Below are 113,514 nucleotides of genomic sequence, written 5' to 3'. Positions count from 1 at the left end.
CGACGACTTCGCCACGGTCCTTTCCATGGTCGCCGTCGGGCAGGGCGTGGCGCTCGTGCCGGAGCTGGGAGCCGCCGACCCGCCCGAAGGCGTCGCGCTGACCGGGCTGTCCATGCGGCGCCGCACCCTCGTCGCCTTCCGCCGCGGCGCCGGTGGTCACCCCGCCGTCGTCGCCCTGATCTCGGCCCTGCGTTCCGCCGTCCAATAGAGCGTTCGACAGGGATCAGAACACCGGGATGATGTCCTCCGGGTCGATGACGTCGACATCCACGCCGTCGATGTCGAGTTCGGGGATCGCGGGGAACTCGATGCCCCACCGCTCGACGATCGCGCGGACGCGGGCCATCGCCAGCCGCCAGTTGTCGGCCTGCTCCTCGTACGACAGCACGCCGAGGCCGGCCTCCCGCGCGTGGTCCATCAGCACCCGGTGGTTGTGCAGGAAGTATGGCGGGAGCTCCCAGAATCCCTCGGGCGGCTCCCACAGGATCATCGACAGGAACACGAACCCGGCGCGCAGTTGCCGCGTGATCAAACCGCGTACGTCGTCGGTGAGCCCGGGCCACTCGTTCTCCAGGATCGTCATGCAGATCTGGAGGTGCCGCGACTCGTCCCGGCCGATCTTGTGGAACATGTCCGAGAACAGTGGGTGCTCGGTGCCGGAGGCCATCCCGCGAAACAGCGTCGAGGCCGCCATCTCCCCCATCATGAAGCTCGTGAACAGCACGGCGAGGGAGTACTTGCCCACGGCCGCGTTGTAGCCGTTCCAGTAGCGGCCGCCGTTGTGGTAGAGCCAGCCGATGTTGTTGTGCGCCGCCCGTTCCAGGTCGGTGGAGGGCTGCCAGTCGAGCGGGCCGCCGGGCCACAACCGGGCGATGGCGCGCTGGCAGCACTCCTCGTGGTTCATCTCGTCCCGGGTGATCGAGAAGAAGCACTTGCGTACGGGATCCTCCTCGTGCTTCTCGAACGCCTGGATCGTGGCGCGGGCGAAGACGGCGGGGCCCGAGGCGTCGAAGTTGGCCAGCACGGAGAACCAGTACATGATCCCCAGCCGCTGCTCGGCCGTGAACTCCCCGGGGTCGAGCAGGTCCCACGGCAGGTCGGCGGGGTTCCAGACCACGCGCTTGGACTTCTCGTAGATCGCCGCGAGCTTCGCGGTCTCCACCCGCCACTCCATCGGGTAGATGTTGGGCTGCGGGATCTCGGGCGCCGGCCAGAAGCCGCCCTCGGGAACCACGACGTCCGACATCGCCTCACCATCCCCGCAGTGTGTGATCCACATCACCTTGTAACAGCATCAGCCCCATCCTGCGCTCTACCGTTACACCAATCAAGTGCCCACACCGGGCCGCCTCCGGCTGGCCTGCGTGACGGCGACACACGCGAGCACGGCCAGGGCCGCCGCGATCGTCGCGGCGCCGATCTCCTCATGCAGCAGCAGCCACGCCCACACCAGGTTGAGCAGCGGCTGCGCGAGCTGGATCTGCCCGGCGCGCGCGATCCCGCCCATCGCGAGCCCGGCGTACCAGGGGATGAACCCGAGGAACATCGACACCAGCCCGACGTACGCGAATCCGGCCAGCGACTCGGCCGAGGGCTCCTGGGGGGTGACGACCGCCAGCACGGCCGTCACCGGCACGGTGATCGGGGCCGCCAGCACCAGGGCGTACGAGATGACACGCCAGCCGGGCGTCTCGCGGGCCAGGCGCCCGCCCTCGGTGTAGCCGACCGCGGCCGACAGCAGGGCGAGAACGAGCAGCACGTCCGCCCCGGCGAAGCGGCCGGTCCCCCGGGTCAGGGTGAAGACGGTTATCGACAACGCCCCGGCCGCGCAGGCGGTCCAGAACAGGGGCCGCGGCCGCTCCCCCGCCCGCAGCACCGCGAACACGGCCGTGGCGGCCGGGAGCAGGCCGACGACCACGGCCGAGTGGGCCGTGGTGGCACCGGCGGCCAGGGCCAGGCCGCTGAACAGCGGGAAACCGATGACCACACTCAGCACGATCAACGCGTACGCCCGCAGGTGCGCGCGGGGCGGCAGGAGCGGCGCCCCGGCGGCCCTGAGGCAGATCACCGCGACGAGCGCGGCGAGCACCGCGCGCCCGATCGCGACGAGGTACGGATCAAACCCCCGCATCGCGAGCGCGGTCGCGGGAAGCGACCCCGAGAACGACAGGACGCCCACGCCGGCCAGGAGGCTGCCCCTCGATGCTCGGCGGTGAGAGTCGTCCGCTATCGAAAGGACGGCGATAGCGCTATTGTCGGCTTTCATGCAAGACGATAGCAGTATCGCCCGTCTCGCCGCGATCCTGCGGGAGGAGACGGAACGGTCGCGGCCCGGCGACCGGCTGCCGTCCAGCAGGGAGATCATGCGCCGCCACGGCGTCGGCCCGGTGACGGTCTCCCGGGCCATCGCGCAGCTTGCGGCCGAGGGACGAGTCGTCACCCGCCCCGGCGCGGGCGTGTTCGTGGCGCCGGCCCGGCGGCCGGTCGCCGAGGCGCCCGACCTGTCGTGGCAAACCGTGGCCCTGGGCGATCGGATGGTGGACGACTCGGCGGTGACCGGCCTGCTGGCCCAGCCCGCCGACGGCGTCGTGCCGCTCACCGGCGGTTACCTCAATCCCGAGCTGCGTCCGGTCGCGGCGCTGGCCGCGGCGGCCGCGCGAGCCGTACGCCGGGCGGAGGCGTGGAGCGTGCCCCCGCTCAACGGCCTGCCGGAGCTGCGCCGATGGTTCGCCACGGAGGTCGGCGGCGCGGTGACGCAGAACGACGTGCTCGTCGTGAGCGGCGGCCAGACGGCGCTCACCCTCGCGTTCCGCGCGCTGGCGGCCCCCGGCGCGCCGATCCTCGTCGAGACCCCCACCTACCCGGGAGCGCTCGCGGCGGCCACGGCGGCCGGACTACGGCCGGCCGCCGTGCCGGTCGACCACGACGGGGTACGGCCCGACCTGCTCGCTGAGGCGTTCGCGATGACGGGGGCGCGGGTGTTCTACTGCCAGCCGACGCTGCACAATCCCACCGGGGCGACGCTGACCCGCGAGCGCAGGCAGCAGGTGCTGGCCGTGGCCCGGGCGGCGGGAGCGTTCGTGATCGAGGATGACTACGCGCGATACCTCGCCACCGGCCCGGTGCCGCCGCCGATGGTGACCATGGACGCCCATGGCACGGCGGTCCACGTCCTGTCACTGAGCAAGATCACCTCACCCAGCCTGCGGGTGGCGGGCCTGATCGCGCGGGGCCCGGCCGCGCACCGGCTGCGGGCCTGCCAAGTGGTGGAGTCGTTCTTCGTCGCCCGGCCCCTGCAGGAGACGGCGGCCGAGTTCGCCGGCTCTCCCGCCTGGCGGCGCCACCTCGGCACCGTCCGCCAGGAGATCGGCGTACGGCAGGCGGCGCTGCTGGCGGGGCTCGCCCGGCACGCGCCCGCCGCCGAGGTGCACCTGGTGCCTTCCGGCGGCCTGCACGTCTGGGTACGGCTGCCGCCCGGCGCCGACGAAACGGAGGTGGCCGAGGCGGCGCAGGCACAGGGGGTGCTGGTGAGCCCGGGGCGCATCTACCACCCCTCCGAGCCTCCGGGCCCGCATCTGCGGCTGACTCACACCGCCGCGGCCGGCCTGTCCGAGCTCGAAGAGGGCGTGCGCCGCCTCGGCCCGGTCCTCGCCGCGTCGCGAGCAGGGCGCGACTAGTCACAGCAGTCACATCAGCCCCACAGGTCAACCTGCGACCCGCCAGAACCGTCTCTCTTCTGTAAAAACCCCCTTCACAGAGGAGACATCGTGCGCGTCCGCTCTCTGTTGATCGCGTTATACGCCGTGCTCACGACGGCCGGCCTGCTCGTCGCCCCGTCCGCCGCGACGGCGGCCCCGGCCTCGGCTTCCTCGGGCTGCTACCGCCAGGCCGGGGACCACTGGGAGTGCGTCACGCCCGGCGCGTTCTGCCCTGCGGCGGCCCACGGCAAGAACGGGTACGCGGAAGACGGGGACTCCTACCGATGCGTGCAGGACGGTTCCTACTGGCGGTGGAAGCCGGCCGGTTCCTCCACCGGCCAGGCCCCGAAACCGACCCCGAAGCCGACGCTCAAGCCGACCCCGAAACCGACGGCCAAGCCGACGGGGTCGAAGTGCTCGCGGAAGTATCTGCCTCTCCCGGACCCGAAGTGCCAGCCCGGAGCGCGTGACCCGAAGGTCACCCAGGCGACGATCACGTCGACGATCTGCACGGCCGGATACAGCAGGAAGGCCGCGCCCCCGGCGAGCTACACCAACGCCCTGCGTCTCACGCAGATCGCCCAGTACGGCCACACGGACAGGAAGCCGTCGCACTACAAGGAGGACCACCTCATCCCGCTGTCCCTCGGCGGGGCGCCGAAGAGCGTGAAGAACCTCTGGCCGCAGCCGGTGCTGGCGGGCAAGGGGAAGACCCCGGCCGACAAGGACAAGGTCGAGCTCACCCTGTGGAGGGCCGTCTGCCACGGCGAGGTGCCGCTCGCCAAGGCGCAGCAGGCGATCGCCAAGGACTGGCGGACCGCCGTGCGGCGGCTCGGACTCTAGGTCCCCGGGTCAGCGACGCTCGCGGCCGGAGCGGCGCTCTTCCCAGCGCTCCTCCCGGAGCTCTTCCCGCCGGCCGTCCCGTGACAGACGCTCGCGGCGCTCGCTGTTCCGCAGCGCCAGATTAGGCCAGGTAACCGAAACGCATGAGATCCCCCTCGGGAATGGCGAACACCAGTGAAACGTTTACGGCGGTGTTGTTATTCCGCGACCTCCGACTGTCGTACAGTGGTCACGAGGGGTGATCGATCATGACGGGCCCGGCGGAGCTGCTCCGCGACTTCGTGAACACCTACGACGTCGAGGGAGACGCCGACGAACTGGCCTCGCCGGCCGACCTGTCCGTCTGGCTGCGCGAACGGGGGCTGATCGGCGACGACGACCGCGCCGCCGACGAGGACCTCGCCGTGGCCGCCCAGCTGCGCGAGGGGCTGCGGGCCGCACTGCGCGGCAACCACGACGGGGGTCCGTACGAGGTTCCGGAGGGGCTGGACGCGGCGCTGGCGGGACTGCCGATACGTGTGACGCTCTCGGCCGGTACGCCGGCGCTGGAGCCGACGGCGTCCGGAGTGGCGGGCGGGCTGGCGCGGCTCGCGGCGCTGATCCCGGCCGCCCACGCCGACGGCACCTGGCCGCGACTGAAGGTCTGTGCCGAGAGCACCTGTCAATGGGCGTTCATTGACTCCTCAAAAAACCGGTCTCGCTCCTGGTGCTCCATGCGCGTCTGCGGAAACCGCACAAAAACCCGGGCATATCGGGCACGACGCCACGCGGAAGGTACGCCGAGGCCCTCCTGACCAGTACGGTGTTACAGGCTAAGAAAGGAGCCCGCCGAATGGGTGTTAGAGCTGCCCGCCTCGAGGACGTCGACGCGGTGACCAGCACCCAGATCCGGGCGTGGAAGGCGGTCTATCGCGACTTCCTGCCACCGATCCCGCTGGAGCAGATGACCGGGCCGGCAGCGGAGAAGATGTGGCGCCGCCAGTGGGAGGAGGCGATCCTCTCGCCGCCCACGCCGCGTCACCGCCTGCTCGTCGCCGTCGAGCGGGTGGTGCCCGACACCGACGCGTTCACCGCGCTCGGGCCCGGCGGCATCCTGGCGACGGCGGCGCAGCGCGCCTCCGACCGGGTCGTGGGACTGGCGTCGCACGGACCCGCCGAGGATCCCGACCTTCACCCGGCCACGACGGCCGAGCTGATGACGCTGCTCGTCGATCCCAACCACATCAGGCGCGGGCACGGCAGCAGGCTGCTCAACGCCACGGTCGACCACCTGCGCGAGGACGGCTACAGCACGGTGGTCACCTGGGTGTTCGCCGACAACCATCCGATGCTCGGCTTCCTGGAGTCGACCGGCTGGGGCGAGGACGAGGCCGAGCGTGTCCTCGACATGGGCCGCCCGATCAGGATGATCCGCCTCACCACCGACATCAGCTGAGAACCCGCCGCGGAGAGGGCCGTCCTGACCACGGCCATCCGCTCACCGAGCCCGCGCCGGACCATGGTCACACCTCCCCCGCTGCCCGTCCGCATGGCGTTCAGCCCCCGGTGGCGTCGCGTCCGCCAACCCCGCCGTCACGAGGTGACGGGGGATTGGCCAGACTAGGTACGCCCTCACCGGCTACGCACAGGTAGGAAAAGGGAGTCACGTGGCCACCCCAGCTCAATGGTTAGCGGGCGCACGCCCCCGTACGCTGCCCGCCGCCGTCGTCCCGGTCGCCGTCGGCACCGGAGTCGCCGTCGCGGAGGACGGCGCGGTCTGGTGGCGAGCCCTGCTCGCGCTGTTCGTCGCACTGGCGCTGCAGGTCGGCGTCAACTACGCCAACGACTACAGCGACGGCGTGAAGGGCACCGACAAGGACCGCGTGGGGCCCCTGCGGCTGGTCGGCTCGGGCGTCGCGGCCCCCAAGCAGGTGCTCGCCGCCGCTCTCGGCTGCTTCCTCGCCGCCGCGGTCGCCGGTCTCGTCCTGGTCGTGGCCACCCGGGCCTGGTGGCTGCTGCTCGTCGGCCTCGCCTCCATCCTGGCCGCCTGGTTCTACACGGGAGGCTCCCGTCCGTACGGCTACCGCGCGCTCGGGGAGATCTCGGTCTTCGTGTTCTTCGGCCTCGTCGCCGTCGCCGGGACGACGTACGTCCAGGTGGAGCGGCTGACCTGGCTCTCGCTGGCCGCGGCCGTGCCCGTGGGGCTGCTCGCCTGCGCGCTCCTCGTGGTCAACAACCTGCGCGACATCGTGACCGACGGTCCCTCCGGCAAGCGCACGCTGGCCGTGGTGCTGGGCGACGCCCGTACGCGCCTGGCCTACTCGGCGACCCTGGTGCTGCCCTTCGTGTTCGCGCTCGCCCTGGTGCCGGCCCGGCCCTTCGCCGCGCTGACCGTGCTGGCGCTCCCCCTCGTGGTGACGCCGATCAAGACGGTCCGCTCGGGGGCGACCGGTCCCGCGCTCATCGCGACCCTCCAGCAGACCGGCCGCCTGCAACTCGTCTTCGGCGCCCTGTTCACCCTCGGCCTGGCCCTGTTCTGACAGTGCGGCCGTAAACGCCCGTTCGACGGGGGCGCCTGTGGCGTCCGGCGCTTTTCCTCCGGGTCGAGAACCCTACCGCGGGGTGCGGGAGACAGCAGGGTGACCGACCGACCCTAAGGAGGGCCGTTGACCGTTGAGACGGCCGAGATCGACGACGCCGAGTTGATCAGGCGATCCGTCGGCGACCCGGAGCAGTTCGCGACGTTGTTCGACCGGTACGCACGGCAGATCCACCTGTACGCCGCCCGGCGCATCGGCACGCAGGCCGCCGACGACATCGTGGCCGAGACGTTCCTGGCCGCGTTCCGTCGGCGCGGCTCGTACGACATGTCGTTTCCGCTGGCACGCCCCTGGCTGTACGGCATCGCCACGACGCTCGTCGCCAGACACAGGCGACAGGAGGAGCGGATGCTGCGCGCGCTGGCGCGTACCGGTGTCGATCCCCTGCCGGAACCGCTCGCCGACACCGTGGTGCGGCGGGTCGCCGCGCGGGACAAGGAGCGCGAGTTGGCGCAGGCTCTGGCGTCGCTGTCGCGCGGCGACCGCGACGTGCTGCTGCTGGTGGCGTGGGAGGGCCTCAGCTACGAGGAGGTGGCCCAGGCGCTCGGCATCCCGCCGGGGACGGTGCGGTCGCGACTGCACCGGGCCAGGCGGAAGACGCGGGCCGTACTGGGAGACGAGGAGCTGTGATGAGCACGATCAAGGACTTCCGGCGGGACACCCCGCCGATGACGGCACAGGCGGAAAGCGCCGCCCGGGGCCGGCTCCTCGCGGCGGCACGCGAGCCCGGACCGCACCGTCACCCCCGGCTCGACCCCCGGCGCGGACCTCGGCTCGGCCGTCGGCTGGTGCTCGCGGGTGCGCTGGCCGTGGCCGTCGGCGTCGCCGTGGTGGTGCCGAAGGACCATCCGCGCGCGGTCCCGATGGCGAGTGTGCGGGACCTCGGCGAGCGGGCCGCGCAGGCCGCCTACGACCACCGCGGACAGGTGCCGGGCCCCGGCCAGTGGCTCTACATCAAGGAGCTCCAGGCCCCGCGGTCCGCGGACGGCGGCTACGGCGTCGACCTGTCCAGACGCGAGGTACGCGAACAGTGGAACAGCGTGGACGGCCTGCAGTCGGCGGCCCTGTTCCCCAACGGCAAGCTCCTGGTGCAGGGCAACCATCCCGGACTGGGCGCGGACGAGCTGGCCCGCCGGCCGGTCACTCCCGAGGCGGTGCTCGCGAAGATCCGTCAGAAGCTGACGGATCTGCACATGGTGTGGGGGGGAACCGATGCGCCGCCCTCGATGGATGAGCAGCTGTTCCAGGCCGTTTACCAGATCATGGCCACCCAGGCGCTGCCCCCGGAGGTGCGGGCCGCCTTGTTCCGCGGCCTCGCCACCATCCCCGGGGTGACCGTCAACCAGAACGCCGTGGACGCCGACGGCCGGCGGGGCGTCGCGTTCAGCTACACCGGCGCATGGACCCGCTACGACCTCATCCTGGATCCCGTCGATTTCCACTTTCTCGGGACGTACGGGGTGACCGTGCGGGACCGGATGACGGACTACACCGACGACCCCAACCACCTCGTCAAGGCCGGCACGCCACTCACCCTGACGGCCCTGCTGGAGGCCAAGGTGGTGGACGGCCCCGGGCAGAGGTGATTTTCCGATCAGCGTGAGCGGGCGTCGTTCACCGTGTAGTCGCGGAGGGTGATGTTCTCGGCCGTCTTCCTGGCCATCTTGGCGGCCATGTTCTTCCCCGGCAGGTAGGGCATGATCTTGTAGTAGCGGTTGAGGACCGAGGCCAGAAAACGGCTGCCGGGGACCATGAGCTTGGCCACGCCGTCGCCCATCTTCTGGCAGCCCTCCGCGTACTCGCGCATCTCCCGCTCGTAGCGGGCGAACGCCACACGGTGGTCGCCACGCGCGGCCGCCAGTTCGCCCGCCAGGACGTACGCGCCGACCAGGGCGAGGCCGGACCCCATACCGGACAGGGAGGACGGGCAGTAGGCGGCGTCCCCGACGAGGGCCACCCGGCCCCGGGTCCAGGAGTCCATGTGGACCTGACCGACCGAGTCGAAGTAGAAGTCCGGCGCGACACGCATGTCGCGCAGCAGCCGGTCACTCTGCCAGCCGTTGCCGGTGAACCGCTCGGCGAGGACGGCCTGCTGCCTGGCCACGTCGCGGCGGTCCAGGTCGAGCAGCGGCGAGCCGAAGTAGAAAACCGCCTTCGCCTCGGCGTTGCGGCGGGCGCTGTACATCGCCACCAGCTTGTTCGCCGTGCGGTAGGCATGGCCGGTGTGGTCGAGGCCGAGATGGTTGCCGGTGGTGAAGATCGCGCAGTAGAGGCCCAGATGCCGGACGTAGTCCTCCTCGGGACCGAAGGCCAGGCGCCGGGTGGTGGAATGCAGGCCGTCCGCGCCGATCACGAGGTCGAACCGGCGGGGCTCGCCGCGTTCGAAGGTGACGGTCACCCCGTCGGCGTCCTCGGTGAGCGAGGTGACGGAGTCGCCGAAGACATACTCGGTGTGCTCCTTGGTCGCGTCGTAGAGGATGCGGGCCAGGTCGCCGCGGAGGATCTCGACGTCTCCGCTGAACAGGTCGGCGGGCAGCTCGGCCACCGGCCTGCCCGTGCTGTTGACGTACGACATGGAGCCCATGCCGGTGCGTGCCCGTTCGACGGCGTCCAGGACGCCCATCCGGCGCAGGATCGACAGGTGCGCCTCGCCCCGGAAGTCGACGGCGTAGCCGCCGTCGCGCAGCGCCGGGGCGCGTTCCACGACGGTGGGGGTGAAGCCGTGGCGGTGGAGCCAGTAGGCGAGGGCGGGGCCGGCGACGGAGGCGCCGGAGATCAGCACGCTGCGGTTGGTCATGGCGTCGTTCATGGTGGTGAGCCTGCCGGTGGGGGCTCACCGGAGGCTCACCGCCGGCTCACCGCCTCCGTGAGGGCAACGGAAAGGGCACCGGAAAGTCCCAGCAGGCGCAGCGTGTCCGGGACCGGGATTCCGCCCACCGCCGCGGCCTCGGCGGCCTCCCGGTAACGTGCCCGGGCCGTGGCGTGATCGCCGCGCGCTTCCGCGACGCGGCCCAGCCCGGCGAGCGTACGCACCCGGTGGCCGAGGCTTCTGATCCAGTGGGGGGCGATTCGTTCCACGGCCTCGGCGTACAACCGTTCCGCCTCGTCCAGGTCGCCCTCCCCCAGGGCGATGTCGCCGAGCCCGCGCAGGGCGGCCCCCAGGCAGGTGGTGCTGCCGGCGCGGCGGGCAAGATCGGCGGCTTTCGCGTAGTCGGCGCGGGCCGCCTCCACGTCGTCGGCGGCGACAAGGTAGTCGCCCCGGTTGATCAGCAGATCGGCGGCGTCCTCCCGGGCGCCGAGCAGGCCGGTCAGGGTGAGGGCCTCGTCGGTCAGCGCGATCGCCCGCGCGTGGTCGCCGCGCCCGCCCGCCAGCCCGGCGAGCATGTCGAGAGCCAGCGCGGTGCCCCATCGGTCGCCGAGGACGCGGAACTCTTCGGCGGCCGCGCCGAAGTCCCGCTCCGCCTGTGCGACGTCCCTGTCCCCCAGGGCGCCGAAGCCCGACACGTATCGGGCGACGGCTCGCGCCCACGGCTCGGGGCAGTCGTGCTGAGCCGACAGGAAGGTGAACGCGGCCCGCGCGGCGTTGCCGCCGCCGGCGTTGCGCATCATCCACAGCAACAGAACCGCCGGACAGCGTCCCGCCCGATCGCCGGGCCAGGCGGCGGCCAGCGCCTTCTCCGCCGCCGGCCGGTGGCGTCGCCAGGTCTCGCGGTCGGACGCGGCGAGCAGCACGCACGTCGCGTACTCCTCTCCGAGGCCGTCCGGAGGCGTGTCACCGAGCGCGCCGAGCAGCCTGATCGCGTACGGCGCGGCCGCGGCGGACACGCCGCGGATCCACAGGTACGCCGCGGCCGAGGCGAGCAGTTCCAGGGCCGTCGCGACGTCCGGAGCGTCGACCGCCCAGCGCACCGCCGAGAGCAGGTTCTCGTGCTCGGCCGCGACGATCGGCAGCCATTCCAGTTGCCCGGATCGCCGCAGATGCGGATCGGCCGTGCGCACCAGCTCCAGGACGTGCCGGGCGTGGGCGTGCCGCGCCGAGTCGCTTTCGCCCGCTTCGTCGAGCCGCTCCGCGCCGTAGGCGCGGATCGTCTCCAGCATCCGGTAACGGCCCCGGGAGACCTCCAGGAGCGACTTGTCGACGAGCGAATCCAACGTCTCGGCGTCCGTGCCGCACACCCGCCGTGCCGACTCCGCCGTCGCACTCGCGGCGAAGACGGTGAACCGCCGTGCGGCTCGCTGCTCGGGTTCGGAGAGCAGGTCCCAGCTCCACGCGACCACCGAGCGCAGCGTGCGGTGCCGGCTGTCGGCCGGGCGGCTGCCGCGGGCCGCGACCCCGAGCCGGTCGTTGAGCCGTCCCTCGAGCTCGCCGAGGTCCAGCGTGCGCAGCCGCGCCGCGGCGAGTTCGATGGCCAGCGGCAGGTCGTCCAGGGCCGCGCAGATCCGCCGTACGCGCCGGGGATCCGCGGCGAAACCGCGCCGCACGGCGCGGGCCCGGTCGGTGAACAGCCGCACCGCCGCGTCCCCGCCGAGTGGACGCACCTGGTGCAGGTGTTCGCCGATGACGCCCAGCGGTTCACGGCTCGTGGTCAGCACCCGCAGCCGCGGACAGGTCGCCAGCAGCCGCGCCGCCAGCGCGGCCGCGTCCTCGACCACGTGCTCGCAGTTGTCCAGCACGAGCAGGAGCACCCGGTCCGACAACGCCGCGATCAGGCGGTCGACCGGCGTCCGCGGGCCGTCCCCCACCTGCAGTCCGCGCTCGCGCAGGCCGAGCGCGCCGAGCACCGCCCGTGGCAGCCCGGCGCCGTCGCCCAGCGCCGCCAGCTCCACGAAGCACACCTCGCCGGCCTCCGCTGCGGCGACCTCGGCCGACAACCGCGTCTTGCCGACGCCGCCAGGGCCCAGCAGCGTGACCAGCCGGGCCACCCGCAGCAGGCCGACGACCTCATCCACCTCCTCGTCGCGGCCGACGAAAGAGGTCAGCGGGGCGGGCGGCGCGGCCGGCGACGGCGAGGGATCGGCGCTCAGCAACTCGTGGTGCAGCGCGACCAGCTCGGCCGAAGGATCGGCGCCCAGCTCCTCCGCCAGGCGCCGCCTGGTCTCCTCGAACACGACCAGCGCCTCGGCCTGCCCGCCCTCGGCGGACAACGCGCGCATCAGCAACCCGGCCGGCCGTTCCCTGAGCGGGTGACAGCCCACGAGCTCACGCAACTCCGCGACGGCGGCGCGATGCCCACCGAGCCGCAGCTCGCCCTCGATCCGGTCTTCCAACGCCGCCAGCCGCAGCTCCTCCAGCCGCATCGCGGCGGCCCGGGCCGTCCCGCTCTCGGTGAGCTCGGCCAGCGCGGGTCCTCGCCACAGGTCCAGCGCCTCGCGCAGCAGCGCCACGGCCCGTTCCGCCTCGCCGTCGCGCAGCGCCTCCCGGCCCTGCCCGGCCAGCCGCTCGAACCGGCGGGCGTCGACGTCGTCGTCCGCGGCCACGATCCGGTATCCGGCGCCGGTCCGTTCGATCGCGGCCGCCGCCCCCAGCGCGGCGCGCAGCCGGGACACCTGGGATTGCAGCGCGTGGGCCGACAGCAGGCCGTCCGGATCGATGTCCCCGGCCAGCCGGTCGGACGGCACGACCTGACCGGGGCGGATCAGCAACAGCGCCAGCAGCGCGCGCCGCGCCGGTCCGCCCAGCGGGACCTCGGTCCCGTCGTCGCGCCACGCCCGGGTCTCACCGAGGATTCCGAACCGCATGCCCGCGATTATCCACCGCGGGCCCGATCACGGAGATCATCGCAGGGACGTACCGCTACAGGTCGAGAAGGCGCTCCAGGCCCACGGTGAGGCCGTCGAGCCCCTGCACCCGGCGTACGCCCAGCAGGACGCCCGGCGTGAACGACGCCCGGCTCATCGTGTCGTGCCGGATCGTGAGGGTCTCCCCCTCGCCGCCGAGGATGACCTCCTGGTGGGCGATCAGCCCGGCCAGCCGTACGGCGTGCACGTGGACGTCGCCGACCGTCGCGCCCCTGGCGCCGTCGAGCGCGGTGGTGGTCGCGTCGGGCGACGGGCCGAGCCCGGCCTCGTGCCGCGCCTGCGCCACCAGTTCCGCCGTACGGCGGGCGGTGCCCGAGGGAGCGTCGGCCTTGTGCGGGTGGTGCAGCTCGACGATCTCGACCGACTCGAAGTGCTTGGCCGCCTGCGCGGCGAAGTGCATCATCAGCACGGCCGCGATGCCGAAGTTGGGGGCGATGAGCGCGTTGGTTCCGGGGTTGGCGGCCAGCCAGCCCCGCACGGTCTCCAGCCGCTCGGCGTCGAAGCCGGTCGTGCCCACGACCGTGTGGATGCCGCGGGAGATGCACCACTCGAGGTTGCCCATGACGACGCCGGGGTGGGTGAAATCCACCACCACTTCGGCAGCGGTCAGCGCGTCGAGCGGGTCGTCCTTGTCGACCTCCGCCACGAGCTCCAGGTCATCGGCCGCCGCGACGGCCTTGCACACTTCCACACCCACGCGCCCTCTGGCGCCGAGAACACCGACCTTAATCACGGGCCAAGGCTATACGTGACGGAGGGAGGCGGGACGGCGAGGAGCGGTCCGACGCGGCCGAGTCCCCGTACGGCGGGAGGCCCCGCCCCGGCGACAGCCGTTGATAAATTGTCCTCCCATGTCCCCCCTGCGGATCGAGCCGGTGACCGACGCCACTCTCCAGGACTGGCGGCACGCCCACAACGTGATCATCCCCGACGACCCGCTGACCCTCGACGAGGTACGTGAGCGCGCCGGGCGCAACCATCTCGAGGTGGCCTACGCCGACGGCGAGCTGATCGGATGCTCGACCGTACGCCCGCCCAGGGACGGCTCGCCCGTCGCGACCGTGATCGTGCGCGTGCTCCCCGCCCATCGGCGGCGGGGCTACGGCGAGGAGATGTACGCGCGGTCGGCGGCTCACGCCCGCGCACTGGGCGCGAGCGTGGTCGAGACCGTGGTGCTGGCGTCCAACACCGACGGGCTGCGCTTCGCCGAGTCCCACGGCTTCACCGAGGTGGACCGCTACCACCCGCCCGAGGGCGGCGGCCCGTTCATCACCCTGAGCAAGTCTTGAGCCGGGCGACGTCGGAGGCCGCGCCGGTGCGGAAAGGCACCGGCGCGGCCTCCGACGGCACGCTCAGGCGATGGCGAAGCCGAAGTCCTTGTCGGAATAGGGCCCGATCACGGCGAGCGTCAGCGGCCGGTTGAGGATGTCCCCGGCGACCGCCGCGATCTCCTCGGGGGTGACCGCCTCGATCCGCCCGAGCACCTCGTCGACCGTCATGAGCCGTTCGTACACGAGCTCGCTCTTGCCGATCCTCGACATGCGCGAGCCGGTGTCCTCCAGGCCGAGCACGAGCCCGCCCCGCATCTGGCCCTTGCCGCGGGCGATCTCCTCGTCGGTGATGCCCTCCGCCAGGACCCTGGCCACCTCGTCACGGCAGATCTTCAGCACGTCGTCCACCTTCGAGGGCAGGCAGCCCACGTAGATGCCGAACTGCCCGGTGTCGGCGTACTGCGAGGTGTAGCTGTAGGCGCTGTAGGCCAGACCGCGTTTCTCCCTGATCTCCTGGAACAGGCGCGACGACATGCCGCCGCCGAGCGCCGCGTTCAGGACGCCGAGGGCGAAGCGCCGGTCGTCGTTGCGGTGGACGGCGGTCATGCCGAGCACCAGGTTGGCCTGCTCGGTGGGCCGGTCGAGCACCCGGACACCCGTCCGCACGTCCACACCGGGGCCGCCGATGCGCGGGGACGCCGGCGCGGCGGAGCCGCCCAGCGCACCCGCCCGTTCGTAGGCCGCCGCGACCAGCGCGACCACCCGCTCGTGGTCGACGTTGCCCGCCACCGACACGACCGTGCGGGGCGGGACGTAGAACCGCTGGTAGTACTCGTGGATGCGGTCACGGGTGAGCGCGTTGATCGACTCCTCGTTGCCGAGGATCGGGCGGCCGATGGGCGTGTCGCCGTACAGCTCGGCGGAGAACTGCTCGTGCACCACGTCGGAGGGATCGTCGTCGTGCATGGCGATCTCCTCCAGGATCACGCCGCGCTCCGACTCCACGTCCTCCTCGGTGATCAGCGAGGAGGTCACCACGTCGGCGAGCACGTCGATCGCCACAGGCAGGTCCTCGTCGAGCACCCGGGCGTAGTAGCAGGTGTACTCCTTGGCGGTGAACGCGTTGATCTCCCCGCCGATGCCCTCGATGGACGCCGAGATCTCCATGGCGTCACGCGTGGGCGTGCCCTTGAAGAGCAGGTGCTCGAGGAAGTGGGTGGCCCCCATGTGCTCGGGGGCCTCGTCACGCGACCCGATGCCCACCCACAGGCCGACCGCCACGCTGCGCACGGTCGGCATCGTCTCGGTCACGACCCGAAGGCCGCCGGGAAGGACGGTGCGGCGGATGACCCCCGCGCCGTCCTTGCCCGGAAACAGTGTCTCGGTCGTCACGAGTTGCGCTCGTCCCGGCCGCCACGGGTGCGGCTGCGGCTGCGGCGCGGAGCTCGCGGCTGCTCCTCCTCGGCCGGCGCGGCGGCGGCCTCGGGGGCCTCGGCGGCCGGGGCGCCGTCGTCCGCGGCGCCGTTCTCACCGGCCTTCTCGGCGGCCTCCTTCTCGACCACCTCGACCGGGACCAGCGAGAGCTTGCCGCGCGAGTCGATCTCCGCGATCTCCACCTGGATCTTCTCGCCGACGTTCATGACGTCCTCGACGTTCTCGATCCTGCGGCCGCCGTGCAGCTTGCGGATCTGCGAGACGTGCAGCAGACCGTCCTTGCCCGGCAGCAGCGAGACGAACGCGCCGAAGGCGGCGATCTTGACGACCGTGCCCAGGTAACGCTCGCCGACCTCCGGCATGTGCGGGTTCGCGATGCCGTTGATCAGCGTGCGGGCGGCCTCGGCGGACGGGCCGTCGGTGGCGCCGATGTAGATCGTGCCGTCGTCCTCGATGGTGATCTCGGCGCCCGTGTCGTCCTGGATCTGGTTGATCATCTTGCCCTTGGGGCCGATGACCTCGCCGATCTTGTCGACCGGGACCTTGATCGTGATGATGCGCGGCGCGGTCGGGTTCATCTCCGCCGGGGCGTCGATGGCCTCCTGCATCACGTCGAGGATCGCCAGCCGGGCGCCCCTCGCCTGCTTCAGCGCGGCGGCGAGCACGTGGGCCGGGATGCCGTCCAGCTTGGTGTCGAGCTGGAGGGCGGTGATCAGGTCCTTGGTGCCGGCGACCTTGAAGTCCATGTCGCCCATGGCGTCCTCGGCGCCGAGGATGTCGGTCAGCGTGACGTAGGTCTCACCCTCGCCGATGAGGCCCATCGCGATGCCGGCGACCATCTCCTTCAGCGGCACACCCGCGTCGAGCAGCGCCATCGTGGAGGCGCAGACCGACCCCATGGAGGTCGAACCGTTCGACCCGAGCGCCTCCGACACCTGCCGGATGGCGTACGGGAACTCCTCGCGCGTCGGCAGCACGGGGATCAGCGCCCGCTCGGCCAGCGCGCCGTGGCCGATCTCGCGGCGCTTCGGCGAGCCGACGCGGCCCGTCTCACCCGTGGAGTACGGCGGGAAGTTGTAGTTGTGCATGTAGCGCTTGGTCCGCTCGGGATTGAGCGTGTCGATCATCTGCTCCATGCGCAGCATGTTCAGCGTCGTGACGCCGAGGATCTGGGTCTCGCCCCGCTCGAACAGGGCCGAGCCGTGCACCCGCGGCACGACGTGGACCTCGGCGTTGAGCTGCCGGATGTCCTTGGGCCCGCGGCCGTCGATGCGGACGCCCTCGCTGATGACGCGCTCACGCATCAGCTTCTTGGTCAGCGACCGGAACGCGGCGCCGATCTCCTTCTCGCGGCCCTCGAAGTCGGGCAGCAGCTTCTCCGCCGCCAGCAGCTTGACGCGCTCGATCTCCAGCTCGCGCTCCTGCTTGCCGGCGATCGTCAGCGCCGAGGCGAGCTCGCTCTTGACGGCGGCGGTCACGGCCTCCAGGGCGTCGTCCTGGTAGTCGAGGAAGATCGGATACTCGGCCGTCGGCTTGGCGGCGACCTGGGCCAGCTTCGACTGCGCCTCGCAGAGCACCTTGATGAACGGCTTGGCGGCCTCCAGGCCCTGGGCCACGACCTCCTCGGTCGGGGCGACCGCGCCCTCGGCGACCAGCTTCAGCGTGTCGCGGGTCGACTCGGCCTCCACCATCATGATCGCGACGTCGCCGTCGGCCAGGACGCGCCCGGCGACGACCATGTCGAAGGTGGCGCGCTCCAGCTCGGTGTGGGCCGGGAACGCCACCCACTGGCCGTCGATCAGCGCGACGCGCACGCCGCCGATCGGGCCCGAGAACGGCAGCCCGGCGAGCTGCGTGGACATGCTCGCGGCGTTGATCGCGATCACGTCGTACAGGTGCTCGGGGTGCAGGGCCATGACCGTCGCGACGATCTGGATCTCGTTGCGCAGGCCCTTCACGAACGACGGGCGCAGCGGCCTGTCGATGAGGCGGCAGGTGAGGATCGCGTCCTCGGACGGCCTGCCCTCCCGGCGGAAGAACGAGCCGGGGATGCGGCCGGCCGCGTACATCCGCTCCTCGACGTCGACCGTGAGCGGGAAGAAGTCCAGGTTCTCCTTGGGATGCTTGGACGCGGTGGTCGCGGACAGGATCATCGTCTCGTCGTCCAGGTACGCGACGGCGCTACCCGCCGCCTGCCGGGCGAGCCGCCCGGTCTCGAACCTGATCGTGCGCGTGCCGAATGGACCGTTGTCGATAACGGCCTCTGTGCTGTGGACACCCTCCACGGGGGACCTCCTCTTCGGATCGGTCTCCCACGTCCTGGGTTGCCGGGCTCCCCGTTCAGGTGCAGTGCCGGTCTTCGATCGAAGCGCCCGGTCCGTCCGTACGGCTGTCGCCGTGGCGACCGGGGGCCACTACCGAGGACCGGCCCTCTCACGCCGCGGGATCGCGCTGCGGCTTGCTTGCGGACGCGGGGCAGTTGGTCTCGGCTGTTCAGTTGTCGTGCTCGGGCCGATTGCGGCCCGGTTCTCATTGTGGCCGGTTATGGAAAAGGAGCGGCGAAGAATCGCCGCTCCTTTCTCACCTTATCGGCGAAGGCCAAGCCGCTCAATGAGGGAGCGGTAGCGGGTGATGTCCTTGGCCTGCAGGTACTTCAGCAGCCGGCGGCGGCGGCCCACCAGAAGGAGCAGACCACGACGGCTGTGGTGGTCGTGCTTGTGCGTCTTCAGGTGCTCGGTGAGGTCGCTGATCCGCTTGCTCAGAAGCGCGATCTGGACCTCCGGCGACCCGGTGTCCCCCTCGGTGGTGCCGTACTCGCCGATGATGGCCTTGGTGGTAGCGGCGTCAAGCGACACTGCTTCTCCGTTCTGATGAAGTGGCACGCGCAACGATTCCAAGCCCGCGAACGACCGTGCGTGCCTACAGTCGCCGTGACAGGACAGCCGGGTGGCTCGCGCCACCTGAACATGGCTGACATACAACCCTACCAGCTCGGCGGACACACCCTGTCACGACGCGCCACACAGAAGATTCAGGAAGTGAGCTCGCGGGCCCGGGCCACGTCGTCGTGCATCTGCTCGATCAGCGCCTCGATCGAGTCGAACCTGAGCGTGTCGCGCAGCCGCTCGCCGAAGTCCACGGCCACGTGCGCGCCGTACAGGTCCAGATCGTCGCGGTCCAGCGCGTACGCCTCGACCGTGCGCTCCACCCCGTCGAACGTGGGGTTGGTCCCGATCGAGATCGCGGCCGGCCAGCGCTCCCCCTCGTACGGCGAGGGGCTCTGGGTGCACTGCAGCCAACCCGCGTAGACGCCCTCGGCGGGAATCGCGGTGTGCTGCGGCGACTCCACGTTGGCGGTGGGGAAGCCGAGCGCCCGGCCGCGCTGGTGGCCGCGGACCACCACGCCCTCCACCCGGTGGGGGCGGCCCAGCAGGGCTGCGGCGCCCGCGACGTCGCCCACGGCCAGCCGCTCCCGGATCAGCGTGGAGGAGATGGCGTCGCCGTCGCTGACCAGGGGAACGGCCTCGGCCGTGTAGTCGTACTTCTCCCCCAGCGTCCGCAGCGTCTCCACGTCGCCCGACGCCTTGTGGCCGAAGCGGAAGTTCTCCCCCACCACGACCCCCGCGGCGTGCAGCCGGTCGACCAGAGCCGTCTGGACGAACTCGTCCGGCGACATCCGGGAGAACTCCAGCGTGAACGGCAGCACGCACACCGCGTCCACGCCCAGCGCGAAGAGCAACTCGGCCCGGCGGTCGGTGGTGGTCAGCCGCGGCGGGTGGCTGCCGGGCCGTACGACCTCGTCGGGGTGCGGGTCGAAGGTGACCGCCACGGCGGGCAGCCTTAGATCGCGGGCCATGTCCACCGCGCGGGCCACCATGCGCTGGTGACCGAGATGCACCCCGTCGAACACGCCGATCGTGACGACGGACCTGCCCCAGTCCTGCGGGACCTCGTCCAGCCCGTGCCAGCTCTGCACCTCGACCTCGCTTCTGTGTCCAATTGCCACGCCTTGCCTCAGCGGCTCGGGCGCCTGCGGTCCGTCGGCGCGCAGTAGACAAGACTGCCATGCCCCAGGGGGTGCCGGGGAACCAGGGTGCCGGGGAACCAGCCCCGGCGTCAGGAGACGAAGACCACCAGAGGCCGGGCGGTCCCGCCGCGCTCCTCGGCGAGCGCGAGCAGCGCGCCGTCCGGCCCGAAGACGCCGATCGGACCGGGCCCGAGGCCCGCCCCACGCAGCCTGCCGCCGTGCGCGACCAGCCGCGCCTCGTCCTCGCCCACGTCCCTGCGGGGGAAGGCCGCCGCCACCGCGTCGGCCATCGGCATGATCACACACTCCCGCGCGAGGTCCTCGATCGTACGGGCGGCCTCGATGCCGTACGGCCCGACCCGGGTGCGCCGCAGCCGGGTGAGGTGGCCGCCGACGCCGAGCGAGGCGCCGAGGTCGCGGGCGAGGGCCCGGATGTAGGTGCCGCTCGAGCACGTGATCACGGCGTCCAGGTCCACCGTGTCCGGGGTTCGCCTGATCTCCCCGATCACGAAGGCGTGGATCGTGACCGGCCGGGCGGCCAGTGCGACCTCCTCGCCGGCACGGGCCCGTTTGTAGGCCCGCTGCCCGTCGACCTTGATGGCGCTCACCTGCGGCGGCACCTGCATGATCTCGCCGGTCAGCGCCGCGACGCCCTCGCGCACCTGCTCGTCGGTCACGTGCCCGGCGGGCGTGGTGGCGACCGTCTCGCCCTCGGCGTCGTCGGTGTTCGTCGTCATGCCGAGGCGGATCGTCGCCTCGTAGACCTTCTCGGTCAGCGCGAGGTGCCCGAGGAGGCGGGTCGCCTTCTCCACCCCTATAACCAGCACACCGGTCGCCATCGGATCGAGTGTGCCGGCGTGGCCGACCTTGCGGGTGCCCGCGATGCCGCGCATCTTGCCGACGACGTCGTGCGACGTCCAGTCGGCCGGCTTGTCCACGATGATCAGACCGCTCGGCGGCGGCGTCCTTCTGGCCTGCGTTCTTCTCGGCTGAGCCGTGCTCATGACGAATTCCAATGCGGGATCACGGGGGCGGGGTCGGGGTGAGGAGAGGGCGCAGGGCGGCCATGGTGTCCGTCACGGACAGCGCCGAGGAGAACCCGCCGGCGCGCGTGTGGCCGCCACCCCCGAGCGCGGCGCAGGCACGTGCCACGTCCACCGCGCCCTTCGACCGGGTCGAGACGTTCCAGCCGCCCTCGTCGTCCTCTTTGAGCACGACCGCGATCTCCGCCTCGTCGACCCGGCGCACCACGTCGATCATGCCTTCCACCTCGTCGTACGGCAGGCCCTCCGCGGCGCGGTCGGCGCGGCTCACGTAGGTCCACACCAGGCCCAGCCCGCCCGCGGCGTCCGGCTCCAGAGTGGCCCGGCCGAGCGCCGTGCCGAGCACCCGCAGGTACGCGAAGGGCGAGCGGTCCCACAGCTCCCTGGCGATCTCCTCGGGGCGCAGTCCCGTGGCCAGCAACCGACCGGCCATGGCGTGGGCGGCCGGAGTGGTGATGGAGTGCCTGAAGGAGCCGGTGTCGGTCACCAGCCCCGCGTACAGGCAGGTGGCGACATCCCGGTCGATCGGGAGGCCGAGCCCGCGGATGAGCTCTTCGACGACCATCGTGGTCGAGGCGGCCGAGGGGTCCACCAGGTGGACCGTCCCGAAGCGGGTGTTCGACACGTGGTGGTCGATCACGACGAGTTCGCCGGCCTTGCCCGCGTGCGGCGCGAGCAGGCCCAGCCGTTCCATCGTGGACGCGTCGAAGCTGATCATCAGGTCGGGCTCGGCGGGGTAGGCCGACGGCTCGACCAGCAGGTGCTGCCCCGGCAGGAACCGCAGCAGCCGCGGCACGGCGAAGACACGGTCGCCGAAGGACGCGACGACCTTCCTCCCGGTGCGCGCCAGCGCCAGCCCGAGGCCCAGCATCGAGCCGAGGGCGTCCCCGTCGGGGGACACGTGACAGGCGAGCGCGAGCGTGCCGGCGGCGCGGATCAAATCGATCGCGCGCCGCCAGTCCGCCTCGCCGACGGCGCTTTCGTTCGCGGTCACCGGGTGGGGCGTCCCGCCCGGCCGGTGGGCTCGTCCTCGCCCTCCTCCTCGGCCGCCTCGGCGTCGAGGTCCTCGGGCAAGCGGTAGGGGTCGGCGTCCCCGGCGAACTGCGCGCCCTCCGCCTGCCGGGCGATCTCCGCGTCCTTCGCCCTGGCCAGTGCGAGCAGGTCGTTCATGTGACGGGCGCTGTCCGGGAGCGGGTCGTGCACGAACGTGAGGCCGGGGGTGTGCCGCAGGCCGGTCTGCCGGCCGACCTCGGACCGGATGATGCCCTTCGCGCTCTCCAGCGCGGCGGCCGTGTCGGCGCGCTCCGCCTCGGAGCCGAAAACCGTGTAGTAGACGGTCGCGTCGCTGAGGTCCGCGGTGACCCTGGCGTCGGTCACCGTCACGAACCCCAGCCGCGGATCCTTGATCCGCCGCTCCAGCATCTCCGCGACCACCTGCTGGATGCGATCGGCCAGCTTTCTGGCACGCGCTGCGTCCATGCTCACGCTCCCTCGTATCTGTACGGCTGACGCGCGGGCCCCCGGCGTCTATTCCTCGTGGTCGTTGAAGAGCCGCCGCCGCGCGGACAGCAGCTCGATCTCGGGGTGGTAGGCGACGAGGCGTTCGCAGGCGTCCAGCACCTCGTCGCAGTTGGCCGCGGACGCCGACACGACGGCGATGCCGATCTCGGCGCGCCGGTGCAGGTCGAGGTGGCCCGCCTCGGCGACGGCGACGGCGGGATACTTACGCTGGATCTCGGCGACGAGCGGCCGGACCACCGAGCGCTTCTGCTTCAGCGAACGGACGTCGCCGAGCAGGATGTCAAGAGTAAGAGCACCGATGAACATGGGGTTGTCACCACGTCACGGACGACCGCCGCCGCCCCCGCGTGTGGCGGGGGCGGCGGTCCGGTGCGTCAGACGCGCGGCTTCTCCTGCATCTCGAACGTCTCGATGACGTCCTCGATCTTGATGTCGCTGTAGCCGACACCGATACCGCACTCGAAGCCCTCGCGGACCTCGGTCGCGTCGTCCTTGAAGCGGCGCAGCGACGAGACGGTGAGGTTGTCGGCCACCACGACGCCGTCGCGGATGAGCCGGGCCTTGCTGTTGCGGGTGATCACGCCCGAGCGGACGATCGAGCCGGCGACGTTGCCGATCTTCGGGACCTTGAAGACCTCGCGGATCTCGGCGGTGCCGGTCCTGACCTCCTCGAACTCCGGCTTGAGCATGCCCTTGAGGGCCGCCTCGATCTCCTCGATCGCCTGGTAGATGACCGAGTAGTACCGGATGTCCACGCCTTCGCGCTCGGCCAAGTCGCGCGCCCGCACCTCGGGACGCACGTTGAAGCCGATGATGACGGCGTTGTCGTCGCCCATCGCCAGGTTGACGTCGTGCTCGGTGATGGCGCCGACCGCGCGGTGGAGCACCCGCAGGCGCACCTCCTCGCCGACGTCGATCTTGAGCAGCGCGTCCTCCAGGGCCTCGACGGAACCGGAGACGTCACCCTTGATGATGAGCTTGAGCTCGTCGACCTGGCCCTTCTCGAGGTCCTTGAACAGCTCCTCGAGGGTGCGGCGGCGGCCGGACTTGGCCATGTCGGCGATCCGCTGCCTGGCCGCCCGCTGCTGGGCGATCTGGCGGGCCATACGGTCGTCGGTGACGACGATGAAGTTGTCACCGGCGCGCGGGACGGCCGTCAGACCGAGGACCAGGACCGGACGCGACGGGTCGGCCTCGTCGACCGTCTCGCCGTTGTCGTCCAGCATGGCGCGGACGCGGCCGAACGCCTCACCACAGACGATCGAGTCGCCCACCCGCAGCGTGCCGCGCTGCACGAGCACGGTCGCCACCGGGCCGCGGCCCTTGTCGAGGTGCGCCTCGATCGCGAGGCCCTGGGCGTCCATCTCCGGGTTGGCCCGCAGATCGAGCTCGGCGTCCGCGGTCAGCAGGATGGCCTCGAGCAGGTTGTCGATGCCGACGCCCTGCTTGGCGGAGATGTCCACGAACAGGGTGGAGCCGCCGAACTCCTCGGCCACCAGGCCGTACTCGGTGAGCTGGGCCCGCACCTTGGTGGGGTCCGCGCCCTCCTTGTCGATCTTGTTGACGGCCACCACGACCGGGACGTTCGCCGCCTGGGCGTGGTTCAGCGCCTCGATGGTCTGCGGCTTCACACCGTCGTCGGCCGCGACCACCAGCACCGCGATGTCGGTGGCCTGCGCACCACGGGCACGCATGGCGGTGAACGCCTCGTGACCGGGGGTGTCGATAAAGGTGATCTTCCGGTGCTCGCCCTCGTGCGTCGTCGCCACCTGGTAGGCGCCGATGTGCTGGGTGATGCCGCCGGCCTCGCGGGCCACCACGTTGGTGTGGCGGATCGCGTCGAGCAGCTTCGTCTTACCGTGGTCGACGTGACCCATGACGGTCACCACCGGCGGACGCGGCGCGAGGTCGCCCTCGTCGCCCTCGTCCTCGCCGAACTCGATCTTGAAGGACTCGAGAAGCTCGCGGTCCTCCTCCTCCGGGCTGACGACCTGGACGTTGTAGTCCAGCTCGGCGCCGAGAAGCTGCAGCGTCTCCTCGTTGACCGACTGGGTCGCCGTCACCATCTCGCCGAGGTGCAGCATGATCTGCACGAGCGAGGCGGGGTTGGCGCCGATCCGGTCGGCGAAGTCCGACAGGGACGCGCCCCGCGGGAGGCGGATGCTCTGACCGCCGCCACGCGGAACCTGCACGCCGCCGATCGCCGGGGCCTGCATGTTGTCGAACTCCTGGCGCCTCTGGCGCTTGGACTTGCGGCCACGGGTCGGACGGCCACCCGGACGCCCGAACGCGCCCGCCGTGCCGCCACCGCGGCCACGGCCACCGCCGCCACCCGGACGGCCGGCGAAACCGCCGCCGCCACCGCCAGGACCGCCACCGGGACCACCGGGGCGACCGGCACCCGTGGCGCCGGGACGCGGACCGCCGAAGCCCCCACCGGGACGACCGCCGCCGCCACCCGGACGGCCACCGCCGCCGGGACCACCGGGACGACCGCCGCCGCCACCGGGACGGCCACCGCCGCCGGGACCTCCGCCCGGCGCGGCCGGACGGCCCTGCGGCATCATCATCGGGTTCGGACGCGGACCACCGGGACGCGGACCACCCGCGCCGGGACCCGGACGCGGACCGCCCATGCCCGGCCCGGGACGCGGACCCGCGGGTCCGGGACGCGGGCCACCGGCGCCCGGAGCGCCGGAACGCGCACCCGGCGGACGCGGCATGCCCCCGTCGCGTGCGCCGTCACGACGCGGCTCGCGAGGGGCGCCGTCGCCACGCTCGGGACGATCCCCGCGGTCGGGACGACCGCCGTCGCGGCCGCCGGGCCGCGCGGGGCGCTGGCCCATGCCGCTGGCGTTCGAGGAGAACGGGTTGTTGCCCGGACGCGGGCCGCGCGGGCCCGGCTTGGGCCCGCCGGGGCGCGGAGCGCCGCCGGTGGGTGCACCGGGACCTGCGGGTGCGCCACCAGGGCGCGGGGCCGGAGCCGGCCTGGGGCCGGGCTTCGGCGCACCGGCGCCGGGGACACTCGGCCTCGGACCGGCGGCCGCGGGACGCGAGGTCTCCGGACGCGGGGTCTCCGGACGAGGCGTCTGCGGACGGGCGGCCTCGGGGCGCGCCGCGTCCGGCTGGGACACCGGCGGGTGAGGCATCGGAACCGGACGCGGAGCGGGCCGCGGACCGGGCTTCGGGCCCGGCTTGGCCACCGCGCCGGTGGACTGGGAAACGGGCGCCTGCGGGGCGCCCCCGTTGGCCTGGCTCTCTGCCGGCCTCGGCGCAGGCTTCGGCTGCGCCGGACGGGCGGGCTTGCCCCCGCCCTTGGAGGCGTCACCCTTGAACGCCTCGGTCAGTTTGCGGACGACCGGCGCCTCTATCGTCGAGGACGCCGACCTCACGAACTCGCCCATTTCGGTGAGCTTGGCCATGACGACCTTGCTCTCAACCCCGAACTCCTTGGCGAGCTCGTATACGCGGACCTTCGCCACTGCACTCCCTAACTCGGCCCGGGAGGCTTGCAGTGCCGCCGGACCGTCGCTACCTGAACGTACTCATCGCCGCGTGCTCATCAGGCGCTCATAGCAATCTGACTCCGCCCATCAACTCGGCGTCCTACATGACAATTTCGTCGTGCCCTGGCTCCCGGAGCCGATACCGGGGGCCAGCGGTAACCATTCACCCGGACCGCTCCGGAGTCAACCCCTCCAAGTGAGCTTGCAAGAGCGACGTGTCAAGCGGTCCCTCCGCGCGGAACGCGCGTGGGAACGCCCGGCGACGCTCGGCGAGCTCCAGACAGCGCGGGGACGGATGCAGTGAGGCACCGCGTCCCGGGAGCCGTCCTCGCATGTCGGGGACGATTACTCCCTCGACCACGACCAGGCGGAGCAACTCGGACTTTACCGTGCGAACCCGGCAGCCCACGCACGTTCTCAGCGGGGCTGCCTGGTAACCATATTCCAGCTTACCTCGCCGACGCATCAGCGGGATCAGCAGGTGCCTGCTCAGTGTCCGGACGGATGTCGATCCGCCAGCCCGTCAGACGGTTGGCGAGGCGGGCGTTCTGCCCCTCCTTGCCGATCGCCAGGGACAACTGGTAGTCGGGCACGATCACCCGCGCGGTGCGGTTGTCGGCGTCGACCACCTCGACACGGGAAACGCGCGCGGGCGACAGGGCATTCCCGACGAACTCCGCCGGGTCCTCCGACCAGTCGATGATGTCGATCTTCTCGCCGTGCAGCTCCGTCATGACGTTTCGCACGCGCGAGCCCATCGGGCCGATGCAGGCGCCCTTGGCATTGACCCCGGGCTTGCGCGACCTCACCGCGATCTTGGTGCGGTGGCCGGCCTCGCGGGCGATGGCCGCGATCTCCACCGTGCCGTCGGCGATCTCCGGCACCTCCAGCGCGAAGAGCTTCTTCACGAGGTTGGGGTGCGTGCGCGAGAGGGTCACCGACGGCCCCTTCGGGCCCTTCTTCACCTGCACGACGTAGCAGCGGATGCGCTCGCCGTGCGCGTACTCCTCACCCGGGACCTGCTCGTTGTGCGGCAGGATCGCCTCGATCTTGCCGAGGTCGACCAGCACCACCCGCGGGTCCTTGCCCTGCTGGATGACGCCCGCGACCAGCTCGCCCTCGCGGCTCGCGAACTCGCCGAAGTTGATCTCGTCCTCGGCGTCGCGAAGCTGCTGGAGGATCACCTGCTTGGCCGTGGTGGCGGCGATCCGGCTGAAGTTGGACGGGGTGTCGTCGTACTCACGCACGACGTCGCCGTTCTCGTCCAGCTCGGCGGCCCAGATGATCACGTGGCCCGTGTCGCGGTCCAGCTCGGCACGCGCCTTCTGCGCCGCGCCCTCCGTGCGGAAGTACGCGATCAGCAACGCGTCCTCGATCGCCTTGACGACCAGGTCGAAGGAGATGTCCTTCTCCCGCTCCAGGCTGCGCAGGACGCTCATGTCAATGTCCACAAGGCTCCCCCTAGCCCTCGTCGTCGGCGTCGTCGATGTCTTCGTCGACATCGAGGTCCTCATCAAGTTCGTCGTCGAGCCCGGCGTCGCGCCGGTTGAACTCGACCTGCACCCGGCCGCGCACCAGCTCGCCGTAGGCGATGCGGCGCGCGCCGTCCAGCTCCACGCCGGTCTCGTCGGCCTCGGTCACCCGGCCCTCCACGGAGGTGCCGTCGCCCAGCTCCGCCTTCACCAGCCGGCCACGCGCCCGGCGCCAGTGGCGCGGCTCCGTGAGCGGCCTGTCGACTCCGGGAGAGGTGACCTCGAGGACGTACGGGCTGCCGCCGAGGACGTCAGCCTCGTCCAGCCGCTTGGAGACGGACTGGCTCACGTCGGCCACGTCGTCCAGGCTCACGCCGCCGTCCCGATCCACCACGACGCGCACCAGCCGCCGGCGGCCCGCCGGCGTGACCGTCACGTCCTCCAGGTCGAAGCCCTCGGCGGCGACCACCGGGCCGAGCAGCTCAACCAGGCGGCCGCGTCGAGCGTCGCTGCCCATGCAGACCTCCCAATGACCGTGTAACTAGCCCGATGTGCCAACAGCCTATCGACACCGGGAGGTGGAAACAGCGCCACACCCGAGCGGCGATCCGACACGTACACGATCATCATGGTCACGGGCGATGACCAGTGGGCGCCGCGCCGTACGATGCTGTGTCGTGAGACACAGCGGCGGGGCACGAGTGACGAGACGTGCGTTGCTGGGCTCCGCCGCCGCGGCCGGTCTGGCGGCGGGCTGTTCCTCGAGCCCGCGGAAACCGGCCGCACCGGCCGCGCCGGATCCCCAGACCGTGCTGCTCACCTCGCTGATCGCGAACAAGGAGCAGCTGGTGTCGCTGTACGGGCGGGCCGTAGCCGCCCTGCCGGACCGGGCCGCCGACCTGGAGCCGTTCCGGCAGCGCCACACGGCCCATCTCCAGGCTCTGCGCGCGCTCCTGCCTGGAAGCGGCCAGGGGCCGGCCTCCTCCAGCCCCGCGCCTCCGGTCTCGCCGTCGGCGCCGGCGTCCGGCGCGTCACCGTCGGAAGGGCCGGCCGCGGTCTCGGTCGGGGCGCTCAGGGACGCCGAGCGGCGCGCGGCGTCGGCGCGACCGGGGCAGATGGCGGCCGCCTCCCCCGCGCTCTCCCAGCTTCTGGCGAGCATCGGCGCCTGCGAGGCCGTTCACGTCGTCGCCCTGGGGAGGGTGCGTGGCTGAAAGCGCGACCGAGAACGCGACCGAGCCCGCCCGCGCTCCGGTCGTCGACGCGCTCGGCCGGGCCCTGTCCGCCGAGCACGCCGCCGTGTACGCGTACGGAGTGATCGGCGGGAGGACGAGCGGCGCGCTGCTGAGGCGCGCCACGGCGGGGTTCGACGCGCACCGCGCACGGCGCGACCAGCTTCGCGCGCTCATCGCCGAGCGGGGCGGCAGGCCCGCCGAGCCCGGCCCCACCTATCGCCTGCCCTTCGAGGTGCGCGAAACCGCCGACGCGGTGCGCCTGGCCGTGCTCGTGGAGCAGCGGGTCACCACCGCCTACCTGGAGCTCGCGGCCGACCGTGACCCGGCGCTGCGGCGGATCGCCGCGCTGGCCGCGCAGGAGTGCGCGACCCGGGCGTACGGCTGGCAGCCGCGGATCGCGGCGTTCCCCGGCATGGACGCGAGCGGTGCCGACTTCGACGTCGCCGTCCCCGATCCGGGGGCCGGGTCCCCGTCGGCGGCCTCCTCAGGACCTGCGGGGTCCGCAGAGGCGCCCGGGCAGGAGGCCCAGCCGGAGCCGTCCGCGCCGGACGGCCAGTAGGCGGCGCGGGCCACGCCCCACGGCCATGAGCGGCTCCCGCGAAAGGCGGCGCCGCCGCCCCCCTTGGGGACGGCGGCGCAGGGTGTCCGGTGATCAGGCGCGGCAGGCGGCGAGGACGCGCTCGACGGCCTCGTCCAGCGGGATCTCCTCCTTGGTCCCGGCGACCCGGTCGCGCAGCTCGACCACGCCGTTGGCCAGGCCCCGGCCGACGATCAGGACGGTGGGCATGCCCAGCAGCTCGGAGTCCTTGAACTTGACGCCGGGCGACACCCCCGGACGGTCGTCCACGAGAACCCGAAGCCCTCGCCCCTCCAGGGCCTCGGCGAGCGTGCCGGCGACCTCGATCTGGTTCTCCTTGCCGGTGCCGACGACGTGCACGTCGGCCGGCGCCACCTCCCTGGGCCACACCAGGCCCAGCTCGTCGTGGCGCTGCTCGGCGAGCACGGCCACCGCCCGGGACACGCCGACGCCGTACGAGCCCATGGTGATGCGGATGGGCTTGCCGTCGGGCCCGAGCGCGTCGAGCTGGGCGGCGTCGGCGTACTTGCGGCCGAGCTGGAAGATGTGGCCGATCTCGATGCCCCGGTCGATGGACAGCGGGTGCGCGCAGCGGGGGCAGGAGTCGCCCGCCCGCACCTCGGCGGCCTCGATCGTGCCGTCGGGCTGGAAGTCGCGGCCCGCGACCACGTACGCGGCGTGCTTGCCCGGCTCATTGGCGCCCGTCACCCAGGCCGAGCCGTCCACCACACGCGGGTCGACCAGGTAGGTGATGCCCAGGTCCCTGAGCACCTGCGGGCCGATGTAGCCGCGCACCAGGCCGGGGTGGCGGGCGAAGTCCTCGGCCTCGAAGATCTCCGGCACGCCGGGCGCGAGCGCCGCCTCCAGCCGCTTGAAGTCGACCTCGCGGTCGCCGGGCACGCCGACGATCACGGTCTTGACCTCGTCGGACCCGGGCGTGCGCACCTTGACGACGAGGTTCTTCAGCGTGTCGGCGGCGGTGATGCCGAGGCCGTGGTGCTCGTTGACGTACGTCACCAGCGACTCGATCGTCGGGGTGTCGGGCGTGTCGAGCACCCTCATGGGCGGCTGCTCGGCGGTGACGGCGGGCGGCGCGGGCGTGACGACGGCCTCGGCGTTCGCCGCGTAGCCGCAGTTGTGGCAGGCCACGAACGTGTCCTCACCGGTCGGGCAGGGGGCGAGGAACTCCTCGGAGGCCGACCCGCCCATCGCACCCGACATCGCGAAGCAGATCTTGTAGTCGATGCCGAGACGATCGAAGATCCGGATGTACGCCTCGCGGTGCATCTCGTAGGACCGCTTCAGGCCGTCGTCGTCGAGGTCGAAGGAGTAGGAGTCCTTCATGACGAACTCGCGGCCCCGCAGGATGCCGGCCCGGGGCCGGGCCTCGTCGCGGTACTTCGTCTGGATCTGGTACAGCGTGACGGGATAGTCCTTGTAGGAGGAGTACTCCCCCTTCACCATGTCGGTGAACATCTCCTCGTGGGTCGGCCCGAGGAGGTAGTCGGCGCCCTTGCGGTCCTTCAGCCGGAACAGCGTGTCGCCGTACTCGGTCCAGCGGCCGGTGGGCTCGTAGAAGTCCCGGGGCAGCAGCGCGGGGAACAGCACCTCCTGCGCCCCCATCCGGTTCATCTCCTCGCGCACGACCCGCGCGACGTTCTCCAGCACGATCTTGCCGAGCGGCAGCCAGGAGTAGATGCCGGGCGCGACCCGGCGGATGTAGCCGGCGCGGACGAGCAGCTTGTGGCTCGGCACTTCCGCGTCCGCCGGATCCTCACGCAGGGTGCGCAGGAACAGGGTCGACATACGCAGCAGCACGGCTACTCCTTGCTCGTGAGAGGCCTCGTCCGCAGTGTCTCCCCGAAGTCCCGCGATGAGGATCTCCTCGCGGACTCTGGGAGACGATCTGAGAGACGAGACGAAGACGATGTGCTTCCAAGGCTATCGACTCGGGACACCCGTCGCCTCCCCGCAAGCGACGCCGTCACGTACGCGCCGCGCGGGACGGCCGGAGGTCAGCCGCCGAGCAGTTCCTCCCAGTGCCGGCGGGACCGCCCGCCCGTGCCGACGGGGCCGGCCGGGCCGTCGAGCGCCGCGGCCATCCGCCACAGGCCGGCCCTCGTCCGCAGCCGGTCCATGCCGACCGGGTCGATGGCCCGCAGCACGAAGGTGACGCCCATCACGTTCAGCATCGCCGTCGACGCGGTCGCCGGGCCCGCGGGCGCCGCCGGCGCGGCGTCCGGCCCCGGCTCGCCGATCCGCTCCAGGAGCAGCGCCGCCACCTCGGCGGCGTACGGGCCGTCGCGCCACTCGATGTGCCAGGAGCGGTCGGTGCCCCGCCACCACGTGAGGTCGCGGCACGCCTCCAGCGTCTCGGCCTCGCCCGACAGGGCGGCCATGACCCGCCCCAGCGCCTCGTACCTGAGCCCGTCCGGCCCGGAGCCGTGCGGCGGCGGCGCGCCGCCGCCGTCTTGACCGTTCTGCGGGCCGTACGCCGTGGCCGGTGAGGCCCCGGACTCGTCCCGCCCCCCGCGGAGTCCCCTCATGTCAGGGAGGGTGCCACCGCCCGGCCTTCTCGTCCGCGGGTTTCCCCGTCTTTTAGCCCCAGAGCCCACGGGCATCACTCTGATCGTGGCCGCCGGGTCGCCGCAACCCCGCGAAACATCACAACCCGGATGACAATCCGGTCCACGGCACGGCGTTCCCCTGGCAGGGCCACCGGCGGTGATAAAGAATCACTGGTAGGGAGTGTCCGCGGACACGATGCGGACGCTCCGCTGCCTGGAGGCCATGGTGACACTGCGCGTCGCGATCGTCGGTTCGGGCCCGGCCGGTATCTACACGGCCGAGGCGCTGGTCAAGCAGTCGCACGACCCCGTCGAGGTGGACGTCCTCGAACGCCTGCCGACGCCGTACGGGCTCGTCCGGTACGGCGTGGCGCCCGACCACACATCGATCAAGTCGATCGCCGGTTACCTGCGACGGGTGCTGGAGACCCCCGGAGTCCGCTTCCTGGGCGGCGTCGAGCTGGGCGCGGACCTCTCTGTGGACGATCTGCTGTCGTGTTACGACGCCGTCGTCTACTGCACCGGCGCGATGGTCGACAGGCATCTCGGCGTCCCGGGCGAGGACCTGCCGGGCAGCGTGGCGGCGACCGACTTCGTCAACTGGTACTGCGGCCATCCCGACGTCCCGCCGGACGCCTTCTCCCTCGACGCCGAGGAGGTCGTCGTCATCGGCGTCGGCAACGTCGCCGTGGACGTGGTCCGGATCATGTCCAAGACGGCCGACGAACTGCGCGGCACCGATGTGCCCGAGGAGGTGCTCGACCGGCTCGCCGCCTCCAAGGTGAAGCGGATCCACATGGTCGGCCGGCGCGGCCCCGAGCACGCGAAGTTCACCCTGAAGGAGCTGCGCGAGCTCGGCGAGCTGCTGAACGCCGACGTCCTCACCTTCCCCGACGAGGTCGCGGTCTCCGATCTGACCACCCTGTCGCGGCAGGTGCGGGGCAACGTGGACGTGCTGCGCTCGTGGTCGGAGCGCAAGCCGGCCGACCGGCCCCGCCGCCTGGAGGTGCGCTTCTGGCTGCGCCCGGCGGAGATCCTCGGCGTGTCCCGGGTGGAGGGCGTACGCCTTGAGCGGACCCGGCTGGAGGACGGGCGGGTCGTCGGGACGGGCGATTTCGAGACGATCCCGGCGGACATGGTGATGCGCTCGGTGGGCTACCAGAGCGTGGCGCTGCCCGGGGTGCCGTTCGATCCGAGGTCGATGACGGTGCCGAACGTCGCCGGCAGGGCGGCGGACCGGCAGTACGTCGCGGGCTGGCTCAAGCGGGGGCCGACGGGCGTGATCGGGACCAACAAGTCCGACGCCGCGGAGACCGCGCGCACGCTGCTCGCCGAGGCGGTGCCGGGGACGGCGACCGCCCGGCTGGACGATCTGCTCGCCGCGCGCGGGCTGAGCCCGGTGACGTACGAGGACTGGCTCGCGATCGAGGCCGCGGAGACCGCGCTGGCGGGCAGCCTCAGCAGAGGCGAGCGGGTGAAGCTGGTGGGCAGGGACGCGATGCTGGGCGCGTGCGGCCGTGTCGCCCGGCCGGGGGGCGCTTCCTGACGGGCGTCCCGGTCAGGACCAGTGCGCCGGCCGATGGTAGCGCGCGCCGTCGCGGCCGGGCACGAGCTCGGGAAGCTGCGACTGCCGGATGAGCGCCTCGCCGACGGGGTTGTCGCGCACCGCCATCATCTCCTGACATGGAGTCACCGCGCCCGCGGCTACGTCCCCGGGCTCTACGGCCCCCGACAGGGGGCCGTTTCTTTTTCGCTCACTTGTTCGATCGCTGTTCGGGGAAAAGAATAGCCAACCGAACGTGGTCGTGCTGCGACGTTTAGTGATGACGTGTTCGTGGCGGGGCGTCTGCGAGGATCACCCCATGGAGACGACGCTGGCCGGCCCGGACGGGCTGCTCGACGGCTTCGCCGGCACCCATCGCGAGCAGCTCGCCCGGTTCCCCGTACGGGAACCCGCGTGGCAGCCGGTGCACACGGTGTACGTGCCCGCGGACCGGGTGACGGCGGAGATCGTCCAGTGGTGGCGGCACGCCGCCACCGATCTCCTCCACCGGCTCCTGTTCACCCCCGCCGAACTGGCCGCGCTGTTCGGGCTCGAGCCCGACCTGGCCTCGCCCGTGCACGACCGCGTACGCAGGAAGCTGCACGCCGAGCCCATCGAGGATCTGCGGATCGACTTCGAGGACGGGTACGGCGTGCGCTCCTGGGAGGAGGAGGACCGGCACGCCGAGGCCGCGGCGGCGGCCGTGGCCGCGATGCACGAGGCGGGCACGCTGCCCCGAAGGTGGGGGCTGCGGGTGAAGTCCTTCGCCGACGGCGACCCGCACCGTTCGGTGCGCACGCTCGACGGGTTCCTCACCGAGGTCGTACGGCGGGCCGGCGGGCTTCCCGACGGGTTCACGGTGACGTTCCCCAAGGTCCTGATGGAGGACTACCTGCGCCAGTTCGCCGGTTGCCTGGAGGCGCTGGAGCGGGCGCTGCGGCTGCCCACGGGAACGCTGCGCTTCGAGATGCAGGTGGAGGCTCCGCAGACCGTGCTCATGCTCCAGCGCTCGGCCGGCCTGGTGCCCTCGCTGGGCGGGCGGCTTTCCGCCGCCCACTTCGGGGTGTTCGACTACACGGCCGCGCTCGGGCTGCCGCCGGACGAGCAGCGGCTCGACCATCCGGCCTGCGACCACGCGCGGCACGTCATGCAGACGGCACTGTCGGGGACGGGGGTGGAGCTGTCGGACGGCTCCCTGGCCGCGGCCCCGGCCTCGGACTCGGCGGCCGACGTGCACGCCCTGCTGCGCAGGCACTCGGCGCTGGTGTCGCACTCGCTGGCGCACGGCTTCTACCAGGGCTGGGACATGCACCCCTCGCATCTCGTCAGCCGCTTCACGACGGTATACGCGTTCCATCTCGCCTGCTACGAGAAGTACGCCGACCGGGTGCGTGCCTGGCAGGAACGGCGCGCGGCCTCGGGGGGCGAGCTGGACGAGCCCGCGACGATCAGGACGCTGGTCGCCGCGCTGGCCAGGGCCGACCGGGCTCTCTGCTGAGATTTGCCATATCCGCAACATTCCTTGCCACGTTCGCGGGACGTGCCGCACTGTTACGCACAAGTCGACACAGGAGGCACAGGTGAACGACAAGTACGACGTGGTCGTCGTGGGCGGCGGCGCCGCCGGGCTCAGCGGCGCGCTGGCACTGGCGCGGGCCCGGCGGTCGGTGCTGGTGGTGGACGCGGGAGAGCCGCGCAACGCGCGGGCGGGGCACGTGCACAACTACCTCGCCCGGGAGGGCACGCCGCCCGCCGAACTGCTGGCGGCCGGGCGCGAGGAGCTCGCCCGGTACGGCGGCGAGGTCGTCAGCGGACGGGCCGAGGCCGCCGCGCGGGAGGACGACGGCTTCCTCGTGACGCTGGACGACGGGCGCGCCGTCCGGGCCCGCCGGCTGCTGGTGGCCACCGGCACCGCGGACGAGAAGCCGGATGTGCCGGGACTGGCCGAGCGGTGGGGCCGCGACGTGCTGCACTGCCCGTACTGCCACGGCTGGGAGGTCCGCGACCGGCGGATCGGCGTGCTGGCCACCGAGCCGCTCGCCGTCGAACACGCCCTCCTGTGGCGGCAGTGGAGCGAGAACGTGGTGCTCCTGACCCACCACCGCCCCGCGCCGTCGGAGGAGGAGGCCGAGCGGCTCGCCGCGCGCCGGATCGCCGTCGCCCACGGCCCGGTCACGGGGATCGAGGTGACGGGCGACGCGCTCACCGGGGTGCGGCTGGCCTCGGGCGATGTCGTCGCGCTCGACGCGGTCGTCGTCGCGCCGCGGCTCGCCGCCCGGGCCGGCGTGCTGGAACCGCTCGGGCTCAAGCCGGTCGAGGCGGAGGCCCGCGGCCAGGTGGTGGGCACCCGGATCGCCGCGGAACCCACCGGAGCGACGGCCGTGCCCGGCGTGTGGGTGGCGGGTAACGTGACGGACGTGTTCGCCCAGCTGATCACGGCCGCGGCGGCCGGTCTCGCCGCGGGTGCGGCGATCAACAGGGATCTCGTCGCCGAGGACACCGAACAGGCCGTCGACGCCTACCGCCACCAGGTGCGCACGATGTTCGAGGAGGCCGCCTGGGAGGAGCGCTACCGCTCCCGGCCGGCGATCTGGAGCGGCAGGCCCAACCCGCAGCTCGTCGCCGAGGCCGCGGAGCTGCCCCCGGGCCGGGCACTCGACGTCGGCAGCGGCGAGGGGGCCGACGCCGTCTGGCTCGCGGCGCGGGGCTGGCGGGTGACCGCGACGGACATCTCCGCCACGGCGCTGGAGCGGGCCGCCGCGCACGCCGCCGACGCCGGCGCGGACGTCGCGGACCGCATCGAGTGGCTCAAGGCCGACCTGCGCGATCACGCTCTTCCCGAGGGCGCCTACGACCTGGTCTCGGCGCAGTACATGCACCTGCCGGCCGAGGCCAGGCGGGCGCTGTCCGCCCGGCTGGCCGCCGCGGTGGCCCCGGGCGGGACCCTGCTGATCGTCGGGCACCACCCGTCCGACCTGCTGACCACGGCTCGCCGGGCGCACTTCCCGCAGATGATGTTCACCGCCGAGGAGATCGCGGCCTCGCTGGATCCTGTCGAGTGGGAGGTCGTGACCGCCGAGACCCGGTCGCGCACCGGGGTGGACCCGGAAGGGCACGACGTCACGATCCGCGACGCCGTCCTCGTCGCCCGCCGCCGCGGGTGAAGAGCGTCAGAACCGGTCCACGGTGCGGCGCCAGCGCCTGACCCGGTCCGGGTCGATTGGCTCCCGCCACGAGCCCCGCACGGCGCTGCCGACGTGGAAGGCGCGGATGCCGTAGTCGAGCAGCACCGGGACGTGCTCCTCGCGCAGGCCGCCGCCGGCGAGCACGAGCGAGGCGTCCCCCGCCTCCGCCCGTGCGCGTAACACGCCGAGGCCGCTGCCGACGCCCTCGGGCACGCCGGACGTGAGGACGGTCGCCAGGTTCGGCAGCAGCCGTACGGCACGCCAGGCGGCCCGTACGTCGGCGGCGTGATCCACGGCACGGTGGAAGGTCCAGGGCAGCGGCGAGACGGCGTGGATCAGCGCGTCCGTCGACTCCCTGTCGACCGACCCGTCCCCGGTCAGGAAGCCGAAGACGAAGCCCGCCGCGCCGGCCTCGGCGAGCTCCTTGACGTGAGCGCGCAGCCGATCGAGCTCCTCCGGCGTCACCGTGAACCCGGAGTTGCAGCGGAGCATGACCATCTGGGGCAGCCCGCACTCACGCGCGATCGCCGCGACGAGGTCCGCCGAGGGGGTGAGCCCGCCCGAGTCCATGTCGGACACGATCTCCAGGCGGTCGGCCCCGCCCTCCTCGGCGGCAACGGCGTCACGCAGGTCGAGCGCGATCACTTCAAGGAGGGATCCCGTCATGATGTGAACAGTATCCGGTCCCTTTGCGGCACCTGACGGCATCCGCCCTGTTCAGCCCTCGTTCAACTAGTTGTGCGCGGTGTTGTCAAGAACCCTCCACGCGTGGGCGGCGTGTTCCGAGCGTGGGGCCGGCACCGCCGGCATGCGGGGTCCGGCCGCCGCGGCCGGGATCGCGGCACTGGCGTCCCGCTCGAACAACGCGCCGGAGGCGCGGTGCGGCAGGTCGACGGTGCGCACGTGCCGGAAGCCCGCCTTCCGGTAGTACGACTGCAGCCGGGCGTTGTCCTTGGCGCAGTCCAGCCGCAGGTACGGCCGGCCGTGGACGGCGGCCCGCAGCGCGGCCCAGTCGAGCAGCGTCTCCCCCAGGCCCTGCCCGGAGTAGGTTCTGCTCACGGCGAGCTTGTGGACGTAGAGCGCGTCGCCGGGCCGGTCGGCGGGGGTCCAGAACTCCGGGTCGGCCTGGCCGTCGACGGCGATCGTGGCGGCCGGCACCTGGTCGCCGGCATCCAGGACGTACATGACCCCCTCGCCGATGAGCGGTTCGATGCGCTCGGCCGGGAAACCCCCGGCAGGCCACTGCCGTACGCCGAGGCCGTTCAGCCACCCGGCGGTACGCGCCAGGAGGGTGAGGACGCCCCGCAGGTCGGCCGGGGTCGCGCGACGCAGCGTGAGTTCCGTAACAAGATCCAGGGTGTTCGCGGGCATGCCTGATTCCTTTCGTGCCGACGGCGGCGATTCGATTACTGTGAGTGACGGCGCGATGCCGTACAGCGCCCGTCCGGAGACGGCGGGCCCCACTAGGGCGCGCGGGTCCGGCGGGGCCCTCTGCCGGGGCCGGAATGGGAATCGCGGAAACGGCCCTCCGGAGGAGGGCCCGGCGGCCGGGGACGCCCGCTCAGGCCAGGGGGCGTCCTGGCCTCGTCAATGGCGTTCCAGCTCGTATCGGATCAGATGCTTGTCCGCGGGCAGCACGGAGACGGCGACGCGGACGGGCGTGTCGTCGGCGTCGTAACCGACCCGGGTGTGGACGACAACGGGAGTGCCGGGCTCCAGCTGGAGCCGTGACGACTCGTCGGAGGTCGGCATGCGGGCCGAGAGGTCGTCGATCACGCGGACCTGGAGATGCCCCAGCTCCTCCAGCACCCGGTTGGCCCCGCGGATGATGTCGCCGGGCCGGGCGATCTCGGAGTCCCCCACGATCTCCAGGGGGAAGTACGAGTCCAGCGTGTTGTACGGCTGGCCGTCCACGAAGCGCAGGCGGCGGCGCACGACGGCCAGGGCGCCGTCGGACAGGGCGAGGCGGGTGGTCACGTCCTCGGGCGGCTCGACGATCGAGACCTCGATCCGCTGGTCCGCCGTACGGCCCTCGGAGCGGACCGCGTGGACGAACGTGTCGAACCGCGGCTCCTCCTGGTCGTACGGGAGGAACTCGTCCTGAGGGCGCATGAGGAGGGGGCGGCGCTCGCGTACGAACGTTCCACGCCGGCGCATCCGCAGGATGAGGCCCTCGTTCTCCAGCTCGCCCAGCGCCAGCCGTACGGTGTTGCGGCTGACGCCGTGCGCCTCCATGAGGTCGGCCTCGGTCGGAATCTGGTCGCCCGGCGCGAGTTCGCCCGCATAGATGGCCCTGCGTACCTCTGCGGCCACCTGCTGGTAGAGCGACGATCGTGCCATCTTTCCTCAATCCACCCTTTTGTTCCAACAAATCTAGAGGATCTCGGTCTAGCGGGAAACAACCCCTTGACCTGAGCCCACCCAGCCGCGCATTATCCAAACGTTGGTACAAATCCATCCAATGGAGGTGGGCCTGAGGCCCCATCTCCCAGCCAGACCTATCAGAGCGACGGGAACGACATGTCAGAGCTGTCGGTATCCACCGAGATGACCGCCTTGCGCGGGAACGGCGTGACATGCCCGAGCACGCGGTACCACCGCACGCCGGAGCGGCCGGTCGAGAACGGCCGCTCCCCATGGACTCCGTGCGAATAAACGAGGTCTCGACCCCAACCCTCGCCGGGGTCGAGGTCTCGCGCCGGGGCGGAGCGCGTCCTGGCGGGTCCCCCACGCCCGCCAGGACGCGCCACCGTTAGGCCTGACGCGGAACCGACCGGTCGGTATGCTGCCCGCATGACTCTGTTCTCGGTGGAAGGCAAGACGGTCGTGGTCACGGGCGGATCCCGGGGCATCGGGAAGATGATCGCGCGGGGATTCCTCGACGCGGGCGCCGTCGTCTACATCTCCTCGCGGAAGAAGGACGAGCTGCAGGCCACCGCCGCCGAGCTGGGCTGCCACGCCGTACAGGCGGACCTGTCCACCCCCGACGGCGTCGAGGCGCTTGCGCGGGCGGTGTCGGAGCGGGAGAGCCGGCTCGACGTGCTCGTCAACAACGCGGGGGCGAGCTGGGGGGCGCCGCTGGCGGAGTATCCGGAGCACGCCTTCGACAAGCTCTGGGACATCAACGTCAAGGGCGTCTTCTTCCTCACCCGCCGCCTCCTGCCGCTGCTGCGCGCCGCGGCGTCGCCCGACGATCCGGCACGAGTGATCAACATCGGCTCGATCGACGGGCTCCGGGTGCCGTTCATGGAGAACTACGCCTACTCCGCGGCCAAGGCGGGCGTCCACATGCTGACCCGGCACCTGGCCCACCAGCTCGCCCGGGAATCGATCACGGTCAACGCGATCGCGCCCGGGCCGTTCGAGTCGAAGATGATGGCCTTCGCGCTCGACGACCCCCAGATGCGCGGCGCGATCGAGAGCAACGTCCCGCTGGGCCGGATCGGCAGGCCCGACGACATGGCGGGCGCGGCCATCTTCCTCGCCTCACGCGCCGGGTCGTACCTGACCGGCGCGGTCATCCCCGTCGACGGCGGGATCTCCACCCACGGATAGGTGCTCAGCCCTTGAGCATCTCGGCGAGGGTCTCGGCGAACAGGTCCGGCGCGGCCAGCTCGTCCCGCAGGAACAGGTAGGGCTCGGTGAGCTCCAGCTCGATCAGGACCGGCTCGCCGTCCGGCATCCGCACCAGGTCCACCCGGGCGTACAGGAGGTCCGGCGGCGCGGCGGCCAGGATCCGCTCGGCGAGGGCGAACTGGTCGTCGTCCGGGTCGCGCAGCGTGGCGCGGTTCTCCCGGGTCTCCGCCACGCCGCTGAGCATCGGGTGCCGCCGTACGGCGTGGCTGAACCGCCCGCCGAAGTACAGCAGCGACAGCTCCCCCTCCTGCTCCACGGAGGGGATGTACGGCTGGACCATGACCGTGCGGCCCTCGGCGAGCAGCGCCGCCGCGTGGGCCGCGGCGGCGTCCCGGTCCGCGGTGCGGATGGTGTCGCGGGCCCCCGCGGAGACGGCGGGCTTGACCACGTACTCGTCCCATTCGGGCAGGTCCCTGCCGGGTTCGGCGCCCTGGACGAGCCAGTGCGTCGGGACGGTGGGCACGCCGAGCGTGCGCAGATAGGTCTTGTCGGTGTTCCACTCGATCACCGACGCCGGGTTGAACAGCCGCGTCGCCGACTCCACCCGGTGGGCCCACGCGACGAACTCGTCACGGCGGTCGATGTAGTCCCAGGCGGAGCGGACTACCGCCGCGTCGAAGTCCGACCAGTCGACGCGGGGGTCGTGCCAGCTCACCGGCGAGCCCTCGATCCCGGCCCCGAGCCAGGCGGCGAGGGCGATCTCCCGCTCGTCGTCCTGCTCGGCCGCCGGGTGGTCCGTGGTGACGTACGCGACCTTCATGACGCTCCCATCCGCATGTCGTCGGTGACCAATGCTATGGGCAGCGTCAGGCGAGACCGGCCAGCACCTCGGCCGCCGCCTGTCCGCAGACCCGGGCGGCGCCGTGCGTGGCGATGTGGACCGCCCCCAGGTCCGTACGGCCCGGCAGTCCCATCTCGACCACCACGCCGTCCGGCCGGGCGGCCAGCAGGCGCTCCAGCAGGTCCGTCTGCCAGGGGTGGCGGTGAGCGTCCCGCACCACGACGACGAGGGGCCGGTCGGCGGCCTGGCTCAGCATCGCGCCGGCGACGCCGTTGTGGACGTCGCCCTGCCGCAACCGGGCGACGGTGGTGCCCGGCAGCAGCTTGCTCAGCGGCTCGCCCGCGCCCCACGGCATGCCCTTGTCGATCGCGAGGTTGGTCTCCGGCGCCAGCTCCACCACGTGCGGGGCGGCGATCAGCGGCAGCACGTCACGCGCCCCGCGCCGGGTCACCCGTACGGCCCGGCGGGCGGCGACGAGCCCGATCTCGTCCCGGCGGTCGTCGGGGGGCGGGACCCGCGCCTGCCAGGCGGCCAGGGCGCGCACCCGCGACGCGGCGTCGGCGAGCCGCTCCTCCGACAGCCTGCCCTCGGTCACCGCGTCCGCGACGGCGTCGCGGATGTGCTCGTGGGTCGCCTCGTCGGCGTTCTCCCCGCCCACGCAGACCGCGTCGGCCCCCGCCGCCACGGCCATCGCGCTCGCGCCGCCCAGGCCGTACCGGCCGGAGACGGCGGCCATCTCGATGCCGTCGGTCACGATCAGGCCCTCGAAGCCCAGCTCCTCCCGCAGCAGGCCGGTGAGGATGCGCGGGCTGAGCGTCGCCGGCAGCTCCTCGTCGTACGCCGTGACCAGCAGGTGGCCGGTCATGATCGAGCGCACGCCCTCGTCGATCGCGACCCGGAACGGCCACAGCTCGATCTCGGCCAGCTCCTCGCGGGAGGCCGTGACGCGCGGGACGCCGTGGTGGGAGTCGACCGACGTGTCGCCGTGCCCGGGGAAGTGCTTGGCACAGGCCGCCACGCCGGCGGACTGCAGCCCGCGGATCCAGGCGGCCGTGTGCCGCGCGACGAGCAGCGGGTCGGCCCCGAACGACCGCAGACCGATGACCGGGTTGTCCGGGTTGGAGTTGACGTCGGCGGCCGGGGCGAAGTCGATGTTCACCCCGGCCGCCCGCAGGTCCCGCCCGATGTCGCCGGCCACCCGCTCGGTCAGCTCCACGTCGTCCACGACGCCCAGGGCGTAGTTGCCCGGCCGGGAGCTGCCGGTGCGGGCCTCGAGCCTCGTCACCTCCCCCGCCTCCTCGTCGACGCCGATCAGGATCTCGGGATTCTCCGCGCGCAGGGCCGAGGTGAGCGCGGCGAGCTGGGCCGGGGTGTCGACGTTCCGGGAGAACAGCACCACACCGGCGAGCCCGCCGGCGAGCCGCCGCCGCACCCAGTCGGGGGCGGCGGTCCCGGTGAAGCCGGGCAGCAGGACCGTGTCGGCCAGACGGAGCAGGTCAGGGCTTCGCTTCATGCTGCGCCCGCAAGGCATCGCTCAGGCATGCCCCGCAATTTAATAGGAAAGTTTCCTATTTGCTAGAGGGCAGGCCTGGGATGTCGGGCGCGTCTGATCACAGATCGACGGGGCGCAGCCGGTTCTCCTTCACCTCGAAGCCGGCGATCGTGGTGATCGGCGCGCCGGGACGGTCCACGAAGGCGACGGCGCGATACTCCGCGCGGAAGTTCTCCATGTCGGCCACGCAGGACACGTAGCCGTGGCGGCTGTCGAAGAACGCGATGTGCGGGTTCAGCTCCAGGATCGCGCTCGCGTCGGTGATGCCCGGCATGCTCGTCACCGACGGCCCGACGAACTCGACCCCGAGGGCGCGGGAGGCCGGATCCGCCCAGTCGGCGCGCACGTCGCTCGCGTACGCGCTGTGCACGTCACCGCTCAGCACGACCAGCCCGTCGGGGGCGGCGGCGAGGACCCGGGAGCGCGAGGCGGGATAGCCGTCCCAGGCATCGGCGCTGACGGGTTCGAGCGGGAACTTCCGCTGGGAGAAGAACACCGCCTGCGCGAGCACCTTCCACCGGGCGGTCGATCCGCGCAGCCGGTCCGTCAGCCACTTCTCCTGCTCGGCGCCGAGCATGTCGCGCCCCTCGCGGTACTGCCGCGTGTCGGCGAGCAGGAAGTCGGCCACCCGGCCGTACGGCCGCCGGCGGTAGTTCTGCAGGACCGCCCCGGACGGGTGCACGCGCAGCGGCTGGTGCTCGTAGTAGGCCTTGAACGCGGCGGCCCTGCGCTTGAGGAAGGTGGCGGGGCTGCCGCCGTCACCGGGCAGCGCGCCCGCCCAGTTGTCGCGGACCTCGTGGTCGTCGGGGATCGCGACCCACGGCGCGGCAGCGTGTGCGGCCTGCAGGTCGGGGTCCATCTTGTAGCGGGCGTATCGGTCGCGGTAGGCGCCGAGCGTGGTGCACTCGGCCGTCGACTCGAGCGGGCGCACCCAGCGGCCCGGCTTGGGGTTCTTCGGCTTGCCGTACTCGTAGATGTAGTCGCCGAGGTGGAGGACGAGGTCGGGCCGCTCTCCCGCGAGGTGGCGCAGCGCGGTGAAGTAGCCGTGCTCGTAGCGCTGGCAGGAGACGAAGCAGAACCGCACGGGGGCGGTCGAATCCGGGCCGGGCGCCGTCCTGGTGCGGCCCACCGGGCTGACGTGACCCTCGACGGAGAAGCGGTAGAAATAGTCGGCCGCGGGCCGCAGCCCGGTCACCCGTACGTGCACGCTGTGCGCCCAGTCCGGCTGCGCGGGCGCGGTGCCCGACTGGACGACCTTTTTGAACGCCTCGTCCTCGGCGAGCTCCCACCGCACGGTCATCGCCCGGTTGGGCATGCCGCCCGGCTGTGTCGGATGCAGCGGCTCGGGGGCCAGACGGGTCCACAGGATCACGCCGTCGGATAACGGCTCTCCTGACGCCACCCCCAAGGTGAACGGATACCCCATTTTCGCCATGGGTTCGATCCTGCCCTACAGATCCCTCCCATGCGGGGAGGTCGGGCGAGGCGAGAATGTGAACAAGCTCTTGCTTGACCGCCATAATGGGAGCCGTGAACCAGCGTAAGGACTCCGGCGGCACGGCCGCGCCGGTCAAGGCGAAGCGGGGGGCGGCCGGCTCGGCGTCCGAACGGCGCGACCACCTCGTCAAACTCGCCGCCGAGTTGTTCGCGCGCAAGGGCTTCCAGGCCACCACGGTGCGGGAGATCGCGCTGGAGGCCGGCATCCTGTCCGGCAGCCTCTACCACCACTTCGACTCCAAGGAGACGATCGTCGACGAGGTGCTGCGCACCTTCCTCGAGGATCTGATCACCCGCTACCGCGCGGCCCTCGGCACGCACGCCGACCCGCGCTCGGTCCTGGCGGAGATGGTCCGCATCGGCTTCGGCACGCTGGAGGACCACCGCGCCGCCATCACGGTCATGCAGAACGACTGGAACTACCTGCGCTCGCTGCCCGGCGACCGTTTCGACTACCTGGTGCGGGCCGAGGACGAGGTCGAGCGCATGTGGGTGGAGCAGATCAGAAGCGGCCAGGCCGCCGGGCAGTTCCGTCCCGACGTCGATCCCAAGCTGACCTACCGGATGATCCGCGACACGATCTGGGTGACCGTGCGCTGGTTCCGGCCCGACGGCAGGCTCGACACGGACGCGCTCGCGGACCACTTCGTCAAGCTGCTCTTCGACGGCCTGGCGACCGGCGAACGGACGAGTCAGCCGTCATGACGCTACTCAAGGCCGTACGACTCGCACTGACCGAGGCCGCCGACCCGGCCCGCGCCGCCTCCATGCGGTCGTACATGAAGTCGGAGATGCCGTTCCTGGGAGTGACGGCCGTGCCCCGGCGGGCCGCGCTACGCAAGGTCTTCGCCGAGCACCGGCTGGACAGCGCCCCCGAGTGGCGCAGGGCGGTGCTCGCGCTGTGGCGCGAGGCGGAGTACCGCGAGGAGCGCTACGCCGCCATCGAGCTGTCCGCCCACCGCTTCTACCGGTCCTGGCAGACGCTCTACACCATCCCCATGTACGAGGAGATGGTCGTGACCGGCGCCTGGTGGGACCTGGTGGACGACATCGCCGTGCACCGGATCGGCACGCTGCTGCGGCTGTACCCCGAGAGCATGCGCCGTCTGGTGCTGGAATGGGCGCACGACACCGACCTGTGGAAGCGGCGCACCGCCATCCTGTGCCAGAACTCCTTCAAGGAGCGGACCGACGCCCACCTGCTCTACGCCTGCATCGAGCCGAGCCTGTCGGACACCGACTTCTTCGCCCGCAAGGCGATCGGCTGGGCGCTGCGGGAGTACGCCAAGACCAACCCGCAGGAGGTGCTCCGCTACGTGAAGCACCAGGGCATCAGCGGGCTGAGCCGCCGCGAGGCGCTGCGCAACGTCCCTGACGCCTGAGTCAGGCGGGGCGGAACGAGTCGCGCGACTGCGGGGCCGCGTGCTTGATCATGAGGTGCCGGGTGACCGAATACTCCTGCACGGCCTCCTGGCTCATGTCCTTGCCGAACCCGCTGCCCTTCACGCCTCCGTGCGGCGCCTCCGAGGCGATCGGCAGGTGGTCGTTCACCCACGTCACGCCCACGTCCAGCCGGTGGGAGACGCGCAGGGCCCGGGCCACGTCCGTGGACCACACCGACGAGGCCAGCCCGTACGGCGTGGCGTTGGCGAGCCGCACCGCCTCGTCCTCGCCGTCGAACGGCATCGCCACCAGCACCGGGCCGAAGACCTCGCTCCGCACGATCTCGCTCGCCGGGTCGGCGTCGGCGATCAGCGTCGGCGCGTAGTGGAAGCCGGGGCCGTCGATCGGCGCGCCCCCGTGGACGACGCGGCCGGACGCCCTGGTCACGAAGCCGTGGACCCGCTCACGGTGCTCGGTGCTGATCAGCGGGCCGATGTCGGCGTCCGGCGCCCAGGGGTCGCCGGGCCGGACGCGGGCGACGGCCTCCCGCAGCGCCTCGACCGCCTCGGCGTACCGCGACCTTTCGACGTACACCCTGGTCGCGGCCGTGCAGTCCTGACCGGTGTTGTAGGTGGCGCCCATGACCACCCCGGCCGCCATGTCCTCCAGCGAGGCGTCGGCGAACACGAGCGCGGGGGCCTTGCCGCCCAGCTCCAGATGGACCCGCTTGAGGCCGTCCACCGCACCGCGCATGACCTCGCGGCCGGTGGCGGTGGACCCGGTGACGCTGACCATGTCCACGCCGGGGTCGGTCACCAGGGCCCGCCCCACGTCCGCGCCGCCGGTCACCACTCGCACGAGGCCCTCCGGTGCCCCGGCCTCGGCGAACAGCTCGGCGAGCCGCAGCGTGGTGCGGGGCGTCCGGGGAGCCGGCTTGATCACGACGGCGTTCCCCGCGGCGACGGCCGGGCCGATCTTCCACACCGCCATGATGAGGGGGAAGTTCCAGGGCGCGATCGCCCCCACGACCCCGATCGGCCGCCTGATCAGCACGGACGTGTATCCGGCGCTGAACACGCCGGCGCCCGTGCCGTCCAGGGACCTGGCCGCGCCGGCGAAGAACCGGAGGTTGTCGGCGGCGAACGGCAGCTCGCCGTCCCGGAACACGGCGGCGGGCTTGCCGGTCTCCTCGACCTCCAGCCGGGTCAGCTCCGCGGCGTCCCGCTCGACGAGGTCCGCCAGGCGCAGCAGCACCCGCGCCCGCTCACCCGGCGTCGTCTCGCGCCACTGCTCGAAGGCCTCCCGGGCCAGGTGTACGGCCCGCGCCACCCCGTCGAGCGGGGTGTCGGGCACGTCCTCGATGACCCGGCCGTCGGCGGGATTGATCAATGTCGTCATGAGGTCGTCCTCAACTTTCGAAGCCGATGCCGAAACGGTCGAGTGACCGCAGCCAGGGCCCTCTGCGGCCCTCGTTCTCGTCGGCGCGAGCGAGTTCGCGGCGGGTGAGCTGCACCACCGGCCAGCGCAGCGGCTCGGGCGGGAACGGCACCGGGTGGCGGCGGACCATCCGCAGCCGTGTCCGTTCGGTGGACCGCCGGGCCAGCAGGTCGAGACCGGTCAGCGCGCCGAACCTGGACGCGCCGACGCCGAGGCCGGTGTATCCGAGGGCGTAGGCCAGCCGCCCGCCCATCGCCGTGCCGAAGAACGGGGTGAACCGGCTGGTCGAGTCGATCATCCCGCCCCACTTGTGCGTGAAGCGCAGGCCACGCAGCTGCGGGAACGTCGTGAAGAAGTGCCGCGCGAGCCGCTCGTGCGTGGCGTCGCGCTGCTGCGAGCCGCCGCCGCCGAAGTTGTAGATCGCGTCGTACCCGCCCCAGAGGATGCGATCGTCGCGGGTGAGCCGGTAGTAGTGGAACCGGTTGCCCGCGTCGGTCAGGCCCTGGCCCTCCGGCCACCGGAGCGACGCCCGCTGCTCGGGAGACAGCGGCTCGGTGACGAGCACGTAGTCCCAGACCGGCAGCACGAACAGGCCCAGCCTGCGCAGGGGCGAGGGGAAGGCGTTGGTGGCCAGCAGCACCTGCCCTGCGTTCACCACACCGCTCACCCCGCCGTTCGCCACGCCGTTCACCACGCCGCGGCCTCTCGTCCCGGCCTCCACGCCGGTCCGCGTCCGGGTCAGCGCGGTGACCTCGGTGCCCTCGTGGATGCGCACCCCGAGCCGCGCCGCGACGCGGGCCAGGCCCCACGCGAGCGCGGCGGGGTCGAGGACGCCGCCGGTGCCGCGCAGGCGCAGCCCCGCGAGATAGGTGGGCGATTCGACGTCCGCGCGCATCTCGTCGCGGCCGAGGAACACCGCGTCCTCGCCGTGCTCGCGGTGCAGCTTCTCGGCCCGCTTCAGCTCCTCCACCTGGTGGGGCGCCACCGCGACGGTGGTCTTGCCGACCAGGCGGAGGTCGGCGTCGATGCCGTGCTCGTCGACGAAGCGGGCGATGGCCGCGAGGTTCGCCCGCCCGAGCGCGAGCAGGGCCGCGTTGTCCGACGGCCACAGCCTCGCTCCCTGGCCCAGCCCGTGGGTCAGGGAGTCGGAGACGAACCCGCCGTTGCGGCCGCTCGCGCCGTACGCGATCGAGTGCGCCTCCAGGAGGACGACGTCGCAGGCGGGGTTCTCCTGCTTGGCCAGCACGGCGGCCCACAGGCCGGTGAAGCCGCCGCCGACCACCAGCAGGTCCGCCGTGGTGCGGCCATGCAGGGGCTCGTACGGGCCGGGCGCCCCGGGCCGGTCGGTCCAGAAGACCCGCGGAGCGGCGTCCCCGATCAGACGGCTTCCCTTGGTCATTTGGTCGCGATGTTCTCGATGACGTCCGCGGCCACGCGCAGGCCGTCGCGGCGGCGGATCTCCTCGCCGGCCGCCGCGAGCCGGTCGCGCAGTCCCTGGTCGCCGAGCAGTCTCTCGATGGCCCCGGTGAGCTCCTCGTCGGCGAATCCGTAGGTGTCCAGGCGGACGCCGTACCCGGTCTCGTACACGCGCTGGGCGTTGTCGTACTGGTCCCAGAACAGCGGCATGACGATCATCGGCTTGCCGAAGTGGAACGCCTCGGTCGTCGTGTTGTTGCCGCCGTGCGTGATCACCAGGTCGACCAGCGGGATGATCTTCGTCTGCGGGACGAACTCCGCGCCCCACATGTTGGGGGCCAGCTCGATCTCCTCGTGCAGCGGGCCCTTGGAGACGATGTAGCGGTGCGGCGTACGGGCCAGCACGGAGATCACGCGGCGCATCAGCTCGACGTCCGCAGAACCGAGCGAGCCCAGCGAGAAGTAGATCAGCGCGCCCTCGCCGGGGATGTCCGGCAGCGTGAACTCCTCGTCGGTCTCCCGTACGGACGAGTCGACGCGGGTCCAGGAGTCCCCCAGGGGCCGCTCCGCCGTGTAGTCGGCGATCTCGGGATACACGTACAGGTTCGCGTCACCCTCGTGGATGAACTCCAACTCCGGCAACGCCGGGGCGCCCTGCTCGACCACCCAGGCGTTGAACGCCTCCCACATCTCACGATGGGTCCGGTCGTACTCCGCCCGGAACTCCGCCCAGCCGGTGCCGTCGGCCGGCAGTCCGGAGAACGGCGGGGCCACGCCCGGGCCCTGCACCTCCAGCGGGTTGCACGAGACGATCCGTACGAACGGGACGCCCGCCGTCACCAGGGCGGGGAAGGCCAGCACGTTGTCCTCCACGATCACGTCCGGCCGCACCCGCTCGATGATGGCCTTGAGCTGCGGCTCGCAGTACTTGGCCCCGTCGATCAACGCCTCCCAGATCGGCTTGATGACCGTGTCCAGCTGCTCGGCCGTGCTCTTGCGATACTCCGGCGCCGTGTCGCGGATGAAGTCCTTCCAGAACTGCCCCGCGTCCTGCTCCTCCTCTGCCGGCGGAGCCAGGTCGACCAGGTCCTCCTCGAAGCCCAGTGCCGAAAGCTTGCCCTTCCACGACGCCTCGGCGGCGAACACCACGCGGTGACCGCGGCGGCGCAGAACGTCGCCGATGCCGACGCAGTTGTTCGTCGGCCCGTAGGCGCTCTCCGGCATGAACAGGATCGTCAAGGGCGTGGCCGTCATTCGGGGCTCCTCTTATTCTAGTTGAAGCGTGATTCAAATACCTACCTGATACACCCGTCAAGACCTGGAGGGGTATCGTGTCGGGCGATATGAAGCGAGGTGCAATGACAGGGGTGGGATGACTCAGCGCAAGAGCAAGGCGGACCGGCGGCTCGACCTCATCGAGGCGGCCCACAGGGCGATGCTCCTGCACGGCGCCGAAGGGGTACACCTCAACCAGATCGCCGAGGAGGCGGGTCTTACCTCCGGCGCGGTGCTCTACCACTACCCCGACCTGCGCGACCTGCTGATCGAGGCTCAGCACGCCGGCATGGAGCGCTTCTACGAGCGGCGCATGAAGAAGATAAGCGGCATCTCCGACCCGGCGGACAAGCTCATCGTCACGATCCGCTCGGGCCTGCCCGACGGCCCGGACGACGCGGGGGTGCGACTGCTGTGCGAGCTCGGCGGCGCGGCCGGCCGCAACCGCGTCTACGCGGCGCTGCTGACCACGCTGTTCGACCGGCAGGTGTCGATGTACCAGACGATCCTGGAGACGGGCGCCGCCCACGGTGTCTTCACGCTGGCGCAGGACTCCGAGACCATCGCCCGCAACCTCGTCGCCCTCGAGGACGCGTACGGCTACCGCATCGTCGCCCGGCACCACTCCATCGACTCCGACAGGGCCGTCGAGCTGATCCTCGACTACGCCCGCCTGGCCACGGGCAACCCACTCAGGACGGCTGACCGCCGCTGACCTCCGTCGGGACGAGGGCGGCGTCGTCGGCGTCCCAGGTGACGACGACCTCGGCGCCGGTCTCGACCCTGGCCCGCCCCTGCGTGGCCGCGAGCAGGTTGCGGTCGTGGCCCGCCAGGCTCAGCGCCACGTGGGAGACGCCACCGTAGAAGCTGACGTCGACGACCCGGCCGCGCAGCATCCCCTGATCCTCCGTGACAGGGTCGAGGCGGATCCGTTCCGGCCGTACCGCGAGCATCGCCGTCTCGCCCTCCACGGGCCCCGCGGGCGCGGGGAGCACGCCCAGCCCGTCCACCTCCAGCCCCTTTTCCGTCACCTTGCCGGTGAAGAGGTTGTTGGCCCCGATGAAACCGGCCACGAACGGCGTACGCGGCCGTTCGTAGAGGTCCGCGGGAGCGTCCACCTGCTCGACCCTGCCGCCGTTCATGACCGCGATCCGGTCGGCGAGCGACATGGCCTCCTCCTGGTCGTGGGTGACCACGACGAAAGTGATGCCGACCTCGTGCTGCAGCCGCTTGAGTTCGAGCTGCATCTCCGAGCGGACCTTCTTGTCCAGGGCGCTCAGCGGCTCGTCGAGCAGCAGCAGCCGGGGGCGCTTGACGACGGCCCTGGCCAGGGCGACCCGCTGGCGCTGCCCGCCGGACAGCTCGTGCGGCCTGCGGCGGGCCTGTGCGGTCAGGCCGACGGTCTCCAGCACCGCGGCGACCCGCTCCCGGATCTCCGCGCGGGGCAGCCGCTCCCGCTCCAGGCCGTACGCCACGTTCTTCTCCACGCTCATGTGCGGAAACAGGGCGTACGACTGGAACATGAGGTTGACCGGGCGGCGGTGCGCGGGGATCGCGAGCAGGTCGGACTCGTCGAGCCGCACCGAGCCGGTGTCCGGCTGCTCGAACCCGGCGAGGATCCGCAGCAGGGTGGTCTTGCCACAGCCGGACGGCCCCAGCAGGGCGAAGAACTCGCCCTGCCGGATGTCGAGGCTGACCGAATCGAGGGCGGTCACCTCGCCGAACCGGCGGCTCACGCCGTCGATGGATATGAGAGTCATCGCAGTGCCTCGGTCAGTCTGGTCAGGCGCTGCGCGACGATCACGACGGTGAAGCTCACCGCGAGCAGAAGCGTCGCCAGCGCGTTGATCTCTGGGGTCACGCCGAACCGCACCATGGAGTAGATGACGATCGGCAGCGTCGGCTCGGACGGAGCCGCGGTGAAGAACGCGATCACGAACTCGTCCAGCGAGAGCGTGAAGGCGAGCAGCGCCCCCGCGACGATGCCCGGGGCGAGCGTGGGCAGCGTGATCTTCACGAACGTCGTCAGCGGGGCCGCGCCGAGGTCCCGGGACGCCTCCTCCAGGGACGTGTCCATCCCGCCGAGCCTGGCCCGTACGACGGCCGTGACGAAGGCCATGCCGAAGACGGTGTGCGCGATCAGCACGGAGTGCAGCCCGAGCGTCAGCTTGATCGCGGTGTAGAACACCAGGAGTCCGATCGCGATGACGAGATCGGGCAGGATCGCGGGAAGGGTCGAGAGGGCGTCGAGCAGCCGGGAGCGGGTGTGGCGCGCCAGGCCGACCGCGAGCAGCGTGCCGAGCACCGTGGACAGCACCGTCGAACCGAAGGCGACGATCAGCGTGTTCACCAGCCCGGTGCGGATCGAGTCGTTCTCCGCCAGCCTGCCGTACCAGTCCAGGGAGAAGCCGCCCCACGTGTAGGGCGACTTGTTCCGGTTGAACGACATCACGACGAGCACGACGATCGGCGCGTACAGGAACAGGTAGGTCAGCCAGAAGGGCAGCCGGAGCCAGCCGTGTCTACGCACCGCGTCCCGCCCTCCGCGAGGCCCACGCCTGGGCGAACAGCAGCAACACGAGCACGGCGATCACGGCCAGCGCCAGCACCGAACCGAACGGCCAGTCGCGCGCCTTGAGGAACTGGTCGCGGATGAGGTTGCCGACCATGATCCGGCGCCCGCCGCCGAGAAGCTCCGGGATCACGAAGTTGCCCAGGCTCGGCACGAACACGAACACGCAGCCGGTCAGCACGCCGGGCAGCGACAGCGGAAGCGTGACCGACCAGAACGTCCTGGCCGGCCGCGCGCCCAGGTTCGCCGAGGCCTCCCGCAGTTCCGGGTCCAGCTTCTCCACGGCCGAGTACAGCGGGAGGATCATCAGCGGGAGGTAGGCGTAGAGCAGCCCGGCGACGATGGCGCCGTCCGTGTAGAGCAGTTTCACCGGCTCCAGCCCGAGTGCCTTCAGCCCGGAGTTCACCGGCCCCTCGGAGTTGAGCAGCACGATCCAGGCGTAGGTGCGGATGAGGAAGTTCGTCCAGAACGGCAGCACGACCGCCACCAGGGCGATCACCTTCCACCGGGCGGGCAGCTTCGCGATCAGGTACGCCGTGGGATAGCCGAGCAGCAGGGCGAGCAGCGTCGTGATCGCCGCGAGCTTCACCGACCCGATCACCACGTCGAGGTAGAGCGGGTCGGCGAGACGGGTGAAGTTCTCCCCCGTCGGCTCGTAGACCACTCCCCCGAACCGGCCCCGCCGGAACACGGTGTAGCTCAGCACCAGCGCCAGCGGGACCAGCATGAAGACGGTCAGGAAGCCGAACCCGGGCCCCATCGTCGCGAGACGGCCGGCCGCCTTCCCGAGAAAGCGGGCGGGCTGTCGGGCCGTCATTGCGCTGCCGAAACCTCGGTGGACAGTCGCGTGTAGGCGGTGGAAGCCTCGCCCAGGTCGACCAGGCTCTCACCCTTGAGCAGCTCGGACGGCGCCTCCGCCAGCGTCGGGTAGCTCTCGAGCAGCTTCGGGTCGACCTTTTCCATGGCCGCCTTGTTGGGGATCCTGTAGAGGATGTTCGCGGGCACCCAGCCGTGCACCTCGGGGTCGAGGATGTAGTTGATGAAGGCGTGCGCCGCCTCCTTGTTCTTGGAGCTCTTGAGGATCACCATCGTGTCCGCCCAGAGGTCGCTGCCCTCCTTAGGCACCACGAACTTGATGTTCTTCTCCGACGTCGGGCACCAGCCGTCCCAGGCCTCGACCATCACGGCCTCGCCGGACTTCAGCCGGTCGCCGAACGTGGTGTCGTCGTAGGCGAGCAGGTCGGGCTTGACCTTCAGCAGCAGTTCCTTGGCCTTGTCGATCGTGGCCTGGTCCGTGGTGTTGACCGAGGCTCCGAGCAGCTTGAGCGCCGGAAGCGCCAGCCACCGCTCGGTGGTCATCATCGTGATCTTCTTCTTCACGTCCTTGGCCGGTTCGAGCAGGTCCTTCCAGCTCGTCGGCGGCGTCTTCACCAGGTCGCTGCGGTAGCACAGCCCGGTGGTCCCCCAGGTGTACGGGACGGAGAAGACGTTCCCCTTGTCGTAGGCGAGCTGGGAGGCCTCGGGGTAGAGGTTGCTCAGGTTCGGGATCAGATCGCGGTGGAGAGGCTCGAGCAGACCCTGCGCGTTGAGCGCCTGCGCGTACTGACCGGACACGAACGCCACGTCGATGCCGCTGTCGCCGCCGGCGGTCAGCTTGGCCATGATCGTCTCGTTCGTGTCGTGGATGGCGACCTTGGTGTCGAAACCGAGCTTGGCCTTCACTCGCTCCGGCAGATCCTTGGGGCTGTACCCGTCCCAGATGGAGATCGTCAGGCTCTGCTTGGATAGGTCCGCGCTGGCGCTGAGCTTTGTGGGCGCGGAGTCGGTGGCCGCGCCGCCGCCACCACAGGCGGTCAACGCGGAGGCCAGACAAACAGAGGCCACGACGACGGGCACGCGACGTGTCATGGGGGGCTCCCTTGCGTGAGGAATGGCGGCCAGTGTTGCACGATAGCTCAACATGGACAAAACTTCGGATGCCACGTTAAACCTGTAATTTGCTTGTGTTGTTGAATTTACGTTCAGGAGATTGAGTGGACGGCTCCCGTTGGCCGCGGGTGACCGAGGAGCCGGACGGCCTCCTCCTGCTGGAGATCGGCGACGGAGTCACCGGGTGCGTCCTGCGCGATCTGGCGCGCGGGTTCGCTCCGCCGCCCTTCTCGGTGCGGGCGCTGCGGCCGCTGCCGCCGGTGCCTCCGGGAGAGCGGCCGATCACCGTGGACCAGACCAACCAGTCGGTGATCGCGGGTGACACCGTAGTGGTCAAGTGGTTCCCCCGGCCGTCGAGGGCCCCCCATCCTGCGCCCCGCCTGCTCGCGCACCTGGCGGGCTTCGCCCGTACGGCCACGCCGTACGCGGCGGTCTACTGGGAGGACGCGCTGGTCGCCCTGGTGACGGCCTACCTGCCCGAGGCGCGGGACGGCTGGGAGTGGTGCGTCGACGAGGCGGAGGCCGGCCGCACCGGCTTCGCCGCCGAGGTCGGCGCCCTCGCCGCAGAACTGCACCTCGCGATGGCCACCCCGTCCGCGGTCATCCCCGACCCCGTACGGCTGTCGCCGCCCGGCGAGGGCGCGTGGCGGGGCCGCGCCGAGGATGCGCTGCGTGAGGCCCTGGCGCTGACGGACGGCGCGGACGGCGCATGGCTGGCGGGACGGGCCGAGGCCCTGCGCCGCGAGCTGGAGCCCCTCGCCCGCACCCCCGCCACACCGCTGATCCGCGTCCACGGCGACCTGCACGTCGGACAGATCCTGCGCTGGCGGGACGGCTACGCGGTGGTCGACTTCGACGGCAACCCGACCGTGGCGGACGCCGACCCCTACCAGCCCGCGGCCCGCGACCTCGCGCAGCTCACGACGAGCGTGGACCACGCGGGGCAGGTGGCGGTCGGACGCAGGTCCGCCGACCCGGACGCGACGGCCGCCTGGGCCGCCGCGTCGCGCCGTGACCTGACGGCGGCCTACGCCCGGACGCTCGCGCGGGCCGGCCGCGCCGACCTGCTCGACCGGTCGCTGCTGCGGCCGTTCGAGGTCGAGCAGGAGTGCCGCGAACTGATCTACGCCGCCCGCCACCTGCCGCGCTGGCGGTACGCGCCGATGGGCGTGCTGCGGGCCTGGTACGCCTGACCACGAAACGCCCGACTACGAAACGCCTTACGAACGAGGGGATGGACGCGTGGACGCGGGGCTTTTTCTCGCCGACCTGGAGGCGAAGCCGGAGGCACTGGAGGCGCTGGCCGGCCTCCTGGACGGCGGCGATCCGTTCGAGGGGCTGACGCGGCGGTTCGACCGCGTCGTGTTCCTCGGCATGGGCAGTTCGCGCTACGCCGCGGGGGTGGCGGCGCAACGACTGCGGGCGGCCGGGGTGGACGCCGTCGCGGAGTACGCCTCCGCCGCGCTCGGCACCCCGCCCGGCCCGCGCACCGCCGCCGTCGTCGTGTCGGCGACGGGCGGCAGCCGGGAGACGCTCGACGCCCTGGCCCTCCACCGGGGCAGGTCGTTCGTCGTGGCGCTGACCAACCGGCCCGGCTCGCCCGTGACCGAGGGCGCCGACCTGGTCGTGCCGATGCTCGCGGGCGAGGAGCGGGGCGGCGTCGCCTGCCGGACCTTCCAGCACACGCTCGCCCTGCTGCTCACGCTCGCCGAGGGCCCCGACGCCGTGGCGGGCCTCGTACGGCGGGCCGCGGCGGCCACCGCCGACCTGCTGGAGCACCGGCGTGAGTGGCTGGCGGACGCCGTGAGGCTGCTCGACGGGCCGCACGGCGTCTACACGATCGCGCCGGCCGAGCGGTTGTCGTCGGCGGAGCAGTCGGCGCTGATGTTCCGCGAGGGACCGCGCATCCAGGCGGACGCGTGCGAGACGGGCGACTGGGCGCACGTGGACGTCTATCTCACCAAGACCCGCGACTACCGGGCCGTGCTGTTCCCCGGGTCGCGCTACGACGAGCAGGCGATGGAGTGGATCCGCATGCGCGGGTCGCGCGTGCTGGCGGTCGGCGGGGAGGTCGAGGGGCAGGCGGCGGCGGTGCGCTTTCTCCACGACGACGACCCGGACGTCGCCCTGCTCACCGAGACGCTGGTGCCCGAACTCGTCGCCGCGACGCTGTGGGGGCGGTAGGTCCCGGAGGTCAGCTCCCGATGAGCCACCGCGCCGCCCGGCGCAGCAGGGTGCGGCGCACGGGGTTCTCGTACGACCGGGTGTCGTGGCCGAGCGCGTCGTACACGACCCTGCCGCCCGCCACGGTCCTCGCCCACAGCAGGGGCTGGTCCCCCGAGTAGGCCAGCGGCTCCACGTCCGGGAGGACGTCGAGGTCGGTGTAGACCTCGTCGATCACCTCGAAGCCGGTCAGGCCGTCGACGATCGGATGACCGCCGCCGAGCCGGACCCGGGCCGGCCCGATCGGCGGGTGGTACGACTTGCCCCATCTCCAGGCGCCGCCCAGGATCTCGGCCCACTCCGGCCAGTCGTCGAAGCACAGCGAGGCGGTGTGCACGGCGAGCAGCCCGCCGCCCCTCGCGAGGTGATCGAGCAGCGTCCGCCTGACGGAGTCGGGCGTCTCGAAACGCCAGCGGTCCCGCTCCTCCGCGAAGTCGTCGCCGTCGATCCTCCAGCGGAACGCGTTGACCGCGATCAGGCCGGTCGGCGGAGGCCCGGCCAGGGCTCCGGCGATGTCCTCGGTGATCTCCGAGTCGATGCCGATTTCGGCGAGCACGCCCGCGAGGGCGGCCGAAGTGGCCGGAAAGTCGTGGGCCACTCCCCCGGACAGGATGAGGTTGCGCGGCATGCAAGCACGATAGGCCCTGCCCGCGAGCGCCCGGGTCCGTACGCGTGCCGGGACCGTACGCGTGCCGGGCGCGGCGGTTCAGGGCCCGCTGCGGTCGCCCAGCGCGAGCAGGACGTCCCTGAGCAGGTCGGCCAGGGCGCGCGCGGCGTGTTCCGGCACGTTCGCCAGCAGTTCCCGGTGCGCCTCCGTGGTCGCCAGTGACAGTTCCTCGGCTCTTTCGACGCCGAGCGGGGTGAGCCTGACCCACGAGCTGCGCCCGTCCGCCGGATCCGGCTCCCGCTCCACCAGCCCGGCGCCGGCCAGCCGCTGCAGGATGTTGCTCGTCCCCCCGGTGGTGAGCATCAGGTGGGAGGCGAGCCTGCTCGGCTTGAGCCGGTACGGCCGACCGGCCCGGCGGAGGGTGGCGAGCACGTCGAACTCGGCGTAGGTCAGGCCGTGGCGGCCGAGCACCGCCTGCGTGACCTCCTCGATGCGGGCCTTGAGCCGGCTGACGCGCTTGACGATCTCCAGCTGGACGGTCGCCGCCTCCGGCAGCTCGGCCCGCCATCCCTCGATCATCTCGTCGACCCGGTCCCGCTGTCGCATGGGTTGAGCCTAGTCCCTCATGCTGATAGCTTTCTCAAAAGCTTTAGTGAAAGCATTAGGAAAAGAGGCCTGCCATGAGAACGGTCATCGTCAACGGCACCGTCGTCGACACCGAGCCGTACCCGCACGTCGTACCGGACGCGGCCGTCGTCATCGAGGACGGCGTCATCGTCTCGACCGGCCCGAAGCCGGACGTGTGGCCGGAAGACGCCGAAATCATCGACGCCGCCGGCGGCATCGTGCTTCCCGGCTTCGTGGACACCCATCGCCACGTGTGGCAGAGCGTGCTGCGCGGCATCGCGGCCGACGCGACGCTCGGCGCGTACCTCGACCTGGTCCTCGGCACTCTGACCCCGGCGTTCCGCGCGGAGGACGTGTACGCCGCCGACCTCTGGGGCGCGATCGAGGCGCTCAACGCCGGCGTCACCACCGTCTACGACTGGTCGCACATCCAGCTCACCCCGGACCACACGGACGCGGCCGTCGAGGCGTTACGCGAGTCCGGGGTGAGGGCGGTCTTCGGGTACGCCCATCGGGGCACGGGCGACACCGACCGCGCCGAGGACGAGGTGCGGCGGGTCCGCTCGGCGCTCCTGCCGTCCGACGACGGCCTGGTCACTCCCGCCTTCGCCGCCTGGGGCCCGGTCTACGGCTCGGTCGAGGCGGCGCGGGCCGACTGGGCGCTCGCCCGCGATCTCGGCCTGCGGGTCAGCCTGCACGCCACCGGGGAGGGCCCGGTCGAGCGACTGAACGCGGCCGGCCTGCTCGGCCCGGACGTGCTGTTCGTGCACTGCAACGGCATGCCGGACGAGTCGCTGAAGCTGATCGCCGGCAGCGGCGGCACGGCCTCGGTGGCCCCGGCGGTGGAGTCGCAGATGGGACACGGCCACCCCGAGACCGGCAGGCTGCGGTCGTACGGGATCACCACGGGACTCGGCGTGGACACGGTCACCGACGTTCCCTGCGACATGTTCTCCGTGATGCGTGCGGCGTTCGCGGCCGGACGCGCCCGCCAGGACGGGCCCGCTCTCACCGCGGCGGACGTGCTGCGCATGGCCACGATCGAGGGCGCGGCCGCGCTGGGCATCGACGGCAGGACCGGCTCGCTGCGCCCCGGCAAGCAGGCCGACATCGTCATCCTGGACGCCGGGGCCCCCGGCCTCGCGCCCGTGCACGACCCGGTCGCCTCGGTCGTCACCGCGGCCGACACCGCCGCCGTGGACACGGTGCTGGTCGGCGGGCGGATCGTCAAGCGCGGGGGCCGCCTGCTGGGCGTGGATGTGGACCGCGCCCGCGACCTCGCCGTACGGGCGGCCCGGCACGTGACCGCGCAGGCTCGGACTACATCCGCGAGGTGACGTTTTTGCTCCGGTGACAACCGCCCTTTCGGGTGAGACCTTGAGTCGAAGCTATCCGAGGGGGCGGCGTCATGAACGCCTGGTCGGTGCCGGGCTACCGGGAGGTGCGCGAACTCGGCGCGGGCGGTGCCGGGCGGGTCGTGCTGGCGACCTATGTCACCACCGGCGCCTACGTGGCGATCAAGTACCTGCGCGAGGAACTGCGGCGGGATCGGCGCTTCCTCGCCGGGTTCCGGCACGAGGCCCGGGTCATGGTCGAGCTGAGCGATCCCGGCATTGTGCGCCTGTACGAGTACGTCGAGGCGCGCGACGGCGCGGCGATCGTCATGGAACTCGTCGACGGGGTCTCGCTGCGCGGGATCCTCGCCGAACACGGTTCGACCAGCCCGGAAGCGGCGCTGGTGGTGCTGAAGGGCTCGCTGTCGGGCCTGTCGGCCGCGCACTCCGCGGGAATCGTCCACCGGGACTACAAACCGGAGAACGTGCTGATCCAGGCCGACGGGACGAGCAAGCTGTCGGACTTCGGCATCGCGACGCCGAGCGGCTCGGCGGAGGACCCCGCGGGCACGCCGCCCTACATGGCTCCCGAGCAGTGGTACGGCGGGCTCGCCGGCCCGGCCGCCGATGTCTACGCGGCCACCTGCGTGTTCTACGAGTGCCTCACCGGGCGCCGGCCGTACCGGGCCGACGACCTGACGGCGCTGCGCATGCTGCACCGCGGCGCTCCCATTCCGGCGGCGGACGTGCCGGGCTCGGTGCGGGGCCTGATCACGCGCGGCATGGCCAAGAACCCGGCGGACCGGCCGCCGACGGCGCGGGCGTTCATCGCCGATCTGGAGACCGCCGCGACCGCCGCGTACGGGCCCGACTGGGAGCAGCGAGGCCGCCGCCACCTGGCCGAACTGGCGACCCTGCTGGCGCTGACGTTCCCCCTCGCCGCTCCGGCCGAGCCGGTGGAGGCGTCCACGTCCCTCGCCCAGACCGTGCTGGCCGAACGGCTCGCGCGTTTCGCTCCCCGGCTCGTCATCGGCGCCGCCGTGTTGTCCGCCATCGTGATCGCGGCGGTGGTCGCGGCCAACCGGCAGACCCCGGTCGCGCGGGACACCCTGCTCACCCCGCCGCCGCACAGCGCCCTGGCGGTGCCTCCCCCGGCCGCCGGCCCTCCGGCCGCCGTTGTCCCGGAGGCGGACGTCCCGGCGGATGTGCCTGCTGGGGACGCCCCGGCCGCGGACGTCCCGCCGGACGAGAACGTGGGGACGACGCCGCCCGAGCCGTCCGGCACACCGGTGTCCACCGGGGAGGCCACGCCGCCGGATCCTTCGGATCCTTCCGAGCCGCCGGGTCCTTCCGAGCCGGCCGTCACCCCGTCCCACATGGGCGCGACCGCGCCGCCGGGACCGGTGCGGGTCACGGGCCTCGGCATCGCGGCGTTCGACGGCCAGGCGGTCACGGTCGACGTACGGGCCGGCACGACGGCCCGGGTCCTGCTCACCGCGCGCTTCGCCTCCGGGCCGTCGCCGGACGCGCTCGTCGCCACTGCGCCGCAGACGGTCGCGCTGCGGGGCGCCACCTCCTACCACATCGGCCTGCAGCAGCCCTTCCCCTCTCCCGCCTGCGGGACCACCGTCTACCGGCAGGTCCGGGTGTCCACGGTGCCCGCCGCACGCGGAGGGACCCGTACGCGCACCGAGAAGCTCACCGGGGCGCCCTGCCCCGCGCCCGCCGTCGAGGGCGTGGAGATCGACGCCTGGGACGGCACGACGGCCGTCGTCGGGGTCAGGTCGGCCACGAAGGACCCGGTGGACCTGCACGTCGCCTTCGTCCGCAGGGTCACGTACGCCGGCCGGACCAGCACCGCACGGGACGCGGAGGACCGCACGCTGTCCGGGTCGCGCCGGTACGCCGAGCGGTTCACCGCGACGTTCGGCGCTCCGCGCGGCGTGCCCCGATGCGGCTACGTGGAGGTCCGGAGCGTGTCGGTCACGGCGTCGCCGGGCGGCACCACCAGGTCGGCCACCAGGACCGTCACGGGCCCCCGGTGCCCGGAGCCGCAAGGGTCCCCTTCGGGCGCCTCAGGCCCCGGGAAGGAGAGCCCGAGCCCGCCCACCACGCCCGACCCGCGCGAGAGTCCGTCCTCCGGCCCGCCCAGAAGCCCGGCGCCGGACAACCCCGGGTCGGACAACCCCGGGTCGGACAACCCCGGGTCGGACAACCCCGGGTCGGGCGATCCCCGGCCGGACGATCCCGGGCCGCGCAACCCGGGCCGGCAGAGTCCCGATCCGCAGGACAGCCCGCCCCCTCCGGTGATCACTTGACACGGGCGACGGCGGGCAGGAGGAATGAAATATTCACCGGTGTCCGCACGGCCGGGCTTTCACCCGCTTCCCGTCGCGCCTGTTCGACAGGGATTCGACAGGGATGCGGCGCCGCGTCGTGAGAACAGCGGAAACGCCGCTTCGTTGACTCGTCCCTCCGTGCCGGGATTGACTCCCGGCAGCGGCAGAGCGCCTTCACGGACAACGTCGGCGTCCTGGCGTTGTTAGCGCTCACACGCATGTCGCGCCGGCGCGGGGGCCGAAAGCCGTGTTTCCACCAGCGTGTATTCGTCGGCGCGAACGTCACACCTCGAAGAATGGAAAAAGCCTGTGCGACATGACAGCACTTTTCGCCGGCGGTTGAGACTGTCCGCCGCCGTCGCCGCGCTGCTGACGGCCGGTGCCGGGGTGGCCGGGGCTCACGTCGCGTCGGCGGCCACGGCCGGATGCCAGGTCGGCTACACGGTGACCAGCGAGTGGCCCGGCGGGTTCGGCGCGAGCGTCAGCGTCCGCAACCTCGGCGACCCGATCAACGGCTGGAAGCTGACCTGGTCGTTCCCGGCCGGGCAGACCATCACGCAACTGTGGAACGGCACCCACACCCAGTCCGGCTCCCAGGTCACGGTGACCAACGCCTCCTACAACGGCGACCTTCCCAGCGGCGGCAGCGCCGGCTTCGGGTTCAACGGCAGCTGGAACGGCTCCAACCCGGTGCCGTCCGGCTTCGCCCTGAACGGCGTGGCCTGCACCGGAGGCGTCACCTCCCCCAGTCCCAGTCCCACGCCCAGTCCCAGTCCCAGTCCCAGTTCCAGTCCCAGTTCCAGCCCCACGCCCAGTCCCACCCCCAGCCCCAGTGCCTCGCCGAGTGCCAGTCCCACACCGCCGACCAGGCCGGCCATCGAGAACAACTTCCCGGTCACCCGGGAGGGGGCGTACGGCACCAACCGCTACACCGTGTTCCGGCCGTCGAACCCCTCGTCCGTCGGGCGTCCCATGCCCGTGCTGGTCTTCGGCAACGGGGCCTGCGCGCACACCAACGGCAGCGAGGTGATCCAGGCGCTGACGTTCATCGCGGCCCGCGGGTTCGTCGTGGTGGACACCGCCTCGGTCGACGGCTCGTCGAACGGCGTGCAGAGCGGCTCCCCGATTCCGTCACTGCTGACCGACGGGATCAGCTGGGCCGAGCGGGAGAACAGCCGCGCCGGCTCACCGCTCTACCAGCGCCTCGACCTGTCCAAGGTCGCCACGGCCGGGCACTCCTGCGGCGGGCTGGAAGCGCTGATCGCCGGCCAGGACCGGCGGGTCAAGAGCGTCGTCTCGCTGGACAGCGGGCTGTTCGCCGACGGTTCGTTCGGATACTCGCGCGCGGAACTGTCCAAGCTGCACACCCCGGTGATGTTCCTGGACGGCGGGCCCTCCGACATCGCCTATGACAACACCCGGGCCAACTACGACCTCACGCAGGTGGCGGCGGTGCTGGCCGAGCATCCCCAGGCCGGTCACGTCGGGTTCATCACCGGCAGCCAGATGACCGACGGCATGACCACCGTGGTCCAGTTCCTGGACATGACGCTCAACGGCAACGCCACGGCTCGCGCGTACATCCTCGGCTCCTCGGGCCTGGCGGCCAAGGCTCCCTGGACGGTCCGCACCAAGAACTTCTGACCCGGTGGAGGCCCGCCCCGGACGTGTGACCGCGTCAGGGGCGGGCGTGCCGGCCGGCACCGGCCGGTTCGGGCTCCGTCTTCGCGGGCTCACCGTCCTCCTCGTGGCCCTCGATCGACAGGTTCGGCAGGATCCGGTCGAGCCAGCGGGGAATCCACCAGTTGAGCCGGTCGAGCAGCACCATCGTGGCGGGCACGAGGAAGCCCCGGATCAGGGTCGCGTCGACGGTGACGGCCACGGCCAGCCCGACCCCGAACACCTTCACCAGGGGGTCGGGATAGGCGATGAAGGCGGTGAACACCGCCACCATGATCAGAGCGGCGGAGGTGATGACACGGCCGGTCGACCCCAGCCCCTCGGCCACCGCGCTCCGGTTGTCCCGGCTGCGCGCGTAGGCCTGCCGTACGGAGGTCAGCAGGAAGACCTCGTAGTCCATCGACAGACCGAACAGGACGGCGAACAGCATGAGCGGCACGTACGTGTCGATCGGCACCGAGAAGAACAAGGAGGACCCCTCGGCCGAGGGCGGGGGTCCATGCCGACCAGGCGGCTGCCCAGGCCGTGAGAGAACACCACGGCCAGGGCGCCGAAGGCGGCGCCGAGCGAGACGAGGTTCATCAGCGCCGCCTTGATCGCGACCAGGGGCGCGCGGAAGGCCAGCAGCAGGAGCAGGGCGCTGAGCAGCACGACGACGCCGACGACCAGCGGGGTCCTGGCCATGATGCGGTCGCCCATGTCCGCCACTCCGGCCACCTCTCCGCCGACGTGGACGCGCGCCCCGGGCACTTCGATGGCGCGGATGCGCTTCACCACGTCGTAGGCCCGCGAGTCGCTCGGCGCGTAGTCGGGGACGGCCTGGATGAGCACGGAGCGCCCGTCCTCGTTGACCTTCGGCGGGGAGACGGCCGCGACGCCCTCGGTGCGCTCCACCCGCTGCGCCAGCGTCCGCACGACCGGGTCGGGCGGCGTCGAACCGGCGATCTTCCGGTCCAGTTCGGCCACGACGACCAGCCCGCCGTTGGCCCCCGGGCCGAAGCCCGTCTCGATCAGCTCGTACGCCCGGCGTGCGGGGGTGCCCTTGTCGCCGTACCCGTTGTCGAGGGGGCCGAGCTTGATCGTGACCGCGGGAGCGGCCAGCGCCGCCAGCACGACCGCGGTGACGGCGAGCACCCGCCAGGGGCGGCGCGCCACCCAGGCGCCCAGCCTGGCCCAGCCCGTGGCCGGGCCGTCGCGGCGGGCCGTGCGCCCGAAGAAGGGCAGCCGCAGCGCGTTCACCCGGTGACCGAGGATGCCGAGCAGAGCGGGAACCAGCGTGATCGAGGTGAGCACGGCGCACACGACCGAGACGCCGGTGATCCAGCCGAGCGTGCGCAGCAGCGGGACGCCGGCGAACATCAGCGCACTCAGCGCGATCACGACCGTGCCGCCGGCGAACAGCACGGCCCCACCCGAGGAGGCCGCCGTGCGCCGGACCGCCTCCCGCACCGGCACACCGCCGGCCAGCAGCGTCCGGTGCCGCGACAGCAGGAACAACGCGTAGTCGATGCCGACGCCGAGGCCGATCATCGTGGCCAGGATCGACGCGGTCGAGGGCACGTCCACGACGTGCCCGAGCAGCGCGATGAGGCCGAGCCCCACGCCGATGCTGATCAGCGCCGTGAAGATCGGCACGAGCGCGGCGACCAGCGTCCCGAAGGCGAACAGCAGCACCAGGAGCGCGACGACGACGCCGGCGATCTCGCTGGCCCCGGTCTCGATCTGCTTGTCCGCCGGCGTGGAGCCGTCGGACGGGACGACCTCGATGCCCGCCCGCACCGCCGGCGCGGCGGCGGCGACGAGCCGCTCGGAGGTCTGCACGATCTTGGTGGTGTCCTGCCCCTGCAGCCGTACGGTGATCATGCCGATGCGCCGGCTGGACGACATGCCGCCCGCCCGGTACGGCGTCTCCACCTCGACGACGTGGGGAACGCGCCGCAGGGCGTCCATCGACTGTTCGACGGCCTGTTCGCGGGACGTGTCGGTCAGCGTGCCGTTCGCGGTGTGCAGAACGAGCTGCACTGTCCCGCCCGGGTCGAATCCCGGGCCGAAGCCCTCGCTCATCAGCTCGTGCGCCCGCTGCGCGTCCGTGCCGGGGATCGACACGTCGTTGCTCACCGGCCGGCCCCACACCAGGGTGCCCGCGGTGAGCAGGCCCGCCGCCAGCACCCACAGCGTCAGCACGATCCAGCCGTGGCGTGCGCACCATCCGCCGAGCCGCCCCAGAATCCCGCTCATCGCCGTCCGTCCCGGGTATCATGTCCTGACGGCCGTCCTGTACGGCCATACAGAACGAGGGTAAACGGGACTTATCGGCGGGCGGACGGCGCGCCGGAAAATGAGACGATGACCACATCCGACCAGGGCAACGCGACCCGGTCCCGGATCCTGGCCGCGGCCCGCGACCTGTTCGCGGAGCGGGGGTACGCCGCCGTGTCGCTCGCCGACATCGCGGCGGCGGTCGGTCTGACCAAGACCGCGGTCGCCTATCACTTCCATCCCAAGGACCGGCTGGCGGCCGAGCTCGTCGCCCCGGCGGCCGACGACCTGCTCGCACTGCTCGGCGCCCGGTTCTCCGGCCATCGGGAGTTCCTGCGCGCGCTCACCGCGTTCGCCGTACGGCACCGCACGGTGATCCGGCTGCTCACCGAGGACGTCGGCGGCGCCGACAGCGTCCCTCCGGGATCTCCGGGCGAGGCGATCAGGGAGGTCGGCCGTGAGCTGTTCACCCGCCTGGCCGGGCCCGACCCCTCACCCGGCACGCGCGTACGCGCCTGGGCCGCCCTCGGCGCGGTGCGAACCGGTGTGGTGAAGACCATGGACATGCCCGCCGAGGTGATCGAGGAGACGCTGTGCGCTGCCGCCGTCGCCGTGTTCGAATCTCGATAGACGGACCCCCTTGCGATCACTGTGCGAGCGCGTCACATTTCGTGTGAACGTTCAACCTTTCCGCCGCGTCCTAGGAGACACCAGCGGGACGATGTGAAGGGAGTGACGGCGAGCCGTGGACGTACCGGCCGTCGGCGAGGGCCGCGCGGGCACCCTCGACCAGGTGGTGTCGGCCCTGTCGAAGACGCCGCGGACCGTCCTCATCCTCGGCGAGCCCGGCATCGGGAAGACCCACCTGCTCGGTGAGGCCGCCGCGCGGCTGAACGGCTTCCGGGTGCTGCGCGGCCAGGCCCGCGAACTGGACGGCGGGCGCGCCTACGCCCCACTCGTCGAGGCGCTCGGGGCCCTGCGCGGCGGGGCTGCCGACGCCCTGTCTGACCTGCTCGACGCGATAGACCAGGCCGCGCTCGGGCACCCGGCCGCGGCACCCGGCGCGATGGCCGCCCGGCTGCTGGAGTCGCTGCCCGGTCCCACCCTTCTCGCCATCGACGACCTGCACCTGGCCGACGCCGACACGCTGGGCGTGCTGCGGGCCCTCCCCCGCCGCCACGACGCCGTCGCGATCCTCGGCACCGCCCGCCACCCTCCCGCCATCGACGTCGACATGTCCGTACGGCTCCAGCCGCTGACCATGACCGAGGTCGCGGACCTGGTCACCGGGCTGCTCGGCCGTACGCCGAGCGACACCGTCCTGCGGCGGATCCACGTCGCGAGCCGGGGCAACCCGTGGTTCGTGCAGGAGGCCGTGCTGGCCCTGGTGCACGGCGGTGCCGTACGCGCGGCGGATCCGGGGGCACGGCGGGGGGCGATCCTGAGCCGCCTCTTCCAGCGCGACCGGGGCGGACGCGACCTCGCCCGCGTGCTGGCCGCGCTGTCGCGGACGAGGGAGACCGCCGACCTCCCCGCGCTCGCCGAACTTGCCGGACTCCACCCACCCCGGGCCGAACGCGCCATCGAGGCGCTGGTCAGGGATGGCGTGGTCACCAGAAACGGTGACGGCTACGCACTGGCGCACCCGCTCGTGGCCGAGGCGCTCTACGACGACCTCGGCGCCGCCGGCCGGCGCGGGGTGCATCGCCGCATCGCCGACATGCTCGAACGCGAGGGACTGACCGGGACCAGGCGCGTCCTGGAGTGGGCCACCCACATGGCCGAGGCGGGGCCGCCCGCCGAGGCCCTGCCCGCGGTGCTGCGCGCGGCCGAGCTCACCCGCTGGACCGCGCCGCTGTCGGCCGCGCACTGGTACGGCAAGGCCGCCGAACTGTCCACCGAGCCGGGCGAACTGCTGGCCAGGCAGGCTCTCGCGTACTGGAAGGGCTCGCGGCCCGCTCTTGCCCTGAATTCGGCCCAGCGCGCGCTCGCCGCGTTGCCCGCCGGCCGCCGCGGCACCCGCGCCGCGTACACCGCGGTCGGCGCGGCCCACGCGATGGGGTGGTACGAGGTGGCCCTCGACGTGGCCCGCCGCCAGATCCCGAAGGCCGACGACGCCTCGGCGCTGCTCGCCCAGCAGGCGCTGGTCAGCGCGGAGATGGGTCACCCCAGCAGGGAGGCGGCACGGCGGGCCTGGGAGGGCGTGGCCGACTGCCCGCCGCAGGACCGCGCGATCACGGTCGGCTATCTGGCCCTCCACGCGCTCGTGCAGGGCGACTGGGCCGAAACGCGGCGGGCGGTCGACGACCTGCTCGCCTTCGCCGCGGCGCTGCCGCCGGGCGCCCGGCTCGCGTCGCTGGAGTCGGCGGCGCACGTGCTGGCGACAGCCGGCCTGCGCTCCCGCGCCGTCGAAGTGCTCGACCAGGCCGAGCAGATCCACCGGGGCCTCGGCTGGCACGACATCGCCGGGCAGCACGTACGGACCATGGCCGTGATCCGGCGGATGAGCGGCGAATGGGCGCGGGCGCTGGAGGAGATCGCGGTCGCGGGCCGGGCGCTGGCCGAGGCGGGCCTGCTGGAGAACCTCGCCCTGCTGCGCAACATGGAACTGGACATATTGCTCGACCAGGGCAGGCTGGACGAGGCCGCGCGGGTCCTCGCCGAACCGCCGCCCGGCTGCGCGCTGCAGCAGGGCATGCGATGCGTGTTCCGCGCGCGCCTGGCGCTCGGCCGGGGCGGCCTCGCCGCCGCACGGCGCGAACTCGCCGACGCTCTCGCGTACGAGGTGCCCGAGGTGGTGCACCGGGCCCTGGCGGTCGAGGTGCTGGTGACGGGGGCGGCGGGCGACGACGCGGGCTGCCGCGCGGCGGCCTCCCGGCTGGACGAGCGGTCCACGAACGGGACCCCCCGGGCCCGGCTCGCCGCCGACCTGGCGGTGGGCTGGGCGTTCCGGGACCGGGCGCGAGCCGGCGCCGGCCTGGAGCGGGCCCGCGCGGACGGTCTGCCGTTCGAGGAGGCTCGGGCCCGGCTGGTCCTCGGCGCGCTCGGTGACACGACACAACTCCCCCGCGCGCACGCGATCTTCACGCGGCTCGGCGCCGCGCCCTGGGCGGCGCTGTCGGAACGCCGCCTGCGCGAGGCCGGGCTGGTTCCCGAGTCGGCGGGCCGCCTCACCCCCGGGGAGCGCCGCGTCATCGAACTGGTCGCCGACGGGCTGAGCAACCCGCAGATCGCCGAGGAGCTGCACTACAGCCGAAAGACCGTGGAGGTCTATCTCACTCGCGTCTACGCGAAGACCGGCCTGCGGTCGCGCGTGGAGCTGGCCCTGGCCGTCGAACGCGGCGAGCTGTGACGAGTCCACCTCCCGCCGCAGGTGCCGCGTACGCGTCCACGCGCATGCCCTGTAACCCGTCCCGGGGCCGGTGCCGCGTCCGTCTCGTGTGCATGTAGCGCTCTGTCTGTGAGCAGCTGTGCTGTATCCGTTCCCGCCGCGTGCGCACCCATGGCGCGGGGGTCCGCTGGAGCCCCGGCACCCTTGCCGGGCCGGGTGTGGCTAGCTGGCCGGCTGTCTGGGTCTGCCGCCTGGGCCTGGCGCCTGACGCTTGGTGCTTGGTGCTTGGCGCTTGGTGTTGTCGGGAGTGGTTGCCGGTCCGGGTTTTCGACGTCCTGGGGCTCGGTTGGGGGTGGCGTGGTGAGGCTGGGAGCGGGTTGTGGCTCCATGTTGTCGCTGGTCGGGGCTTGGTTCGATGGTGTGTTCGAGGTAGGGTTGGGGTAGCCGTTACAGGTGAGCCTTGCTGGCGGGCCGTCGAGGGCCATACGCCGTGTGTTGAGCCGAGTCTGCGTGAAGGACGTCCCGATCCGGGCGGTCGGGAACCCATCAGCCGCCTGTGTCTCCGCTCCCCGGAGGGCCACCCGCCGTGTCCGCACCCACCTCCACGTCCGCACCCACGTCCACGTCCACGTCGGCGTCCGCGCCTGTGCCTGTGCCGGTGTCGTCGCCGTGTGGACGGCAGCGGCCGGCGTCGTCGTGCCGGCCGCGGCAGGCGCCGGTGGCGATTCCCGAGGGGCTGGCGGCGATGGCGCCGGGGGCGGAGCTGGCCGGGTTGCTGGCCGGCATCGTGGTGGAGCGGGTGTCGGGGTTCGACACCGTCGAGGTGCTCAAGGCGGCCTACCGGCAGTCCTGTCATGACCGGGCGCGGTTTTTGCAGGCGCTGCTGGAGGTCGGGCTGCGTGAGCAGTTTTCCGGCGACGGCGTGGTCCGGTTGCACGTGCCGGAGGAGTTCGCTCCCGATGAGGCGCGGGCGGCGCTGGTGTGGTCCCGCCGCCGGGCGGATTCGGCGTTCGATCTGGCCTGGAACCTGCACCGGCGTCTTCCCGTCCTGGGGGAGGCCATGCTGGCGGGCACGCTGGACGAGCCGCGGGCGGTGGCCTTCATCCGGTGGACCGGCGGGTTGACCGACGCTCAGGCCGGCTGGGTCTGCGAGCACTTGATCGGCCAGGCCGCGACCTGGACGGTGGGGGAGCTGGTGGAGCAGATTCAGCGTCTGGTGCTGGCGATCGATCCGGGCTGGGCGGAAAGGCGTTATCGGGAGGCGGTGCGCAGGCGCCGGGTGGTCGGGATGCGCAACGACGACGGCACCGCGACGGTGTCGGGCCTGGATCTGCCGCTGGAGCGGGCGGTGGCCGGGTGTGAGCGCATCGATGAGCTGGCCCGGGCGTGCAAACGCGCCGGGGACCGCCGTCCCGTCGATCACATTCGTGCTGATCTGTTCCTGGGCAGTCTGGACGGCAGCTTCGAAGGCCTGTCCGATGCCGAGATCATCGCTCATGTCCGCGCTCACCCTTTCGTGGACGCCTGTGACACCTCCTCTTCCGACGCCCCGGCCGGCTCCCCTGACCTTTCGCCTGCACCCCCACCCCCGACTGCGGCGGGGAAGGAAACCAGCAGGGGAACCGCTGACGAGACCAGCAGCGAGCCCGGCGACCAGACCGGCGAGGAAACCGGTGCAGGCACCGGCGACCAGACCGGCGTCGCACCCGGCAGCGAGTCCGGTAAGGAAACCAGCAGGGGAACCGCTGACGAGACCAGCAGCGAGCCCAGCAGCGCGTCCGGTGACCAGACCGGCGAGGAAACCGGTGCAGGCACCAGCGACCAGACCGGCGTCGCACCCGGCAGCGAGTCCGGTAAGGAAACCAGTAGGGGAACCGCTGACGAGACCAGCAGCGAGCCCGGCGACCAGACCGGCGAGGAAACCGGTGAAGGCACCAGCGACCAGACCGGCAGCGGAACTGCGGTGGGGACCATTGGCGAGACCACCGAGAAGACCGCAACCGCGGTTCGCCCTGAGGTGCCCCGTGAGACGTCCGGCCAGGTGCGCCCTGAACCCCACGCGGGGACACGCCCTGAACCCCACGGTGGAACGCGCGCGGCAACCCATGGCGGAGCCGGCCACAAGGGCGGTAGTGCTGCGCGTCCTGGGCTACCCGGCGGGACCAGCGAACCGGCAACCACCCCCGGACACCAGCACGGGCACAGCCCCGCACACAGGCCCAGCGAAGAGGTCGCGCACAGGCACCGGCACAACCCCACACACGAGCACCGGCAGGACTTCGCCCACGAGCGCGGGCACAACTCCGCACACGAGCACCGGCAGGACTTCGCCCACGAGCGCGGGCACAGCCCTGAACACGAGCGTGGGCGCAGCCCCGGGCAACCGCGCGGGCACAGCCCCGGGAGTGAGGACCGCCACGATTTCGCCCACGAGGCGGGGAACGGACCCGGGCACAAGGGACTCCGGCGAGGGCTTGACCATGCCGGTGAGCGGCCGGTCGCGGGCTGGAGGTGGTCGATACCGGAAATACGGGTGGAACTGACTACCCTGCTCGGCCTCGACGAGCACCCCGCCCACCTGCCCGGCTGGGGCATGGTCCACGCCGCTCACGCCCGCCGCATCGTCGCCGGCATGCTCAGCGGGCAGTGGCGCTATGCCATCTGCGCCGACGACGGGCACCTACTGCTGACCGGTATCACCCGCCGGCGCCCCTGCCCCACCGCGCAACGGCCCCCACGCGACGCCCGCGGCGGCATCGTCGAACTCCAGATCACCCTCACCCGGCTACGCGAACTCGCCACCACCACCACCGCCGCCACCACGACCGCCGCCACCGCGACCGCTGCCAATACCGTCACCGCACCCGCCGCGACCGCTGCCAATACCGTCGCCGCTGCTGGTGCCGCGGATTGGGCGCCTTTGGTCGCCGACCTGGCCCGCCGCTGTGCCCAGCTCAGCGACACCGGGCACCCGGGCCCCCAGACCGGGCCCGCCGCTGGGCCACAGCCGGCCGGCTCACCCGAATCGGCCGATCGCCGGCACGCCGGAGCGGCCTTACGCCGCTACGTCCAAATCCGCGGCCGGGTCTGCTCCTGGCCGGGATGCCGCATGCCCGCCACACGCACCGACCAAGACCACATCCAGGCCTGGGCCGACAACGGCGTCACCACCGCCGCCAACCTCCACCTCGCCTGCCGCCACGACCACCGCGCCAGACACCTGGGCGGCTGGCGGGTCACCTCACGTGGACCCCAGCTGATCGTCTGGACCAGCCCGCTCGGGCATACCTACGCACGCCCGCTCCCGGCGATCATCCAGCCCGCCCCGCAGCCCCAGCCCCGCCACTGGCCCGACGCCCCGCCCGGACGCCTGCCCGCAGACCACGCCGGAGCACCCACCACGATCATGACTCCTCCACACCCGCCCACGGCCCCCACCACCACCGGAAGCCACAACACGACCAGCGGCGAGACAAGCAGCCGAACAACCCACCGGACGGATGAGCAGGCCGGCGGCAACACAACAATAACCACCTTCACAAACAACCTCGAAGTACCGCCGTTCTGAACCACCACCCGCCCCCGGCACCCCCATCCGCTCCAGCACCGCACCGCCGGGGACACCGACGTCGACGGCTCCGCCCGTGACCCACACGACGCCGACCCACACAACGCCGACCCACACGACGAGGGGGGCCTGGGCGGCGACGAGGGGCTAGCGGTCCTTGTGCGGGCTCAGCTCACCGATGCGGCATGCGGCAGCGCGGCTACGCCTCAGGGTTCGGCGTGTGGCCGCCGCATCGCGGGCGTACTACGGGGTGCGGGTGCGCGAGCCCTGGGCTGAGCACGGGTCCCCAGGCGTGCCGGGGTCGACGGAGCGTGCAGGCGGGAGCGCACAGGTGGGAGCTCACGCACCCCTGGGAACGGCGACGGTCCGGCCGTCGTGCCGGACCGCGCAGGCGTCACCGGCAGGCACGGACATTAGGGATCTCCCTACTGTGCACCGTCCACACGAAGGATCAGGCTTTTGACCATGGAATCACCGATCCTTTCGTACGCCGACGAGGTCTGGCGTGGTTCGGTGCGCCCGGAGGACGTGCCCTACACGGAGCTGCGCCGCGACGGGGTGCAGGAGATCACCTACGGCGTGGGGATGTGGCCGGCGTGCGGCAACGTGTACGTGATCCGCGGCGAGGACGGGCTGGGTCTCTTCGACACCGGCGACATGGGCGACGACGGGGACGTCCCACGGCCGTACCGCGTTATCAGGAAGTGGTCGGCCGAGCCGCTCAAGTATGCGATTTTCTCCCATAGCCGGGGCGACCGGCTCGCCGGAATGGAGGAGTTCGACGCCGAGCCCGGCCCGCGACCGCTGGTCGTGGCGCAGGAGGGGCTGGCCCGCAGGCTCGCGCAGCAGGGCAGGACGGCCGGCTACAACGCACTCGTCGACCTGCGCGAGCAGGGCTTCCCCAAGCTGGTCTGGCCGCCACCGCAACGGCTCCCCGATGTGACCTACCGCGACCGGCTGTCCCTGTCCCTGGGAGATGTGACCTTCCAGCTCACCCACGCCCGTGGCGACACCGACGACGCCACCTGGGCGTTCCTGCCCGAACGGGGTGTGCTGCTGACCGGCGACCTGTTCGCCTGGACGGTGCCGGGGGCGGGCGACCCACAGCGCACCCAGCGCTATCCGGACGATTGGGCGGTGGCGCTGCGGGCGATGGCCGCACTCGACGCCGGCCTGCTGCTCCCCGGGCGTGGACTGCCGATCTTCGGGTCCGCCCGGGTGCGCCGGGCGCTCACCGACACGGCCGACTATCTCGACAGCCTGGTGGAGCAGACGCTCGACCTGATGAACGCCGGGGCCCGCCTGGACGAGATCCTGCACTCGGTCAAACCGCCGCCCGCGCTCGCCGCGCGGCCCTACCTGCGCGAGCGCCACGACGAGCCCGAGTTCATCGTGCGCAACATCTGGCGGCTGCACGGCGGCTGGCATGACGGCAACCCCGCCAACCTCAAGCCCGCGCCGGACGCCGTGTTCGCCCGCGCGGTCGCCGAGCTGTCGGCGGGCGCGGCGTCGGTCGCGGGCCGGGCCGTCGCCGCGGCGGCCGACGGCGACCTGCGTCTGGCCTGCCAGCTCGCCGAGCTCGCCGCGCAGGCCGAGCCGGAGGACCGGCGGGTGCACGAGATCCGCGCCCTCGTCTACGCGATGCGGGTCCAGCAGGAGCGCGGCGCGATCGCCCGCGGCGTGTACGCGTGGGCCGCCGCGGAGTCACGCAGCAAGACCACCGGTATGGATCTGCTCGACGTCTATCACGACGTCGCCGAAGGCCGCATGTGGTGGCTGCCGAGCAAGGCCAACTGACGAGCTTGTCCGTCACGACGGCCGGCGGACGCGGGGAGGGGAGCGCCCGCCGGCCCTGACGGTAGCCTTCCTCTCGTGCTCGAACAGATCACGGCGACCAGGTACGTCACGCCCCTGCGGGAGGGCGGGTCGCTGCCCGGCGTCGTCGAAGCCGACGACCTCGGCACATACGTCGTGAAGTTCCGTGGAGCCGGGCAGGGCCGGCGGGTGCTCGTCGCCGAGATCGTCTGCGCCGAACTCGCCAGGCGGCTCGGTTTCGCCACCCCGGAGCTCAAGGTGATCGATCTCGACCCGCAGCTCGGCGCCCGCGAGCCCGACGAGGAGATTCAGGATCTGCTCACCGCGAGCGCCGGGCACAACCTCGCGATCGACTTCCTGCCCGGAGCGCTCGGCTTCGACCCGCTCGCCTGGGAGCCCGACGCCGAGTTCGCCTCCCGCGTGCTGTGGTTCGACGCGCTCGTCCACAACGTCGACCGGAGCTGGCGCAACCCGAACCTGCTCGTCTGGCACGGCGGGGTGTGGCTGATCGACCACGGTGCGGCCCTGTGGTTCCACCACAACTGGCCGAAGGCCGACCCGCGCCGCCGGTTCGACGGCCGCGACCACGTGCTCGCGCCGTACGCGACGAAGCTGGATCAGGCCGATGCGGACCTGGCCGGGCTCGTCACCCGCCCGCTGCTCGACGAGGTGACCGCGCTCGTGCCGGACGAGTGGCTGGAGGGCGAGCCGGGCTTCGCGGACGCGCAGGCCGTGCGGCGGGCCTACAGCGAGCACCTGCTCGCCCGGGTCGCCGGGCCGCGCGACTGGCTGCCGGACCCCGCCACCGACAACGCCACCGCCTCCGCTCCCGTACGGCGCGACGGGCGGGGCGGCGGGCGGGGCGCGACGATCGGCGGCTTCTGGCGCGCCACCCGGGAGGGGGGCCGATGAGCGACCTGGACGTCTACGAGTACGCGGTGATTCGCGTGGTGCCCAGCGTGGAGCGGGGCGAACTGGTCAACGCGGGGGTCATCCTCTACTGCCAGCCGCGCGGCTACCTGTGCGCACGGGTCGAGCTGGACGAGGCCCGGCTGCTGGCGCTGGGCGCGCCCGTGGATCTGCCCGGCGTACGGCTGGCCCTGACCGCCTACGAGCGGGCGTGCGGCGAGGAGGCGGGGCCCCTGTGCGGGGAGCCGCTGGGCGCGCGATTCCGCTGGCTCACCGCGCCACGCAGCACGGTCGTGCAGACCGGGCCGGTGCACGCCGGGCTGACCGGCGACCCGGCGGCCGAGCTGGACCACCTGCTGACCCGGCTGGTGCGGCCGGCGCAGGCCGACGCGGGGATCAGAACAACACAGACATGAACATGTCGACTTCCTCGAAGCCCACCTTGCGGTAGACGGCCCTGGCCGGGAGGTTGAAGTCGTTCACGTAGAGGGAGACGACCGGGGCGAAGTATTTCAGCGCCTGTTCGACCACGGCGGCCATGCCGGCCCCTGCGTGGCCGCGCCCACGCAGGTCGGGATGGACCCACACGCCCTGGATCTGGCACGCCTGCGGCGTCACGGCGCCGATCTCCGCCTTGAAGACCACCTGGCCGTCGTCGATACGGGCGTAGGACCGCCCGATACGGATGAGCTCGGCGACCCTGGACCGGTAGAGCGCTCCACCGTCGCCGTTGTCCGGCGAGACGCCCACCTCTTCGGTGAACATGGCGACACAGGCGGGCAGCAGGATGCCGAACTCCTCGGGACGGACCCTGCGTACAAGCGGATCCGGCTCGACGGAGGGCGCGGAGCTCGTGGCCATGACCGGCTGGGCCCACCGGACCGCCCGGGCGGCGCCCCAGTGCGGCTCCAGCCGTTCCCAGAGCTGTTCCACGGCGGCGGCGGGGCCGACGATGGACGAGCAGCGACGGCCCTGCTTGCGGGCCCGGTCGGCGAAGGCCTGGATCGCCTCGCGGGTGGCGTTCACGGGCACCAGGTTGGCGCCCGCGTAGCACAGGGACACCAGCCCGCCGCGCGGGCCGTAGCCCCACATCTGACCGCCGAGCCGTGAAGGGCTGAGGCCGACGGCCCTGACCCGGGCCGCTACGAACACATTGGCGACCGGATCGGTGTCGAGGAGCGCCAGCACCTCGTCACGATCGCTGTCGTCGAGCACGCGCGACGCCGATGTTCGCAGCATCACGGGCCCAGCCTACGCGAACGGTTCGCGTTTGGGATGTATCGGCCCGGGGGGCTCAGCGCCGTACGGCCGAGACGTGGGACGCGGACCCCCGCGCGCCCGCCGCGACCTTCATCAGCGTGGCCCGCGGCTCCGGTCCGCCCGGGCAGGTCGCGTCGGCGCCCCGCTTGCCCCTGCGTTGCGGCGACAGCGCCGCGTCCCGCAGGTAGGTCGCCAGTTGCCGGTCCACGCACGCGTTGCCGGCGAGCGACACGCCGTGGTTGCCGCCGCCCGCGGTGAGCAGGCGCGCGGTCGGGAACAGGCCGCGCATGCGCAGCGCCCCCTCGTACGGCGTGGCGGCGTCGCGCTCGGCCTGGATGAGCAGGACGGGCGGCAGGTGTGACGTGCCCACCTTGGGCGGCGTGCCGCCCTTCTCCGGCCAGAAGGCACACGGGGCGTTGTAGACGGCGTTGGGCCAGGCCATGAACGGCGCCTCGGCGTGCGCCCTGCGCGTGTCGGCCCGCCAGCGGTCCCACGACCGGGGCCAGGCCGCGTCCCGGCACTCCACCCCCAGGTAGACCGCATAGGAGTTCTCCTCCTCGGCGTCGATCTCGGCCTCCAGGTGGAACAGTTTCACCAGGACCGAGGGGTCTCCCTCGCGGACGTAGGCCGAGAAGGCGGCCCCCAGGTACGGCCAGAGCCGGTCGCTGTAGGCACCGTTGGAGAAGACGTCGTCCAGTTCGCTCGGGCCCACGATCCCGCCCGCGGGCCTGTCGCGCAGGCGGGAGCGCATGGAGTACCACGCGAAGGACACCGCCGACTGCGTCGCGCCCAGCTTGTAGACGTCGTCGTGTTCGGCCACCCAGCCGAGGAAGTCGCGGTGCCGCCGGTCGAAGCTGCGGTCCTGGGCGATGTTGGCCTCGTACCAGACCCCGTCGGGGTCCACCACGCTGTCGAGCACGAGCCGGCGCACCCGCTGCGGGAACAGGGTGGCGTAGACCGCCCCCAGATAGGTGCCGTACGAGTAGCCGAGGTAGCTGATCTTCTCCTCGCCGAGCGCCGCACGCACCGCGTCCATGTCCCGCGCGCTGTTCTCGGTCGTCAGGTACGGCAGGAACCAGGCCCAGCGGTTGCCACAGCCCTCGGCGTACTGCTTGGCCCGGCCGACCAGCACCTGCTCCTCGGCGTCGTTCCTCGGCACGTTGTCCGGCCGGGGCGGCGCGTAGAAGCGGGCCGGGTCCACGCACGACAGGGCGGGCTGGCTGGGGGCCACCCCGCGCGGCGCGAAACCGACCACGTCGAATCGCGCCGCGACGTCCTTGGGCAGCCGCGCCGCGACATACCTCGCCAGGCTGAGCCCCTCGCCGCCCGGGCCGCCGGGGTTCACCAGAAGCGCGCCGAGATGGTTCCCGTCACGCGAGGCGGTGCCTCTGACGCGGTTGAGCGCCAATGTGATCTGCTGGCCGTACGGCTCGCGGTAGTCGAGCGGGACACGCAGCTCCGCGCACTCCTGCACCGGCTCGCGCCGTTCGCCCCGGCGAGACGGCTGAAGGGACCGGGCCCGGGCGAGACCGAGCAGACCGCCGGAGGCCGACTTGGTCTCCGGCGGGCATTGCTTCCACTCGAGCGGACGCTGCGGCGGCCCCCAGTGCCCCCGCTGACCCGGTCCGGGTTCCCACGCCCAATCGTGCGGGGCCGATCCGCCGCTCCGCTCCGTGGCCTCAGTGGCCTCGGCGGCCGCTCCAGGTCCGACCAGCCCGGCGACCAGCGTCGCCATACTCGCGACCACACCAACGACCCGCTTCACCGGCATCGCTCCTCTGCTTCCGAACAGCAGAGGACAGCTTCGCGGTGTGACCGGTGAGGTACGTTCCGCACTACCCGATCATTGCCATTGTGTAGTCAGAGCATTGCGTTGTGTAACTCGGCGGTCAGCGGACGACGACCTCCGGGCCGGTGGTCTCGTCGTCGTCGAGGTCGACGTCGACGCCCATCTCCTCGGCGATGCGCAGGGCCTCCTCGATCAGGGTCTCGACGATCCGCGACTCGGGCACGGTCTTGACGACCTCGCCCTTGACGAAGATCTGGCCCTTGCCGTTGCCGGAGGCGACACCGAGGTCGGCCTCCCTGGCCTCGCCCGGGCCGTTGACCACACAGCCCATCACGGCCACCCGCAGCGGCACCTTCAGCCCCGCGAGGCCGGCCTGCACCTGCTCGGCCAGGGTGTACACATCCACCTGCGCCCGCCCGCAGGAAGGACACGAGACGATCTCCAGGCCCCGCTCACGCAACCCCAGCGACTCCAGGATCTGGGCGCCGACCTTGACCTCCTCCACCGGAGGCGCCGACAGCGACACCCGGATCGTGTCACCGATGCCCTCGGCCAGCAGCGCGCCGAACGCCACCGCCGACTTGATCGTGCCCTGGAACGCCGGCCCCGCCTCGGTCACCCCCAGATGCAGCGGATAGTCGCAGCGCCGGGCCAGCAGCCGGTAGGCCTGGATCATCACGACCGGGTCGTTGTGCTTGACCGAGATCTTGATGTCGCGGAAGCCGTGCTCCTCGAACAACGAGCACTCCCACAACGCCGACTCCACCAGCGCCTCGGGGGTGGCCTTGCCGTACTTCTGCAGCAGCCGCGGGTCGAGCGAGCCGGCGTTGACGCCGATCCTGATCGGCACCCCGGCGTCGGAGGCCGCGCGGGCGATCTCGCCGACCTTGTCGTCGAACTTCTTGATGTTTCCGGGGTTCACCCGCACGGCCGCGCATCCGGCGTCGATCGCCGCGAAGACGTATTTGGGCTGGAAATGGATGTCGGCGATCACGGGGATCTGCGACTTCCTCGCGATGGCCGGCAGCGCGTCGGCGTCGTCCTGGGACGGCACGGCGACACGCACGATCTGACAGCCCGCCGCGGTCAGCTCGGCGATCTGCTGCAGGGTGGCGTTCACGTCGGCGGTCAGCGTGGTCGTCATGGACTGCACCGAGACCGGCGCGTCCCCGCCGACGGGAACCGAGCCGACCATGATCTGACGTGACACCCGCCGCTTGGCGATCGGCTGGGTCCGTACGGCGGGAATCCCGAGATCAACAGACATTTCTGCACCTTGCGTAATAGGCGACGCCCGATGGAAGGGCCCTCCCAGTCTAAGGAGTGCCGCGACGCCGGACGGCCCGAAACCTTTTCACAACGAATGAAGGTTTCATGACCCGCCGCCGAAGAACCTGCGAGGACGGGTTCCGCGGCCGCGCCCGGGTGGGCAGCCGCGAGGAAGCCGACTTAGAGTCCGAATCGCGAGAGCGCTCTACGCACCACCTGGTCGGTAAGTCAAACGGCTGTCCCCCCGGGCCGACGTGCTCGCGCCGTCGGCGGTGCCGTGCTGCACCACGAGTGCGGCAGCCATGACCACGCGAAAGGGTAGCCCGTGGGTAGACCACGAAGAAAAGTAACGAAGACGACGATCGGGCTGATCGTCGCCGCACTGTCCGCCCTCGTCTCCGCCGTCGTACTCGCCTCCCCGGCGTCCGCGCACGGCGCCCCGATGGCGCCCGGCAGCCGCACCTACCTGTGCTGGAAGGACGGCACGACCTCGAGCGGGGCCATCCAGCCTAAGAACCCCGCCTGCGCGGCCGCGGTCGCCAAGGGCGGGACCAACGCGCTGTACAACTGGTTCGCCGTGCTCCGCTCAGACGGCGCGGGCCGGATGTCCGGCTTCATCCCGGACGGGCAGCTGTGCAGCGGCGGCGCGGTCGTCTACGACTTCAGCGGCTTCGACCTCGCCCGCGACGACTGGCCGGTCACCCACCTGACGGCCGGGGCGACCATGGAGTTCAAGTACAACAAGTGGGCCGCGCACCCCGGCACGTTCCGGTCGTACATCACCAAGGACTCCTGGAGCCCGACCCGCCCGCTGGCCTGGAGCGACCTGGAGTCGACGCCGTTCGACAGCGTCACCAACCCGCCGAGCGTCGGCTCGGTGGGCACCGAGGACGGCCACTACTACTGGAACGCCCGCCTGCCGTCGGGTAAGAGCGGCCGCCACATCATCTACACCGTGTGGCAGCGCTCGGACAGCAACGAGACGTTCTACAGCTGCTCCGACGTCGTTTTCGACGGCGGCCACGGCGAGGTGACCGGCGTCGGCGGCTCGGGCAACCCGCCCGTCAGCCCGTCCCCCAACCCGCCCGTCTCCCCGTCCCCCGACACCTCCCCCAACACCTCGCCGAGCCCGCGGGTCAGCCCCTCGACGAGCCCGGACCCCGGCAACGGCGCCTGCTCGGCCACCTACAAGGTGACCAACTCGTGGGGCGGCGGCTTCCAGGGTGAGGTGACGGTGAAGGCCGGCTCCTCGTCCATCAGCGGCTGGACCGTCAAGTGGACCCAGCCGAGCGGCGGCACGATCACGCAGGTCTGGAACGGCACGCTCAGCCAGTCCGGCAGCGACGTCAGCGTGCGGAACGTGAACTACAACGGCAGCCTGGGCGCCGGCGCCTCGACCACGTTCGGCTTCCTGGCCAACGGATCGAGCAGCGGCACCCCGACGCCGACCTGTTCGGCGGCCTGACCCGCCCGCCCTCGGCGCGGCCCGCCTGACCCGGGTCGCGCCGAGGACCGGCTCAGGCCGTGAGCTCGGCCGCCCGCGCCCTCGCCCAGGCGTCCGCCGTGAGGACCTCCTCCACGGACGCCGCGGGACCGGGGGTGTGGGCGGCCACCACGCGTTCCACCGTGTCCACGATGCCGAGGAACGGCAGGGCGCCCTTCAGGAACGCCTCCACGCACACCTCGTTCGCCGCGTTGTAGACGGCCGGCGCCGTGCCGCCCAGGGCGCCCACGTGACGGGCCAGCGCGACCGAGGGGAACGCCTCGTCGTCGAGCGGTTCGAAGGTCCACGTGTGGGCGGCGGTCCAGTCGACCGGCCGGGCCGCGCCGGGCACCCGCTCGGGATAGGCCAGCGCGAGCGAGATCGGCAGCCGCATGTCGGGCGGGCTCGCCTGCGCGACCGTCGAACCGTCGGTGAACTCCACCATCGAGTGGATGATCGACTGCGGGTGGACCACCACCTCGATCCGGTCGAACCCGATGTCGAACAGCAGGTGGGCCTCGATCACCTCCAGGCCCTTGTTGACGAGCGTCGCCGAGTTCACCGTGATGACCGGGCCCATGCTCCAGGTCGGATGGTTCAGCGCCATCTCCGGCGTCACGCCCGTCAGCTCGGCCCGTTTCCTGCCCCGGAACGGGCCGCCGCTCGCCGTCACCACCAGCCGCCGTACGGCCGCGGGGTCGGCCCCGCCGGGCCCGGCCGCCCACAGGCACTGGGCGAGCGCGGAGTGCTCGGAGTCCACCGGGATCATCTGCCCCGGCCCGGCCAGGCGCTTGACGAGCGGGCCGCCCACGATCAGCGACTCCTTGTTGGCCAGCGCGAGCACCCGGCCCGCCTCGAGCGCCGCCAGCGTGGAGGTCAGGCCCAGGGCCCCGGTGATGCCGTTGAGCACGACGTCGCAGGGCGACGCCGCGACCTCCGCCACCCCCTCGGGGCCCGCCAGCACCCGCGGCCGTGCGCCGGCCGCCGCCAGCGCCTCACGCAGTGCCGGTACGGCCGCCGGGTCGGCGACCGCCACCGTCTCGGCCCCGAACTCGGCCGCCTGCCTCGCCAGCAGGTCGGCCCGGCCGCCGCCGGCGGCGAGCGCGGTGACGCGAAACCGTCCGGGCGCGTTGGCGACGACGTCGAGAGCCTGGGTGCCGATGGAGCCGGTGGAACCCAGCACGACGACAGACCGGGGCTGCGGCAGTGATTGGGAGCTCATCCCCCCATTGTCCCCAAGCCGCGGTCCCGAGCCGCATCGGCACTGCCGTACGCGGAACGGCCGGGACGTAGGAGAAAACAGCACATATATGCCCGAATACCGCCATAACCGTATAGGCGGATCGCGAGAAATCCGGTGGAAAGCGTCGCTACTTTCCCGCGTCAGGACATCCCCCCGACCCGGAGGTAGGCATGCACCCCACCGCACGACGTCTCGCGCTGCTCTCGGTCCCGGTCCTCACGGTCGCGGGGGCCGTGCTTCCCGCCGCCCGCGGCGCCGCGGCTCCCGTGCCGGGAACCATCACGCGGTCGGCCGCCGCCGGTCCCCGGCCCGCCGTACACGAAGCGGCCGACACGACGACGGAGCAGCGCACGGTCAGGAAGTTCTGGACCGTCGCGAGGATGGAGGCGGCCGAGCCGCTGGACGTGCCCGGCACCGGCGACAGGCACTTCGCCGCGGCCATCACCGGCGCCCGTGTCTCGTCGCGGACCTCCGGCTCGTCCTGGACGGCGGGCGGGACCGTCGCGAAGACGACGGGGAGGGTGTTCTTCACGGTCACGGCCGGGCCGGACGCCGGGCGGAACGCCTCCTGCTCGGGCACCGCGGTCACCAGCGCCAACAAGAGCGTGGTGATCACCGCGGGTCACTGTGTGAAGCTGAACGGGGCCTTCCACGCCAACTGGGTATTCGTGCCGGGCTACGACCGTGGCGACCGGCCCGACGGCACCTGGCCGGCGGCCACCCTGCTCACCACCTCGCAGTGGAACTCCGGCGAGAACATGGACTACGACGTCGCCGCCGCCGTCGTCGCGCCGCAGGGCGGCAGGAGCCTCACCGACGCCGTCGGCGGCCAGGGCGTCGCGTTCAACCGGCCGCGCGGACGCCAGACGTACGCCTTCGGCTACCCGGCGGGCGGGCAGTACGACGGGTCGAGGCTGGTCTACTGCGGCGGGCGGACGTTCGACGACTTCCTCGGCTCGCAGGACCAGGGGCTGAGCTGCGGCATGACCGGCGGCGCCAGCGGCGGGCCGTGGTTCGCCGACTTCGACCCGAGCACCGGCACCGGCGTGCTCACCTCGGTGAACAGCTTCAAGTACGGCTTCGCGCCCTCCTGGATGTTCGGGCCCTACTTCGGTGCGGAGGCCGAGGCGGTCTACAACGCGGCGCAGAAGACGTCCCTCACGTGATTCACCGAAAGTGACCACGAAAGCACTGTCCGTGGTCCACACTCGGAAGCCATGACCCCGAGCCTCCCCTTGCTTGCCGTCGCCGCCCTCGTCACCGGACTCCTGGGAGCCCCCGGCCGGGAGGTTCCCCCGGTGGGAGACGTCGTGGAACACGTCGCCGGGCACGCCTCCGGGCTCTACTGGACGCCGCAGCGGATGGCGCGGGCGGTCCCCATCGGGCTGCTTGCCCCATCGACGCTGCCTTCGATCGCCCGGGCCGCTCTGCCCCAGGCCGCCGGAGGGATCCTCGCACCCGGCCTCCCTGCACGGCCTGCCGGACCGGCCAGGATACGACAGGCGGCGGCGATGCCCCCCGCCACCACGAGCGGCACGCGCTGGGCGTCGGGCGGCTCGGTGACGAGGACCACCGGGAGGGTCTTCCTCACGCTGAACGGCGTCGACTTCTCCTGCTCCGCCAGCGCCGTGCGCAGCGCGAACAGGGACGTGGTCGTCACCGCGGGGCACTGCGTCAAGGACGGCGCCGGAGACTGGGCGGAGAACTGGACCTTCGTCCCGGGGTACGACCAGGGGCGGCAGCCGTACGGCGCCTTCCCCGCGCGGCGGATGTTCGTCGCCGGGCCCTGGTCGCGGTCCGGCAACGACGACTACGACGTGGGCATGGTCGCCGTGGACGACCTGGACGGGCGGCACCTGACCGACCTGGTCGACGGGCAGCCCATCGCCTTCGACCCGCCCCGGGGGCGGCGGACCTACGGCTTCGGGTTCCCCGCGGATCCTCCGTACGACGGCGAGCGGCTGCTGTACTGCGCGGGCGTCCCCCACGGCGACCCACAGAGGCAGACCCGTGACCAGGGGCTGCGCTGCGACCTCACGGCGGGGGCCAGCGGCGGGCCCTGGCTCAGCGGCTTCGACCCGGCCTCCGGCCGGGGCACGCTGACGTCCGTCAGCAGCTTCAAGTACAGCAACGACCACCGCACGATGTACGGCCCCTACTTCGGCCCGGCCGTACGCGACCTGTACCGCACCGCCGAACGGGCGTGACGGCCGGAAACACGAGCTAGAAGAAGACCGGGGTACTCGAGTCGATCCGCCGGAGGAAGACCCGCCAGATCCACACCTGAACCACCAGCACGAGCGGAATCACGACCACGAGGAAACCGCCCAGCCCGTCCAGAGCGGACCCGGCGGCGAGTGAACTCCCGGCGACCGGCGCCAGGTGCAGGCAGACGACCACCGCCGGGGCGGCCGCCGCGAGCGCGGTGAAGGCCAGTGCGAGACGGGGCCGGGCCGCCACGATCCTCGCCGAAAGGGCCACGGCGACCATGGCCGTCGCCTCGGCGGCGACCGCCGGCGTTCCAAGCGAGGGCACTCGCGCGAGGAGACCGGCTCCCAGCAGGACGGCGTACGACGCGGCGGCCGGCGGGGCCAGGAGGCGGACCATCCGCAGCGGGCCCGCGACCAGGTCCCCGGGCAGGCGTACGACGAGGAACGTGGCACCGTGGACGAGAAGAACGACGGTCACGGTCAGCGCCCACAGCGGCGAATACCATCCGAAAGACGTCGGGACCGGCTCCGGCCCCGGTGTCATGGACAGCATGTCGCCCACCAGGAGTCCGAGCGCCGCCGCGAAGGCTCCGCTCGCTCCGGTGAGCACGCGGTCCCACCCCCGCCGCCACCCCGGCCTCTCCAGCCGGCTCCGGAACCATACGGCGGCGTCCCTGACCGTCCAGAGCACGAGCACGGCCGCGACGAGGTGATAGTGGCCGCGGAACACCGGCCCTTCCAGTCGGGGCAGCACGGCCAGGAACGTCGCCACCGTGATCACCAGCCAGACCTCGTTTCCGAGGAAGAACGGGCCGAACGCGGTGACGGTGGCGCGCCGCGCCCGCTCGCCGGGCCCGCCGAAGGGCAGCAGCATGCCGGCGCCGATGGCCGTGCCGTCCAGCATCAGGTAGACGCAGAACAGCGCACCGAGCAGGCCGTACCAGAAGAACTCCATCTGTGCTCCCGACTGATCGAGGAGGTCAGAACATGGCCGCGCCGCCCGGCCCGGCCGGTTCGGCCTGGCCGAGGGGCGTGCCGAAGGCGCCGTCCTCCGGTCCCCGCCGGGCGAAGCGGGCGATCAGCCAGTAGCCGCCGACCGCGAGCGCCAGCATCACCCCGGCCGTCACCAGGAAGGTCGTGAGAACGACGCTCCCGGGCATCGACGTCACCGCCTGCTCGGTGGTGAGCAGGCCGTAGACGGTCCAGGGCTGGCGGCCCACCTCGCGCACCAGCCAGCCGGCCACGACCAGCCCGAACGGAACGGGGATCGCCGCGACCAGGACGCGGAGCGGCACGCGCAGCCGGATGATCCAGTCGCGGAACAGCAACGCCGCCAAAGCCACGGACAGGAGCACCAGCCCGAATCCGGTCCGCAGCATGACCTGGTAGGCGACCCCGACCCATTCCGGCGGCGCGTGGACGCCGGTGCCGGTCGATTCCAGCACCGCGAGCTTCATCGGCTGGGTGTCCTCGATGACGACGAGTTGCAGCATTCCCCAATGGACGGTGACGAGCGTCCCGACGGGCAGGACCGCGACGGCCATCCGCAGCGAACGCCGGAAGAACGCCGCCTCGCCGGTGCGCTTGAGGAGGTGCCAGGCGCTCACGCCGGCCACGAACATCGAGCCGGCGATCAATGAGGCGAACACCACGTGCAGAAAAGCGTCCCCCAGGGTGGGGTTGCGCAGCAGCGCTCCGAACCCGGCGAGGTGGCGGCCACTCTCGTCCGGCGCCCCGACCGGGTGCTGGAGAAACGCGTTGGCGGCGAGAATCCACAGCGCCGACAGGTAGGCGGAGATCCCGACGAGCCAGATGAGGACCAGGTGGGTCTTCCTGCCGAGCACGCCCCAGCCGAAAATCCAGGCGCCGAGAAGCGTCGACTCGACGAAGAAAGCGGTCAGGGTCTCCAATGCCAGGGCGCCGCCGAACGCGTCGCCGAAAGCCTTCGTCAAGGTGGTCCAGTTCAGTGCGAATTGCAGTTCGACCACGATGCCGCCGATGACGCCCACGCCGTAGTTGATCACGTACAGCCGGCCCCAGAACTTCGTCATACGCTCGAACGCCGTGTTGCCCGTGACGACGTACGCGGTCTCCATGGCGATCAGGAAGACGACGAGGCCGAGCGACAGCGCGACGAAAAGGAAGTGGATCGAAGCGGTGGTCGCGAACTGGAGGCGGGCGATCGTCGCCACATCCATTACTACTCCTCCGGCGTCGGCACGGATCTCGGCGGTGAGAATCCCGGTGACGAGCCTTCCGCGTGCCCGGCATCGCGTCGTCGCACCGCGGTCGCCCGGCGCGTACGACTTCGGGTGGGAATCGATTCCCTGCGATGTCCGGCAGTGGTACGGCGACTGATCCCGCGGGATGATTACGCGGACCGGCAGGAGCTCATACGGTGAAACGAGTGAGTCGTGAGAGCTTGCGCCGGATGCCCAGAGCGTTCGTCGTCGACTGCGCCTTGTCATTGGCCGTCGCCGTCTCCACCGTCCTCACCAGCGTCATGGCCGGAGGCCGGGCGGAGCAGAGCCCGCCTGACTGGCTCGGCTACCTGTTGCTGGTCGTGGCCGCGGTGTTCCTTGTGGCGCGACGCCGATTTCCGCCGCAGGTGATGGTCCTCACCATGCTGGTGTCGCTTCTCTATTTCGGGCTCGGATTCGGGACCGGCGCCTTCACCATCGCGCCGGCCCTGGCCGTCTACACCGCGATCGCCGCCGGACACAGGATCGCCGGATTCTCGGGCGCGGCCGTCTACCTCGTCGTCGTGCTGCTGGCCGACCGCCTCGCCGGACAGCGGAACGTCTCCGAGGGGAACATCTGGTTGGTCATCTGGATTCTGGTGATCGTCGTTGTGGGCGAAGTGTCGCGCAGCAGGGCCGAACACCTGCGAGTGGTCGCGGAACAGGCGGCACGAGCCGAGCTCACCCGCGAGATGGAGGCACAGCGGCGGGCCGACCAGGAACGCCTGCGCATCGCCCGCGAGCTGCACGACGTGCTGGCGCACAACATCTCGGTAATCAGCATCCAGGCGGGGGTGGCCGAGCATCTCCTGCGCAGGGATCCCGACAAGGCCCATCTCGCGGTGACGACGATCAGGCGAGTAACGAAGGACGTGCTGGTCGAGCTGCGCTCGATCCTCGACGTGCTCCGCCGCGTCGACGAGGCCGCCGAGATCTTCCCCCCGTCCGGCCTGGAGGGCATCGAGCGGCTGGCAGGCCGGGCGGCGGCCGGTGGCATCACCGTCGACCTCGACGTCCGGGGCCGGGCGAGCCGGGTGCCCGCGGACGTCGGCCTGGCCGCCTACCGTATCGTCCAGGAGTCGCTGACCAACGTGATCAGGCATTCCGGCGCGGCGCACGCGAGCGTCGTCGTGCATGTGAACGAGGCCGACGTGCTGGTGCGCGTCCGGGATGACGGGCGGGGCGTCTCGGGAGACGACGTCCGCGCCGGAAACGGAATAGCGGGGATGACGGAGAGGGTGGAAGCGATGTCCGGCACGATCACAGCCGCGCCCGCGGACGGACGCGGCTTCGTCGTGGAGGCGCGCCTGCCGTTGCGGAGGCCCGAGAGATGATCCGCGTCCTGCTGGCCGACGACCAGCCGCTCGTGCGCATGGGACTGCGCGTGCTGCTCGACTCCGAAGACGACATCGAGGTGGTGGGCGAGGCGAGCCGGGGCGAGCAGGCGGTCGAGATGGCCGCCTCGCTCCGGCCGCACGTCGTCCTCATGGACGTCCGCATGCCGGGAGTCGACGGCATCGAGGCCACCCGGAGGATCGCCGGGAATCCGCGCCTCGACCACGTCCGTGTCGTCATCCTCACCACGTTCGAGAACGACGAGTACATCTTCAAAGGGCTGCGCGCGGGCGCCGTCGGGTTCCTGGTCAAGGACATAGAGCCGACCGGGCTGCTGGAGGCGGTGCGCGTGGTGGCGGCGGGCGACGGCCTGCTGTCCCCCACCGTGACCCGGCGGCTGATCGAGGAGTACGTCGACCACAGCGGCGACCCCGTCCACTTTCCCGGGATGGAGCACCTCACAGAACGGGAGCGCGAGGTGCTCGTGCTGGTCGCCCGGGGGCTGTCCAACAACGAGATCGCCGGCTCCCTCTACTGCAGTCCCGCCACCGTCAAGACGCACGTCAGCAGGATCATGACGAAACTCGCCGCCCGTGATCGCGTACGGCTCGTCATCGTCGCCTACGAGTCGAAACTGGTCCTGCCGGGGCGGCAGACCGGCCGAGGTCGCTAGAACGGCGACAGCGGCTCGGCGTTGTCCTCGTCGACGATGTCGGCGGCGGACCGGACGATCAGGGGGTCGGGCTCGCCCACCACCGAGTCGTCCTTGTCGTCGTAGTCGTACAGGGACAGGACGTAGCGCATCGCCTCCAGTCTGCCGCGCTTCTTGTCGTTGCTCTTGATGATCGTCCAGGGGGCGTCCTCGGTGTCGGTGTTGAGGAACATGTCCTCCTTGGCCCGGGTGTACTCGTCCCACAGGTCCAGCGAGGCGATGTCCATCGGCGACAGCTTCCACTGCCGGACGGGGTCCACCTGACGGATGATGAACCGGGTGCGCTGCTCGGCCCGCGACACCGAGAACCACAGCTTGACCAGGCGGATGCCGTCGCGCACGAGCATCCGCTCGAACAGCGGCGCCTGATACATGAACTCCATGTACTCCTCGGGACTGCAAAAGCCCATGACCCGCTCGACCCCGGCCCGGTTGTACCAGGACCGGTCGAACAGCACGATCTCCCCCGCCGCCGGCAGGTGGGCGGCGTATCGCTGGAAGTACCACTGGCCGCGCTCGCGCTCGCTGGGCTTCTCCAGCGCCACCACCGTCGCGCCGCGCGGGTTGAGGTGCTCCATGAAGCGCTTGATGGTCCCGCCCTTGCCGGCCGCGTCCCGCCCCTCGAACAGGATGACCAGGCGCCCGCCGGTGTCCTTGAGCCAGTACTGCAGCTTCAGCAGCTCGATCTGCAGCAACCGCTTCTGTCTGTCGTACTCCTGCCGGGGAACGCGGTGGTCGTACGGGTAGTGCTCGCGCCAGGTGTCCACCGGGTGGCCGTCGGCGCGGACCAGGACGGGATCGTCGTCATCGTCGTCCAGCACCTTCAGCCCCGGCGTACGGCGCAGCAACTCGACGCCGTCCGGGTGCTCCCGCGCGGTCTGTGACGCTTGCGGCATCTCCATGACCCCTCTACTGCACCTGTCAGGCCGTCTCAATCCCGCCGCCGCACTTGTTCAAGGGAAGTTCATGCTGACCTACGGACCCGCCGGGAACGTCACGGCGGCCTCGAGACCGCCCCCGGGGTTGGGACGTGCCCGTACGACGGCTCCGTGCGCCGTCGCGATCGACGCGACGATCGACAGCCCGAGCCCCGATCCCTGCCGGCGGGTCGTGTGCAGTCGCCGGAAGGGCGCGAAGAGGTCGTCCAGGCGTTCGGCCGGCACCTCGGGGCCGGTGTTGCGGACCGTCAGCACGCCCCCGGCGAGCGTCACCTCGACGGCGCCGCCGAGGTGGTTGTAGCGGACGGCGTTGTCGACGAGATTGGTGACGAGCCGGTTCAGCAGGACCGGGTCGCCGTCGACGACGAACGGTTCGATCCGCGCCGTCACCGTCACCTCGTCCGTGTCCGTCTCGGCCAGGACGAGCCGGACGACCTCGTGGAAGGCCACGGGGTCCCGCTTCCGCAGCCCGTGCTCGGCCTGGGAGAGAACCAGCAGGGCGTCGATGAGAGTCTCGATGCGGTGGTTGTGGAGCAGGAGCTTGCCGCGGATCTCGCCCACGTCCTCGGGCAGGCCGATCTCGATCGCCGTCCGCTGCACGGCCAGCGGGGTCCGCAGTTCGTGGGACGCGTTCGCGATGAACCGCCGCTGCCCCTCGACCGAGCGCTGCAGCCGGTCGAGCATCGCGTCGAACGTGTCGGCCAGTTCCTTCAGCTCGTCCCGCGGACCGGACAGGGCGATCCGCTCGTGCAGGGTCGACAGGGACAGCCGCTGCGCGGTGGCGGTGATCCGGTGGAGGGGCCGCAGGGTCCGCCCCGCGATCACCCATCCCACGGCCACCGACACCAGGGTCAGGACGGCGATCGCCAGCCCACTCATGTCCCACTGATAGTGGATGACGTCCTGCGCCAGCTCCGACAGCGGCGACTGGGCGCCCGCCGCCCCCGGCCCCGGAGCGGCCGGGGCCTGCGGAGCCTCTCCCGCCGACGGCCCCGGGAAGCGCGCGATCCGCGAGTGCAGCGACAGCCGCAGCAGTGTGTTGACGATGACCAGCAGGACGACGGAGGTGAGCAGGAAGAGCCCCGAGTAGATCAGCGTGAGCCGTACCCGCACCGTCGTCACAGCAGATATCCGGCGCCGGGAAGGGTCTGGATGCACGGCGGATCGCCCAGCTTCGCGCGCAGGCGGCTGACCACCACCCGCACCACGGTCGTGAACGGGTCGGCGTTCTCGTCCCACGCCTCCTCCAAAAGCCGCTCGGCGCTCACCACCGCGCCGTCCGCCCGCAGCAGCACCTCAAGGACGGCGAACTCCTTGAGCGACAGGTGCAGGTGCCGCCCGTCTCTCGACGCCTGGAGCCGGTGCGTGTCGAGCACGATCCCGTGCCGGGTCAGCACGGGGGGCACCTGGTCCCGGCTGCGCCGTCCCAGCGCCCGCACCCTCGCGACCAGCTCGGTGAAGTCGAAGGGCTTGGGCAGGTAGTCGTCGGCCCCCATGCCGAGCCCGGCGACCCGCTCCGGCACCGACGCCGCCGCCGTCATCATCAGAATCCGCGTACGGCTGCCGCGCGCCACCAGCTCACGGCAGACGAGGTCGCCGTGCAGCTCGGGCAGGTCACGGTCGAGCACGAGGACGTCGTAGTCGCTGACCACAAGCCGCTCGGCCGCGGCGGCCCCGTCGTACACCACGTCGACCGCCATGGCGTGGCGGCGCAAACCCATCGCGACGAGATCGGCCAGATCGCGTTCGTCTTCGGCCACGAGAACCCGCATGCTCGAATTTCTACGTCATGGGGCGCGACAGCGGTGTCAACGCCGTCGTTAACGGCCGTGAAACCCGCCCGCTGCCAGGCTGGCCGGCATGATCAGAACACTCTGCGCCGCCGTTCTGCTGACGGCCTGCACGGTACCCGCTCCCTTCTCCGCTCCCGCCGCGGCGGCGACCCCGGTGACGACCCCGGCGGCGGCCCGAGCCGCCCTGGATGACAAGTGCGCCCGGATCACCGCGCCACCACCCGAGTCCGCGCCTCCGACGTCGGTGAACACGCTCCGGCAGGCGTACGAGTGCGTCCTGGACAACTACTACAGCGGACCCGTGATGGATTCGAAGGTCCTGCTGCGGGACGCCCTGGCCGCCTACACCCAGGATCTGATGCGGCGTGAGAAGGACGGGCCGGACCTGCGCCTGCCCGCGCTGACGGGGGATCGCGACGCCGACTGGGCCGCGGTCGCCGGTGTGCTCGGCACCGGCGACCCGGACGCGCTGCAGGCCGCGATCACCGGCATGGTCGCCGGGCTCCACGACGACCACGCCCGGGTGATGAAGATCGCACCCCCGCCGGAGGACGGCCCTACCGGGACGGGCATCGCGGGCCTGTCGGCCGCGCAGGGGCCGCGTCTCGACCCGGCCGCCCGGCCGCCCCTGTACATCACCCGCGTCATGCCCCACAGCCCGGCGGACAAAGCCGGCGTCCGGCCCGGCGACATCGTCGAGAAGGTGGACGGCATACCGGCGTTCATCGGAGACAAGGTGAACCAGAGCCTCGTCGACGTGTTCGCCTCCGACACCGTACGGCTCACGCTGAAGTGGCCCCCGACGGGACGCGTCCGGACCGTGAAGCTCACCGCGGGACCCGTGGAAGAGCAGGAACCGGCGGTGACCGCGAAGAGGCTCCCCGGCGGCGTCACCCACGTGACGCTGCCCGGGTTCTTCGAGGGCGCGGCCGACCAGGTCATCGCCACACTGAAGGGGTCGAAGGCCGCGGTCATCGATCTGCGCGGCAACGGCGGCGGGTCTCCCAATGAGGTGAACCGGCTGCTCGGCGCGTTCGCGCACGGCAAGGTCACCGGCTACTTCTGCCCGCTGACAGGCGACTGCACGGCCAACCGCACCGACGACGCGGTCCCGCTGCTCGGGGTGCGCCTGGTCGTGCTCACCGACCGCGCGTGCGCCTCGGCCTGCGAGCACTTCAGCGCGGCCGTGAAGGACAACGGCCTGGGCACTCTCGTGGGGACCCGGACGGCGGGAGCGATCTCCGGCCCCGCCGAGCCGTACCTTCTCGACGACGGGAGCGTGCTGCTGCTGCCCAAGGTCCGGCACCTCGGCCCGGCCAGGGAGACCATCGACACCGTCGGCGTCCCGGTCGACCACTACGCCCCCATGACGGCGCTCGACCTGGCCAAGGGCCGCGACCCCGGCCTCGCCGAGGCGCTGTCTCTCCTCTCGTAGCGTCACACGAAGAGAACCGGGCTCGGGGACACGTGGCCCCCGAGCCCGGTTCGGGTCTCAGCGAACGCTCAGAGCGTGAGGCCGGTGAGCACCATGACCTTCTCGTAGGTGAAGTCCTCCATCGCCGAGCGCAGTCCCTCGCGGCCCACGCCCGACTCCTTGACCCCGCCGTACGGCATCTGGTCGGCGCGGTAGGACGGCACGTCGCCGATGACGACGCCGCCGACCTCCAGCTCGCGGTTGGCCCGGAAGGCGACGTCGAGGCTGCGGGTGAACACCCCGGCCTGCAGGCCGTACCGGGAGTCGTTGACGGTGGCGAACGCCTCGTCGACCGAGGCGACCCGCTGCACGATCATGACGGGTCCGAAGACCTCCTCGCGGGCCACCTTCGCGTCGGCGGGCACGTCGGCCAGCACGGTGGGGGCGACGGTGGCGCCGTCCCTGGTGCCGCCCGCCAGCAGGCGCGCCCCGGCCGCGACGGCCTCGTTGACCCAGCTCTCGACGCGGGTCGCGGCGTCCTCGCTGACGAGGGGGCCGACCTGCGTCTTGTCGTCGGCGGGGTCGCCCGTCACGAGCGCGCCGACGGCGGCGACGAGCTTGTCGACGAACGCGTCGGCGACCGCGTCCTCCACGATCACCCGCTGCACCGCGATGCAGCTCTGGCCCGCCTGGTAGTTGGAGAAGAGCGCCACACGGCTCGCCGCCCAGTCGAGGTCGGCGTCGGCCAGCACGACCGCGGCGGCGTTGCCGCCGAGCTCGAGCGTGACGTGCTTGCGCGGCACGCTGTCCATGATCGAGTAGCCGACCGGCCCCGAGCCGGTGAAGGACACGACCGGCAGCCGCGGGTCCTCCACCAGCGAGGAAGCCCGGTCGTTGGGCACCGGCAGGACGGAGAACATGCCTTCCGGCAGATCGGTCTCGGCCAGGATCTCGCCGAGCACGAGCGCCGACAGCGGGGTCGCGGGCGCCGGCTTGACCACGATCGGCGCGCCCACGGCGATGGCGGGGGCGACCTTGTGCGCCACCAGGTTGAGCGGGAAGTTGAACGGCGTGATCGCCAGCACCGGGCCGTACGGCACACGGGAGACGTAGGCGAGCCGTCCCTGCGCCGCGGGCTCGGTGTCGAGCCGCTGCACCTCGCCGCTGAAGCGGCGGGTCTCCTCCGCGCCGAAGCGGAACGTCGAGATCGCGCGGCCCACCTCGCCACGTGCCCAGAAGATCGGCTTGCCGTTCTCGGCGCTGATCAGGCGGGCCAGCTCCTCGGCGCGCTCGGTCAGCCGCCGGGCCACGTGGGCCAGCGCCTCGGCGCGTACGTGGATGGGCAGGGCCGCGGCCTGCTTGCGCACGGCGTCCGCGGCGGCCACGGCCTGCTCGACCTGCTCGGGGGTCGGCACCGAGTGGACGCCGACGACCTGGCCGTCGTGGGGATTGGTCACGGCCTGCTCGGCGTCCCCGGTGGCGGGACGGCCGGCGAGCCAGAAGGGGCGAGGATCATCGGAGGTGCGGCTCACGTCCATGTCTTCACGCTATGCCACCTGGTGGGAGGGGGTCGTTACTCCGCGCGGGCCAATCGCCGCCCCCAGCCGCGCCATCATGGACAACTTCCCAGATGTCACGGATGCGCGGCAATTTCATGATGTTTTCTGTTTCACTGCGGTTTGAAGCCCGAGCGGCATGGTTAAGTCATCTTCCGGGTCTGTCGCGGGACCCCCAATATGAGAAGGGCTCGTCGCTGATGGGTACGCCGGCGCCGCTCGGTCTTCAGGGTGCCTACGCACGTGGCCATCGCAGCAACTACGACGAGTTGCGCACCCGTCTGCTCGACGTCGCGAACGGACTGCTCGCCAAGGCGGGGCCGGAAAGTCTCACCGTACGCAGGATCGCCACCGAGGCCGGCTGCTCCACCCAGGTCATCTACACGATGTTCGGCAGCAAGGAGGGGCTGGCCGAAGCGCTCTATCTGGAGGGCTTCGAACGGTTCCGGCGCAGGCTGGAGGCGGTGCCGCAGCGCAACGACCCCTTGGAGCACCTGAGCCTGCTCGGTCCCGCGTACCGGGAGGCGGCGCTGGCCGAGCCCGGCTACTACAGCCTCATGTTCGAACGGGCCATCCCCGGCTTCGTACCGAGCGAGCGCGCCCGCACCCTCGCGAGGGCCGCGCTCAACATCGTGGACCGGGTGATCGCCGACTGCATCTCCGCCGGCCACCTCGTGCCCACCCAGCCGCGGAAGATCGCCGACACGCTGTGGGCCGCGGCTCAGGGCGCGCTCAGTCTGGAACGTGCCGGACATCTGCCCGACGGCAAGACGTACGAGATCGTCACGAACGCCGCCATCCGCGCCTTCCTCGCGCGTCCCTCGGCCTGACCATCCGTCACAGACAGAGCGCGATCCACAGTTCGGCGCGGACGGCGGGATCGTCCAGATCGCGGCCGAGCAGCTCACTCACCCGCTTCATCCGGTAGCGCAGCGTGTGCCGGTGCACACCCAGGCGCTGCGCGGCCGCGTCCCAGTGGCCGTTGCTGGCCAGGTAGGCGCGCAGCGACTCGACCAGATCGGCGCGCGAGCCGTACTCGCGAAGCGGCGCGAGGATCGCCGCCGCGAACGACGCGGCGGCGGCCGGATCGAGCAGCGACAGCAGCCCACGCCCGGCGAGTTCGCTGAAGCGCGCCACCGGGGAGGCCGAGACCAGTGCCCGCCGAGCCTGGTCGAGAGCACGGCCGAGGGCACGGTCGAGAGCGCGGTCGAGGCCGCCCCCGCCGACCCCCCCGCCGGGCCGGTCGGCGAACTCCGGGCGGGGCGCGATCCAGGCCGCCGGCCCGGCCGCGGCGGCCTCCGCACCGCCTTCCGCGTGAGATCCCACGCGGTCGTTCACCCGGTCGTCCACACGGCCGCCGGAACGCGCCATCTCAACACCGGGGGCGCTCACACCCACCCGGCCATGCCGTGCGGCCAGCGCGACGATCTCGTCGGCGTGCGAGTCCGGGGCCAGCACGACGAGCAGTCCCTCCCAGGGCGCGGTGAAACACGGGGGCAGCACCCGCGTCACCTCGGCGGCCGGCCCGGCGCCGGACAGAACCTCCGTCAGCGCCTCCGGGTCGGGGGCGTCGCAGGCGAGGACCGTGACCGGCTCCCCCGGCAGGCGCATGCCCAGGGCCGCCAGCGTCTCCGCGGCGGCCCGCTCCTCACCGGCGAGCAGCAGCCGCAGCACCGCCGAACGGACATGCGCCGCCGCCGACCTCTGCTCCCTGCCCTGTTCGAGCGCCAGCGTCAGCAGGGATCCGGCCGCGTTGACGACCGTGTGCGCGATGGGCGAGAACGGCCGCGGCGAGCCCACCGCGAAGAACCCCCTGCGGCCCAGCGGCTGGACCACGACATGCTCTCCCGGGGTGGCCAGGGCGAGACTCGACAGGGACGGCGTACCCCGCAGCCGGGCGATCTCGGGTCGCAACGAACGGGCCGTCTCCCCCGCCCAGTCTCCCGCCGCGCCGCGCCTGTCATCCGGACGGCCGGTGGCGTCGGCGGCGTGCCGTACGGCGCCCGACGGGTCGAGCAGCAGCGCCCAGCCGCCAATCTCCCGGGCCAGCCGGTCCACCACGGCGACCGGCCCCTGCCGCTGGAGAGCGGCGCGGGTGAGCCTGCCCTGGGCCGCGAAGGCACGGCTGATCTCCTCGTACTGCTCCCCGGCGAGCAGATCGCTGACGGCCTTGCCGATCGCGATGAAGGGCGTGTCCCTCGGCACCTCGATCAGCGGCAGCCCGGCGGCCTCGGCCGCCTCGGTGAAGGCGGGCGGCACGGCCTCATGACTCAGCCCCACCCCGAACCCCAGCCCGGTGACGCCCCTGGCCACGAGCCGTGAGACGTACGGCACGGCGTCGCCATCGGACAGGCGCATGCCGGTCGTGAGCACCAGCTCGCCGCCCTCGAGAAACGGCGTGGGGTCCTCCAGCTCGCTCACCGCGACCCAGCGGACGGGGCGGCCGAGACCGTTCCGCCCGGCGAGAACCTCAAGGTGGAGCGGTACGATCGCGGTGATCCGGCGCAGCGTGGGTGCCACCGCTCTTCCCCCCGAACAACCGGTCTGTCCCCGGACAACCGGCTTGTCCTCACCGGCCAAAAGTACGCCTACATTCTGACATAGCGGCATATCGGCAGGTGGGGGAGGCGGTCGTACCGTCTCAGATATGAGCACTGCCATCACGCACGGCGGCCCGCAGCTCCCCCAGGAGCGCCGCCTCGTCACCGAGATCCCCGGCCCGCGATCCCGCGAGTTGTTCGCGCGCAAGCAGTCCGCCGTGCCTGCCGGCATCGGCACCACGCTGCCCGTCTTCGTGACCCACGCGGGCGGCGGTGTGATCGTCGACGCGGACGGCAACTCGCTGATCGACTTCGGCTCCGGCATCGCCGTGACCAACGTCGGCAACGCGGCGCCCCGGGTCGTCGAGCGCGTCCAGAAGCAGGTCGCCGACTTCACCCACACCTGCTTCATGGTCGCCCCGTACGAGTCGTACGTCACCGTGTGCGAGAAGCTCAACGCGCTCACGCCCGGCGACCACGAGAAGCGGACGTTCCTGGTCAACAGCGGCGCGGAGGCCGTCGAGAACGCGATCAAGGTCGCCCGGCACGCCACCGGGCGGCAGGCCGTGGTCGTCTTCGACCACGGCTACCACGGCCGCACCCTGCTGACGATGACGCTGACGGCCAAGAACATGCCGTACAAGCACAAGTTCGGGCCGTTCGCCCCCGAGGTGTACCGCGTGCCGCTCGCCTACCCGTTCCGCTGGCCGACCGGCCCGGACAACTGCGCCGAGGAGGCCGCGGCGCAGGCGATCGACATGATCAACAAGCAGATCGGCGCGGACAACGTCGCGGCGGTGCTCATCGAGCCGATAGCGGGCGAGGGCGGCTTCATCGAACCGGCCCGCGGCTTCCTGCCGAAGATCGTCGAGTTCTGCCGCGCCAACGGCATCGTCTTCATCGCGGACGAGGTGCAGACGGGCTTCGCCCGCACCGGCCACATGTTCGCCTGCGAGGACGAGGGCATCGTCCCGGACATCATCACCACCGCCAAGGGCATCGCCGGCGGCCTTCCGCTGGCGGCGGTCACCGGCAGGGCCGACCTGCTCGACCGCGTCCACAGCGGCGGCCTCGGCGGCACGTACGGCGGCAACCCGCTCGCCTGCGAGGCGGCCCTCGGCGTGCTGGAGACCATCGAGCAGGACAAGCTCGTCGAGCGGGCCCGGCACATCGGCGAGATCATGCTGCCCCGCCTGCGCGCCATCCAGGAGCGCAACCCGATCGTCGGTGACGTGCGCGGGCGCGGCGCGATGATCGCCGTCGAGCTCGTCGTACCGGGAACCAAGGAGCCCTACCCGGCCGCCGAGATCGCCCGCAGGTGCCACGAGCAGGGCCTGCTCGCGCTCACCGCCGGGACGTACGGCAACGTGCTGCGCTTCCTGCCGCCGCTGGTCATCCCCGACCATCTGCTCGAGGAGGGCCTCACCATTCTGGAGAAGGCACTCAACGTGGCGTAGACCGTTTAAACAACATCAAAATGGGCACCCGGTCTGTTCCGAGGTGTCCCTTTTGATGTTGTACGGCTTGCGTTATGCCTCGATTTGACCATCGCTTGGCCCGACTCGCGCCGATCACGAAGGGTAACCGCGTTATAACGGTTCCGATAGGTGATCGAGGGGGGACTTTGATGGGCTGGAACCCGAACGGCGCCGAGCGGCTCATGCTGACGTTCGACCCCGCCGGCCTCACCATCACGCAGCGCGACGGCGACGCCTGCGTCGTCTGCCACAAGAAGTGGCCCCGCCCCCGGGTCAAGGTGGGCACGCTGCCCGACAACGCCCCCGTTCACGCGTGCGACGACTGCGCCGAGGCCCTGCTGCCCGCCCCCGAGGGCAAGGTGCCGGTGCCCCGCCGCTCCCGGGCGGCCATGTCCTGACAGACCTCCCCCTAACGTCCCTCAGGTCGCCAGATCCTCCAGGTGGGCGGCCAGCACCGCGCTCATGCGCTCGGGCGGCATCGACTCCGGCCTGGCCAGGACATGGACGGTCAAGCCGTCGAGGAGAGCGTGCAGCCGCGCCGCCTCGAAATCGGCGTCCCGATGGCCGGCGAGCTCCCCCTCCTCGGCGAGCGCGCGGACGGCCAGGGTCGCCGCCTCCCCCACACCGTCGTCCGCGCGGCGCAACCAGTCGGTGGCGGACGGGTCGCCCTGGGCGCGCGCGGTCAGCTGAAGCCAGACCTCGGCCTCCGCGCGCCGCTCCGCGTCCATCGGCAGCAGCTCCTCCAGCAGGCGGCGTACGGCGACGCGAACGGGGCCATGGAAGTCGGTGGTCTCGATACGCGCGCGGACCCGCGTGATGACGTGCTCCATCGCGAAGGCGAGCAGCTCCGCCTGGGTCGTGAAGTAGTGCCGTAGCGCACTGGGGGACCAGCCGGCCTCCGCGGCGATGCTGCGTACGGTGGCGGCGCCGACGCCGTCCCTGCGCACCACTCGCCACAGCGCCTCGGCGATCTCCTCACGCCGCGCCTGGTGGTCCACGATCTTGGGCACAGCTCCTCCAGCCACGCGTCCCGCCTTTTTATAGCACAATGAGCGATATAGGTTTGTAGCACATCGTGCGAAAAAGGAGCCGGGATGCTGGTCGGTCTGATCGTCGCCTGCGAGGTCGCGTTCTGGGTGCTGCTGGGCGCCGGGCTCGCCGTCCGCTATCTCCTGCGCAGGCGGCGGCTCGGCGGCCTGCTGCTGCTCGCCGTCCCGCTGGTGGACCTGGTCCTCCTCGTCGCCGGCGTCGCCGACCTCCGCGGCGGCGGCCGGGCCGAGTTCACGCACGGGCTGGCCGCGGCCTACCTGGGGTTCTCCGTCGCCTTCGGGCACGACATGGTGCGGTGGGCCGACGTCAGGTTCGCCCACCGCTATGCCGGAGGGCCGCCGCCCGACCGGCGCAAGCGTTACGGCAGGGAGCGGGCCAGGTACGAATGGCGCGCCTGGGGCCAGGGCATGATCGGCTGGGCCGTCGCCTGCGGCCTGTTGCTGGCCGGCGTCGTGGTGATCGGCGATCTCGACCGGGCGGCGGCCCTCCTGGCGTGGGCCGGTCGCCTCACGTTCGTCATGGTGGTCTGGCTGGTGTTCTGGCCGGTCGCCTGCACCGTCTTCCCCACACGCCCGCCCCGGCGCGCCGGGAAGGACGACTCCCTCACCGGCAGGGCCGCGCGCTGACCGGCACGGATCAGGCCACGATGCGCGACCAGCGGTCCACCCACTTGTCGTACGCCTCGGGGCGCACGGCGAAGTAGACGCCGCGGAACGCCCGGGAGGTGCCTGCGTGGTAGTCCGCGCAGATCCGGCGGGCCGCGCCGGTGCACGCCCCGGGGTTGGCCGGAGCCAGTCCCGTCCAGGCGGCCGCCCTGCGCTGCACGTCCGCCGACATGGTGAAGCCGAGCCACTTGTACGCGCACGACGGATGCGCGGCCTGGGCCGACACCATCCACGCGTCCGCCCATCCGGTCACCGGCCGGTCCGTCAGCGCACTGACCGGCTTGTGCCCGCGCCTGAGCACGTCGAGGTGGTACGGCGTGGCCTGCGCGAGCCGTACGGACCCGGTCGCGAAGCCCTGGACGACCTCGACGGGGTCGCGCCAGAAGACATGACGGCCCTTCTTGCCCGACGTGAACAGCTCGGCGGCGGCGTCGAGCTGGGCGTCGGTGAGGTCGAACGGGTCCTTGATCTTCGCGCCTCCGGCCCTGAGCACCAGCGCGGCGTCGGCCAGCGACAGCGGCCGGTCCCGCAGCAACACGGGCCCCTTGTCCTCGAACAGCGACTCCAGCCCGCCGGGACTGACCTCGCCGGTGTCGTAGAGGACCTCGTTGGTCGCCCAGACGTACGGCACGCCGTACGTCCGGCCGTCCCGGGTGACCGACGGCAGCGTCCGCAGCCTCTTGGGGAGCTTGTCGTAGCCGTGCAGCAGAGCCGTGTTGAGCGGGGCGGCCTTGCCCTCGTTCATGAGCCGGCCGCCGACCTCCGGCGTCGCCGAGATCACGTCGAACGACGACGGCGGGAAGTCGCCCGGCTTCTCCTCCTGCCGCGGGTCGTAGTACCGCAGGCTGACCTTGCAGCCCGTCTCCTTCTCGAACGCGCCGACCCACTTGACCTTGGGATCGACGCCGCCCCATTCGGCGTACCCGTCGATCGCCACCACGCTGACCGTCCCCTCGCCCGGTCCGAGGGACGCGATGGGAGCGGGCGTGGGGCCCGTGGAGGACGGGCTGGGGCCCGCGCTGCGGGAGGCGGTCGCCGCGGCCACGGAGGTGCCCGGCGCGACCACCTCCGTCACGGGCGCGGGACGGCCCGCGCAGGCGGCGGCGAGCAGTGCCACGGCCGAGACCGCCGCGACCACATGTGTACGCCGCACGCACGACCCCCATGAGAGAAGACGGACCTTCCGAGCCTACTGGCCCGGAGACTCGGATTCCGCCGCTCAGGCGTTGGTGGGGAATCCCAGGTTCACGCCGCCGTGGGAGGGATCGAGCCACCGCGAGGTGACGACCTTGCCCCTGGTGTAGAAGTGGACCCCCTCGGTGCCGTGCACGTGGGTGTCGCCGAACAGCGAGGCCTTCCAGCCGCCGAAGCTGTAGAAGGCCATCGGCACCGGGATCGGCACGTTGACGCCGATCATGCCGACCTCCACCTCGTTCTGGAAGCGCCGGGCCGCGCCGCCGTCGTTGGTGAAGATCGCCGTGCCGTTGCCGTACTCGCCGGTGTTGATCAGCTCGAGGCCCTCCTCGTACGAGCGGACGCGCACGATCGACAGCACCGGGCCGAAGATCTCCTCGCGGTGGACGCGGGAGTTCGGCGGCACGTGGTCGAGAACGGTCGGGCCGAGCCAGAAGCCGTTCCCCCGGCCTCCGCTCACCGGTGTCTCGCGGCCGTCGACCACGAGCTTGGCCCCCTCCTCGACACCGAGGTCGAGGTAGGACGCCACCTTGTCCCGGTGGGCGGCGGTGACCAGCGGGCCCATCTGCGACTCGGAGTCGTTCCCCGGGCCGATCTTGAGGTCCCGCACCCGCGACACGATCTTCTCGACCAGCTCGTCGCCGATCGGGTCGACCGCCAGCACCACGGAGATCGCCATGCACCGCTCCCCCGCCGAGCCGAAGCCCGCCGAGACGGCCGAGTCGGCGACCAGGTCGAGGTCGGCGTCGGGCAGCACGAGCATGTGGTTCTTGGCTCCGCCGAGCGCCTGCACCCGCTTGCCGTGGGCCGTGCCGGTCTCGTACACGTACCGCGCGATCGGGGTGGAGCCGACGAACGACACGGCCCGTACGGCCGGGTGCTCCAGCAGCCGGTCCACCGCCACCTTGTCACCCTGGACGACGTTGAACACGCCGTCCGGCAGGCCCGCCCGCCGCCACAGCTCCGCGAGCAGCAGGGACGCGGAGGGGTCACGCTCGGAGGGCTTGAGCACGAACGTGTTCCCACAGGCGATGGCCACCGGGAACATCCACATCGGGACCATCGCCGGGAAGTTGAACGGGGTGATGCCCGCCACCACGCCGAGGGGCTGACGGATCGAGTAGGAGTCGACCCGGGTCGAGACGTTCTCCGAGTAGCCGCCCTTGAGCAGGTGGGGGATGCCGCAGGCGAACTCCACGACCTCCAGGCCACGGGCCACCTCGCCGAGGGCGTCGGAGTGCACCTTGCCGTGCTCGGCGGTGATCAGCGCCGCCAGATCGTCGCGGTGCGCGTCGAGCAGCTCCCGGAACCGGAACAGGATCTGGGTGCGCTTGGTGAGCGAGGCGTCGCGCCAGGCGGGGAAGGCCCGCGCCGCCGCTTCGACCGCCGCGTCGACCTCCTCGGCCGAGGCGAGCGACACGTGACCGCTCACCTCGCCGGTCGCCGGGTCGAACACCTCCGCCGTACGGCCGTCGCCCTCGACGACCTCGCCGCCGATGTAGTGGTTAACGCGCTTCATCGTTGACGGCCTCCAGAGCGGTGACGAGGATGCCGAGGCCCTCGCGGGCCTCGTCCTCGGTGAGGGTGAGCGGCGGCGCCATCCGCAGCGTGTTGCCGTACAACCCGCCCTTGCCGACGAGCAGGCCGAGCTTCCTGGTCTCCTCCAGGAAGCGGGCGGCGAGCGCCGGGGCGGGCGCCTTGGTGGCGGGGTCGACCAGTTCGACGGCGAACATCAGTCCCTTGCCGCGCACGTCGCCGACGACGGGCAGCCGGGGGGCCGCCTCGCGCAGCCCGCCGATGATGATCTCGCCGGTCCTCGCGGCGTTGGCCTGCAGGTCGTGGTCGAGCACGTAGTCGAGGGTGGCGTTGGCCGCCGCCATAGAGATCGGGTTGCCGCCGAACGTGGCCACACCGGCGGCGTGCGGGCCGTCCATGAGGTCGCCGCGCGCCACGACGCCGCCGACCGCGAAGCCGTTGCCGAGCCCTTTGGCGAAGGTCATCATGTCCGGCGTCACGCCGTGGTTCTGGATCCCGAAGAACGCCGATCCCGTGCGGCCCCAGCCGGTCTGCACCTCGTCGGAGACGAACAGGATGCCCTCCTCGTCGAGGACCTCCTTGTATGCGGCGAACAGCCCGTCGGGGGCCATCGTGAAGCCGCCCACGCCCTGGATCGGCTCGGCGATCAGCGCGGCGACGTCCTTGGTGACGGCCGTGGCGAGCACGTGGCGCAGGTCGTCCACGCAGGCGGCGATGTAGTCGGCGTCCGACATGCCGCGGAACTGCGCGAGGTGGCGGTCGGCGCCGTGCAGGAAGTGCACGTTGAGCGGCGACAGGGAGTTGTTCTTCCAGGACCGGTTGGAGGTCACGCTGACCGCGCCGAACGACCGGCCGTGGTAGCTCTGCCGCATGGCGAGCACCTGGTCGGACCCGCGGGCGTAGGTGGCCAGCAGCAGGGCCGTCTCGTTGGCCTCGGTGCCGGAGTTGGTGAAGAAGACCTTGGCGTCCGGGATGCCCGACAGGCGGGCGATCTTCTCGGCCAGCTCGACCTGGCCGCGGATGAGGTACAGCGTCGAGGTGTGGACGACGCCGGTCGCGAGCTGGCGCTCGACGGCCTCCCGCACCTCGGGCACGTCATACCCGATCATGTTGGTCAGGATGCCGGCGAAGAAGTCGAGATAGCTCTTCCCGCCGGCGTCGACGACGCGGTTCCCCTTGCCGCCGACGATCTCGATGGGCTCGTTGTAATACAGGGCCATCCAGTTCGGCATGACCGCGCGATGGCGTGCGAGAAGGTCCGACATGCTTCGAGTATCCCGGCTGACGGGCGATCGGCTCACCTGTCAGTCTGTCTGGGATACCTCGAATCTCGCTTACACAGTGGTGGGTGCCGCAGGCTGCTGGGCGGGAGCCGTCGCGGCGGCTTTCCCGCGCAGGACCAGCAGCGCGACCAGGGCCGCCGCGAGCGAGCAGCCCGCGCCCACCCACGAGCCGACGGACATCGCCGACACGAACGCCTCGCGTCCGGCGGCGGCCACGGCGGCGTCGCCCAGATTCACCGCGACGCCGATCGACTCGCGCGCCCCCGGCGGCGCCGACTCCGGCATGGCGGCGGTGTAGGCCCCGGCGAGCACGCTGCCGAGGACGGCCACGCTCAGCGCCATGCCGACCTGCTGCACCGTGTCGTTGAGCGCGGAGCCGACCCCGGCACGCTCGGGCGGCACCGCGCCCATCAGCGTGGCGTACGCCGCCGGGCCGGCCAGGCCGCCGCCCACGCCCATGACCATCAGACCGGCGATCAGCGTGCCGTACCCGCCGGTGAGCGTGGACAGCAGCACGAACCCGGCGGCCATGACGACCAGCCCCGACACGATGAGCGTCCGGTTGCTCACCTTCTTGCCGAGCGCCGCGCCCAGACCGTTGAACACCATCGCCGCGACCACGTACGGCAGCAGGGCGAAGCCGGCCTTCAACGGGTCGTAGCCCAGGACGAACTGCAGATACTGCGTGATGGCCAACATCAGCGCGCCCGCGCCGAACGACAGCAGCACGATCGAGAAGCACGCCCCGCTGAACGAGCGGTCCCGGAACAGGCCGAGCGGAAGCATGGGGTGGACGGTGCGGCGCTCCCACAGCACGAACGCCACCAAGGCGGCCGCCGAGACCGCCACCGCGAGGGGGTTGAAGTGCCCGCCGGGCGCCGAGATGACGGCCCAGACCAGCCCGCCCATCCCGGCCGTGGACAGGATCACCCCGAGCGGGTCGGCCCGCCGCGTCTCGCCGTACGTCTCCGGCATGAGCGCGAAGGCCGCGACGATCGCCAGCACCGCGATCGGCACGTTGAGCAGGAAGACCGAGCCCCAGTAGTAGTGCTGGAGCAGGAACCCGCCGATCGTCGGACCGGCGATGACGCCGACCATGGCGACCGAGCTCCACGCGGCGATCGCCTTGCGGCGCTCGCTCTCGTCGAACACGGTGATCAGGATCGACAGGGTCGAGGGCATCACGCAGCAGCCGCCGACGCCCATCAGCGCGCGGGCCGCGATGAGCTGCCAGGGCTCGGTGGCGAGCGTGGCCGCCAGCGAGGCCCCGCCGAAGAACGCCAGGCCGATCACGAGCATCCGCCGCCTGCCGTACCGGTCGGACAGGCTCCCCGCGGTGAGCAGCAGCCCCGCGAAGACCAGGACGTACGCGTCGATGATCCACTGCACGTCCGGCGGCGTCGCGCCGAGGTCGCGCATGAGCGACGGGATCGCCAGGTTGAGGACGGTGTTGTCCACGACCAGGGTCAGCAGGCTCAGACAGAGGACGCCGAGTATCCACCAGCGCCGGGGATGGGACATTGAGTTCTCCTCGTACGGTGTGCGAGTAGTATCGAACACTGTACGGCCGAGCCGAACACCGTGCGAGCGAATATTGTGAGGCCGTGTCAGCGAAGCCGTTCTCCTCCGTATGGACCCGCGAGCGCAAGGGAGCGCGCGAGCAGGGGCTCACCCGCGACCAGATCGTCCGGGCGGCCGTGGAGCTGCTCGACGCCGAAGGCCTCGACGCGCTCAGCATGCGCAAGCTCGCGGCCCGGCTCGGCGCGGGGGCGACCAGCCTCTACTGGCACGTGGCGCACAAGGACGAGCTGCTCGAACTCGTCATGGACGAGGTCTACGGCATGGTCACCGTGCCGGACGACGCCGGGTGGCGGCAGGCGGCCACCGCCTTCGCGTACGGCCTTCGCGGCGCGATCCTGGAGCATCCGTGGAGCGCGAGCCTCATCGGCGCGCTGCCCGCACTGGGACCCAACGCCCTCGCCGCCGCCGACAACCTGACGGCCGCCTTCGCCGACGCGGGGTTCGGCGACATGGACCTGGACTACGCGGTGGCCGCGGTCGTCGCCTTCACGCTCGGAGCCACCGTGCCCGAGGTGGCCTGGTCGAGGGCGGTCACCGAGGCCGGCACCGGCCCCTTGGAGCTGCAGCAGGCCATGGCGCCCGTGCTGGAGAAGCTGGCGTCCGAGCGCCCTCGACTGCGTGAGCGCTACCAGACGTACGCGGGCAAGAGCTACGATCCCTCGATCGTGCGGCGGCTCAGCTTCGACTTCGGGCTGATGGCCCTTCTGGACGGTCTCGGCACACGCCTGCGCTGAGAGTCGCTCTCAGTGTGTCAGCTAGCGGGGCGTCATCCTTACATGGTGATCAGGTAGCCTCTGTGCATGCTTCCCACGGTCGCCGACGTGCTCGCGCTGGACACCGTCCGGCGCGGCAGCCCCCGCGTGGTGGCGGGCGGCGACCGGCTGGACACCCGCGTCCGCTGGGTCCACGTGGGCGAGGTCCACGACATCGCCCACCTGTTACGCGGCGGCGAACTGGTCCTCACCACCGGGGTGGCGCTGCCGGACGAGCCCGACAAGCTTGCCGACTACATCTGCGAGCTGGCCGCCGTCGGCGCCTCGGGCCTGATCGTGGAGCTCGGCCGCAGGTTCGTCCGCGAGCTGCCGAGGGCGGTGGTCAAGGCGGCGGAGGAGCACGGGCTGCCCCTGATCACGCTGGCCCGTGAGACCCCCTTCGTGCAGATCACCGAGTCGGTCCACGCGCGCATCATCGACATCCAGCTCCAGGAGCTGCGGGCCTCCGAGCAACTGCACGAGGTGTTCACCGAGCTCTCGGTCGAGGGCGCGTCCCCTGCCGAGGTGCTCAACCAGGTCACCCGCTTCTCCGGCCGCCCGGTGCTGCTGGAGAACCTGGCCCACCAGGTGCTGGCCTGTGACACGGCCGGGGGCGACACCGGCAGCGTGCTGGCCAACTGGGAGACCAGGTCGCGCGCGGTCATGCCGGCCGAGCGGACCGCCTACGACGCGGCCGCCGGGTGGCTGGTGACCATGGTCGGCGCCCGGGGCCAGGACTGGGGACGGCTCATCCTGCTGTGCGACGGCCCGCCCAGCCCCCGCGACATCGTGCTGGCCGAACGCGCGGCGACCACGCTCGCGCTGAGCCGCCTGCTGGAGCGGCACCAGGAGTCCCTGGAGCGGCAGGCGCACGGAACCATACTGACCGGCATCCTCACACACGCGTACGCCGATCCGGACGAGGCCGCCGCCCGCGCCCGCGCCGTCGGCGTCCCCCTCACCGGCCGCAGGCTCGTCGGCGCCGTCATCCGGCTGACCTCGCCCGTCGGCAGCACGCTGGGCGAGCAGGCCAGGCTGGGCGAGCTCGCCGAGGCCGGCGCCGCCGCCTGCCGCGAGGCCAAGCTGCCCGCCCTGGTCGGCGCACTCGACCAGAGCCGCGTCGGCGTGCTACTGCCGTTGCCGCCCCGCATGACCGCGGAGACGGCGCTCGAGGCGCTGGCCGAGCGGCTGCGGGCGAACTTCGCCACACCGTTCGTGCTGGCGGCCGGCTCGGTCGTCGAGACCGTCAAGGACGTACGGCGCAGCTTCCTGGAAGCCGAGCAGGTGGCGGAGGTGGCGGTGCGCCAGCCCGACGGGCGGCCGTTCTATCGCCTGCCCGACCTGCGGCTGCGCGGCCTGCTGCACCTGCTGCGCGACGACGCCCGGCTACAGACCTTCGCCGAGCGCGAGCTGGGGGCCCTGCTGGCCCACGACGCCCAGCGGCACGGCGACCTGACCAGGATCCTGCGCATCTATCTCGACGCGGGGCGCAACAAGGCGGTGGCCGCCCAGAGGGCACATCTGTCCCGCCCCGCTTTCTACGACCGTCTGCGACGGCTGGAGCGCGTCCTCGAGACCGATCTCGACGACGTCGAGTCGTGCCTGTCGCTGCATGTCGCCCTGCTGGCCCTGGAGACCTTCCGCCGCGACAACAGCTGACCGCGCGATTTGTGCCGTTACAGCGGCTGATGCACGGTTCCCCGCGGAGATGCCGATACCTGGAAAGCAGGTATGTCGTCCCGGGTGTAAGTCCTATCGCACACGACTACTTTTCGTATACTCGCGATCACGGGGTGAATCGTGTTTACCTCGACACGTGCCCACGATGAGCGAACCCCAAATCAGCCCGACGGTCGTGGTTCGGGCCCTGTCCGCGCGCTTCCCCAAATGGACCATCTGGTGGGGTCAGGCCACCACGCACTACTGGGGCATGTCCCGGCGGCGCGACGGACTGCTCGTCCACATCGAGGCCCGGTCCGCACAGGAGTTCGTCCAGCGAGCCCGGGAGATCGACGCCCGCACTCCCTAATCATCCCCTTAATGCATATATGTCCTGAAACGTCCGATTCGACAGGCGGAAGTTTTCGGAGTTGCTGGGAATTTCATATCCTTTTGTGCGTTTCCATCGTCTCGCTACGCGATTGTCGCCACGATAGTTCCGCAAGGATCACCAATGGGGAGCAATCGCATGAGACGCCGCCTGATCGTCGGGGCCGCCGTACTGGCCCTGACGACGACCATCCCTTCGGCCCCGGCCACCGCCGAGCCCGTCGCCGGGTTACCGACGACGAGCTTCCCCCTCGGCGAGCCCGGCATCCCGAAGGCGGCGGCCAAGAGCCTGGCCCCCGGAGTCAGCTACTTCACCCTCCGCCACGGCAGGCCGCAGGACGGCTACACGGTCAGCGTCGTGGTCTCGGGCAAGGACTTCATGTCCGAGACCAACGCTCAGGCCCAGGCGACGGCCGTGCAGACGGCCGGTCTCGAGCCCGTCATCGTGAAGTTCACCCGGCCCGCCGTCGCGGACCACCCCGCCGGCGACTACTTCATGGTCCGCGTGGGCAGCTGGCCGCTCGACCGGAAGGCCGAGGCCGCCGAGGTCGTCAAGCAGCTCAAGGACGCCGGGGTGAGCGCGAAGGTCGACTTCCAGGGCGACGACGGCTTCGTCACCACCGGCCCCTGGAGCGTGCGGGTCATCGTCGTCGACCCGCATACGTTCCGCGGCTCCTACCAGGCCTCGCTGGGCACGAGCGTCGCCAAGCGCGAGAAGGTCACGGCCATGGCCTCCGCCGCCAAGGCGCTCGCCGCCGTGAACGGCGGCTTCTTCGACATCCACACGCTGCCCGCCTTCCGCGGCGACCCCACGGGCATCTCCGTCGTCGGCGGCAAGCTGCTCAGCGAGGCCGTCGCCGGCCGCGTGGGCCTGGTCCTGCGTGGCCGTACGGCCCGTATCACCGAGTTGTCGTCCTCGGTCGCCGCCCGCGCGGCCGACGGGGCCACCGCCGAGGTGACCGGTCTCAACCGGGTGCCGAAGCCGGATGAGCTGGTCATGTACACCGAGGAACTCGGGCGGGACACCCCGCAGGACGGCGGGACCGAGGCGGTCATCGACGCCTCCGGCAAGGTGACCGCGGTCCGCGCCTCCGGCGGCCCCGTGGCGCCCGGGACGCGCGTGCTGCACGGCGTCGGAGCCGCCGCCGACTGGCTGTCGCAGCACGCGGGCGAGGGCACGGCCATCGCGGTCACGACCCGGGTCACCGACCTGCGGACGGACAAGGCCATCCCGCTGACCCCGGAGACCAACATCATCGGCGGCGCGATCGGTCTGGTCAGGGGCGGCAAGACCTCGATCACCGCGTCGCGGGACGGCATGGCCAACACCAACATGATCCTGCGGCGCCATCCGCGTACGCTCGCCGGCGTCACGCGGGCCGGCAAGCTCGTCATCGCGGTCGTCGACGGCCGGGCGCCGGGCAGCACGGTCGGCGCGTCGTTCTTCGAGGCGGCCGAGCTCATGCGCTGGCTCGGCGCGCGCGACGCGATCAACCTGGACGGCGGCGGGTCGACCGCCATGGTCATCGGCAAGAAGGTGGTCAACCATCCGTCCGACGGCGTGGAGCGGGCGGTCGGCGACGCCTTGCTGATCGTCGGCGCGCGCTGAGCCCGGCTCACACGCTGACCCGGCTCACGCCAATGACGCCGCCAGGAGCCGGTTGATCGTCTCGTCGTCGCAGGTGTCCCAGAACGCGCCCACGGTGTCTTCGAGGTGGTCGAACGAGGCCGCCTCGAAGAGCACCTCCTGATACTTCGTGATGTCGTAGTGGGTGGTGCCCATCGCGGTCAGGTCGAGCGGACGGATGTCCATGCCGCGGAACTCCTCGATCTCGCCGTACGAGCTGAGGATCCCCGCGCCGTACGCCCGGAGTTCGCCGTCTTCCCGCATGACGCCGAACTCCAGGGTGAACCAGAACACCTTGGACACGAACTCCAGCGCCTCGTCGGTCTCCACCCGGCGCGCCGCCCGGCCCGCGGCTCGATAGAGCGCGGCGAAACGGGGCGAGGCCAGCGTGTTCGCGTGGCCGATGACCTCATGGATGACGTCCGGCTCGGGGGTGTAGAAGGGCACGGAATGGTGCCGGATGTACTGGGTGGAGTGGAACAGCCCATCGGCCAGGACGCCGTAGAACTCACGAAGCGGAACCAGCCCGGCCGCGGGCAGGTAGCGGAATCCGGTCAGCGGTTCCAGAAGGTCGCCGACCTCCTGGAGTTGCGGAATGCGGTCCCCGGGCAGGCCGAGCCGCTGAGCCGCGTCGAGGAACTCGCGCACCGCGTACTTCTGATGCTTGGCCGTCAGTTCCCTGGTGACGAGCGCCCACACGTGGTGCTCCTCGTCGGTGTACTCGGCCGTGGGGATGGGACTCCCGGGGGTGTGAGCCAGCGCCAGCGCCGCGATCGCGTTGCGCCGCTGACGGTAGACGGAATCCGCGAAACCGGGGTGGCTCGTGGCCAGCTCGACGACGACGGATCCGTCATCCTTCGTCGCCACCGGAGCGAAATACTGCGCCTCTTCGAACATACTCCCATAGGACAGCAAGTAACCGTTTGGCCGGCAAGAGTGACCAGTCGAGGTGTGCGAACCGCTCAAATCATGGCGTCTGGGGGTGACTTCACTGGTCGAATCGCTCAGTCCGGGCGTACCCTCGGCGCATGCTCGACGCGCTCGACAGCCGCCTCCTGACCACCATGCGGGCCAACCCCCGGATCGGGCTCACCGAACTGGCCCGCCTCCTCGGCGTGGCCCGCGGAACCGTGCAGGCACGACTGGACAAGCTCATCGCCCGCGGCGTCATCGGCGACTTCGGCCCGACGATCACCACGGAGCAGATCGGCTATCCCATCCTCGCCTTCGCGTCCCTGCAGATCGCCCAGGGCCGGCTGACCGAGGCCGTGCGGTGGCTGGCCGGCATTCCGGAGATCCTCGAGGTGTACGGCACCAGCGGCCAGGGCGATCTGCTGTGCCGCGTGGCCGCTCGCAGCACCCCGCACCTGCAGGAGATCATCGCCCGGGTCCTCGCCTCACCCGCCGTCCATCGCACCGACACGACGATCGCCCTGTCGACCCAGATCCCCTTCCGCATCGAACCCCTGCTGGAGGCCGCGGTCACGCCGCCCGCGTCCTGACGTCAGACGGACCGGGCGAGGCGGAAGCCGAGGTCGTCGATGCGCAACGTGGGGTGGCTCTTGCGCCGGCATGCCGCCCGGCACCCTCGGGGCAGGTCATGAGCCCCTCCGCCGCGGAAGACTCGATAGGGGCCGTAAACAGCGGCGTCGTAGACGTCCCAGCACCATTCCCAGACATTGCCGATCATGTCGTACAAGCCCCACGCGTTCGGTGCCTTGGTGCCGACGTCGTGCAGTCGCCCGCCGGAGTTCTCCCGGTACCAGGCGATCTCGTCGAGTTCTCCGTACCGCACGCCCGTCGTCCCGGCCCGGCAGGCGTACTCCCACTCCGCCTCGGACGGCAGGCGGTATCCGTCGGCGTCCCAGTCGCAGACCACGTCCTGCGCGTCGAGGTCGTCACCGAAGGAGTAGCACGGCGTCAGCCCGGCCGTCTCCGAGAGCAGGTTGCAGAACCTGACCGCGTCCTTCCAGGAGACCTCGGCCATGGGCGTCAGCGGTGCCGCCAAGGGCACTTCGGTTGCACTGGTGACGGCTCTGTAGAGCTCCCTGGTCACGGGATACGGCGCCAACAGGAACTCCCCGACCTCGGCCACCCAGTTGGTCCGCGTCCCCTCATCCCGGAGGAGGATTCGCCCTGCGGGAACGCGGATCATCTGTTCAAGGGTCACCTCGGCCGGCGACGGGTCACGACTCACCTTCAAGGTCCTAACCGTCCCCACTCACCACTGTCAATCCGTCGGCAGATGCAGTGGCCGCGATCGATGGACTCCACGAACACCCCGCACGGGACCGCCCCTGTCGCGGCGACTTCTACGGGTACCGGTGGGGAACGAACGAGAGCACTTTCCATCCCGTCACGATCAGGCCCATCGTCGCTGCCCGGGTGACATCCGAGGCATAGAAGGTCGCTGAAGGCCCTGCCCTCTCGATAACGCAGAAAGGGCCATCCCAAACGGGATGGCCCTTTCACAAAATTGTCCGGCGGCGTCCTACTCTCCCACACCGTCCCCGGTGCAGTACCATCGGCGCTGACAGGCTTAACTTCCGGGTTCGGAATGTAACCGGGTGTTTCCCTGCCGCTATAACCGCCGTAACCCCATGAAACACACAACCAACTCAACTACAAGCGGTTGCTGTCTCTGAGATCACATAGTGAACGCGAGCATAATATGGTCAAGTCCTCGGCCTATTAGTACCGGTCAGCTCCACACATTACTGCGCTTCCACTTCCGGCCTATCAACCCCATCATCTCTAGGGGGCCTTACCCACTCTCGTGGTGGGAGACCTCATCTTGAGGCGAGCTTCCCGCTTAGATGCTTTCAGCGGTTATCCCTACCGAACGTAGCCAACCAGCCGTGCTCCTGGCGGAACAACTGGCACACCAGAGGTTCGTCCGTCCCGGTCCTCTCGTACTAGGGACAGCCCCTCGCAAGTCTCCTGCGCGCGCAGCGGATAGGGACCGAACTGTCTCGCGACGTTCTAAACCCAGCTCGCGTACCGCTTTAATGGGCGAACAGCCCAACCCTTGGGACCTACTCCAGCCCCAGGATGCGACGAGCCGACATCGAGGTGCCAAACCATCCCGTCGATATGGACTCTTGGGGAAGATCAGCCTGTTATCCCCGGGGTACCTTTTAGCCGTTGAGCGACACCGCTTCCACACGCCGATGCCGGATCACTAGTCCCAGCTTTCGCTCCTGCTCGACCCGTCAGTCTCACAGTCAAGCTCCCTTGTGCACTTACACTCGACACCTGATTGCCAACCAGGCTGAGGGAACCTTTGGGCGCCTCCGTTACCTTTTAGGAGGCAACCGCCCCAGTTAAACTACCCACCAGACACTGTCCCCCACCCGGATACACGGGCGCGGGTTAGACGTCCAAAACGACCAGAGTGGTATTTCACCAATGACTCCACCCTGACTAGCGTCAGAGCTTCCCAGTCTCCCACCTATCCTACACAAGACGCTCCAAACGCCAATGTCAAGCTGTAGTGAAGGTCCCGGGGTCTTTCCGTCCTGCTGCGCGAAACGAGCATCTTTACTCGTACTGCAATTTCACCGGGCCTGTGGTTGAGACAGCGGGGAAGTCGTTACGCCATTCGTGCAGGTCGGAACTTACCCGACAAGGAATTTCGCTACCTTAGGATGGTTATAGTTACCACCGCCGTTTACCGGCGCTTAAGTTCTCACCTTCGCACCCCGAAGAGTGCTAAGCGGTCCCCTTAACGTTCCGGCACCGGGCAGGCGTCAGTCCGTATACATCGTCTTACGACTTCGCACGGACCTGTGTTTTTAGTAAACAGTCGCTTCCCCCTGGCCACTGCGACCCCCACCAGCTCAAAGAGCAAGTCTCATCACCAGTAAAGGTCCCCCTTCTCCCGAAGTTACGGGGGCAATTTGCCGAGTTCCTTAACCACAGTTCACCCGACCGCCTTGGTATTCTCTACCTGACCACCTGAGTCGGTTTCGGGTACGGGCCGCCGCGACACTCACTAGAGGCTTTTCTCGGCAGCATAGGATCACCCACTTCGCCACAATCGGCTCGGCA

98 protein-coding genes and 2 rRNA genes (2 of these 100 only partly in view) are annotated in these 113,514 nt (G+C 71.5%); 44 read left to right on the top strand and 56 right to left on the bottom strand.

Features of this window, described 5'->3' with window-relative positions; translation table 11 throughout:
• A protein-coding gene (locus tag ACQPZZ_RS11600; RefSeq protein WP_432931471.1) for a LysR family transcriptional regulator crosses the window boundary here: on the top strand, positions 1–208 show its 3' portion. The gene continues 692 nt to the left of window position 1, outside the view; 208 of the gene's 900 nt are visible here — the last part of the coding sequence; its start codon lies beyond the left edge, outside the window; the stop codon is at positions 206–208.
• Between the two features lie 15 nt (positions 209–223).
• Here the strand turns inward: ACQPZZ_RS11600 and ACQPZZ_RS11595 are convergent, their stop codons facing one another.
• Positions 224–1,246 (bottom strand): hypothetical protein, encoded by a 1,023-nt coding sequence (locus ACQPZZ_RS11595; RefSeq protein WP_363646362.1) that lies wholly within the window; start codon positions 1,244–1,246, stop codon positions 224–226.
• A gap of 81 nt (positions 1,247–1,327) precedes the next feature.
• The gene (locus ACQPZZ_RS11590; protein WP_432931469.1) at positions 1,328–2,266 is read right to left on the bottom strand and encodes a DMT family transporter; all 939 of its coding nucleotides are present in this window, start codon (positions 2,264–2,266) and stop codon (positions 1,328–1,330) included.
• Here ACQPZZ_RS11590 and ACQPZZ_RS11585 point away from each other — a divergent pair.
• From ACQPZZ_RS11585 to ACQPZZ_RS11555, 7 genes are all read left to right on the top strand, one after another.
• Positions 2,265–3,677: a PLP-dependent aminotransferase family protein gene (locus ACQPZZ_RS11585; RefSeq protein WP_432931468.1), complete on the top strand. Its 1,413-nt coding sequence runs from the start codon at positions 2,265–2,267 to the stop codon at positions 3,675–3,677. The genes ACQPZZ_RS11590 and ACQPZZ_RS11585 overlap by 2 nt on opposite strands.
• Positions 3,678–3,767: 90 nt before the next feature.
• Complete coding sequence (locus tag ACQPZZ_RS11580) at positions 3,768–4,541, top strand: hypothetical protein (RefSeq protein ID WP_432931466.1); 774 nt, start codon at positions 3,768–3,770, stop codon at positions 4,539–4,541.
• A 248-nt stretch (positions 4,542–4,789) separates the two neighbouring features.
• The gene (locus ACQPZZ_RS11575; protein ID WP_363646357.1) at positions 4,790–5,335 is read left to right on the top strand and encodes a CGNR zinc finger domain-containing protein; all 546 of its coding nucleotides are present in this window, start codon (positions 4,790–4,792) and stop codon (positions 5,333–5,335) included.
• 38 nt (positions 5,336–5,373) lie between these two features.
• Positions 5,374–5,976, top strand: a complete 603-nt coding sequence (locus ACQPZZ_RS11570) for a GNAT family N-acetyltransferase (RefSeq protein ID WP_363646356.1) — start codon at positions 5,374–5,376, stop codon at positions 5,974–5,976.
• Between the two features lie 211 nt (positions 5,977–6,187).
• On the top strand, positions 6,188–7,060 hold the full coding sequence (locus tag ACQPZZ_RS11565) for a 1,4-dihydroxy-2-naphthoate polyprenyltransferase (RefSeq protein ID WP_363646355.1): 873 nt from the start codon (positions 6,188–6,190) through the stop codon (positions 7,058–7,060).
• 126 nt (positions 7,061–7,186) lie between these two features.
• The gene (locus ACQPZZ_RS11560; RefSeq protein WP_432931463.1) at positions 7,187–7,750 is read left to right on the top strand and encodes an RNA polymerase sigma factor; all 564 of its coding nucleotides are present in this window, start codon (positions 7,187–7,189) and stop codon (positions 7,748–7,750) included.
• Entirely contained in the window at positions 7,750–8,706 is a 957-nt protein-coding gene (locus ACQPZZ_RS11555; RefSeq protein ID WP_432931462.1) for a CU044_5270 family protein, read from the top strand. The genes ACQPZZ_RS11560 and ACQPZZ_RS11555 overlap by 1 nt, the downstream gene beginning before the upstream one ends.
• Positions 8,707–8,714: 8 nt before the next feature.
• Here ACQPZZ_RS11555 and ACQPZZ_RS11550 read toward each other — a convergent pair whose 3' ends face one another.
• Genes ACQPZZ_RS11550 through dapB form a run of 3 tightly spaced genes read right to left on the bottom strand, consistent with a single transcriptional unit; the run spans position 8,715 to position 13,652 of the window.
• On the bottom strand, positions 8,715–9,929 hold the full coding sequence (locus ACQPZZ_RS11550) for an FAD-dependent monooxygenase (protein ID WP_432931460.1): 1,215 nt from the start codon (positions 9,927–9,929) through the stop codon (positions 8,715–8,717).
• A gap of 35 nt (positions 9,930–9,964) precedes the next feature.
• The gene (locus ACQPZZ_RS11545; protein ID WP_432931458.1) at positions 9,965–12,859 is read right to left on the bottom strand and encodes an ATP-binding protein; all 2,895 of its coding nucleotides are present in this window, start codon (positions 12,857–12,859) and stop codon (positions 9,965–9,967) included.
• 55 nt (positions 12,860–12,914) lie between these two features.
• Complete coding sequence (gene dapB, locus ACQPZZ_RS11540) at positions 12,915–13,652, bottom strand: 4-hydroxy-tetrahydrodipicolinate reductase (RefSeq protein ID WP_432931456.1); 738 nt, start codon at positions 13,650–13,652, stop codon at positions 12,915–12,917.
• Between the two features lie 118 nt (positions 13,653–13,770).
• On the opposite strand from dapB, the gene ACQPZZ_RS11535 reads away from it, so the two are divergent.
• Positions 13,771–14,208, top strand: coding sequence for an N-acetyltransferase family protein (locus tag ACQPZZ_RS11535; protein ID WP_432931454.1), 438 nt, complete (start codon positions 13,771–13,773; stop codon positions 14,206–14,208).
• Between the two features lie 63 nt (positions 14,209–14,271).
• Here the strand turns inward: ACQPZZ_RS11535 and ACQPZZ_RS11530 are convergent, their stop codons facing one another.
• From ACQPZZ_RS11530 to rimP, 12 genes are all read right to left on the bottom strand, one after another.
• Complete coding sequence (locus tag ACQPZZ_RS11530; RefSeq protein ID WP_363646348.1) at positions 14,272–15,582, bottom strand: M16 family metallopeptidase; 1,311 nt, start codon at positions 15,580–15,582, stop codon at positions 14,272–14,274.
• A complete protein-coding gene (locus ACQPZZ_RS11525) occupies positions 15,579–17,909 on the bottom strand; it encodes a polyribonucleotide nucleotidyltransferase (protein WP_432931452.1) in 2,331 nt (776 codons plus the stop codon). Before ACQPZZ_RS11525 ends, ACQPZZ_RS11530 begins: the two co-directional genes overlap by 4 nt.
• Before the next feature lie 300 nt (positions 17,910–18,209).
• The gene (rpsO, locus tag ACQPZZ_RS11520; RefSeq protein ID WP_193203690.1) at positions 18,210–18,479 is read right to left on the bottom strand and encodes a 30S ribosomal protein S15; all 270 of its coding nucleotides are present in this window, start codon (positions 18,477–18,479) and stop codon (positions 18,210–18,212) included.
• Positions 18,480–18,655: 176 nt separating this feature from the next.
• The gene (locus ACQPZZ_RS11515) at positions 18,656–19,600 is read right to left on the bottom strand and encodes a bifunctional riboflavin kinase/FAD synthetase (protein ID WP_432934347.1); all 945 of its coding nucleotides are present in this window, start codon (positions 19,598–19,600) and stop codon (positions 18,656–18,658) included.
• Between the two features lie 140 nt (positions 19,601–19,740).
• Positions 19,741–20,655, bottom strand: a complete 915-nt coding sequence (gene truB, locus ACQPZZ_RS11510) for a tRNA pseudouridine(55) synthase TruB (protein ID WP_432931449.1) — start codon at positions 20,653–20,655, stop codon at positions 19,741–19,743.
• 19 nt (positions 20,656–20,674) lie between these two features.
• Positions 20,675–21,688, bottom strand: coding sequence for a DHH family phosphoesterase (locus ACQPZZ_RS11505; RefSeq protein WP_432931447.1), 1,014 nt, complete (start codon positions 21,686–21,688; stop codon positions 20,675–20,677).
• Positions 21,685–22,173 (bottom strand): 30S ribosome-binding factor RbfA, encoded by a 489-nt coding sequence (gene rbfA / locus ACQPZZ_RS11500; protein ID WP_363646344.1) that lies wholly within the window; start codon positions 22,171–22,173, stop codon positions 21,685–21,687. Before rbfA ends, ACQPZZ_RS11505 begins: the two co-directional genes overlap by 4 nt.
• 48 nt (positions 22,174–22,221) lie before the next feature.
• Complete coding sequence (locus ACQPZZ_RS11495; protein WP_363646343.1) at positions 22,222–22,521, bottom strand: DUF503 domain-containing protein; 300 nt, start codon at positions 22,519–22,521, stop codon at positions 22,222–22,224.
• Between the two features lie 68 nt (positions 22,522–22,589).
• Positions 22,590–25,697: a translation initiation factor IF-2 gene (infB, locus tag ACQPZZ_RS11490; protein WP_363646342.1), complete on the bottom strand. Its 3,108-nt coding sequence runs from the start codon at positions 25,695–25,697 to the stop codon at positions 22,590–22,592.
• A gap of 187 nt (positions 25,698–25,884) precedes the next feature.
• Positions 25,885–26,187 (bottom strand): YlxR family protein, encoded by a 303-nt coding sequence (locus ACQPZZ_RS11485; RefSeq protein ID WP_432931445.1) that lies wholly within the window; start codon positions 26,185–26,187, stop codon positions 25,885–25,887.
• Positions 26,171–27,160, bottom strand: coding sequence for a transcription termination factor NusA (nusA, locus tag ACQPZZ_RS11480; RefSeq protein WP_363646340.1), 990 nt, complete (start codon positions 27,158–27,160; stop codon positions 26,171–26,173). Before nusA ends, ACQPZZ_RS11485 begins: the two co-directional genes overlap by 17 nt.
• Positions 27,161–27,182: 22 nt before the next feature.
• The gene (gene rimP, locus ACQPZZ_RS11475; RefSeq protein ID WP_363646339.1) at positions 27,183–27,710 is read right to left on the bottom strand and encodes a ribosome maturation factor RimP; all 528 of its coding nucleotides are present in this window, start codon (positions 27,708–27,710) and stop codon (positions 27,183–27,185) included.
• A gap of 184 nt (positions 27,711–27,894) precedes the next feature.
• Between rimP and ACQPZZ_RS11470 the strand changes: the two genes are divergently transcribed.
• Positions 27,895–28,404: a hypothetical protein gene (locus ACQPZZ_RS11470; protein WP_432931443.1), complete on the top strand. Its 510-nt coding sequence runs from the start codon at positions 27,895–27,897 to the stop codon at positions 28,402–28,404.
• The gene (locus ACQPZZ_RS11465; RefSeq protein WP_363646337.1) at positions 28,397–28,984 is read left to right on the top strand and encodes a ferritin-like domain-containing protein; all 588 of its coding nucleotides are present in this window, start codon (positions 28,397–28,399) and stop codon (positions 28,982–28,984) included. The genes ACQPZZ_RS11470 and ACQPZZ_RS11465 overlap by 8 nt, the downstream gene beginning before the upstream one ends.
• Positions 28,985–29,077: 93 nt before the next feature.
• Here the strand turns inward: ACQPZZ_RS11465 and ACQPZZ_RS11460 are convergent, their stop codons facing one another.
• Both ACQPZZ_RS11460 and ACQPZZ_RS11455 read right to left on the bottom strand, forming a co-directional pair.
• Entirely contained in the window at positions 29,078–30,820 is a 1,743-nt protein-coding gene (locus tag ACQPZZ_RS11460; protein ID WP_432931441.1) for a proline--tRNA ligase, read from the bottom strand.
• A 197-nt stretch (positions 30,821–31,017) separates the two neighbouring features.
• Positions 31,018–31,548, bottom strand: a complete 531-nt coding sequence (locus tag ACQPZZ_RS11455) for a hypothetical protein (protein WP_432931439.1) — start codon at positions 31,546–31,548, stop codon at positions 31,018–31,020.
• A 217-nt stretch (positions 31,549–31,765) separates the two neighbouring features.
• On the opposite strand from ACQPZZ_RS11455, the gene ACQPZZ_RS11450 reads away from it, so the two are divergent.
• The 3 genes from ACQPZZ_RS11450 to ACQPZZ_RS11440 all read left to right on the top strand — a co-directional run bounded on the left by ACQPZZ_RS11450 (position 31,766) and on the right by ACQPZZ_RS11440 (position 36,276).
• Positions 31,766–33,115 carry an FAD-dependent oxidoreductase gene (locus tag ACQPZZ_RS11450; protein ID WP_432931436.1) on the top strand — a complete coding sequence of 450 codons (1,350 nt, stop codon included), beginning with the start codon at positions 31,766–31,768 and terminating at the stop codon, positions 33,113–33,115.
• A 316-nt stretch (positions 33,116–33,431) separates the two neighbouring features.
• On the top strand, positions 33,432–34,610 hold the full coding sequence (locus ACQPZZ_RS11445; RefSeq protein WP_432931434.1) for a DUF6986 family protein: 1,179 nt from the start codon (positions 33,432–33,434) through the stop codon (positions 34,608–34,610).
• Between the two features lie 82 nt (positions 34,611–34,692).
• Positions 34,693–36,276, top strand: coding sequence for an FAD-dependent oxidoreductase (locus ACQPZZ_RS11440; protein WP_432931432.1), 1,584 nt, complete (start codon positions 34,693–34,695; stop codon positions 36,274–36,276).
• Positions 36,277–36,282: 6 nt separating this feature from the next.
• Here ACQPZZ_RS11440 and ACQPZZ_RS11435 read toward each other — a convergent pair whose 3' ends face one another.
• The 3 genes from ACQPZZ_RS11435 to ACQPZZ_RS11425 form a co-directional block, all read right to left on the bottom strand.
• Positions 36,283–36,963: a copper homeostasis protein CutC gene (locus tag ACQPZZ_RS11435; protein WP_432931430.1), complete on the bottom strand. Its 681-nt coding sequence runs from the start codon at positions 36,961–36,963 to the stop codon at positions 36,283–36,285.
• A 66-nt stretch (positions 36,964–37,029) separates the two neighbouring features.
• On the bottom strand, positions 37,030–37,668 hold the full coding sequence (locus ACQPZZ_RS11430) for a GNAT family N-acetyltransferase (protein WP_432931428.1): 639 nt from the start codon (positions 37,666–37,668) through the stop codon (positions 37,030–37,032).
• A 216-nt stretch (positions 37,669–37,884) separates the two neighbouring features.
• Positions 37,885–38,637 carry a GntR family transcriptional regulator gene (locus ACQPZZ_RS11425; protein ID WP_432931426.1) on the bottom strand — a complete coding sequence of 251 codons (753 nt, stop codon included), beginning with the start codon at positions 38,635–38,637 and terminating at the stop codon, positions 37,885–37,887.
• 453 nt (positions 38,638–39,090) lie between these two features.
• On the opposite strand from ACQPZZ_RS11425, the gene ACQPZZ_RS11420 reads away from it, so the two are divergent.
• Positions 39,091–39,852: an SDR family oxidoreductase gene (locus tag ACQPZZ_RS11420; protein WP_432931424.1), complete on the top strand. Its 762-nt coding sequence runs from the start codon at positions 39,091–39,093 to the stop codon at positions 39,850–39,852.
• 4 nt (positions 39,853–39,856) lie between these two features.
• On the opposite strand, the gene ACQPZZ_RS11415 is transcribed toward ACQPZZ_RS11420, so the two are convergent.
• The 3 genes from ACQPZZ_RS11415 to ACQPZZ_RS11405 form a co-directional block, all read right to left on the bottom strand.
• Positions 39,857–40,693: an ATP-grasp domain-containing protein gene (locus ACQPZZ_RS11415; RefSeq protein WP_432931422.1), complete on the bottom strand. Its 837-nt coding sequence runs from the start codon at positions 40,691–40,693 to the stop codon at positions 39,857–39,859.
• Positions 40,694–40,739: 46 nt separating this feature from the next.
• Positions 40,740–42,227, bottom strand: coding sequence for a glycoside hydrolase family 3 protein (locus tag ACQPZZ_RS11410; protein ID WP_432931420.1), 1,488 nt, complete (start codon positions 42,225–42,227; stop codon positions 40,740–40,742).
• Positions 42,228–42,324: 97 nt separating this feature from the next.
• A complete protein-coding gene (locus ACQPZZ_RS11405; RefSeq protein ID WP_432931418.1) occupies positions 42,325–43,701 on the bottom strand; it encodes an alkaline phosphatase D family protein in 1,377 nt (458 codons plus the stop codon).
• 95 nt (positions 43,702–43,796) lie between these two features.
• Here ACQPZZ_RS11405 and ACQPZZ_RS11400 point away from each other — a divergent pair, with 95 nt between their 5' ends.
• Positions 43,797–44,468 carry a TetR/AcrR family transcriptional regulator gene (locus ACQPZZ_RS11400; protein WP_363646324.1) on the top strand — a complete coding sequence of 224 codons (672 nt, stop codon included), beginning with the start codon at positions 43,797–43,799 and terminating at the stop codon, positions 44,466–44,468.
• Entirely contained in the window at positions 44,465–45,145 is a 681-nt protein-coding gene (locus ACQPZZ_RS11395; RefSeq protein ID WP_363646323.1) for a DNA alkylation repair protein, read from the top strand. The genes ACQPZZ_RS11400 and ACQPZZ_RS11395 overlap by 4 nt, the downstream gene beginning before the upstream one ends.
• A gap of 1 nt (position 45,146) precedes the next feature.
• Here ACQPZZ_RS11395 and ACQPZZ_RS11390 read toward each other — a convergent pair whose 3' ends face one another.
• Genes ACQPZZ_RS11390 through ACQPZZ_RS11380 form a run of 3 tightly spaced genes read right to left on the bottom strand, consistent with a single transcriptional unit; the run spans position 45,147 to position 49,253 of the window.
• Positions 45,147–46,544, bottom strand: coding sequence for an aldehyde dehydrogenase family protein (locus ACQPZZ_RS11390; RefSeq protein WP_432931416.1), 1,398 nt, complete (start codon positions 46,542–46,544; stop codon positions 45,147–45,149).
• Between the two features lie 10 nt (positions 46,545–46,554).
• Entirely contained in the window at positions 46,555–47,982 is a 1,428-nt protein-coding gene (locus ACQPZZ_RS11385) for an NAD(P)/FAD-dependent oxidoreductase (RefSeq protein ID WP_432931414.1), read from the bottom strand.
• Positions 47,979–49,253, bottom strand: a complete 1,275-nt coding sequence (locus ACQPZZ_RS11380) for a glycosyltransferase (RefSeq protein WP_432931412.1) — start codon at positions 49,251–49,253, stop codon at positions 47,979–47,981. The genes ACQPZZ_RS11385 and ACQPZZ_RS11380 overlap by 4 nt, the downstream gene beginning before the upstream one ends.
• Positions 49,254–49,371: 118 nt before the next feature.
• Here ACQPZZ_RS11380 and ACQPZZ_RS11375 point away from each other — a divergent pair, with 118 nt between their 5' ends.
• Positions 49,372–49,989: a TetR/AcrR family transcriptional regulator gene (locus tag ACQPZZ_RS11375; protein WP_432931410.1), complete on the top strand. Its 618-nt coding sequence runs from the start codon at positions 49,372–49,374 to the stop codon at positions 49,987–49,989.
• On the opposite strand, the gene ACQPZZ_RS11370 is transcribed toward ACQPZZ_RS11375, so the two are convergent.
• From ACQPZZ_RS11370 to ACQPZZ_RS11355, 4 genes are read right to left on the bottom strand one after another with little or no spacing between them, the layout of a single operon-like run.
• Positions 49,967–51,034: an ABC transporter ATP-binding protein gene (locus ACQPZZ_RS11370; protein WP_432931408.1), complete on the bottom strand. Its 1,068-nt coding sequence runs from the start codon at positions 51,032–51,034 to the stop codon at positions 49,967–49,969. The genes ACQPZZ_RS11375 and ACQPZZ_RS11370 overlap by 23 nt on opposite strands.
• On the bottom strand, positions 51,031–51,804 hold the full coding sequence (locus ACQPZZ_RS11365; protein ID WP_363646317.1) for an ABC transporter permease: 774 nt from the start codon (positions 51,802–51,804) through the stop codon (positions 51,031–51,033). The genes ACQPZZ_RS11370 and ACQPZZ_RS11365 overlap by 4 nt, the downstream gene beginning before the upstream one ends.
• Entirely contained in the window at positions 51,797–52,663 is an 867-nt protein-coding gene (locus ACQPZZ_RS11360) for an ABC transporter permease (protein ID WP_363646316.1), read from the bottom strand. Before ACQPZZ_RS11360 ends, ACQPZZ_RS11365 begins: the two co-directional genes overlap by 8 nt.
• Positions 52,660–53,754: a polyamine ABC transporter substrate-binding protein gene (locus ACQPZZ_RS11355; RefSeq protein ID WP_432931405.1), complete on the bottom strand. Its 1,095-nt coding sequence runs from the start codon at positions 53,752–53,754 to the stop codon at positions 52,660–52,662. The genes ACQPZZ_RS11360 and ACQPZZ_RS11355 overlap by 4 nt, the downstream gene beginning before the upstream one ends.
• Positions 53,755–53,879: 125 nt before the next feature.
• On the opposite strand from ACQPZZ_RS11355, the gene ACQPZZ_RS11350 reads away from it, so the two are divergent.
• Both ACQPZZ_RS11350 and ACQPZZ_RS11345 read left to right on the top strand, forming a co-directional pair.
• Complete coding sequence (locus ACQPZZ_RS11350) at positions 53,880–54,968, top strand: hypothetical protein (protein WP_432931403.1); 1,089 nt, start codon at positions 53,880–53,882, stop codon at positions 54,966–54,968.
• A 49-nt stretch (positions 54,969–55,017) separates the two neighbouring features.
• Positions 55,018–55,959 carry an SIS domain-containing protein gene (locus ACQPZZ_RS11345; protein ID WP_432931401.1) on the top strand — a complete coding sequence of 314 codons (942 nt, stop codon included), beginning with the start codon at positions 55,018–55,020 and terminating at the stop codon, positions 55,957–55,959.
• A gap of 10 nt (positions 55,960–55,969) precedes the next feature.
• On the opposite strand, the gene ACQPZZ_RS11340 is transcribed toward ACQPZZ_RS11345, so the two are convergent.
• Together ACQPZZ_RS11340 and ACQPZZ_RS11335 are read right to left on the bottom strand one after the other, a co-directional pair.
• Positions 55,970–56,626, bottom strand: a complete 657-nt coding sequence (locus ACQPZZ_RS11340; RefSeq protein ID WP_432931399.1) for a ThuA domain-containing protein — start codon at positions 56,624–56,626, stop codon at positions 55,970–55,972.
• A gap of 78 nt (positions 56,627–56,704) precedes the next feature.
• Positions 56,705–57,211 (bottom strand): MarR family winged helix-turn-helix transcriptional regulator, encoded by a 507-nt coding sequence (locus tag ACQPZZ_RS11335; protein WP_432931397.1) that lies wholly within the window; start codon positions 57,209–57,211, stop codon positions 56,705–56,707.
• A 74-nt stretch (positions 57,212–57,285) separates the two neighbouring features.
• On the opposite strand from ACQPZZ_RS11335, the gene ACQPZZ_RS11330 reads away from it, so the two are divergent.
• The 3 genes from ACQPZZ_RS11330 to ACQPZZ_RS11320 all read left to right on the top strand — a co-directional run bounded on the left by ACQPZZ_RS11330 (position 57,286) and on the right by ACQPZZ_RS11320 (position 62,549).
• Complete coding sequence (locus tag ACQPZZ_RS11330) at positions 57,286–58,569, top strand: amidohydrolase family protein (protein WP_432931395.1); 1,284 nt, start codon at positions 57,286–57,288, stop codon at positions 58,567–58,569.
• 71 nt (positions 58,570–58,640) lie between these two features.
• Entirely contained in the window at positions 58,641–60,884 is a 2,244-nt protein-coding gene (locus ACQPZZ_RS11325) for a serine/threonine-protein kinase (RefSeq protein WP_432931393.1), read from the top strand.
• Between the two features lie 360 nt (positions 60,885–61,244).
• The gene (locus ACQPZZ_RS11320; protein WP_432931391.1) at positions 61,245–62,549 is read left to right on the top strand and encodes a cellulose binding domain-containing protein; all 1,305 of its coding nucleotides are present in this window, start codon (positions 61,245–61,247) and stop codon (positions 62,547–62,549) included.
• 34 nt (positions 62,550–62,583) lie between these two features.
• Here the strand turns inward: ACQPZZ_RS11320 and ACQPZZ_RS11315 are convergent, their stop codons facing one another.
• Both ACQPZZ_RS11315 and ACQPZZ_RS11310 read right to left on the bottom strand, forming a co-directional pair.
• Positions 62,584–63,015, bottom strand: coding sequence for an MMPL family transporter (locus tag ACQPZZ_RS11315; protein WP_432931389.1), 432 nt, complete (start codon positions 63,013–63,015; stop codon positions 62,584–62,586).
• On the bottom strand, positions 62,961–64,823 hold the full coding sequence (locus tag ACQPZZ_RS11310; protein ID WP_432931387.1) for an MMPL family transporter: 1,863 nt from the start codon (positions 64,821–64,823) through the stop codon (positions 62,961–62,963). Before ACQPZZ_RS11310 ends, ACQPZZ_RS11315 begins: the two co-directional genes overlap by 55 nt.
• Before the next feature lie 108 nt (positions 64,824–64,931).
• On the opposite strand from ACQPZZ_RS11310, the gene ACQPZZ_RS11305 reads away from it, so the two are divergent.
• The 6 genes from ACQPZZ_RS11305 to ACQPZZ_RS11280 all read left to right on the top strand — a co-directional run bounded on the left by ACQPZZ_RS11305 (position 64,932) and on the right by ACQPZZ_RS11280 (position 74,883).
• A complete protein-coding gene (locus ACQPZZ_RS11305) occupies positions 64,932–65,474 on the top strand; it encodes a TetR/AcrR family transcriptional regulator (RefSeq protein WP_432931385.1) in 543 nt (180 codons plus the stop codon).
• A 115-nt stretch (positions 65,475–65,589) separates the two neighbouring features.
• Positions 65,590–68,196: an AAA family ATPase gene (locus ACQPZZ_RS11300; RefSeq protein WP_432931383.1), complete on the top strand. Its 2,607-nt coding sequence runs from the start codon at positions 65,590–65,592 to the stop codon at positions 68,194–68,196.
• Positions 68,197–68,893: 697 nt separating this feature from the next.
• The gene (locus tag ACQPZZ_RS11295) at positions 68,894–71,743 is read left to right on the top strand and encodes a DUF222 domain-containing protein (protein WP_432931381.1); all 2,850 of its coding nucleotides are present in this window, start codon (positions 68,894–68,896) and stop codon (positions 71,741–71,743) included.
• Positions 71,744–72,208: 465 nt separating this feature from the next.
• Positions 72,209–73,540 carry an alkyl sulfatase dimerization domain-containing protein gene (locus tag ACQPZZ_RS11290; RefSeq protein ID WP_432931379.1) on the top strand — a complete coding sequence of 444 codons (1,332 nt, stop codon included), beginning with the start codon at positions 72,209–72,211 and terminating at the stop codon, positions 73,538–73,540.
• 75 nt (positions 73,541–73,615) lie between these two features.
• Positions 73,616–74,470 (top strand): HipA family kinase, encoded by an 855-nt coding sequence (locus tag ACQPZZ_RS11285; protein WP_432931377.1) that lies wholly within the window; start codon positions 73,616–73,618, stop codon positions 74,468–74,470.
• Complete coding sequence (locus tag ACQPZZ_RS11280) at positions 74,467–74,883, top strand: DUF3037 domain-containing protein (RefSeq protein WP_432931375.1); 417 nt, start codon at positions 74,467–74,469, stop codon at positions 74,881–74,883. Before ACQPZZ_RS11285 ends, ACQPZZ_RS11280 begins: the two co-directional genes overlap by 4 nt.
• On the opposite strand, the gene ACQPZZ_RS11275 is transcribed toward ACQPZZ_RS11280, so the two are convergent.
• The 3 genes from ACQPZZ_RS11275 to ispG form a co-directional block, all read right to left on the bottom strand.
• Positions 74,864–75,706: a GNAT family N-acetyltransferase gene (locus ACQPZZ_RS11275; RefSeq protein WP_363648204.1), complete on the bottom strand. Its 843-nt coding sequence runs from the start codon at positions 75,704–75,706 to the stop codon at positions 74,864–74,866. The two genes, ACQPZZ_RS11280 and ACQPZZ_RS11275, sit on opposite strands and share 20 nt — an antisense overlap.
• 55 nt (positions 75,707–75,761) lie before the next feature.
• Positions 75,762–77,492 carry an alpha/beta hydrolase gene (locus ACQPZZ_RS11270; protein WP_432931373.1) on the bottom strand — a complete coding sequence of 577 codons (1,731 nt, stop codon included), beginning with the start codon at positions 77,490–77,492 and terminating at the stop codon, positions 75,762–75,764.
• A gap of 124 nt (positions 77,493–77,616) precedes the next feature.
• On the bottom strand, positions 77,617–78,783 hold the full coding sequence (gene ispG / locus ACQPZZ_RS11265; protein WP_432931371.1) for a flavodoxin-dependent (E)-4-hydroxy-3-methylbut-2-enyl-diphosphate synthase: 1,167 nt from the start codon (positions 78,781–78,783) through the stop codon (positions 77,617–77,619).
• Between the two features lie 327 nt (positions 78,784–79,110).
• Here ispG and ACQPZZ_RS11260 point away from each other — a divergent pair, with 327 nt between their 5' ends.
• Positions 79,111–80,250, top strand: a complete 1,140-nt coding sequence (locus tag ACQPZZ_RS11260; RefSeq protein WP_432931369.1) for a lytic polysaccharide monooxygenase auxiliary activity family 9 protein — start codon at positions 79,111–79,113, stop codon at positions 80,248–80,250.
• Between the two features lie 52 nt (positions 80,251–80,302).
• Here the strand turns inward: ACQPZZ_RS11260 and dxr are convergent, their stop codons facing one another.
• Complete coding sequence (gene dxr, locus ACQPZZ_RS11255; protein WP_432931367.1) at positions 80,303–81,490, bottom strand: 1-deoxy-D-xylulose-5-phosphate reductoisomerase; 1,188 nt, start codon at positions 81,488–81,490, stop codon at positions 80,303–80,305.
• A 191-nt stretch (positions 81,491–81,681) separates the two neighbouring features.
• Here dxr and ACQPZZ_RS11250 point away from each other — a divergent pair, with 191 nt between their 5' ends.
• On the top strand, positions 81,682–82,677 hold the full coding sequence (locus ACQPZZ_RS11250; RefSeq protein ID WP_432931365.1) for a trypsin-like serine peptidase: 996 nt from the start codon (positions 81,682–81,684) through the stop codon (positions 82,675–82,677).
• Between the two features lie 51 nt (positions 82,678–82,728).
• Entirely contained in the window at positions 82,729–83,718 is a 990-nt protein-coding gene (locus ACQPZZ_RS11245) for a trypsin-like serine peptidase (RefSeq protein WP_432931363.1), read from the top strand.
• A gap of 16 nt (positions 83,719–83,734) precedes the next feature.
• Here the strand turns inward: ACQPZZ_RS11245 and ACQPZZ_RS11240 are convergent, their stop codons facing one another.
• The gene (locus ACQPZZ_RS11240) at positions 83,735–84,676 is read right to left on the bottom strand and encodes a cytochrome d ubiquinol oxidase subunit II (RefSeq protein WP_432931361.1); all 942 of its coding nucleotides are present in this window, start codon (positions 84,674–84,676) and stop codon (positions 83,735–83,737) included.
• 25 nt (positions 84,677–84,701) lie between these two features.
• Positions 84,702–85,919: a cytochrome ubiquinol oxidase subunit I gene (locus tag ACQPZZ_RS11235; protein ID WP_432931359.1), complete on the bottom strand. Its 1,218-nt coding sequence runs from the start codon at positions 85,917–85,919 to the stop codon at positions 84,702–84,704.
• A 209-nt stretch (positions 85,920–86,128) separates the two neighbouring features.
• Between ACQPZZ_RS11235 and ACQPZZ_RS11230 the strand changes: the two genes are divergently transcribed.
• The gene (locus tag ACQPZZ_RS11230; protein ID WP_432931357.1) at positions 86,129–87,295 is read left to right on the top strand and encodes a sensor histidine kinase; all 1,167 of its coding nucleotides are present in this window, start codon (positions 86,129–86,131) and stop codon (positions 87,293–87,295) included.
• Positions 87,292–87,969, top strand: coding sequence for a response regulator (locus tag ACQPZZ_RS11225; RefSeq protein WP_432931355.1), 678 nt, complete (start codon positions 87,292–87,294; stop codon positions 87,967–87,969). The genes ACQPZZ_RS11230 and ACQPZZ_RS11225 overlap by 4 nt, the downstream gene beginning before the upstream one ends.
• On the opposite strand, the gene ppk2 is transcribed toward ACQPZZ_RS11225, so the two are convergent.
• The 3 genes from ppk2 to ACQPZZ_RS11210 all read right to left on the bottom strand — a co-directional run bounded on the left by ppk2 (position 87,966) and on the right by ACQPZZ_RS11210 (position 90,718).
• Positions 87,966–88,904, bottom strand: a complete 939-nt coding sequence (gene ppk2, locus ACQPZZ_RS11220; protein WP_432931353.1) for a polyphosphate kinase 2 — start codon at positions 88,902–88,904, stop codon at positions 87,966–87,968. The two genes, ACQPZZ_RS11225 and ppk2, sit on opposite strands and share 4 nt — an antisense overlap.
• A gap of 78 nt (positions 88,905–88,982) precedes the next feature.
• Positions 88,983–90,068: a HAMP domain-containing sensor histidine kinase gene (locus ACQPZZ_RS11215; protein WP_432931351.1), complete on the bottom strand. Its 1,086-nt coding sequence runs from the start codon at positions 90,066–90,068 to the stop codon at positions 88,983–88,985.
• On the bottom strand, positions 90,065–90,718 hold the full coding sequence (locus ACQPZZ_RS11210; RefSeq protein ID WP_432931349.1) for a response regulator transcription factor: 654 nt from the start codon (positions 90,716–90,718) through the stop codon (positions 90,065–90,067). Before ACQPZZ_RS11210 ends, ACQPZZ_RS11215 begins: the two co-directional genes overlap by 4 nt.
• An 88-nt stretch (positions 90,719–90,806) precedes the next feature.
• On the opposite strand from ACQPZZ_RS11210, the gene ACQPZZ_RS11205 reads away from it, so the two are divergent.
• Entirely contained in the window at positions 90,807–92,174 is a 1,368-nt protein-coding gene (locus tag ACQPZZ_RS11205) for a S41 family peptidase (RefSeq protein ID WP_432931347.1), read from the top strand.
• Between the two features lie 68 nt (positions 92,175–92,242).
• Here ACQPZZ_RS11205 and ACQPZZ_RS11200 read toward each other — a convergent pair whose 3' ends face one another.
• Positions 92,243–93,691 carry an aldehyde dehydrogenase family protein gene (locus ACQPZZ_RS11200; RefSeq protein ID WP_432931345.1) on the bottom strand — a complete coding sequence of 483 codons (1,449 nt, stop codon included), beginning with the start codon at positions 93,689–93,691 and terminating at the stop codon, positions 92,243–92,245.
• 218 nt (positions 93,692–93,909) lie between these two features.
• Here ACQPZZ_RS11200 and ACQPZZ_RS11195 point away from each other — a divergent pair, with 218 nt between their 5' ends.
• Positions 93,910–94,539 (top strand): TetR/AcrR family transcriptional regulator, encoded by a 630-nt coding sequence (locus tag ACQPZZ_RS11195; protein WP_432931343.1) that lies wholly within the window; start codon positions 93,910–93,912, stop codon positions 94,537–94,539.
• A gap of 7 nt (positions 94,540–94,546) precedes the next feature.
• Here ACQPZZ_RS11195 and ACQPZZ_RS11190 read toward each other — a convergent pair whose 3' ends face one another.
• The gene (locus ACQPZZ_RS11190) at positions 94,547–96,229 is read right to left on the bottom strand and encodes a PucR family transcriptional regulator (protein ID WP_432931341.1); all 1,683 of its coding nucleotides are present in this window, start codon (positions 96,227–96,229) and stop codon (positions 94,547–94,549) included.
• A 127-nt stretch (positions 96,230–96,356) separates the two neighbouring features.
• Between ACQPZZ_RS11190 and gabT the strand changes: the two genes are divergently transcribed.
• Both gabT and ACQPZZ_RS11180 read left to right on the top strand, forming a co-directional pair.
• Positions 96,357–97,706, top strand: coding sequence for a 4-aminobutyrate--2-oxoglutarate transaminase (gene gabT, locus ACQPZZ_RS11185; protein ID WP_432931339.1), 1,350 nt, complete (start codon positions 96,357–96,359; stop codon positions 97,704–97,706).
• A 170-nt stretch (positions 97,707–97,876) separates the two neighbouring features.
• Complete coding sequence (locus ACQPZZ_RS11180; RefSeq protein ID WP_363647804.1) at positions 97,877–98,125, top strand: hypothetical protein; 249 nt, start codon at positions 97,877–97,879, stop codon at positions 98,123–98,125.
• A gap of 21 nt (positions 98,126–98,146) precedes the next feature.
• Here the strand turns inward: ACQPZZ_RS11180 and ACQPZZ_RS11175 are convergent, their stop codons facing one another.
• Positions 98,147–98,752, bottom strand: a complete 606-nt coding sequence (locus tag ACQPZZ_RS11175) for a TetR/AcrR family transcriptional regulator (RefSeq protein WP_432931337.1) — start codon at positions 98,750–98,752, stop codon at positions 98,147–98,149.
• A 69-nt stretch (positions 98,753–98,821) separates the two neighbouring features.
• Here ACQPZZ_RS11175 and ACQPZZ_RS11170 point away from each other — a divergent pair, with 69 nt between their 5' ends.
• On the top strand, positions 98,822–99,403 hold the full coding sequence (locus tag ACQPZZ_RS11170) for a hypothetical protein (protein ID WP_432931335.1): 582 nt from the start codon (positions 98,822–98,824) through the stop codon (positions 99,401–99,403).
• 10 nt (positions 99,404–99,413) lie between these two features.
• Here ACQPZZ_RS11170 and ACQPZZ_RS11165 read toward each other — a convergent pair whose 3' ends face one another.
• The 4 genes from ACQPZZ_RS11165 to ACQPZZ_RS11150 all read right to left on the bottom strand — a co-directional run bounded on the left by ACQPZZ_RS11165 (position 99,414) and on the right by ACQPZZ_RS11150 (position 104,976).
• Complete coding sequence (locus ACQPZZ_RS11165) at positions 99,414–100,595, bottom strand: extracellular solute-binding protein (RefSeq protein ID WP_432931333.1); 1,182 nt, start codon at positions 100,593–100,595, stop codon at positions 99,414–99,416.
• 66 nt (positions 100,596–100,661) lie between these two features.
• Positions 100,662–102,155, bottom strand: a complete 1,494-nt coding sequence (locus tag ACQPZZ_RS11160) for a CoA-acylating methylmalonate-semialdehyde dehydrogenase (protein WP_363647812.1) — start codon at positions 102,153–102,155, stop codon at positions 100,662–100,664.
• Entirely contained in the window at positions 102,142–103,437 is a 1,296-nt protein-coding gene (locus ACQPZZ_RS11155; RefSeq protein WP_432931331.1) for an aspartate aminotransferase family protein, read from the bottom strand. The genes ACQPZZ_RS11160 and ACQPZZ_RS11155 overlap by 14 nt, the downstream gene beginning before the upstream one ends.
• Positions 103,438–103,506: 69 nt before the next feature.
• Positions 103,507–104,976, bottom strand: coding sequence for an MFS transporter (locus ACQPZZ_RS11150; protein ID WP_432931329.1), 1,470 nt, complete (start codon positions 104,974–104,976; stop codon positions 103,507–103,509).
• An 83-nt stretch (positions 104,977–105,059) separates the two neighbouring features.
• Here ACQPZZ_RS11150 and ACQPZZ_RS11145 point away from each other — a divergent pair, with 83 nt between their 5' ends.
• From ACQPZZ_RS11145 to ACQPZZ_RS11130, 4 genes are all read left to right on the top strand, one after another.
• Positions 105,060–105,770, top strand: coding sequence for a TetR/AcrR family transcriptional regulator C-terminal domain-containing protein (locus ACQPZZ_RS11145; RefSeq protein ID WP_432931327.1), 711 nt, complete (start codon positions 105,060–105,062; stop codon positions 105,768–105,770).
• Between the two features lie 66 nt (positions 105,771–105,836).
• On the top strand, positions 105,837–107,447 hold the full coding sequence (locus ACQPZZ_RS11140) for a PucR family transcriptional regulator (RefSeq protein ID WP_432931325.1): 1,611 nt from the start codon (positions 105,837–105,839) through the stop codon (positions 107,445–107,447).
• 166 nt (positions 107,448–107,613) lie between these two features.
• Positions 107,614–107,817 carry a hypothetical protein gene (locus ACQPZZ_RS11135; RefSeq protein WP_363647822.1) on the top strand — a complete coding sequence of 68 codons (204 nt, stop codon included), beginning with the start codon at positions 107,614–107,616 and terminating at the stop codon, positions 107,815–107,817.
• 159 nt (positions 107,818–107,976) lie between these two features.
• A complete protein-coding gene (locus ACQPZZ_RS11130) occupies positions 107,977–109,446 on the top strand; it encodes a phosphodiester glycosidase family protein (RefSeq protein ID WP_432931323.1) in 1,470 nt (489 codons plus the stop codon).
• A gap of 24 nt (positions 109,447–109,470) precedes the next feature.
• Here the strand turns inward: ACQPZZ_RS11130 and ACQPZZ_RS11125 are convergent, their stop codons facing one another.
• On the bottom strand, positions 109,471–110,361 hold the full coding sequence (locus ACQPZZ_RS11125) for a phenylalanine 4-monooxygenase (RefSeq protein ID WP_432931321.1): 891 nt from the start codon (positions 110,359–110,361) through the stop codon (positions 109,471–109,473).
• A gap of 131 nt (positions 110,362–110,492) precedes the next feature.
• Between ACQPZZ_RS11125 and ACQPZZ_RS11120 the strand changes: the two genes are divergently transcribed.
• The gene (locus ACQPZZ_RS11120) at positions 110,493–110,966 is read left to right on the top strand and encodes an Lrp/AsnC family transcriptional regulator (RefSeq protein ID WP_432931319.1); all 474 of its coding nucleotides are present in this window, start codon (positions 110,493–110,495) and stop codon (positions 110,964–110,966) included.
• Between the two features lie 2 nt (positions 110,967–110,968).
• Here the strand turns inward: ACQPZZ_RS11120 and ACQPZZ_RS11115 are convergent, their stop codons facing one another.
• From ACQPZZ_RS11115 to ACQPZZ_RS11105, 3 genes are all read right to left on the bottom strand, one after another.
• Positions 110,969–111,619 (bottom strand): formylglycine-generating enzyme family protein, encoded by a 651-nt coding sequence (locus tag ACQPZZ_RS11115; RefSeq protein ID WP_432931317.1) that lies wholly within the window; start codon positions 111,617–111,619, stop codon positions 110,969–110,971.
• 323 nt (positions 111,620–111,942) lie between these two features.
• Positions 111,943–112,059, bottom strand: a 5S ribosomal RNA gene (gene rrf, locus ACQPZZ_RS11110).
• Positions 112,060–112,135: 76 nt separating this feature from the next.
• Positions 112,136–113,514, bottom strand: a 23S ribosomal RNA gene (locus ACQPZZ_RS11105); it runs 1,726 nt beyond the window's last position.

It is taken from the genome of Microbispora sp. CA-135349 (assembly GCF_050947365.1).
GTDB lineage: Bacteria > Actinomycetota > Actinomycetes > Streptosporangiales > Streptosporangiaceae > Microbispora.
Note: the sequence above shows the minus strand (reverse complement) of the source record. Positions and strands in the feature narration are given on the sequence as shown.

What these genes read in the sequence shown, in the direction of transcription:
- ACQPZZ_RS11595 (WP_363646362.1), bottom strand. Translation starts at nt 1,246, where the DNA reads ATGTCGGACGTCGTGGTTCCCGAGGGCGGCTTCTGGCCGGCGCCCGAG.
- ACQPZZ_RS11585 (WP_432931468.1), top strand. Translation starts at nt 2,265, where the DNA reads ATGCAAGACGATAGCAGTATCGCCCGTCTCGCCGCGATCCTGCGGGAG.
- ACQPZZ_RS11590 (WP_432931469.1), bottom strand. Translation starts at nt 2,266, where the DNA reads ATGAAAGCCGACAATAGCGCTATCGCCGTCCTTTCGATAGCGGACGAC.
- ACQPZZ_RS11575 (WP_363646357.1), top strand. Translation starts at nt 4,790, where the DNA reads ATGACGGGCCCGGCGGAGCTGCTCCGCGACTTCGTGAACACCTACGAC.
- ACQPZZ_RS11570 (WP_363646356.1), top strand. Translation starts at nt 5,374, where the DNA reads ATGGGTGTTAGAGCTGCCCGCCTCGAGGACGTCGACGCGGTGACCAGC.
- ACQPZZ_RS11555 (WP_432931462.1), top strand. Translation starts at nt 7,750, where the DNA reads ATGAGCACGATCAAGGACTTCCGGCGGGACACCCCGCCGATGACGGCA.
- ACQPZZ_RS11550 (WP_432931460.1), bottom strand. Translation starts at nt 9,929, where the DNA reads ATGAACGACGCCATGACCAACCGCAGCGTGCTGATCTCCGGCGCCTCC.
- ACQPZZ_RS11545 (WP_432931458.1), bottom strand. Translation starts at nt 12,859, where the DNA reads ATGCGGTTCGGAATCCTCGGTGAGACCCGGGCGTGGCGCGACGACGGG.
- ACQPZZ_RS11535 (WP_432931454.1), top strand. Translation starts at nt 13,771, where the DNA reads ATGTCCCCCCTGCGGATCGAGCCGGTGACCGACGCCACTCTCCAGGAC.
- truB (WP_432931449.1), bottom strand. Translation starts at nt 20,655, where the DNA reads ATGAGCACGGCTCAGCCGAGAAGAACGCAGGCCAGAAGGACGCCGCCG.
- rbfA (WP_363646344.1), bottom strand. Translation starts at nt 22,173, where the DNA reads ATGGACGCAGCGCGTGCCAGAAAGCTGGCCGATCGCATCCAGCAGGTG.
- ACQPZZ_RS11495 (WP_363646343.1), bottom strand. Translation starts at nt 22,521, where the DNA reads ATGTTCATCGGTGCTCTTACTCTTGACATCCTGCTCGGCGACGTCCGT.
- ACQPZZ_RS11485 (WP_432931445.1), bottom strand. Translation starts at nt 26,187, where the DNA reads ATGCGTCGGCGAGGTAAGCTGGAATATGGTTACCAGGCAGCCCCGCTG.
- nusA (WP_363646340.1), bottom strand. Translation starts at nt 27,160, where the DNA reads ATGAGCGTCCTGCGCAGCCTGGAGCGGGAGAAGGACATCTCCTTCGAC.
- rimP (WP_363646339.1), bottom strand. Translation starts at nt 27,710, where the DNA reads ATGGGCAGCGACGCTCGACGCGGCCGCCTGGTTGAGCTGCTCGGCCCG.
- ACQPZZ_RS11455 (WP_432931439.1), bottom strand. Translation starts at nt 31,548, where the DNA reads ATGAGGGGACTCCGCGGGGGGCGGGACGAGTCCGGGGCCTCACCGGCC.
- ACQPZZ_RS11450 (WP_432931436.1), top strand. Translation starts at nt 31,766, where the DNA reads ATGCGGACGCTCCGCTGCCTGGAGGCCATGGTGACACTGCGCGTCGCG.
- ACQPZZ_RS11445 (WP_432931434.1), top strand. Translation starts at nt 33,432, where the DNA reads ATGGAGACGACGCTGGCCGGCCCGGACGGGCTGCTCGACGGCTTCGCC.
- ACQPZZ_RS11435 (WP_432931430.1), bottom strand. Translation starts at nt 36,963, where the DNA reads ATGACGGGATCCCTCCTTGAAGTGATCGCGCTCGACCTGCGTGACGCC.
- ACQPZZ_RS11430 (WP_432931428.1), bottom strand. Translation starts at nt 37,668, where the DNA reads ATGCCCGCGAACACCCTGGATCTTGTTACGGAACTCACGCTGCGTCGC.
- ACQPZZ_RS11425 (WP_432931426.1), bottom strand. Translation starts at nt 38,637, where the DNA reads ATGGCACGATCGTCGCTCTACCAGCAGGTGGCCGCAGAGGTACGCAGG.
- ACQPZZ_RS11420 (WP_432931424.1), top strand. Translation starts at nt 39,091, where the DNA reads ATGACTCTGTTCTCGGTGGAAGGCAAGACGGTCGTGGTCACGGGCGGA.
- ACQPZZ_RS11415 (WP_432931422.1), bottom strand. Translation starts at nt 40,693, where the DNA reads ATGAAGGTCGCGTACGTCACCACGGACCACCCGGCGGCCGAGCAGGAC.
- ACQPZZ_RS11410 (WP_432931420.1), bottom strand. Translation starts at nt 42,227, where the DNA reads ATGAAGCGAAGCCCTGACCTGCTCCGTCTGGCCGACACGGTCCTGCTG.
- ACQPZZ_RS11405 (WP_432931418.1), bottom strand. Translation starts at nt 43,701, where the DNA reads ATGGCGAAAATGGGGTATCCGTTCACCTTGGGGGTGGCGTCAGGAGAG.
- ACQPZZ_RS11395 (WP_363646323.1), top strand. Translation starts at nt 44,465, where the DNA reads ATGACGCTACTCAAGGCCGTACGACTCGCACTGACCGAGGCCGCCGAC.
- ACQPZZ_RS11390 (WP_432931416.1), bottom strand. Translation starts at nt 46,544, where the DNA reads ATGACGACATTGATCAATCCCGCCGACGGCCGGGTCATCGAGGACGTG.
- ACQPZZ_RS11385 (WP_432931414.1), bottom strand. Translation starts at nt 47,982, where the DNA reads ATGACCAAGGGAAGCCGTCTGATCGGGGACGCCGCTCCGCGGGTCTTC.
- ACQPZZ_RS11380 (WP_432931412.1), bottom strand. Translation starts at nt 49,253, where the DNA reads ATGACGGCCACGCCCTTGACGATCCTGTTCATGCCGGAGAGCGCCTAC.
- ACQPZZ_RS11375 (WP_432931410.1), top strand. Translation starts at nt 49,372, where the DNA reads ATGACTCAGCGCAAGAGCAAGGCGGACCGGCGGCTCGACCTCATCGAG.
- ACQPZZ_RS11370 (WP_432931408.1), bottom strand. Translation starts at nt 51,034, where the DNA reads ATGACTCTCATATCCATCGACGGCGTGAGCCGCCGGTTCGGCGAGGTG.
- ACQPZZ_RS11360 (WP_363646316.1), bottom strand. Translation starts at nt 52,663, where the DNA reads ATGACGGCCCGACAGCCCGCCCGCTTTCTCGGGAAGGCGGCCGGCCGT.
- ACQPZZ_RS11355 (WP_432931405.1), bottom strand. Translation starts at nt 53,754, where the DNA reads ATGACACGTCGCGTGCCCGTCGTCGTGGCCTCTGTTTGTCTGGCCTCC.
- ACQPZZ_RS11340 (WP_432931399.1), bottom strand. Translation starts at nt 56,626, where the DNA reads ATGCCGCGCAACCTCATCCTGTCCGGGGGAGTGGCCCACGACTTTCCG.
- ACQPZZ_RS11335 (WP_432931397.1), bottom strand. Translation starts at nt 57,211, where the DNA reads ATGCGACAGCGGGACCGGGTCGACGAGATGATCGAGGGATGGCGGGCC.
- ACQPZZ_RS11330 (WP_432931395.1), top strand. Translation starts at nt 57,286, where the DNA reads ATGAGAACGGTCATCGTCAACGGCACCGTCGTCGACACCGAGCCGTAC.
- ACQPZZ_RS11325 (WP_432931393.1), top strand. Translation starts at nt 58,641, where the DNA reads ATGAACGCCTGGTCGGTGCCGGGCTACCGGGAGGTGCGCGAACTCGGC.
- ACQPZZ_RS11315 (WP_432931389.1), bottom strand. Translation starts at nt 63,015, where the DNA reads ATGCTGTTCGCCGTCCTGTTCGGTCTGTCGATGGACTACGAGGTCTTC.
- ACQPZZ_RS11310 (WP_432931387.1), bottom strand. Translation starts at nt 64,823, where the DNA reads ATGAGCGGGATTCTGGGGCGGCTCGGCGGATGGTGCGCACGCCACGGC.
- ACQPZZ_RS11305 (WP_432931385.1), top strand. Translation starts at nt 64,932, where the DNA reads ATGACCACATCCGACCAGGGCAACGCGACCCGGTCCCGGATCCTGGCC.
- ACQPZZ_RS11290 (WP_432931379.1), top strand. Translation starts at nt 72,209, where the DNA reads ATGGAATCACCGATCCTTTCGTACGCCGACGAGGTCTGGCGTGGTTCG.
- ACQPZZ_RS11280 (WP_432931375.1), top strand. Translation starts at nt 74,467, where the DNA reads ATGAGCGACCTGGACGTCTACGAGTACGCGGTGATTCGCGTGGTGCCC.
- ACQPZZ_RS11275 (WP_363648204.1), bottom strand. Translation starts at nt 75,706, where the DNA reads ATGCTGCGAACATCGGCGTCGCGCGTGCTCGACGACAGCGATCGTGAC.
- ispG (WP_432931371.1), bottom strand. Translation starts at nt 78,783, where the DNA reads ATGTCTGTTGATCTCGGGATTCCCGCCGTACGGACCCAGCCGATCGCC.
- dxr (WP_432931367.1), bottom strand. Translation starts at nt 81,490, where the DNA reads ATGAGCTCCCAATCACTGCCGCAGCCCCGGTCTGTCGTCGTGCTGGGT.
- ACQPZZ_RS11250 (WP_432931365.1), top strand. Translation starts at nt 81,682, where the DNA reads ATGCACCCCACCGCACGACGTCTCGCGCTGCTCTCGGTCCCGGTCCTC.
- ACQPZZ_RS11245 (WP_432931363.1), top strand. Translation starts at nt 82,729, where the DNA reads ATGACCCCGAGCCTCCCCTTGCTTGCCGTCGCCGCCCTCGTCACCGGA.
- ACQPZZ_RS11240 (WP_432931361.1), bottom strand. Translation starts at nt 84,676, where the DNA reads ATGGAGTTCTTCTGGTACGGCCTGCTCGGTGCGCTGTTCTGCGTCTAC.
- ACQPZZ_RS11235 (WP_432931359.1), bottom strand. Translation starts at nt 85,919, where the DNA reads ATGGATGTGGCGACGATCGCCCGCCTCCAGTTCGCGACCACCGCTTCG.
- ACQPZZ_RS11225 (WP_432931355.1), top strand. Translation starts at nt 87,292, where the DNA reads ATGATCCGCGTCCTGCTGGCCGACGACCAGCCGCTCGTGCGCATGGGA.
- ppk2 (WP_432931353.1), bottom strand. Translation starts at nt 88,904, where the DNA reads ATGCCGCAAGCGTCACAGACCGCGCGGGAGCACCCGGACGGCGTCGAG.
- ACQPZZ_RS11210 (WP_432931349.1), bottom strand. Translation starts at nt 90,718, where the DNA reads ATGCGGGTTCTCGTGGCCGAAGACGAACGCGATCTGGCCGATCTCGTC.
- ACQPZZ_RS11205 (WP_432931347.1), top strand. Translation starts at nt 90,807, where the DNA reads ATGATCAGAACACTCTGCGCCGCCGTTCTGCTGACGGCCTGCACGGTA.
- ACQPZZ_RS11200 (WP_432931345.1), bottom strand. Translation starts at nt 93,691, where the DNA reads ATGGACGTGAGCCGCACCTCCGATGATCCTCGCCCCTTCTGGCTCGCC.
- ACQPZZ_RS11195 (WP_432931343.1), top strand. Translation starts at nt 93,910, where the DNA reads ATGGGTACGCCGGCGCCGCTCGGTCTTCAGGGTGCCTACGCACGTGGC.
- gabT (WP_432931339.1), top strand. Translation starts at nt 96,357, where the DNA reads ATGAGCACTGCCATCACGCACGGCGGCCCGCAGCTCCCCCAGGAGCGC.
- ACQPZZ_RS11180 (WP_363647804.1), top strand. Translation starts at nt 97,877, where the DNA reads ATGGGCTGGAACCCGAACGGCGCCGAGCGGCTCATGCTGACGTTCGAC.
- ACQPZZ_RS11170 (WP_432931335.1), top strand. Translation starts at nt 98,822, where the DNA reads ATGCTGGTCGGTCTGATCGTCGCCTGCGAGGTCGCGTTCTGGGTGCTG.
- ACQPZZ_RS11160 (WP_363647812.1), bottom strand. Translation starts at nt 102,155, where the DNA reads ATGAAGCGCGTTAACCACTACATCGGCGGCGAGGTCGTCGAGGGCGAC.
- ACQPZZ_RS11155 (WP_432931331.1), bottom strand. Translation starts at nt 103,437, where the DNA reads ATGTCGGACCTTCTCGCACGCCATCGCGCGGTCATGCCGAACTGGATG.
- ACQPZZ_RS11150 (WP_432931329.1), bottom strand. Translation starts at nt 104,976, where the DNA reads ATGTCCCATCCCCGGCGCTGGTGGATACTCGGCGTCCTCTGTCTGAGC.
- ACQPZZ_RS11140 (WP_432931325.1), top strand. Translation starts at nt 105,837, where the DNA reads ATGCTTCCCACGGTCGCCGACGTGCTCGCGCTGGACACCGTCCGGCGC.
- ACQPZZ_RS11135 (WP_363647822.1), top strand. Translation starts at nt 107,614, where the DNA reads ATGAGCGAACCCCAAATCAGCCCGACGGTCGTGGTTCGGGCCCTGTCC.
- ACQPZZ_RS11130 (WP_432931323.1), top strand. Translation starts at nt 107,977, where the DNA reads ATGAGACGCCGCCTGATCGTCGGGGCCGCCGTACTGGCCCTGACGACG.
- ACQPZZ_RS11125 (WP_432931321.1), bottom strand. Translation starts at nt 110,361, where the DNA reads ATGTTCGAAGAGGCGCAGTATTTCGCTCCGGTGGCGACGAAGGATGAC.
- ACQPZZ_RS11120 (WP_432931319.1), top strand. Translation starts at nt 110,493, where the DNA reads ATGCTCGACGCGCTCGACAGCCGCCTCCTGACCACCATGCGGGCCAAC.
- ACQPZZ_RS11115 (WP_432931317.1), bottom strand. Translation starts at nt 111,619, where the DNA reads ATGATCCGCGTTCCCGCAGGGCGAATCCTCCTCCGGGATGAGGGGACG.